Source organism: Micromonospora sp. NPDC005171, from assembly GCF_040608575.1.
Classification (GTDB): Bacteria; Actinomycetota; Actinomycetes; order Mycobacteriales; family Micromonosporaceae; genus Micromonospora.
In genome coordinates this window covers 146,202-259,206 of the sequence record NZ_JBEXIM010000004.1, presented here as the reverse complement: position 1 = coordinate 259,206, position 113,005 = coordinate 146,202, and the positions used below count along the sequence as shown (strand labels likewise).

At 71.8% G+C, this 113,005-nt stretch carries 109 protein-coding genes (1 of these 109 running past the window's edge); 57 read left to right on the top strand and 52 right to left on the bottom strand.

Features of this window, described 5'->3' with window-relative positions:
• The 3 genes in view from ABZU74_RS09510 to ABZU74_RS09500 are tightly spaced (at most 56 nt apart) and all read right to left on the bottom strand, a layout consistent with a single transcriptional unit that may run on beyond the window.
• Positions 1–480 carry the 5' portion of an amino acid ABC transporter permease gene (locus tag ABZU74_RS09510; RefSeq protein WP_355420338.1) on the bottom strand. The gene continues 228 nt to the left of window position 1, outside the view, so only the first 480 of its 708 coding nucleotides appear in the window; it begins with the start codon at positions 478–480; the stop codon falls past the left edge of the window.
• Between the two features lie 41 nt (positions 481–521).
• Positions 522–1,400: a glutamate ABC transporter substrate-binding protein gene (locus ABZU74_RS09505; RefSeq protein ID WP_355420335.1), complete on the bottom strand. Its 879-nt coding sequence runs from the start codon at positions 1,398–1,400 to the stop codon at positions 522–524.
• Positions 1,401–1,456: 56 nt separating this feature from the next.
• Positions 1,457–2,212, bottom strand: a complete 756-nt coding sequence (locus ABZU74_RS09500; RefSeq protein ID WP_238660654.1) for an amino acid ABC transporter ATP-binding protein — start codon at positions 2,210–2,212, stop codon at positions 1,457–1,459.
• Between the two features lie 195 nt (positions 2,213–2,407).
• Between ABZU74_RS09500 and selD the strand changes: the two genes are divergently transcribed.
• Both selD and ABZU74_RS09490 read left to right on the top strand, forming a co-directional pair.
• Positions 2,408–3,397 (top strand): selenide, water dikinase SelD, encoded by a 990-nt coding sequence (gene selD, locus ABZU74_RS09495; RefSeq protein ID WP_355420332.1) that lies wholly within the window; start codon positions 2,408–2,410, stop codon positions 3,395–3,397.
• 228 nt (positions 3,398–3,625) lie between these two features.
• Positions 3,626–4,105, top strand: a complete 480-nt coding sequence (locus tag ABZU74_RS09490; RefSeq protein ID WP_355420329.1) for a hypothetical protein — start codon at positions 3,626–3,628, stop codon at positions 4,103–4,105.
• Positions 4,106–4,153: 48 nt separating this feature from the next.
• On the opposite strand, the gene ABZU74_RS09485 is transcribed toward ABZU74_RS09490, so the two are convergent.
• Positions 4,154–4,402 carry a DUF2277 family protein gene (locus ABZU74_RS09485; RefSeq protein WP_355420326.1) on the bottom strand — a complete coding sequence of 83 codons (249 nt, stop codon included), beginning with the start codon at positions 4,400–4,402 and terminating at the stop codon, positions 4,154–4,156.
• Positions 4,403–4,564: 162 nt separating this feature from the next.
• Here ABZU74_RS09485 and ABZU74_RS09480 point away from each other — a divergent pair, with 162 nt between their 5' ends.
• The 6 genes from ABZU74_RS09480 to fxsT all read left to right on the top strand — a co-directional run bounded on the left by ABZU74_RS09480 (position 4,565) and on the right by fxsT (position 13,765).
• Positions 4,565–4,753, top strand: a complete 189-nt coding sequence (locus ABZU74_RS09480; protein WP_355420324.1) for a hypothetical protein — start codon at positions 4,565–4,567, stop codon at positions 4,751–4,753.
• Positions 4,754–4,816: 63 nt separating this feature from the next.
• The gene (locus ABZU74_RS09475) at positions 4,817–7,117 is read left to right on the top strand and encodes an FxsB family cyclophane-forming radical SAM/SPASM peptide maturase (RefSeq protein ID WP_355420322.1); all 2,301 of its coding nucleotides are present in this window, start codon (positions 4,817–4,819) and stop codon (positions 7,115–7,117) included.
• Positions 7,101–7,925, top strand: a complete 825-nt coding sequence (locus tag ABZU74_RS09470; protein WP_355420319.1) for an AAC(3) family N-acetyltransferase — start codon at positions 7,101–7,103, stop codon at positions 7,923–7,925. The genes ABZU74_RS09475 and ABZU74_RS09470 overlap by 17 nt, the downstream gene beginning before the upstream one ends.
• Positions 7,926–7,977: 52 nt before the next feature.
• On the top strand, positions 7,978–8,637 hold the full coding sequence (locus ABZU74_RS09465) for a TIR-like protein FxsC (RefSeq protein ID WP_355420316.1): 660 nt from the start codon (positions 7,978–7,980) through the stop codon (positions 8,635–8,637).
• Positions 8,634–9,899, top strand: coding sequence for a TIR-like protein FxsC (locus tag ABZU74_RS09460; protein ID WP_355420313.1), 1,266 nt, complete (start codon positions 8,634–8,636; stop codon positions 9,897–9,899). The genes ABZU74_RS09465 and ABZU74_RS09460 overlap by 4 nt, the downstream gene beginning before the upstream one ends.
• Positions 9,896–13,765 (top strand): FxSxx-COOH system tetratricopeptide repeat protein, encoded by a 3,870-nt coding sequence (fxsT, locus tag ABZU74_RS09455; RefSeq protein ID WP_355420310.1) that lies wholly within the window; start codon positions 9,896–9,898, stop codon positions 13,763–13,765. Before ABZU74_RS09460 ends, fxsT begins: the two co-directional genes overlap by 4 nt.
• 59 nt (positions 13,766–13,824) lie before the next feature.
• Here the strand turns inward: fxsT and ABZU74_RS09450 are convergent, their stop codons facing one another.
• Positions 13,825–14,733, bottom strand: coding sequence for an alpha/beta hydrolase (locus ABZU74_RS09450; protein WP_355420307.1), 909 nt, complete (start codon positions 14,731–14,733; stop codon positions 13,825–13,827).
• A gap of 220 nt (positions 14,734–14,953) precedes the next feature.
• Here ABZU74_RS09450 and miaB point away from each other — a divergent pair, with 220 nt between their 5' ends.
• Positions 14,954–16,447 (top strand): tRNA (N6-isopentenyl adenosine(37)-C2)-methylthiotransferase MiaB, encoded by a 1,494-nt coding sequence (gene miaB, locus ABZU74_RS09445; protein WP_355420305.1) that lies wholly within the window; start codon positions 14,954–14,956, stop codon positions 16,445–16,447.
• A gap of 48 nt (positions 16,448–16,495) precedes the next feature.
• Here the strand turns inward: miaB and ABZU74_RS09440 are convergent, their stop codons facing one another.
• The 3 genes from ABZU74_RS09440 to ABZU74_RS09430 form a co-directional block, all read right to left on the bottom strand.
• On the bottom strand, positions 16,496–17,845 hold the full coding sequence (locus ABZU74_RS09440; RefSeq protein ID WP_355420302.1) for a cellulose binding domain-containing protein: 1,350 nt from the start codon (positions 17,843–17,845) through the stop codon (positions 16,496–16,498).
• A gap of 259 nt (positions 17,846–18,104) precedes the next feature.
• Entirely contained in the window at positions 18,105–19,694 is a 1,590-nt protein-coding gene (locus tag ABZU74_RS09435) for a cellulase family glycosylhydrolase (protein WP_355420299.1), read from the bottom strand.
• A 546-nt stretch (positions 19,695–20,240) separates the two neighbouring features.
• Positions 20,241–21,449 (bottom strand): DUF349 domain-containing protein, encoded by a 1,209-nt coding sequence (locus ABZU74_RS09430; RefSeq protein ID WP_355420295.1) that lies wholly within the window; start codon positions 21,447–21,449, stop codon positions 20,241–20,243.
• Between the two features lie 150 nt (positions 21,450–21,599).
• Here ABZU74_RS09430 and ABZU74_RS09425 point away from each other — a divergent pair, with 150 nt between their 5' ends.
• Genes ABZU74_RS09425 through dapF form a run of 3 tightly spaced genes read left to right on the top strand, consistent with a single transcriptional unit; the run spans position 21,600 to position 24,131 of the window.
• The gene (locus ABZU74_RS09425) at positions 21,600–22,367 is read left to right on the top strand and encodes a hypothetical protein (protein WP_355420292.1); all 768 of its coding nucleotides are present in this window, start codon (positions 21,600–21,602) and stop codon (positions 22,365–22,367) included.
• Positions 22,364–23,287 carry a tRNA (adenosine(37)-N6)-dimethylallyltransferase MiaA gene (gene miaA, locus ABZU74_RS09420; RefSeq protein ID WP_355420289.1) on the top strand — a complete coding sequence of 308 codons (924 nt, stop codon included), beginning with the start codon at positions 22,364–22,366 and terminating at the stop codon, positions 23,285–23,287. The genes ABZU74_RS09425 and miaA overlap by 4 nt, the downstream gene beginning before the upstream one ends.
• 7 nt (positions 23,288–23,294) lie before the next feature.
• Positions 23,295–24,131, top strand: a complete 837-nt coding sequence (gene dapF, locus ABZU74_RS09415) for a diaminopimelate epimerase (protein WP_355420286.1) — start codon at positions 23,295–23,297, stop codon at positions 24,129–24,131.
• A 121-nt stretch (positions 24,132–24,252) separates the two neighbouring features.
• Here dapF and ABZU74_RS09410 read toward each other — a convergent pair whose 3' ends face one another.
• Positions 24,253–25,719, bottom strand: a complete 1,467-nt coding sequence (locus ABZU74_RS09410) for an NAD-dependent malic enzyme (protein WP_355420283.1) — start codon at positions 25,717–25,719, stop codon at positions 24,253–24,255.
• A 183-nt stretch (positions 25,720–25,902) separates the two neighbouring features.
• On the opposite strand from ABZU74_RS09410, the gene hflX reads away from it, so the two are divergent.
• Positions 25,903–27,357 carry a GTPase HflX gene (gene hflX, locus ABZU74_RS09405; protein WP_355420280.1) on the top strand — a complete coding sequence of 485 codons (1,455 nt, stop codon included), beginning with the start codon at positions 25,903–25,905 and terminating at the stop codon, positions 27,355–27,357.
• A 50-nt stretch (positions 27,358–27,407) separates the two neighbouring features.
• A complete protein-coding gene (locus ABZU74_RS09400; protein WP_355420277.1) occupies positions 27,408–29,138 on the top strand; it encodes a hypothetical protein in 1,731 nt (576 codons plus the stop codon).
• 69 nt (positions 29,139–29,207) lie between these two features.
• Here the strand turns inward: ABZU74_RS09400 and lexA are convergent, their stop codons facing one another.
• Positions 29,208–29,993, bottom strand: a complete 786-nt coding sequence (gene lexA, locus ABZU74_RS09395; RefSeq protein ID WP_355420274.1) for a transcriptional repressor LexA — start codon at positions 29,991–29,993, stop codon at positions 29,208–29,210.
• A gap of 539 nt (positions 29,994–30,532) precedes the next feature.
• Here lexA and nrdR point away from each other — a divergent pair.
• From nrdR to ABZU74_RS09380, 3 genes are all read left to right on the top strand, one after another.
• Positions 30,533–31,033 carry a transcriptional regulator NrdR gene (gene nrdR / locus ABZU74_RS09390; RefSeq protein ID WP_091400542.1) on the top strand — a complete coding sequence of 167 codons (501 nt, stop codon included), beginning with the start codon at positions 30,533–30,535 and terminating at the stop codon, positions 31,031–31,033.
• A 34-nt stretch (positions 31,034–31,067) separates the two neighbouring features.
• Positions 31,068–33,974: a vitamin B12-dependent ribonucleotide reductase gene (locus ABZU74_RS09385; RefSeq protein WP_355420270.1), complete on the top strand. Its 2,907-nt coding sequence runs from the start codon at positions 31,068–31,070 to the stop codon at positions 33,972–33,974.
• 238 nt (positions 33,975–34,212) lie between these two features.
• Positions 34,213–35,241 (top strand): hypothetical protein, encoded by a 1,029-nt coding sequence (locus ABZU74_RS09380; RefSeq protein ID WP_355420267.1) that lies wholly within the window; start codon positions 34,213–34,215, stop codon positions 35,239–35,241.
• Positions 35,242–35,517: 276 nt separating this feature from the next.
• Here ABZU74_RS09380 and ABZU74_RS09375 read toward each other — a convergent pair whose 3' ends face one another.
• Both ABZU74_RS09375 and ABZU74_RS09370 read right to left on the bottom strand, forming a co-directional pair.
• Positions 35,518–36,417 (bottom strand): bifunctional 5,10-methylenetetrahydrofolate dehydrogenase/5,10-methenyltetrahydrofolate cyclohydrolase, encoded by a 900-nt coding sequence (locus ABZU74_RS09375; RefSeq protein ID WP_355420264.1) that lies wholly within the window; start codon positions 36,415–36,417, stop codon positions 35,518–35,520.
• Positions 36,418–36,579: 162 nt separating this feature from the next.
• Entirely contained in the window at positions 36,580–36,891 is a 312-nt protein-coding gene (locus ABZU74_RS09370; protein WP_355420261.1) for an NIPSNAP family protein, read from the bottom strand.
• Positions 36,892–36,977: 86 nt separating this feature from the next.
• On the opposite strand from ABZU74_RS09370, the gene ABZU74_RS09365 reads away from it, so the two are divergent.
• Positions 36,978–37,547, top strand: coding sequence for a sigma-70 family RNA polymerase sigma factor (locus ABZU74_RS09365; RefSeq protein ID WP_355420258.1), 570 nt, complete (start codon positions 36,978–36,980; stop codon positions 37,545–37,547).
• Positions 37,548–37,563: 16 nt separating this feature from the next.
• Positions 37,564–38,529: a CU044_5270 family protein gene (locus ABZU74_RS09360; RefSeq protein WP_355420255.1), complete on the top strand. Its 966-nt coding sequence runs from the start codon at positions 37,564–37,566 to the stop codon at positions 38,527–38,529.
• Positions 38,530–38,564: 35 nt separating this feature from the next.
• Here ABZU74_RS09360 and ABZU74_RS09355 read toward each other — a convergent pair whose 3' ends face one another.
• On the bottom strand, positions 38,565–39,677 hold the full coding sequence (locus ABZU74_RS09355) for an FAD-dependent monooxygenase (RefSeq protein ID WP_355420253.1): 1,113 nt from the start codon (positions 39,675–39,677) through the stop codon (positions 38,565–38,567).
• A 146-nt stretch (positions 39,678–39,823) separates the two neighbouring features.
• On the opposite strand from ABZU74_RS09355, the gene ABZU74_RS09350 reads away from it, so the two are divergent.
• Positions 39,824–40,759 (top strand): DUF2332 domain-containing protein, encoded by a 936-nt coding sequence (locus ABZU74_RS09350; protein WP_355420250.1) that lies wholly within the window; start codon positions 39,824–39,826, stop codon positions 40,757–40,759.
• 48 nt (positions 40,760–40,807) lie between these two features.
• Here the strand turns inward: ABZU74_RS09350 and ABZU74_RS09345 are convergent, their stop codons facing one another.
• Genes ABZU74_RS09345 through ABZU74_RS09330 form a run of 4 tightly spaced genes read right to left on the bottom strand, consistent with a single transcriptional unit; the run spans position 40,808 to position 43,208 of the window.
• Positions 40,808–41,602: a MerR family transcriptional regulator gene (locus ABZU74_RS09345; protein WP_355420247.1), complete on the bottom strand. Its 795-nt coding sequence runs from the start codon at positions 41,600–41,602 to the stop codon at positions 40,808–40,810.
• Positions 41,568–41,750: a MerR family DNA-binding transcriptional regulator gene (locus ABZU74_RS09340; protein WP_355420244.1), complete on the bottom strand. Its 183-nt coding sequence runs from the start codon at positions 41,748–41,750 to the stop codon at positions 41,568–41,570. Before ABZU74_RS09340 ends, ABZU74_RS09345 begins: the two co-directional genes overlap by 35 nt.
• Before the next feature lie 33 nt (positions 41,751–41,783).
• Positions 41,784–42,641, bottom strand: a complete 858-nt coding sequence (locus ABZU74_RS09335; protein ID WP_355420242.1) for an alpha/beta hydrolase — start codon at positions 42,639–42,641, stop codon at positions 41,784–41,786.
• A 3-nt stretch (positions 42,642–42,644) separates the two neighbouring features.
• Positions 42,645–43,208: a dihydrofolate reductase family protein gene (locus ABZU74_RS09330; RefSeq protein ID WP_355420239.1), complete on the bottom strand. Its 564-nt coding sequence runs from the start codon at positions 43,206–43,208 to the stop codon at positions 42,645–42,647.
• Positions 43,209–43,233: 25 nt separating this feature from the next.
• Between ABZU74_RS09330 and ABZU74_RS09325 the strand changes: the two genes are divergently transcribed.
• From ABZU74_RS09325 to ABZU74_RS09315, 3 genes are all read left to right on the top strand, one after another.
• Positions 43,234–43,536: a hypothetical protein gene (locus tag ABZU74_RS09325; protein ID WP_355420237.1), complete on the top strand. Its 303-nt coding sequence runs from the start codon at positions 43,234–43,236 to the stop codon at positions 43,534–43,536.
• A 30-nt stretch (positions 43,537–43,566) separates the two neighbouring features.
• A complete protein-coding gene (locus ABZU74_RS09320) occupies positions 43,567–43,821 on the top strand; it encodes a DUF5522 domain-containing protein (RefSeq protein WP_355420234.1) in 255 nt (84 codons plus the stop codon).
• 98 nt (positions 43,822–43,919) lie between these two features.
• On the top strand, positions 43,920–44,468 hold the full coding sequence (locus ABZU74_RS09315; protein ID WP_355420231.1) for a hypothetical protein: 549 nt from the start codon (positions 43,920–43,922) through the stop codon (positions 44,466–44,468).
• Between the two features lie 19 nt (positions 44,469–44,487).
• On the opposite strand, the gene ABZU74_RS09310 is transcribed toward ABZU74_RS09315, so the two are convergent.
• Positions 44,488–45,177: a metal-dependent transcriptional regulator gene (locus tag ABZU74_RS09310; protein ID WP_355420229.1), complete on the bottom strand. Its 690-nt coding sequence runs from the start codon at positions 45,175–45,177 to the stop codon at positions 44,488–44,490.
• A gap of 100 nt (positions 45,178–45,277) precedes the next feature.
• On the opposite strand from ABZU74_RS09310, the gene ABZU74_RS09305 reads away from it, so the two are divergent.
• From ABZU74_RS09305 to ABZU74_RS09295, 3 genes are read left to right on the top strand one after another with little or no spacing between them, the layout of a single operon-like run.
• On the top strand, positions 45,278–46,126 hold the full coding sequence (locus tag ABZU74_RS09305; RefSeq protein ID WP_355420226.1) for a sulfurtransferase: 849 nt from the start codon (positions 45,278–45,280) through the stop codon (positions 46,124–46,126).
• Positions 46,127–46,174: 48 nt separating this feature from the next.
• On the top strand, positions 46,175–47,356 hold the full coding sequence (locus tag ABZU74_RS09300; protein WP_355420223.1) for an acetoin utilization protein AcuC: 1,182 nt from the start codon (positions 46,175–46,177) through the stop codon (positions 47,354–47,356).
• A 24-nt stretch (positions 47,357–47,380) separates the two neighbouring features.
• Positions 47,381–49,936 (top strand): GNAT family N-acetyltransferase, encoded by a 2,556-nt coding sequence (locus tag ABZU74_RS09295; protein ID WP_355420220.1) that lies wholly within the window; start codon positions 47,381–47,383, stop codon positions 49,934–49,936.
• A 10-nt stretch (positions 49,937–49,946) separates the two neighbouring features.
• Here ABZU74_RS09295 and ABZU74_RS09290 read toward each other — a convergent pair whose 3' ends face one another.
• From ABZU74_RS09290 to sigB, 4 genes are all read right to left on the bottom strand, one after another.
• Positions 49,947–50,354, bottom strand: a complete 408-nt coding sequence (locus tag ABZU74_RS09290; RefSeq protein WP_355420217.1) for a VOC family protein — start codon at positions 50,352–50,354, stop codon at positions 49,947–49,949.
• Positions 50,351–50,848 carry an SRPBCC domain-containing protein gene (locus ABZU74_RS09285; RefSeq protein WP_355420542.1) on the bottom strand — a complete coding sequence of 166 codons (498 nt, stop codon included), beginning with the start codon at positions 50,846–50,848 and terminating at the stop codon, positions 50,351–50,353. The genes ABZU74_RS09290 and ABZU74_RS09285 overlap by 4 nt, the downstream gene beginning before the upstream one ends.
• A 5-nt stretch (positions 50,849–50,853) precedes the next feature.
• The gene (locus ABZU74_RS09280) at positions 50,854–51,231 is read right to left on the bottom strand and encodes a metalloregulator ArsR/SmtB family transcription factor (RefSeq protein WP_355420215.1); all 378 of its coding nucleotides are present in this window, start codon (positions 51,229–51,231) and stop codon (positions 50,854–50,856) included.
• 123 nt (positions 51,232–51,354) lie between these two features.
• The gene (gene sigB, locus ABZU74_RS09275) at positions 51,355–52,359 is read right to left on the bottom strand and encodes an RNA polymerase sigma factor SigB (protein WP_355420212.1); all 1,005 of its coding nucleotides are present in this window, start codon (positions 52,357–52,359) and stop codon (positions 51,355–51,357) included.
• A 243-nt stretch (positions 52,360–52,602) separates the two neighbouring features.
• Here sigB and ABZU74_RS09270 point away from each other — a divergent pair, with 243 nt between their 5' ends.
• Positions 52,603–53,391 carry a sporulation protein gene (locus ABZU74_RS09270; RefSeq protein ID WP_355420540.1) on the top strand — a complete coding sequence of 263 codons (789 nt, stop codon included), beginning with the start codon at positions 52,603–52,605 and terminating at the stop codon, positions 53,389–53,391.
• A 98-nt stretch (positions 53,392–53,489) separates the two neighbouring features.
• On the opposite strand, the gene dtd is transcribed toward ABZU74_RS09270, so the two are convergent.
• Entirely contained in the window at positions 53,490–53,912 is a 423-nt protein-coding gene (dtd, locus tag ABZU74_RS09265) for a D-aminoacyl-tRNA deacylase (RefSeq protein ID WP_355420209.1), read from the bottom strand.
• Entirely contained in the window at positions 53,912–55,396 is a 1,485-nt protein-coding gene (locus ABZU74_RS09260) for a methyltransferase (protein ID WP_355420207.1), read from the bottom strand. The genes dtd and ABZU74_RS09260 overlap by 1 nt, the downstream gene beginning before the upstream one ends.
• Before the next feature lie 95 nt (positions 55,397–55,491).
• Between ABZU74_RS09260 and ABZU74_RS09255 the strand changes: the two genes are divergently transcribed.
• Entirely contained in the window at positions 55,492–56,082 is a 591-nt protein-coding gene (locus ABZU74_RS09255) for an HhH-GPD-type base excision DNA repair protein (protein ID WP_355420205.1), read from the top strand.
• 28 nt (positions 56,083–56,110) lie between these two features.
• On the opposite strand, the gene ABZU74_RS09250 is transcribed toward ABZU74_RS09255, so the two are convergent.
• Both ABZU74_RS09250 and ABZU74_RS09245 read right to left on the bottom strand, forming a co-directional pair.
• Positions 56,111–56,422, bottom strand: a complete 312-nt coding sequence (locus ABZU74_RS09250; RefSeq protein WP_355420538.1) for a hypothetical protein — start codon at positions 56,420–56,422, stop codon at positions 56,111–56,113.
• 17 nt (positions 56,423–56,439) lie between these two features.
• On the bottom strand, positions 56,440–56,724 hold the full coding sequence (locus ABZU74_RS09245) for a hypothetical protein (RefSeq protein ID WP_355420203.1): 285 nt from the start codon (positions 56,722–56,724) through the stop codon (positions 56,440–56,442).
• Between the two features lie 104 nt (positions 56,725–56,828).
• On the opposite strand from ABZU74_RS09245, the gene ABZU74_RS09240 reads away from it, so the two are divergent.
• The gene (locus ABZU74_RS09240; RefSeq protein ID WP_355420200.1) at positions 56,829–57,188 is read left to right on the top strand and encodes a DUF3099 domain-containing protein; all 360 of its coding nucleotides are present in this window, start codon (positions 56,829–56,831) and stop codon (positions 57,186–57,188) included.
• Positions 57,189–57,253: 65 nt separating this feature from the next.
• Here the strand turns inward: ABZU74_RS09240 and ABZU74_RS09235 are convergent, their stop codons facing one another.
• Complete coding sequence (locus ABZU74_RS09235) at positions 57,254–58,153, bottom strand: PfkB family carbohydrate kinase (protein WP_355420197.1); 900 nt, start codon at positions 58,151–58,153, stop codon at positions 57,254–57,256.
• Positions 58,150–59,085 (bottom strand): pseudouridine-5'-phosphate glycosidase, encoded by a 936-nt coding sequence (locus tag ABZU74_RS09230; RefSeq protein ID WP_355420195.1) that lies wholly within the window; start codon positions 59,083–59,085, stop codon positions 58,150–58,152. The genes ABZU74_RS09235 and ABZU74_RS09230 overlap by 4 nt, the downstream gene beginning before the upstream one ends.
• A gap of 88 nt (positions 59,086–59,173) precedes the next feature.
• Between ABZU74_RS09230 and ABZU74_RS09225 the strand changes: the two genes are divergently transcribed.
• The 3 genes from ABZU74_RS09225 to ABZU74_RS09215 all read left to right on the top strand — a co-directional run bounded on the left by ABZU74_RS09225 (position 59,174) and on the right by ABZU74_RS09215 (position 62,019).
• Positions 59,174–59,392, top strand: a complete 219-nt coding sequence (locus tag ABZU74_RS09225; protein ID WP_007456912.1) for a DUF3039 domain-containing protein — start codon at positions 59,174–59,176, stop codon at positions 59,390–59,392.
• 40 nt (positions 59,393–59,432) lie between these two features.
• Positions 59,433–60,095: a trimeric intracellular cation channel family protein gene (locus ABZU74_RS09220; RefSeq protein WP_355420192.1), complete on the top strand. Its 663-nt coding sequence runs from the start codon at positions 59,433–59,435 to the stop codon at positions 60,093–60,095.
• 190 nt (positions 60,096–60,285) lie between these two features.
• The gene (locus ABZU74_RS09215; protein WP_355420189.1) at positions 60,286–62,019 is read left to right on the top strand and encodes a DEAD/DEAH box helicase; all 1,734 of its coding nucleotides are present in this window, start codon (positions 60,286–60,288) and stop codon (positions 62,017–62,019) included.
• Between the two features lie 901 nt (positions 62,020–62,920).
• On the opposite strand, the gene ABZU74_RS09210 is transcribed toward ABZU74_RS09215, so the two are convergent.
• A complete protein-coding gene (locus tag ABZU74_RS09210; RefSeq protein ID WP_030337431.1) occupies positions 62,921–63,154 on the bottom strand; it encodes a hypothetical protein in 234 nt (77 codons plus the stop codon).
• A gap of 245 nt (positions 63,155–63,399) precedes the next feature.
• The gene (locus tag ABZU74_RS09205; protein ID WP_355420186.1) at positions 63,400–65,010 is read right to left on the bottom strand and encodes an RNA polymerase sigma factor; all 1,611 of its coding nucleotides are present in this window, start codon (positions 65,008–65,010) and stop codon (positions 63,400–63,402) included.
• A gap of 665 nt (positions 65,011–65,675) precedes the next feature.
• Here ABZU74_RS09205 and ABZU74_RS09200 point away from each other — a divergent pair.
• A complete protein-coding gene (locus tag ABZU74_RS09200) occupies positions 65,676–66,494 on the top strand; it encodes an inositol monophosphatase family protein (protein ID WP_355420183.1) in 819 nt (272 codons plus the stop codon).
• Positions 66,495–66,636: 142 nt separating this feature from the next.
• On the opposite strand, the gene ABZU74_RS09195 is transcribed toward ABZU74_RS09200, so the two are convergent.
• Entirely contained in the window at positions 66,637–67,149 is a 513-nt protein-coding gene (locus ABZU74_RS09195; RefSeq protein ID WP_355420535.1) for a LytR C-terminal domain-containing protein, read from the bottom strand.
• A gap of 433 nt (positions 67,150–67,582) precedes the next feature.
• On the opposite strand from ABZU74_RS09195, the gene ABZU74_RS09190 reads away from it, so the two are divergent.
• Together ABZU74_RS09190 and ABZU74_RS09185 are read left to right on the top strand one after the other, a co-directional pair.
• Complete coding sequence (locus ABZU74_RS09190; protein WP_007075406.1) at positions 67,583–67,879, top strand: DUF4193 domain-containing protein; 297 nt, start codon at positions 67,583–67,585, stop codon at positions 67,877–67,879.
• Between the two features lie 116 nt (positions 67,880–67,995).
• Positions 67,996–68,820 carry a hypothetical protein gene (locus ABZU74_RS09185; RefSeq protein ID WP_355420180.1) on the top strand — a complete coding sequence of 275 codons (825 nt, stop codon included), beginning with the start codon at positions 67,996–67,998 and terminating at the stop codon, positions 68,818–68,820.
• Between the two features lie 92 nt (positions 68,821–68,912).
• Here the strand turns inward: ABZU74_RS09185 and ABZU74_RS09180 are convergent, their stop codons facing one another.
• The gene (locus ABZU74_RS09180) at positions 68,913–69,440 is read right to left on the bottom strand and encodes a DUF3093 domain-containing protein (protein WP_355420533.1); all 528 of its coding nucleotides are present in this window, start codon (positions 69,438–69,440) and stop codon (positions 68,913–68,915) included.
• A 90-nt stretch (positions 69,441–69,530) separates the two neighbouring features.
• Between ABZU74_RS09180 and dut the strand changes: the two genes are divergently transcribed.
• The 4 genes from dut (at position 69,531) to ABZU74_RS09160 (ending at position 71,959) form a co-directional block, all read left to right on the top strand.
• Positions 69,531–70,067, top strand: a complete 537-nt coding sequence (gene dut, locus ABZU74_RS09175; RefSeq protein WP_355420178.1) for a dUTP diphosphatase — start codon at positions 69,531–69,533, stop codon at positions 70,065–70,067.
• A gap of 25 nt (positions 70,068–70,092) precedes the next feature.
• Positions 70,093–70,755, top strand: a complete 663-nt coding sequence (locus ABZU74_RS09170) for a DUF3710 domain-containing protein (RefSeq protein WP_355420175.1) — start codon at positions 70,093–70,095, stop codon at positions 70,753–70,755.
• 114 nt (positions 70,756–70,869) lie between these two features.
• Positions 70,870–71,250, top strand: coding sequence for an OB-fold nucleic acid binding domain-containing protein (locus ABZU74_RS09165; protein WP_238659245.1), 381 nt, complete (start codon positions 70,870–70,872; stop codon positions 71,248–71,250).
• A 25-nt stretch (positions 71,251–71,275) separates the two neighbouring features.
• Positions 71,276–71,959, top strand: coding sequence for a DUF3159 domain-containing protein (locus ABZU74_RS09160; RefSeq protein ID WP_355420171.1), 684 nt, complete (start codon positions 71,276–71,278; stop codon positions 71,957–71,959).
• Positions 71,960–72,002: 43 nt separating this feature from the next.
• Here ABZU74_RS09160 and ABZU74_RS09155 read toward each other — a convergent pair whose 3' ends face one another.
• Together ABZU74_RS09155 and ABZU74_RS09150 are read right to left on the bottom strand one after the other, a co-directional pair.
• Positions 72,003–72,692 (bottom strand): TrkA family potassium uptake protein, encoded by a 690-nt coding sequence (locus tag ABZU74_RS09155; protein ID WP_355420168.1) that lies wholly within the window; start codon positions 72,690–72,692, stop codon positions 72,003–72,005.
• 3 nt (positions 72,693–72,695) lie between these two features.
• Positions 72,696–73,361 (bottom strand): TrkA family potassium uptake protein, encoded by a 666-nt coding sequence (locus ABZU74_RS09150; RefSeq protein ID WP_355420165.1) that lies wholly within the window; start codon positions 73,359–73,361, stop codon positions 72,696–72,698.
• Between the two features lie 163 nt (positions 73,362–73,524).
• Between ABZU74_RS09150 and ABZU74_RS09145 the strand changes: the two genes are divergently transcribed.
• Together ABZU74_RS09145 and ABZU74_RS09140 are read left to right on the top strand one after the other, a co-directional pair.
• Entirely contained in the window at positions 73,525–75,606 is a 2,082-nt protein-coding gene (locus ABZU74_RS09145; protein WP_355420162.1) for an APC family permease, read from the top strand.
• Between the two features lie 94 nt (positions 75,607–75,700).
• Positions 75,701–76,903: a TRAM domain-containing protein gene (locus ABZU74_RS09140; RefSeq protein WP_355420530.1), complete on the top strand. Its 1,203-nt coding sequence runs from the start codon at positions 75,701–75,703 to the stop codon at positions 76,901–76,903.
• On the opposite strand, the gene ABZU74_RS09135 is transcribed toward ABZU74_RS09140, so the two are convergent.
• The 4 genes from ABZU74_RS09135 to ABZU74_RS09120 all read right to left on the bottom strand — a co-directional run bounded on the left by ABZU74_RS09135 (position 76,896) and on the right by ABZU74_RS09120 (position 78,843).
• On the bottom strand, positions 76,896–77,024 hold the full coding sequence (locus tag ABZU74_RS09135; RefSeq protein ID WP_355420160.1) for a hypothetical protein: 129 nt from the start codon (positions 77,022–77,024) through the stop codon (positions 76,896–76,898). The two genes, ABZU74_RS09140 and ABZU74_RS09135, sit on opposite strands and share 8 nt — an antisense overlap.
• A gap of 33 nt (positions 77,025–77,057) precedes the next feature.
• A complete protein-coding gene (locus ABZU74_RS09130) occupies positions 77,058–77,807 on the bottom strand; it encodes a glucose 1-dehydrogenase (RefSeq protein WP_355420157.1) in 750 nt (249 codons plus the stop codon).
• A 41-nt stretch (positions 77,808–77,848) separates the two neighbouring features.
• The gene (locus ABZU74_RS09125) at positions 77,849–78,121 is read right to left on the bottom strand and encodes a hypothetical protein (RefSeq protein ID WP_355420154.1); all 273 of its coding nucleotides are present in this window, start codon (positions 78,119–78,121) and stop codon (positions 77,849–77,851) included.
• Positions 78,122–78,372: 251 nt separating this feature from the next.
• The gene (locus ABZU74_RS09120) at positions 78,373–78,843 is read right to left on the bottom strand and encodes a MarR family transcriptional regulator (RefSeq protein WP_355420151.1); all 471 of its coding nucleotides are present in this window, start codon (positions 78,841–78,843) and stop codon (positions 78,373–78,375) included.
• 203 nt (positions 78,844–79,046) lie between these two features.
• Between ABZU74_RS09120 and dxs the strand changes: the two genes are divergently transcribed.
• The gene (gene dxs / locus ABZU74_RS09115; RefSeq protein ID WP_355420148.1) at positions 79,047–80,993 is read left to right on the top strand and encodes a 1-deoxy-D-xylulose-5-phosphate synthase; all 1,947 of its coding nucleotides are present in this window, start codon (positions 79,047–79,049) and stop codon (positions 80,991–80,993) included.
• An 82-nt stretch (positions 80,994–81,075) separates the two neighbouring features.
• Here dxs and ABZU74_RS09110 read toward each other — a convergent pair whose 3' ends face one another.
• Positions 81,076–82,242, bottom strand: a complete 1,167-nt coding sequence (locus ABZU74_RS09110) for a hypothetical protein (RefSeq protein WP_355420527.1) — start codon at positions 82,240–82,242, stop codon at positions 81,076–81,078.
• 296 nt (positions 82,243–82,538) lie between these two features.
• Between ABZU74_RS09110 and ABZU74_RS09105 the strand changes: the two genes are divergently transcribed.
• Positions 82,539–84,422: a hypothetical protein gene (locus ABZU74_RS09105; protein WP_355420524.1), complete on the top strand. Its 1,884-nt coding sequence runs from the start codon at positions 82,539–82,541 to the stop codon at positions 84,420–84,422.
• Entirely contained in the window at positions 84,422–86,218 is a 1,797-nt protein-coding gene (locus tag ABZU74_RS09100) for a hypothetical protein (RefSeq protein ID WP_355420145.1), read from the top strand. The genes ABZU74_RS09105 and ABZU74_RS09100 overlap by 1 nt, the downstream gene beginning before the upstream one ends.
• Here ABZU74_RS09100 and ABZU74_RS09095 read toward each other — a convergent pair.
• Positions 86,215–88,104: a hypothetical protein gene (locus ABZU74_RS09095; protein WP_355420521.1), complete on the bottom strand. Its 1,890-nt coding sequence runs from the start codon at positions 88,102–88,104 to the stop codon at positions 86,215–86,217. The genes ABZU74_RS09100 and ABZU74_RS09095 overlap by 4 nt on opposite strands.
• Before the next feature lie 109 nt (positions 88,105–88,213).
• Between ABZU74_RS09095 and ABZU74_RS09090 the strand changes: the two genes are divergently transcribed.
• Positions 88,214–89,512, top strand: a complete 1,299-nt coding sequence (locus tag ABZU74_RS09090; protein WP_355420142.1) for a PQQ-binding-like beta-propeller repeat protein — start codon at positions 88,214–88,216, stop codon at positions 89,510–89,512.
• The gene (locus ABZU74_RS09085) at positions 89,509–90,792 is read left to right on the top strand and encodes a PQQ-binding-like beta-propeller repeat protein (RefSeq protein WP_355420139.1); all 1,284 of its coding nucleotides are present in this window, start codon (positions 89,509–89,511) and stop codon (positions 90,790–90,792) included. The genes ABZU74_RS09090 and ABZU74_RS09085 overlap by 4 nt, the downstream gene beginning before the upstream one ends.
• Here ABZU74_RS09085 and ABZU74_RS09080 read toward each other — a convergent pair whose 3' ends face one another.
• On the bottom strand, positions 90,793–91,941 hold the full coding sequence (locus ABZU74_RS09080; protein ID WP_355420136.1) for a peptidase C39 family protein: 1,149 nt from the start codon (positions 91,939–91,941) through the stop codon (positions 90,793–90,795). It lies immediately after the preceding gene.
• Between the two features lie 142 nt (positions 91,942–92,083).
• Here ABZU74_RS09080 and ABZU74_RS09075 point away from each other — a divergent pair, with 142 nt between their 5' ends.
• From ABZU74_RS09075 to ABZU74_RS09060, 4 genes are all read left to right on the top strand, one after another.
• A complete protein-coding gene (locus tag ABZU74_RS09075; protein WP_355420133.1) occupies positions 92,084–92,752 on the top strand; it encodes a response regulator transcription factor in 669 nt (222 codons plus the stop codon).
• Positions 92,753–92,807: 55 nt separating this feature from the next.
• On the top strand, positions 92,808–93,983 hold the full coding sequence (locus tag ABZU74_RS09070; protein ID WP_355420130.1) for a HAMP domain-containing sensor histidine kinase: 1,176 nt from the start codon (positions 92,808–92,810) through the stop codon (positions 93,981–93,983).
• 160 nt (positions 93,984–94,143) lie between these two features.
• Positions 94,144–94,554, top strand: a complete 411-nt coding sequence (locus ABZU74_RS09065; RefSeq protein WP_355420127.1) for a VOC family protein — start codon at positions 94,144–94,146, stop codon at positions 94,552–94,554.
• A complete protein-coding gene (locus ABZU74_RS09060; protein ID WP_355420124.1) occupies positions 94,551–94,970 on the top strand; it encodes a VOC family protein in 420 nt (139 codons plus the stop codon). Before ABZU74_RS09065 ends, ABZU74_RS09060 begins: the two co-directional genes overlap by 4 nt.
• A 64-nt stretch (positions 94,971–95,034) precedes the next feature.
• Here the strand turns inward: ABZU74_RS09060 and ABZU74_RS09055 are convergent, their stop codons facing one another.
• The 5 genes from ABZU74_RS09055 to ABZU74_RS09035 all read right to left on the bottom strand — a co-directional run bounded on the left by ABZU74_RS09055 (position 95,035) and on the right by ABZU74_RS09035 (position 101,630).
• Positions 95,035–95,958 (bottom strand): hypothetical protein, encoded by a 924-nt coding sequence (locus tag ABZU74_RS09055; RefSeq protein WP_355420121.1) that lies wholly within the window; start codon positions 95,956–95,958, stop codon positions 95,035–95,037.
• Positions 95,959–96,126: 168 nt separating this feature from the next.
• Complete coding sequence (locus ABZU74_RS09050) at positions 96,127–98,187, bottom strand: 3-hydroxyacyl-CoA dehydrogenase NAD-binding domain-containing protein (RefSeq protein ID WP_355420118.1); 2,061 nt, start codon at positions 98,185–98,187, stop codon at positions 96,127–96,129.
• Complete coding sequence (locus tag ABZU74_RS09045; RefSeq protein WP_355420115.1) at positions 98,184–99,377, bottom strand: thiolase family protein; 1,194 nt, start codon at positions 99,375–99,377, stop codon at positions 98,184–98,186. The genes ABZU74_RS09050 and ABZU74_RS09045 overlap by 4 nt, the downstream gene beginning before the upstream one ends.
• Before the next feature lie 256 nt (positions 99,378–99,633).
• Positions 99,634–100,911: a ribonuclease D gene (locus ABZU74_RS09040; protein ID WP_355420518.1), complete on the bottom strand. Its 1,278-nt coding sequence runs from the start codon at positions 100,909–100,911 to the stop codon at positions 99,634–99,636.
• Positions 100,912–101,057: 146 nt separating this feature from the next.
• Complete coding sequence (locus tag ABZU74_RS09035; protein ID WP_355420112.1) at positions 101,058–101,630, bottom strand: DUF3000 domain-containing protein; 573 nt, start codon at positions 101,628–101,630, stop codon at positions 101,058–101,060.
• A gap of 149 nt (positions 101,631–101,779) precedes the next feature.
• On the opposite strand from ABZU74_RS09035, the gene hemE reads away from it, so the two are divergent.
• From hemE to hemQ, 3 genes are read left to right on the top strand one after another with little or no spacing between them, the layout of a single operon-like run.
• Positions 101,780–102,931 (top strand): uroporphyrinogen decarboxylase, encoded by a 1,152-nt coding sequence (hemE, locus tag ABZU74_RS09030; RefSeq protein WP_355420109.1) that lies wholly within the window; start codon positions 101,780–101,782, stop codon positions 102,929–102,931.
• Between the two features lie 4 nt (positions 102,932–102,935).
• Positions 102,936–104,384: a protoporphyrinogen oxidase gene (gene hemG, locus ABZU74_RS09025; RefSeq protein ID WP_355420106.1), complete on the top strand. Its 1,449-nt coding sequence runs from the start codon at positions 102,936–102,938 to the stop codon at positions 104,382–104,384.
• Entirely contained in the window at positions 104,381–105,082 is a 702-nt protein-coding gene (gene hemQ / locus ABZU74_RS09020) for a hydrogen peroxide-dependent heme synthase (protein ID WP_355420103.1), read from the top strand. The genes hemG and hemQ overlap by 4 nt, the downstream gene beginning before the upstream one ends.
• 51 nt (positions 105,083–105,133) lie before the next feature.
• Here hemQ and ABZU74_RS09015 read toward each other — a convergent pair whose 3' ends face one another.
• From ABZU74_RS09015 to ABZU74_RS09000, 4 genes are all read right to left on the bottom strand, one after another.
• Positions 105,134–106,129 carry a lytic polysaccharide monooxygenase gene (locus ABZU74_RS09015; RefSeq protein ID WP_355420516.1) on the bottom strand — a complete coding sequence of 332 codons (996 nt, stop codon included), beginning with the start codon at positions 106,127–106,129 and terminating at the stop codon, positions 105,134–105,136.
• Between the two features lie 208 nt (positions 106,130–106,337).
• A complete protein-coding gene (locus ABZU74_RS09010; protein WP_355420100.1) occupies positions 106,338–106,793 on the bottom strand; it encodes a GNAT family N-acetyltransferase in 456 nt (151 codons plus the stop codon).
• Between the two features lie 24 nt (positions 106,794–106,817).
• Positions 106,818–107,759, bottom strand: a complete 942-nt coding sequence (locus ABZU74_RS09005) for a DMT family transporter (RefSeq protein ID WP_355420096.1) — start codon at positions 107,757–107,759, stop codon at positions 106,818–106,820.
• A 211-nt stretch (positions 107,760–107,970) separates the two neighbouring features.
• Entirely contained in the window at positions 107,971–108,231 is a 261-nt protein-coding gene (locus ABZU74_RS09000; protein ID WP_091400670.1) for a Prokaryotic metallothionein, read from the bottom strand.
• Between the two features lie 154 nt (positions 108,232–108,385).
• Here ABZU74_RS09000 and ABZU74_RS08995 point away from each other — a divergent pair, with 154 nt between their 5' ends.
• The 3 genes from ABZU74_RS08995 (at position 108,386) to ABZU74_RS08985 (ending at position 110,184) form a co-directional block, all read left to right on the top strand.
• Positions 108,386–108,661: an isoamylase early set domain-containing protein gene (locus tag ABZU74_RS08995; RefSeq protein ID WP_112737007.1), complete on the top strand. Its 276-nt coding sequence runs from the start codon at positions 108,386–108,388 to the stop codon at positions 108,659–108,661.
• Positions 108,662–108,771: 110 nt separating this feature from the next.
• Complete coding sequence (locus ABZU74_RS08990; RefSeq protein WP_355420093.1) at positions 108,772–109,512, top strand: lytic polysaccharide monooxygenase; 741 nt, start codon at positions 108,772–108,774, stop codon at positions 109,510–109,512.
• 63 nt (positions 109,513–109,575) lie between these two features.
• Positions 109,576–110,184 carry a DUF305 domain-containing protein gene (locus tag ABZU74_RS08985; protein WP_355420090.1) on the top strand — a complete coding sequence of 203 codons (609 nt, stop codon included), beginning with the start codon at positions 109,576–109,578 and terminating at the stop codon, positions 110,182–110,184.
• Positions 110,185–110,227: 43 nt separating this feature from the next.
• Here the strand turns inward: ABZU74_RS08985 and msrB are convergent, their stop codons facing one another.
• On the bottom strand, positions 110,228–110,632 hold the full coding sequence (msrB, locus tag ABZU74_RS08980) for a peptide-methionine (R)-S-oxide reductase MsrB (RefSeq protein ID WP_355420087.1): 405 nt from the start codon (positions 110,630–110,632) through the stop codon (positions 110,228–110,230).
• Positions 110,633–110,679: 47 nt separating this feature from the next.
• Between msrB and ligD the strand changes: the two genes are divergently transcribed.
• Entirely contained in the window at positions 110,680–111,717 is a 1,038-nt protein-coding gene (gene ligD, locus ABZU74_RS08975) for a non-homologous end-joining DNA ligase (protein ID WP_355420084.1), read from the top strand.
• Between the two features lie 123 nt (positions 111,718–111,840).
• On the opposite strand, the gene ABZU74_RS08970 is transcribed toward ligD, so the two are convergent.
• Complete coding sequence (locus ABZU74_RS08970; RefSeq protein ID WP_355420081.1) at positions 111,841–113,001, bottom strand: PQQ-binding-like beta-propeller repeat protein; 1,161 nt, start codon at positions 112,999–113,001, stop codon at positions 111,841–111,843.
• Positions 113,002–113,005 lie beyond the last annotated feature (4 nt).

Genomic DNA, 113,005 nt, shown 5'->3' with positions numbered 1-113,005 from the left:
CGAGGCCTGCCAGGACTGCGGCAGCACCACGTGGCGCAGGTTCTGCCCGAAGGTCAGGCCCAGCGACCGGGCCGCCTCCGCCTGGCCGGCGGGCACCGCGTTCACCCCGGACCGCAGCGCCTCACAGACGAACGCCGCGGTGTAGAGCACCAGGGCGATCAGTGCGAACCGGAAGTACGGCAGATCGGTGCCGAGCCGGGTGAACAGCGAGTCGAGCACCGGGACGCGGAGGAAGTCCGCGTTGGAACCGAGCGCCGGCAGGCCGAACGCGGCGAAGAACATCACCACGGTCAGCGGCATGTTGCGGAAGACGTTCACGTAACTGGTGCCGACTGCGCGCAGCGGCGGCACCGGTGAGATGCGCAGCACCGCCACGATGGCGCCCAGGATGAGGGCGCCGATCGCGGCGAGGATGCAGATCTGGAGGGTGAGCCAGAAACCACCCGCAAAGACGTCGAACTTGTCGATGAGCACGTTCACGGGTTGGTGTTCCTCCCCACCCTCCAGATCGAAGGATCAGATCAGTAGCGGTTGATGGTGGGCGCCGAGCCCAGTTCCGCGCCGAACTTGCCGGCGGTGCTGTCCCAGGCCTTCTTCCAGCTGCCGTCGGCGACCGCCTTGTCCAGCGTGTCGTTGATGAAGCTGCGGAAGTCCGCGTCCTCCTTCTTCACCCCGATGCCGTACGGCTCCTTGGTGAAGTTGCTGCCGGCCAGCTTGAAGGAGGCCTCGTCCTTGGCGATGTAGCCGAGCAGGATCACGTTGTCAGTGGTCACAGCGTTGACCTGGCCGCCCTTGAGGGCGTCCCGGCACTTGTCGTAGGTGTCGAAGAGCACCAGCTGGGTGCCGACGTCCTTGACGTACTGCTTGATCGTCTCGGCCGGGGTGGAGCCCGTGACGGAGCAGACCTTCTTGGTGCCGTCCTTGAACGAGTCCGGACCGGTGATGGTCGTGTCGTCCTTCTTGACCAGGATGTTCTGGCCGGCCTCGTAGTACGGGCCTGCGAAGGCGATCCGCTCCTTGCGCTTGTCGTTGATCGTGTAGGTCGCGGCGACCAGGTCGACAGTGCCGTTGACGATCACGTCCTCGCGGACCTTCGACGGGGCCTCGACCCACTCGATCTTGTCCTCGGGGATGCCGAGCTCCTTGACGATGATCTTTGCGATCTCGACGTCGAAGCCCTCCGGCTTGCCGGAGAGGCCCTTCAGGCCGAAGCCCGGCTGGTCGAACTTGGTGCCGACCTTGATCTTCTGGGCCTTGTTCAGCTTCTCCATGGTGGTGCCGGCGGTGAAGGACTTGCTGCCAGCGCCGGTGCCCTCCCCGCCGTCGTCGCCACCACAGGCGGTGAGGCCGAGCGCCAGAGCGGCGACCGCGGCGACTGCCGCAACGCGCTTGATACGCATACTCTTCTCCTTCTTCAACGGAGCCCACCGAGTACGGCGCGCTCCACTACGGACGCCTAGTGCGTGAGGATCTTGGAGAGGAAGTCTCGGGCCCGCTCGCTGCGCGGGTTCGCGAAGAACTCCGCCGGTGGGGCGTCCTCGACCAGTTGCCCGTCGGCCATGAAGATGACCCGGTTCGCCGCGTGCCGGGCGAAGCCCATCTCGTGGGTCACCACGACCATCGTCATGCCGTCGCTGGCCAATGAGGTCATCACGTCGAGCACCTCGCCGACCATCTCCGGGTCCAGGGCGCTGGTCGGCTCGTCGAAGAGCATCGCCTTGGGCTGCATGGCCAGCGCCCGGGCGATGGCCGCCCGCTGCTGCTGACCACCGGAGAGTTGGGCCGGGAACTTGTCCGCCTGGTTGGCGATGCCGACCCGGTCCAGCAGGGCCAGGCCGCGCTCGCGGGCGGCGGCCGGCTTCTCCTTGCGGACCTTGATCGGGCCGAGGGTGACGTTCTCCAGGATGGTCTTGTGCGCGAAGAGGTTGAACGACTGGAAGACCATGCCCACCTCGCTGCGCAGCTTCGCGAGGGGCTTGCCCTCGGCCGGCAGCGGCTGACCGTCGAAGGTGATGGTGCCGGAGTTGATCGGTTCCAGTCGGTTGATCGTGCGGCACAGCGTCGACTTGCCGGAGCCGGACGGGCCGATCACCACGACCACCTCGCCGCGACCCACCGACAGTGAGACGTCGTCCAGCACGTGCAGCGGCCCGAACCACTTGTTGACCGCGTCCAGCACGATGAGCGGTTCGCCCGTCGTCACGTCGTCCACCGTCCCCTGTCGTCTCCCGGATCGGGGTCGGTTGACCCCCGGTGCGGCCACTGTAGGCGGCTTGATGTGGCAGAACGCAACCCAGCGGGTCACGGAGCGGTAACACCGGTCACGATCGTTCTCGGGCGTCCGATTTTGGTCACCGGGTGGGTGGTCATGGTGGCGATCGTGGCGCGTTGCCGAGATCATGGGGGGATGACCGAACCCGTACGGTTGACCACGTACGCCCGCGGCGGTGGCTGCGCCTGCAAGATCCCGCCGGGCGAGCTGGAGATCATGGTGGCTGGTCTCGGCCCGGCGACCGGCACGGCGGAGCTGCTGGTCGGGTTGGATCACGGCGACGACGCGGCGGTGGTGCGTCTGGACGAGCGGACCGGCCTGGTCAGCACCGCCGATTTCTTCACGCCTGTGGTCGACGACGCGTACGACTGGGGTCGGATCGCCGCGGCCAACGCGCTCTCCGACGTGTACGCGATGGGCGGCACCCCGCTGGTGGCGCTCAACCTGCTCTGCTGGCCGCGCGACGTGCTCCCGCTGGAGTTGGCCCGTGAGGTGCTGCGCGGCGGTCAGGACGTGGCGCGGGAGGCCGGCTGTCACCTGGCCGGCGGTCACAGCGTGGACGACGACGGCCCGAAGTACGGTCTCGCGGTCACCGGCACGGTCCGACCCGAGGAGCTGATCACCCTCGACGCCGGGCAGGCCGGGGTGCCGTTGTCGCTGACCAAGCCGATCGGTGTGGGCGTGCTGAACACCCGACACAAGGCGACCGGTGAGAGTTTCCCGGAGGCGGTGGCCACGATGAGCGCGCTCAATCGGGAGGCCGCCCGCGCGGCGGTCGCCGCCGGCATCCGGTGCGGCACCGACGTGACCGGGTTCGGGCTGCTCGGGCACGCCTCGAAGCTGGCCCGGGCCAGCCAGGTCACGGTGGCCATCGACACCGCCCGGGTGCCCTGTCTGGCCGGCGCGCGCGAGGCGCTGCGCGACGGGTTCGTCAGCGGCGGCAGCCGGCGCAACCTGGACTGGGTGACCCCGTGGACGGACTTCGGCGGGGCGGACGAGGCGGAGCGGCTGCTGCTGGCCGACGCGCAGACCTCCGGTGGCCTGCTGGTCGCCGGCGAGGTGCCCGGCGCTCCGGTGGTGGGTGAGCTGCTGCCCCGGGGGGAGCACCTGGTCGTCCTGCGCTGATCGGGGCTGTCGACCTGCGGGAGGACACGCGGTGGCGGTGGTGCGGATGGCGCACCATAGCCGATAAACTGTCACCTTCCCGCTACTCCGAGCAATGCTGCTCAGGGAAATTTTGCCCGGAATGGTCACAGACCGGTAACTTGCCCCCGGCTGGGGTCAAATGCCCCCCACCATCGTGTGTAAGGCCCGATCCGGAGGCCGGTGGGACGAACGCAGCGAGGAGGCGGAATGACCGAGCTGTGGAACTGGAGAATCGACGGGGCTCAACCCGTGGAGGTCTACCCGGCGCTGGCCGAGGCGCTTGGTCGGGTGGTGATGCCGTTGGCGGCGGCCGACCCGGCGCGGCTGCCGGCGTACGCGGTGGTGTGTGACGTCTGGGAGGCGCCGGGCGAGTTCGCGACGGTGGTGGACTGCTACGGGGTGCCCGAGCAGCTCTCCGAGCACGCGAGCATCGCCGCACTGGCCCGATTGCTGGGCCGCAACTGCCTGTTGCGCGACGACACGCTCGACGCGGGGCGGCACCTGCTCGTCGCGCCGGACGGCACGGTCCGTCCGGTGCACTTCGACGTGCGGGACACCGACGACGGTGAGGTGCTCAGCAGGCTGCGGCTCTGCTCGCTGGGTGACCCGGGTTGTCGGGGCTGGTCGCAGTGTCACCGCTCACGCTGGGCGCCGGACACGGTCGCCCCGGCGCTCGCTGCGGCCTGACCCTCTCCAGGGTCAGGCCCGGCCGGGTGCCGTGCCGGTAAGCGGCGGTCAGTTGGCGGCGGTGGCCGACTGGGCCGGGGTGCCCGATCCGGCACCCCGCACCACCAGTTGGTCGAGCAGGGTGCGCGTCGCCTCGGCCACGGCGGTCACCGCGGCGTCGAACGCGGCGGCGTTGTGCGCGGCGGGCGCCCGGAAGCCAGAGATCTTCCGGACGTACTGCAACGCCGCCGCCTCGACGTCCGCGTCGGTCACCTGCGGGGTGAACGGTTCACGCAACGTCTTGATGCTCCGGCACATGTCAGCTCCTTCTTTGCCACAACGGTCTACCACTCGTCGTGCCGGCAATGGTACCGACGGTGACACTGGGTCGATATTTGTCTATCCTGGGCACGGACCAGAGCCGTTCGAGCCACAGCCGCCGCTCGCGCTCCCAGCGCCCCGGGCCCCCGGAGACTCATTGTGGACCATGCCCCCGCCCGCACATCCCGTCCCGACCTGGACAATCTCACCCGTAGCCTGCGCACCCCGCTGGACCGGATCCCCGTCGAGCACGCCGATCTGATCGAGGCGGTGCGCCGGCGCGTCGTCACGAACGACTCCGTGCCGTCCGGCACCGTGGCCGTCGCCGCCTTCAACTCGTCCATCTGAGCGATGGTCTGCCGGTGCGGTCCACCCGGAGTGGGCGGATCCTGCCGGCCGATCAGTCAGTTCGTGCTGAAGGTGCACAGCCGCTGCGACCTCAGCTGCGACCACTGCTACGTCTACCAGCACGCCGACCAGACCTGGCGTGGCCGTCCGGTGCGGATGCCGCCGGCCACGGTCCAGGCCGCCGCACGGCGCATCGCCGAGCACGCCCGCGAGCACGGGTTGCCGGTCGTGCACGTGGTGCTGCACGGGGGTGAGCCGCTGCTGCTGGGCGCCGCCGGGTTGCGGGAGGTGCTGGCCGAGCTGCGCACGGCGATCACCCCGTGGACGCGGCTCGACCTGCGCATGCAGACCAACGGCGTGCTGCTCGACGAGGAGCTGTGCCGGCTCTTCGTCGAGTACGACGTGCGGGTCGGGGTGTCCTTCGACGGGGACCGCGCCGCCAACGACCGCCACCGGGTCTTCGCCCACGGCGGCAGCAGCCACGACCACGTCCGGCGGGCGCTGGCCCTGCTGCGGAGGCCGGAACACCGCGCCAGCTACGCCGGCATCCTCTGCACCATCGACGTCCGCAACGACCCCGACCGGGTGTACGAGGCGCTGCTGGCCGAGCGCCCGCCCCGGGTCGACCTGCTGCTGCCCCACGCCACCTGGGACCAGCCCCCCGAGCGCACCGGCCCCACCCCGTACGCGGACTGGCTGGGGCGGATTCACCGGCGGTGGGTGGACGACGGGCGGCCGGTGTCGATCCGGATGTTCGAGGCCCTGCGCCCGGGTGGCGGCGGCACCGAGGCGTTCGGTCTCGCGCCGGCCGACGTGCTGGTCATCGAGGCGGACGGGAGCTGGGAGCAGGTCGACTCGCTGAAGACCGCGTACCACGGCGCGGCCGGCACCGGGTTCGACGTGTTCGACCACTCGGTGGACGAGGTCGCGCGGCACCCCGGGGTCGCCGTCCGGCAGGACGGCGTGGACGGGCTCTGCGCGACCTGCCGGTCCTGCCCGGTGGTCGACCGGTGCGGCGGCGGCCTGTACGCCCACCGCTGGCGCACCGGCTCCGGCTTCGACAACCCCTCGGTGTACTGCGCCGACCTGCTCCGCCTGATCGACACAGTGGACGGGTACCCGCCGCCCGCCCCACCCGCGCCGCGCCAGACGACCGTCACCCCGTCCGCGTCCGGCGACTGGTCCGGCACCTCGCCCTTCGACGAGTTGCTGGACGACCTGGCGACCGGGTACGGGTCGGCGTCGACGCTCGCGTTGCTCGCCGCCACCCAGCTCTCCATCACCCGGGCGCTGCTGGCGGCCTGTCGGGAGCGGTTCGGCAGCACCGCCGCCTGGGACCTGCTCGTCCACCTCGACGAGGCGGCACCGGAGGCGGTCCGGGCGGTCCTGGTGTACCCCTTCGTCCGGCCCGGGCTGGTGCATCGCCTCGACCCGTCGCCGCCGCCCGGCCTCGGCGCGACGGTCGACCCACTGCCGGCCCTCGCCATCGCGGCGGCCCTGCGGGCCGGCGTCCCGGCCGCGTTGCGCGTCCCGGTGCGGGCCGACACGATCACGTTGCCCACGCTCGGCAGCCTGACGCTGCCCGGCGTGGGGGAGAGCGCGGAGGTGACAGTCCGGCCCGGCGAGGTCCAGCTCCGGGGTGGGTCGGTGGCGCAGACGGTGCTCATCGATCCGCTGGCGTCGCCGTCGACCGGCTGGCTTCCGACCCGTGACGTGCCGGTGCCCGGCGGCCGGTTGCTCCTGGAGGACTGCGACCCGTACCGCGACTGCTACGGCCAGCCGGTGGAACCCCGCCTGGAGGTTCCGGCGGCGCGGGCGTTGGGCCGTACCCTGGCGGAGGCCTGGCGGGTCGTGCACCGGGACGTGCCGGCGCACGCGGCGGCGCTCGACGGTGGTCTGCGTGCCGTCGTTCCGTTGGCGCCCGACCCGGCGCGACCCCTGCGGAGCGCGACCGCCCGGCACGCGTTCGGCGCGGTCGCCGTCACCCCGCATCCCGACCCGGAGACGATGGCGGTGCTGCTCGTGCACGAGTGGCAGCACGCGAAGCTGGGTGCGGTGCTCGACCTGTACGACCTGGTCGAACCCGGGCAGGAAGGCCGGATCCGGGTGCCCTGGCGCCCCGACCCACGGCCGCCGGAGGGCGTCCTCCAGGGGGTGTACGCCCACCTCGCCGTCACCCAGGTCTGGCAGTCCCGGGCGGCCACCGACCATCCGGACGCGTCGGCGCACGCGGCCCACTTCCTGGCGTGGACCCGGGACGGCGTCGACGCGCTGCTGGCCAGCCGGTCGCTCACCGCCGCGGGTGAGCGGTTCGTCGGCCAGCTGCGCCACGCCCTGGAGGAGACCCGTGTCGGGTCCAGATGAGCACCCACTGCCCAGACTGGGCCGCCCCCGCCTCGCCGACGACCTGCGGGCGCTGGGCGTACGCCCGGGGGTGTGCCTGCTGGTGCACTGCGGCCTGCGTCGGGTCGGCCCGCTGGAGCACGGCCCGGCGACCCTCGCCGGCGCGCTGCGCGACGTCCTCGGCCCGGCCGGCACGCTGCTGGTGCCCACCCAGACCGACGGCAACTCGACCACCTCCCGGGCCCACCTGGCCGCCACCGCCGGGATGGACCGGGCGCAGCGCGAACGGTACGAAGCCGCGCTGCCGGGCTGGGACCGCCGGACCACCCCCTCCCAGCGGATGGGTGCACTCGCCGAGTTCGTCCGGTGCACCCCCGGTGCCGTGCGCAGTGACCATCCGCAGACCTCGTTCGCGGCGCTCGGCCCGCGGGCCCGGCAGCTCACCGACGGTCATGACCTCACCTGTCACCTGGGGGAACGCTCACCGGTTGGCGGCCTCTACGCGGCGGACGGGCAGATCCTGCTGCTCGGTCTCGGCTACGAGGCGTGCAGCGCACTGCACCTGGCCGAGTACCGCCTCCCGGTGCCGCCGCCCGAGCGCCACTACCACTGCTTCCGGCTCGTCGACGGGCGGCGGGTCCGCCTCGACTTCCAGGCCCTCGACCTGGACGACCGGGACTTCCCGAAGGTGGGCGCCGCGCTCGACGAGACGCCGTTGGTGCGACACGGTCTGGTGGGGCGGGCCAGCGCCCGCCTGTTGCCGGCGCGGGCCGCTGTCGACTTCGCGACTGGTTGGTTCGCCACGAACCGGTTGGCGGCGCGACGTTGACGCGGGGACTACGCTGATGTTCCGGCCGCGTGGGGAGGGCGGAGGGGCAGCGGTGAGCACAGTGGACGCACCCTCCAGAGCACGCGCCCCGCTCTTCTTCATCAGCTATTCGCGGGCGCCGGTCGGCCGGGCCACCGGCAAACCGGCCGAATACGTCTCCCGATTCTTCGAGGACCTCTCCGTCCACGTCAGTGAGCTGGTCGGCCCGGTGACCGGAGTGGACGCCGGCTTCCTGGACACCTCCATCGCCGGCGGCGAACGCTGGAGCCCGGAGCTTCTCCAGGCCGCCGGCACCTGCCAGGTCTTCGTTCCGCTGGTGTCCAGCGCGCTGCTCGGCAGCGACTGGTGTGGCCGGGAGTGGGACGCGTTCTCCCGCCGACAGATCACCCCGCGACACAGCTCCGCCTCGGTGCACGAGACGGCCATCGTGCCGGTCACCTGGTCGCCGACGAACGGCACCGCACTGCCCCGGGTGCTCCGCGACATCCAGCGCTTCACCCCGACCGCGATGCCGGATCCCGACATCGCGGTGCACTACCAGCGGGACGGGGTCTACGGCTTGCTGACCATGCAGTGGGAGAACGCGTACCGGGCGGTGGTCTGGCGGCTCGCGCAGCGGATCGTGGCCATCCACCGGTCGTACCTGGTCGAACCCTGGGTGCCGGCGAGCGTGGACGAGCTGTGCAACCGGTTCGCCGAGGAGTCGAAGTGAGCCCCCCGACGGCTCGGCGCCGGCCGGGGGCGCGTGGGACGTACTTCTTCCTGAGCTACGCCCACTCGGCGCCGCCGCCGGGTGCCCGGGCCGACGCCGACGTCTGGGTCGGTCAGTTCTTCGCCGACCTGACCGACGAGGTGCGGCGGCAGGCGCGCCCGGTCGCCGGCATGCGGATCGGCTTCTTCGACCAGCACATTCCGTTGGGCGCCGACTGGAAGGCCGCCCTCGCCGAGGCGCTCGGCGACGCCGAGGTCTTCGTCCCGCTCTACTCGCCCGGCTACTTCAGCCGCCCCTGGGCGCTGGGGGAGCAGGAGTCCTTCCGGGCCCGGCTGGCCGCCGCCGGGCCGGCCCGGGTCACCGCCGGCCATCTCACCCCCGTGCTGTGGATCCCGTTCCCACCGTGGGAGGCCCACCCGGAGCTGGACGGCGCCCTGGACCTGGGCCGGGACGTCCCGCAGTACGCCGCCGACGGCCTGCGCGCCTTCTGCATGCTGGCCTCCTACCGGGCCCAGTACGAGCTGCTGCTGAGCCGCCTGGCGAGCCGGATCGTGCACACCGCCGAGCGGCGACCGATGGGCCCGTCCCGGGCGCCCAGCCTGGATGAGGTGGTCCGTCCGGCGCCGACCGACCCGGACTTCGTCGTCGCCGTCCTGGCCCCGACCCGGGACCGCCTGCCGACCGATCGCGACCCCGCCGGCTACGCCGCCAGCGGCCGGCTCTGGCGGCCGTACGGGCGCAGCCAGCAGCTGCCCGCCGCCGAGTACGCGGTGAGCACCGCCGAGCGGCTCGGGCTGTCGGCCCGTACCGAGGACTTCGCGCAGGCCTCCGCGCTGCTCGATCGGCGGCCGGCCGTGCTGCTTGTCGACCCGTGGATCGCGGCGGCGCCGGACGCGGCCGGGGTCGTCGCCCGCCTCCTGCACGGCCTGCGGGAGTGGGTCGTTCCGCTGGTCGTCACCGACGACGACGACAGCCAGGACGCCACCCGCTGGGCCACCGAGGTGACCCGGCTGCTGCACGACGCCGGTCTGCCCCAGGTGAAGCGCGCGTGCAGCATGCCGGAGTTCGTCGACCTGATGCCGGCGCTGGTCACCGAGGCGCGCCGGCAGTTCCTCAAGTACGGCCCGGTCGTCCCCTTCGAACCACCGCCGGAGCCGGTGCCGAGCCTGCGTGACGGGCTGCCGGCCGCCGGCTCGACCACCGACCCCGCGTCCCCGCCTGATGATCCGGCCCCACCGCGTCCCCACGGAGAAAACCGATGAACAACGATCGCGAAGGCCAGGTCGTCACCTTCTACTCGTTCAAGGGTGGAACGGGCCGGACGATGGCGCTGGCCAACGTGGCCTGGATCCTGGCGGCCAGCGGCCGGCGGGTGCTCGTCGCCGACTGGGACCTCGAGTCACCCGGTCTGCACCGCTTCTTCCACCCGTTCCTCGACGCCGAGGCGATCCAGGGCACCAGCGGCGTGATCGACATGATCCGCGACTACGAGTGGGAGACCACCCGGGTCGACGACCGACCGGACCGCTGGATGGAGCAGTACGCCCGGGTCGGGCGGCACGCCTTCTCGCTGCGCTGGAACTTCCCCGACGGCGGCGGGCTCGACTTCCTCTCCGCCGGCCGGCAGAACAGCGACTACGCCGTCTCGGTGAGCGGCCTGGACTGGGACAACTTCTACAACCGGCTGGGTGGGGCGCAGTTCTTCGAGGCGCTGCGGGCGGACATGAAGCGCCAGTACGACTTCACCCTGATCGACAGCCGGACGGGGTTGAGCGACGTCGCCGACATCTGCACCCTGCACCTGCCGGACACCCTTGTCGACTGTTTCACACTGAGCGACCAGGGCATCGACGGAGCGGCCCGGGTGGCGCACTCGGTCCGGGACCGCTACCGGCGGCGTGACATCCGGGTCCTGCCGGTGCCGATGCGGGTCGACCAGGCCGAGAAGGAGCGGGCCGAGGCGGGTCGCCTGCTGGCCATGCGCCGGTTCGCCGGGTTGCCGGCCGGCATGACCGAGGCGGAACGGCGGCGGTACTGGGCCGCGGTGGAGGTCCCGTACCGGCCGTTCTACGCGTACGAGGAGACCCTCGCGACGTTCGGCGATCCGCCCGGCTCACCGACGTCGCTGCTGTCCGCGTTCGAGACGTTGACCGGGATCCTCACCGACGGCGCGGTGACCGCCCTGCCGGTGATGGACGAGTCGGTGCGGGAGCGGGGCAAGGCCCGGTTCCGCCGACGCACCGAGGCGGTCGACGACCAGATCGTGCTCCGGTACGCGCCGGAGGACGCCATCTGGGCCGAGTGGCTGGAGCGGGTGCTCAGCTCGGCCGGGCTGCGGGTGGTGGAGCCCACGGCCGCCGTGGGTTCCGCCGGCACTCCGGCCCCGCGCACGCTGACAGTGGTCTCGCCGGCCTACGTGGCGACGCCGTCCGGTGGTCTGCCCGACCGGGACACCAGCACCGGCTCCACTGCCCTGGCCGTGTACGTCGCCGACCTGCGTCCGCTGGCCGAGTTCCCGTCCCAGAGCTCCACCAACCTGGTCAACGTGAGCGCCACGACCGCTGTGGAGCGGGTGTTGCGGCTGGTCGGCCGGCCGGTGCCGTCGTCGGCGGACGGGCCGGCGGGCGGGGCCACCCGTTACCCCGGCACCGAGCCATTGATCTTCAACGCCCCCAACCGGAACGCCCGGTTCACCGGCCGGGAGGACGACCTGGCCCGGCTGCGCTCGCAGTTGCAGAGTGGGGGCAGCGCTGTGGTGCTGCCGGTCGCCCTGCAGGGCATGGGCGGCGTCGGTAAGACGCAGGTGGCCCTGGAGTACGTGCACCGGTTCAAGGCCGCGTACGACGTGGTCTGGTGGATCGTGGCGGACCCACCGCAGTTCGTCGACACCGCCCTCGCCGACCTCGCCGGTCGCCTTGGCATCCTCGTCGGGCCGACCCTGCCCGACACGGTCCGGTCGGTGCTCCAGGTGCTCGGCCGTGGTGAGCCGTACGAGCGGTGGTTGGTCGTGCTCGACAACGCCGAGGAGCTCGACCAGATCGAGCCGTTCCTGCCGCAGGGCCCCGGGCACGTCCTGCTGACCTCCCGCAACCGCGCCTGGGGGGACCGGGCGAACCCGATCCAGGTGGACGTCTTCGACCGCACCGAGAGCGTGGCGCACCTCGCCCAGCGGGTGCCCACGATCAGCGCCGAGGAGGCCGACCGGGTGGCCGAGGCGCTCGGCGACCTGCCGATCGCGGTGGCCGCGGCGGGCGCCTGGCTCGCCGACACCGGCACGTCGGTCGCCGACTACCTGCGGCAGATCGAGCGGCACGGCCCGAGCGCCCTCTCCGTGGAGGCGACCTGGGACCTGTCGCTGAACCGGCTGCTCGAGCAGGCGCCCGCCGCGTACCGGCTGTTGCAGCTCTGCTCGGTGCTGGCCCCGGAGATCGCCCTCGAACTCATCTACAGCGACGAGATGGCGGCGGCCCTCGTGCCGTTCGACCCCTCGGTGTCGGAGCGGCTCGTGCGCGGCGCCCTGGTCCAGCAGATCAACCGCCTGGCACTGCTCAAACTCGACGTCCAGGGCGGTCGGGTCCAGGTGCACCGACTGTTGCAGGCGGTGGTCCGGGACCGGATGACCGACGACGAGATCACCGCCGCCCGACACCAGGTGCACCTGGTGCTGGCGGCCTCCCGGCCCCGTGGCGACGTGGACGACCCGACCACCTGGCCCCGGCTGCGCATGCTCTGGCCGCACCTGGAGGTCTCCGAGGCGTTGACCTGCCCGGACGAGTCGGTGTGTCAGCTACTGATCGACCGGGTCCGTTATCTGTGGCAGCGCGGCGGTCTGGACCAGGCCGACGTGTTCAGCCAGGAGGTGGACGACACCTGGAGCGCTCGGCTCGGCGACACGCGTGACGAGGTCGAGGCTTCGGCGCTGGGCCGGCAGTTGTTGCACCTGCGGTTCAACCGGGCGAACATCCTGCGCAGCCTGGGCCGGTTCGACGAGGCCCGGGACCTGGACGAGGCGGTGCTGGCCGAGCAACGCCGGCTGCTGGGCCCGCTGCACCCGCACAGTCTGATGACCGCCGGCAGCCTCGGCGGTGACCTGCGGGCGCTCGGCCGCTACGCCGAGGCCCTGGAACGGGACCGGTCCACCTACGCCTCCTGGCTTCAGGTGTTCGGCGAGGACCACCCCCGGACGTTGAGCGCGGCCAACAACCTTGCCGTGTCGTACCGGCTGGTCGGTGACTACCGGTCGGCCCGTCGCTGGGACGACGAGGTGCACCAGCGGCGGCGGCTGGTGCTCGGCCCCACCCATCCGTACACTCTCGTCTCCGCCGTGCGGCTCGGCAGCGACCTGCGGGAAGCTGGCGAGTACGAGAGGTCGGCCACCCTGCTGCGCACTGTGTACGAGACGTACCGCGAGGTGCTCGGGCCGGATGACGGCCAGAGCCTCGCCGCTCAGGTCAACCTGGCGGTGTCGCTGCGCAGCTCCGGTCGGGGCAGCGAGGCCGCGCCGTTGTTCGAGACGGCCTACCGCGAACTCGACGAACGCTTCGGCCCGGACAACCCGGACACGGTGGCGTGCCGGTCGAGTCGCGCGGCGAACCTGTTGGCTGTCGGCGACGCGGCTCGGGCGCTGACCGAGATGACGGCGGTGCGCCTGGCGTTCGAGGAGCAGCTCCGGCTCGGCCCGGAGCACCCGCACACCCTGGCGACGGTGAGCAACATCTCGGCGGCGGAGCGGGCGCTCGGCCGCCGGTCGGACGCGCTCGCGTCGGCGGCCCGGGCGGTCGGCGAGTTGCGCAAGGTGCTCGGCCCGGACCACCCGCACACCCTCGCGGCGGAGGTCAACCAGGCGGTGTGTCTCGCCGAGGAGGGCGACTGGGAGTCGGCGCGGGACCGGCTGCGGGAGACCGCCGGCCGGTTGGCCGCGGTGATCGGCGCGGACCACCCCGACACGCTGCGCTGCCTCGGCGATCTCGCCCTGGTGGCGAGGCGGGCCGGCGACGGCCCGGCCACCGAGGACGTCGGCGTCGTGGCGGACCGGTTGGCCGAGGTGATCGGTCTGGAGCATCCCACAGTGCAGACCCTGCGCGAGCGGCGGTTCGTGGTCCGGGTGATCGACCCACACACGATCTGACCGGGGTCGTTCGGCGGGCGGGTCGGTTGTCCGGGCCGGCCCGCGGTCCGGTCGGGCGCTCAGAGCTGCGGGCTGGTCGCGAGGTCCGGCGTGGCCAGCCAGGCCAGGGTCTGCGGCAGGATCTCCACCGCCCCGAAGTGCGCGGCGCCGGGCTGCACCTGCACCTCGGCGCGCGGGATCCGCGAGGCGAGCCAGTGCGAGTGCTCCACCGGGGAGAAGCGGTCCTGCTCGCCGTGCCAGAGCCGGACCTCCGCGCGGATGGCGCCCAGGTCGAACCCCCAGCCGCGCCGGATCGCCAGCACGTCGTCGATCCAACCTTCGGGGCCGTGTCGCAGCGCCTCGGAGTACATGTCGGTCAGCAGTCTGCGGATCGCGACGTCGTCGACGACCCGGATGTCCTCGTCGGGCAGTTGGGGGCGGAGGAAGTCCAGCAGCGTCATCGGGTCCCGGCGGGCCTCCTCGGCGCGAACCTTCAGGTTGAGCGTGAGCTCGGCCAGGTCCTCGTCGGCCTGCCCGTAGTCCTCCACGTTCGATTCCGCCATGCCCGCGTACCAGTCCAGGTCGGGCGCGCCGGCCGGGGCGAGCCCCACCAGCACGGCGGCCCGGGTGACCCGGTCCGGCAGCAGCGCGGCGCAGGCCAGGGCGTGTGGGCCGCCACCGGATCGGCCCACCACGGAGAACTGGTCGATGCCGAGGTCGTCGGCGATCGCCGCCACGTCCACCGCGGCGTCGGCCACCCGTCGACCCTCGTGCCGGTCGGAGTCGCCGTACCCGGGCCGGTCGTAGCAGACGAGGTGCACGCCGAGGCGGTAGACGACGATGCCCCGGGGCCGGGGGCCGCTGCGGCTGCCCGGGGTGCCGTGCAGCAGGAAGACCGCCGGCCCGTCCGGTGCTCCCGAGGTCTCCACCGCGAGGTGCCGGCCGTCCGGGGTCGTGACGGTGCGCTGTGTCGCCTCTTGTCGCGTCACGGTTGGCCTCCCGCGGGTCGTCATGTGCTCCCCCGTGAACGGAGCCGCGCATCGTCGGCGCCGAGTGCAAAGCCCCCGAAATCGCCCAGAACACATTCTTGTTGTGCAGCGTACTGCCCGTCGTGGATGCCCGCCATGGGCCAGCGGGTCAATGCCGGTGGGTTGGGCCCCTCGAACGGGCCGCTACCCTGGTAGCCCGAGGGGAAGGGGCACCAAGAGGGTGGCTAGGACCTACAACGTCGTGACGTACGGCTGCCAGATGAACGTGCACGATTCTGAGCGGATCTCCGGCCTGCTCGAACAGGCCGGCTACGTGCGCGCGGTGCCGACCGACGACACCCCGGACATCGTCGTCTTCAACACCTGCGCGGTGCGGGAAAACGCGGACAACCGGCTCTACGGCAACCTCGGTCGGCTGCGCCCGGTGAAGGACAAGCACCCCGGGATGCAGATCGCTGTCGGTGGTTGCCTGGCCCAGAAGGACCGGGGCGACATCGTCCGCAAGGCGCCCTGGGTGGACGTGGTCTTCGGCACCCACAACATCGGCGCGCTGCCGGTGCTGCTGGAGCGGGCCCGGCACAACGCCGCCGCCGAGGTGGAGATCCTGGAGTCCCTCGACGTCTTCCCGTCCACGCTGCCCACCCGCCGCGAGTCCACCTACGCCGGCTGGGTTTCGATCTCGGTGGGGTGCAACAACACCTGCACGTTCTGCATCGTGCCGGCGCTGCGCGGCAAGGAGAAGGACCGGCGCCCCGGCGACATCCTCTCCGAGGTGCGCGCCCTGGTCGACGAGGGCGTGCTGGAGGTGACACTGCTCGGGCAGAACGTCAACTCGTACGGCGTGGAGTTCGGCGACCGGTACGCGTTCGGCAAGCTGCTGCGGGCCTGCGGCGACATCGACGGGCTGGAGCGGGTCCGGTTCACCAGCCCGCACCCGAAGGACTTCACCGACGACGTGATCGCCGCGATGGCCGAGACGCCGAACGTCTGCCACTCGCTGCACATGCCGTTGCAGTCCGGTTCCGACGACGTGCTCCGGGCGATGCGCCGGTCCTACCGTTCCGAGCGCTACCTGGGGATCATCGAGAAGGTCCGGGCGGCGATGCCGGACGCGGCGATCACCACCGACATCATCGTCGGCTTTCCCGGTGAGACCGAGGCCGACTTCCAGCGCACCCTGGACGTGGTTCGGGAGGCCCGGTTCTCCTCGGCCTTCACCTTCCAGTACTCGAAGCGGCCCGGCACCCCGGCCGCGACCATGGACGGCCAACTGCCCAAGCAGGTCGTGCAGGAGCGCTACGAGCGGCTGGTCGCGACCGTCGAGGAAATCACCTGGGCGGAGAACAAGCGCCTCGTCGGGGAGACCGTCGAGGTGCTGGTCGCGGTCGGCGAGGGCCGCAAGGACGAGCGGACCGGCCGGATGTCCGGTCGGGCCCGCGACGGTCGACTGGTGCACTTCGCCACCGAGACGGCCGACGGGGAGTCCCTCGCTGGGCAGATCCGGCCGGGCGACATCGTGCACACCGCGATCACGTACGCCGCGCCGCACCACCTGAACGCCGACGGAGCACCGGTGGCGCACCGGCGCACCCGGGCCGGCGACGCGGCCGAGGCGGGACGTTCCCCGCGTACCCCCGGGGTGTTGCTCGGTCTGCCGACGATCGGCGCACCGCCGGTCGCGCCTGCCCCCGCCGCTGGCTGCGCCACCCATTGACCGCGCGGAAGGGCCCCTGGACGAGGGGCCCTTCTGCGAAGGACTGAGTCAGACGGTGATCCGGCCGGCGCCGGCACCCGCCGTCACGATGGACTTGACGTTGCTCGCGGTGTCCAGCTGGTACGAGTACGGGATGCTGGCCACGCTGCCGCCGGCCTGGCCGGTGGGCGAGTTGACGAAGTGGTTGTTGCGGGCGACCAGGCTGCCCGGCCCCGAGTCCCCCTCACCGAGGTGGTACGGGTCGTCGACGTCTTCGAAGTAGTTGCCCTCGACGAGCACCCCGGCGTTCTCGGTGGACGCGACGCCGTAGCCGCCGTTGGCCCGGTAGTAGTTGTTGTACACGTGCACCGGGTTGCCGAAGCGCACCCGGGGGTTGCGCTGGTTGCTGCCGTCGAACCAGTTGTGGTGGTAGCTCACCCGCAGGTGACCGACGTCCTGGCTGGCGTTGTCGTCGCTGTGGCCGAGCAGCATCGTCTTGTCGTGGCTGAAGACCCGGTTCCAGGAGACGGTGACGAAGTCCGAGCCGCGCTTGATGTCGACGGCGCCGTCGTACCCGTTGCTGAAGCTGTTGTGGTCGATCCAGATGTTCGTGGCCGACTCCTGCACGTTTATCGCGTCGTCGTTCCAGTTGCGGAAGGTCAGGTTGCGGATGATCACGTTGCGGTCACCGCTGATGTTGAACCCGCAGCCGACGATTGTCGCCCCGTAGTTGCCGATGATGGTCTTGTTGGAGCGGACCCGCAGCATGCCCGAGCAGGTGATGGTCCCGGTCACCCGGATCACCGCGGCGCCGGTGGCGTTCAGTGCGCTGGTCAGGCCCGAAGCATTGCTAACGGTGGTCGTGCCGGCGTTGCCGCCGCCGGTGGTGCCGCCGTTCTGGGTGGCCCACCCGACCAGTGTCGACGGCGGTTGGGTGCTGGGCGGGGGAGTGCTCGACGGCGGCGGGGTGGTCGGCGGCGGGGTGGTGGGTGCGGTACTGCCGGTGCAGGCGACGTTGTTCAGGCTGAAGCTGCTCGGAGCCGGGTTGCTGGAGTTGTTCCAGCTCGCGTTGAAGCCGAAGGTGGCGCTGCCGTTGGTCGACAGGTTGCCGTTGTAGTCGACGTTCGTCGCGGAGACCTGGCCGCCGCTCTGCGAGGCGGTGGCACCCCACGCCTGGCTGACCTGCTGACCGGCCCCGTACGACCAACGCAGCGTCCATCCGGAGACCGGGTCGCCGAGGTTGGTGACGGTGACGTTGCCGGTGAATCCGCCCGGCCACTGGCTGGCGACCGAGTAGGCCACCTGGCATCCGGCGGCCGCCTGGGCGGACACGGAGGTCAGCAGCCCGGCGGTGACCAGTGTGGCGGTGGCTGCGGCGGTGGTGGCGATCAGCGTCATTCGACGCCGTCCTGTGCGCATGCTGCTTCCTTTCGATGAGGCGGACGGAGGTGTCGCGACGCCCATGCCCGTGGGCGGCGAGTCTCGGCCGGGACCAGTGGTCCTCGGGCCCGCCAGTGCAGGTTCGTGAAGGAAAGCGGCTCCCGCGCTCGCGCCCACCGAGGAAGAGGCAAGCGCTTTCCCGATGAAAGCATAGAAGAGCATTGATGTAAATGGCCGGGACGGCCGATGCGGTGCGCACCGGCCGTCCCGGCAGCGGCGCACCGGCCGTCCCGACAGCTCAGCAGCTGGTGCCGCTGAGTTTCACAGTGCCCGGCGCGCTGGCCGTGCCGTTGGCGGTGAAGCCCACGGTGACCGAGCCGCCCGCCGGCAGGGACGGCGCGTGGCTCGGAGCGGCCGCGGTGACCGTCGTGCCGGACTGCGTGACCGTGGCGTTCCAGCCACTGCCCAACGTCACCCCGGACGGCCAACTCCAGGTGACCGACCACGGGTTCACCGCGCCCGAGCCGGTGTTCTTCACTGTCAACTCACCCTGGAAGCCGCCCTGCCAGGCGTTGACCTGCCGGTAGGTGGCCGTGCAGGCGCCGGTCGGGGGATCCGTCGGCCCGCCCGTCGGGCCACCGGTCGGCCCGCCCGTGCCGCCCGACGGCGCGATCAGGTACGGCTGCAGGATCGCCTGCTTGGCGGTGTTGATGTTGGTCCAGTCGTCCAACGCGATACCACCGGTGTCACCCGAGTTCGGGTTCCACGACCAGTAGGTGAAGGACATCCCGGTCACCCCGGTCCCGGTGTACGCCATCAGCTTCTCCAGCCACACCTTGTCCTTCGGGTCGACCAGCGTGCTGCCGAACTCGCCCATCATGATCGGTGCGATGTTCTGCTTGTAGAGGTAACCGAAGTACTTGTCCCAGATGGCCGGCATGTTCGCCGGGTAGTCCGGGGCGTCGAACCAGGTCTGCCGGTACACCGAGGTGGCGTACTCGTGCGGCGAGTAGACCAGCCGGTTCGCCACGTTCAGCCGGACCGGGAACTGGCCCGCCTTCGACAGATTGCCACCCCACCAACCGCAGTCCTCGTCGTTGCTCGGGTCGTTGTCCCAGACGTTGGAGAGGCCACCGCTCGGGCAGCTCACCCCCTCCACGAAGATCAACCAGTTGGGCTGGACACCGAGGATGGCATTCCCGGCCCGCTCGGCGGCGAGCCGCCAGTCCCGGGTGGTGTCGCCACAGCCCCAGCACGCCCCGGTGGCCGCCGGGTTGGTGCCCTCCGCGTGCGGCTCGTTGTGCAGGTCGGCGCCGATCACCGTGGGGTTGCCCGCGTACCGCTGGGCGAGCATCTTCCAGTCGTTGATCCAGGTCGCCTCGGAGACTGTCGACGTGTACCAGAGCGGGGACTGCCCAGCCGCCGTCGGCCGGTGCCGGTCCAGGATGATCCGCATGCCCTTGCTGCCGGCGTAGTCGATCACCTTGTCCAGGATCTGCAACGGCGACAACCCGATCAGGTCCGGGTTGACGAAGTCGTTGATCCCACTGGCTGTCGCGCCCGGCTTCAGCGCGTCGTTCGAGTACGGCACCCGCAACGTGTTGTAACCCAGCCGTGCCATCGTGTCGAGCTGTCCCCGCCACGGGTTGCTCGACCACAGCCCGTGGAAGGTCTTGTTGTCGGTCTCCATGCCGAACCAGTTGATCCCGGTCAGCCGGACCGTGGCACCGGTGCTGTCCACTATCTGGTTGCCGCTGGTATGCAGATAACCGGTACCGGTGCCAGCGGCAACGGCCGGGCTGGTGCTGACGGCGGCGGCGAGGAACACGCCGGCCGCGACGGTGACGAGCGCGGTGAGCGCGCCGCCGAGAGCTTTGGGACGGAACATTCGAGCTCCACTTCGGAGGCCCGGCGTCATCGGTTGACGACGCCGGCAGGCGGCCGTCCGCACGTCACGGCCCCTCAGGGGTATGCGGACAGTGCGCGACGGCCCATGTCACGCGGACGTGGTCACTCGCGGAAGCTCACCGGCGACCCTCGACGGCGGATGTTTCCGCCCTCGTCGCCCTCGTGCCGGTGGCCCTACCTGGCTCCGTCGCTCATTCTGATCAGCTCGCGTCGATGCGTCAACCTGCTCCGCCGTCCCAGCCCACGCCGCCCGCGCCCGCGCCGCTCGCGCCCGCGCCCGCCGTCCGCCCGCCGTTCGCCCGCCGTCCGCGCCCGCCGCCCTTTGCGCCGCGCGCCCCTCTGCATGATCGCGCTGGAACATGGATGTAGTGGCATCCCGGCGCTTCGTGGCCACTACATCCAGGATCCAGCGTGACCTTGACGGCCGCAGGCGCCAAACACCCGTCCCGGTCATTCGAGGACATGAGGGTGGACACGCGGAAGCCCTCGGTCCCGTGAGGGACCGGGGGCTCCGGGCGTTGTCAGCTCAGCCGGCCTGCTCGGCGAGCTGGAGGAACTGCCGCTTGGAGGCGAGGGCCTGCTCGGCCTCCTTGATCCGGCGTGCGTCCCCGGCGCTCTGCGCCCGGGCCAGCCGGTCCTCGGCTTCCGCGACCTGCGCCCGCATCTGGGCGAGCAGCGGGTTGTCCTCCTTGGTGGTGCGGCGCCACGCCGAGTCCATCACGTCACGGACCTTGTCGTCGATGACGCGCAGTCGGCGCTCCAGCCCGGCGGCTGCCTCGCGGGGCACCCGGCCGGCCTCGTGCCACTGGGCCTGGATCTCCCGCAGTTTGGCCTGGGCGCCCTTCGGGTCGGCGTCGATGTCCAACGCCTCGGCCTCGGCGAGCAGGGCCTGCTTGCGCTCCAGGTTGCCGCGCTGCTCGTTGTCCCGTGCGGAGAAAACCTCGCTACGCCGGCTGAAGAAGGCGTCCTGCGCACCCCGGAACCGTTCCCAGAGCTTCTGCTCGGCCTCCTTGGAGGCGCGCGGCGCGGCCTTCCACTGGGTCATCAGGTCCTTGAGCTGGTTGGCGGTCGCGGCCCAGTCGGTGGAGTCCTGGAGCTTCTCCGCCTCGGCGACCAGCTCCTCCTTGACGGTCTGCGCCTGCTTGCGCTGCGAGTCAAGGGAGGCGAAGTGGGCGCCACGGCGGCGGGTGAAGCCGTCCCGGGCGGCGGCGAACCGCTTCCACAGCTCGCCGTCGGCCTTCTTGTCGACCCCGCGGATGGTCTTCCACTCGTCGAGGATCTCCTTGAGCCGGTCCCCGGCGGTCTTCCACCCGGTGGATTCGGCGGCCAGCTTCTCGGCCTCCTCGACCAGGGCGGTCTTGCGGGCCAGGGCCTCACCGCGTGCGGCGTCCCGGGCGGCGCGTGCCTCGCCGGCCTTCTCCTCGGCGAGGGTCGCCAGCTTGTCCAGGCGTGCGGCCAGCGCGTCGATGTCGCCGACCACGTTGGCCTCGGGCAGCGTGGTGCGGATCCGCCGGATCGTGCTCAACGAGTGGCCGGCGTCCGCCGCACCCGACTTGAGTCGTGCCTCGGTCAGGTCCACCTCGGTCACCAGGTCGGCGAAGCGACGTGCGAAGTGTGCAAGGCCCTCCTCCGGTGCTCCCGCCTGCCAGGATCCGACCACCCGCTCCCCCTCGGTGGTCTTGACGTACACGGTGCCGTCCGCGTCCACCCGTCCGAAGGCAGTCCAGTCGCTCATGTGCCCATCCTCGTTCTCCCGGCGTCGAGGGATCGATCCCCCGTCGCCGCCACGGCGCAGCCAAGTTGCTTCCGGCATTGTCACAGGTCCGACCCGGTCCGCGTCGAGCGCCTATCGCCGACCGTGACCATACGGTGTCCTAGAGGCCGAATGACCGGATCGGCTCGGAGACGCACCGGGGATTCCCGCTACGGTGAACGGGTGCCACTGGTCGCCGCCGCCGTCTGCCCGCATCCGCCCCTGCTCGTGCCCGAGGTGGCCGGCTCCGCGGCCCCGGAGTTGGACGATCTGCGGGCGGCCTGTGACACCGCCGTACGCCGGCTGTTGGCCGCCGACCCGGACGTCCTGCTGCTGCTGGGCACCGGGCCGGTGACCGGCCCGATCCGTCCCCCGGCGACTGGTTCCCTCCAGCCCTGGGGTGTCGACCTGGACGTGCCGCTGGTGCCCGGCCAGCCGGACCGGGGCGCGGTGCTGCCGTTGAGCCTGACCATCGGCGCGTGGCTGCTGACCCGCCACGACACCCGACCGCCGGTGACCGCCGTGCAGGTGGCCGCCGACGCCGGCCCGGCCGAGCTGGCCGCACTCGCCGGCGAGGTCGACGCCGCCGGTGACCGGGTGGCGGCGTTGGTGCTCGGCGACGGGTCGGCCTGCCGGGGAGAGAAGGCACCCGGGTACGACGACGCGCGCGCCCTCCCGTACGACCAGGGGGTTGCCGCGGCGCTGGCCGACGCGGACCTGGACGCCCTGCTCGACCTCGACCCGATGGTGTCGACGGAGCTGAAGGCGGCCGGTCGCGCCCCCTGGCAGGTGCTCGCCGGCGCGGCCCGCGCGGCCGGTGGTGGGTGGCGCGGCGAGTTGCTGCACGACTCCGCCCCCTACGGGGTGGCCTATTTCGTGGCGTCCTGGGAGCGGATGTGACAAGCGACGGGGTCGGCACTGTCGTCGCGGTGGTCGGCCCGACCGCGGCCGGCAAGTCGGCGCTGAGCATCGCGTTGGCGCACGCCCTCGACGGGGAGGTGGTCAACGCCGACTCGATGCAGCTCTACCGGGGCATGGACATCGGCACCGCCAAGCTGACCGCCGCCGAGCGGGACGGGGTGCCGCATCACCTGTTGGACATCTGGGAGGTCACCGAGCCGGCGAGCGTCGCGGAGTACCAGCGGCTGGCCCGCGCGGCGGTGGACGACATCCTGTCCCGGGGGCGGGTGCCGCTGCTGGTCGGTGGTTCCGGGTTGTACGTGCGTGCGGTGCTGGAGCGCTTCGAGTTTCCCGGCACCGACGCGGCGCTGCGGGAGCGGCTGGAACGGGAGTTGGCCGAGGTTGGTCCGGCCCCGCTGTACGCGCGGCTGCGCGCCGCCGACCCGGTCGCTGCCGAGGGCATCCTGCCCGGCAACGGTCGGCGGATCGTGCGGGCGCTGGAGGTGATCGAGCTCACCGGCGCGCCGTTCGCGGCCTCGTTGCCGCAGCCCACGCCGTACTACCCGTCGGTGCAGCTCGGCGTCGACCTGGACACCGGCGTGCTGGACGAGCGGATCGCGTTGCGGGTCGACCGGATGTGGGCTGACGGTCTGGTGCGGGAGACCCGTGAGCTGGTCGGGCGCGGCCTGCCCGAGGGGCGGACGGCGAGCCGGGCGCTGGGCTACCAGCAGGTGCTGCGCCTGCTCGCCGGTGAGCTGACCGAGGCGCAGGCGCACGACGAGACGGTCCGGGCCACCCGGCGCTTCGTCCGCCGGCAGCGGTCCTGGTTCCGGCGCGACCCGCGGATCCACTGGCTGGACTCGACCACCCCGGACCTGATCGGGGCCGCCCTGCGCCTGGTGCCGGCCGCTGCGCGATGATGGGGGAGTGGAGTTCACCAAGGGCCACGGCACCGGCAACGACTTCGTCCTCCTTCCCGACCCGGACGGTCAGCTCGAGCTGACCCCGGAGCTGGTCGCGGCGCTCTGCGACAGGCGTCGGGGCATCGGCGCGGACGGCGTACTGCGGGTGGTCCGCGCGGCCAAGCATCCGGAGGGTGCCGGGCTGGCCGGCGAGGCCGAGTGGTTCATGGACTACTGGAACGCCGACGGTTCGTTCGCCGAGATGTGCGGCAACGGCGCCCGGGTCTTCGTGCGCTACCTGCTCGACACCGGGTTGGCCACGCCCGCCGGCGCGGCGCTGCCGGTGGCCACCCGGGCCGGCGTCGTGCGCGCGCTGGTCGAGGGCGACGCCGTCTCCGTCGAGATGCGCCGACCCCAGGTGTACGACAGCTCCGCCGCCACCCTGGGTGGGCTGACCCTGACCGGCGCGGTGGTGGACGTCGGCAACCCGCACCTGGTCTGCGTCCTGCCGGCCGGCGTGGAGCTGAACGCGCTGGACCTGACCGTCGCGCCCGGGTTCGACCCGACGGTCTTCCCGAGCGGGGTGAACGTGGAGTTCATCGTGGCGGGCGACCCGGTCGACGGCACCGACGAGCACACCCTGATGCGGGTGTACGAGCGTGGCAGCGCCGAGACCCTGTCCTGCGGCACGGGCGCCTGCGCGGTGGGTGCGGTGGCGCTGCGCGATGCTGGCCGGGACACCGGCGTGGTAGCCGTGGACGTCCCCGGCGGCCGCCTCACGGTCACGGTCACCGAGAACTCCTGCTGGCTGTCCGGCCCAGCCGTCCTGGTCGCCACCGGCGAGGTAAACCTCCCCACCTGACCCTCCCACCCCGTGGGTGCACCGCGTCGATCATGAAGTTATTGCCGGCCAGCTCGGCGTGTCGTGGCAGTAACTTCATGATCGACGGAGGGGGAGGGGGCGCGGGCCCGGCGGTTGGCCGTTACGGGGTTGCGCTGGCGTTGGCCGCGATCTCGGGGAGATCGGTGGGGCCGGGGTCGGCGGCCGGGAGCGGGCTCGGGTTGTTCGCGGCGGCGCGGACGGCGGCGGCGACCGCCGGGGCGACCCGGGAGTCGAAGACGCTCGGCACGATCACCGTCGGGTTGATCTTGTCTTCGCCGACCACGTCGGCGATGGCCCGGGCGGCCGCGATGGCCATCTCCTCGGTGAACTCCTCGGCGTGCGCGTCCAGCATGCCGCGGAACACCCCGGGAAAGGCGAGCACGTTGTTGATCTGGTTCGGCTGGTCGGAGCGGCCGGTGGCGACCACTGCGGCGTGCTTGCGCGCCTCCCGCGGGTCGACCTCCGGGTCCGGGTTGGCCAGCGCGAAGACGATCGAGTCCTTGGCCATCTGGGCGATGTCGTCGCCGGTGAGCAGGTTCGGCGCGCTCACCCCGATGAACACGTCGGCACCCCGGATCGCACCGGGCAGGTCGCCCGAGTAGTTCTCCTTGTTGGTGTTGTCCGCCAGCCACTGCCACGCCGAGTTGAGCCCGGTCAGCCCACGGTGCAGGGCACCCTCCCGGTCGTACGCGATGATGTCGCCGACGCCCTGGCGCAGCAGCAGCTTCATGATCGCGGTGCCGGCGGCGCCGGCACCGGAGACGACCACCCGGACGTCCTCGAGCCGCTTGCCCACCACCCGCAGCGCGTTTGTCAGCGCGGCCAGCACGCAGATCGCGGTGCCGTGCTGGTCGTCGTGGAAGACCGGGATGTCCAGCGCCTCGCGCAGCCGGGCCTCGATCTCGAAGCAGCGCGGCGCGGCGATGTCCTCCAGGTTGATGCCGCCGTAGGCCGGCGCGATCGCCTTGACGATCTGCACGATCTCGTCGGTGTCCTGGGTGTCCAGCACCACCGGCCAGGCGTCCACCCCGCCGAAGCGCTTGAACAGGGCGGCCTTGCCCTCCATCACCGGCAGCGACGCGGCGGGGCCGAGGTTGCCCAGGCCGAGCACCGCCGAGCCGTCACTGACCACCGCGACGGTGTTGCGCTTGATGGTCAGTCGCCGGGCGTCGGCCGGGTTCTCGGCGATCGCCATGCAGACCCGGGCCACCCCCGGGGTGTACGCGCGCGACAGCTCGTCGCGGTTGCGCAGCGCGACCTTCGAGGTCACCTCGATCTTGCCGCCCAGGTGCAGCAGGAACGTCCGGTCCGACACCTTGCGCACGTCCACGCCGTCCAGCGCGGTCAGCGCGTCGACGACCTGGTCGGCGTGACCGGCGTCGGCGGTGTCGCAGGTGAGGTCGACGATCACGTGGGTCGGGTCCGAGTCCACCACGTCCAGCGCCGTGACGATCGCCCCGGCCTCGCCGACGGACGTGGTGAGCCGGCCGATCGAGGATGCGTCCGCGGTCACGGCGATCCGGATGGTGATCGAAAATCCGGCGCTGGGCAGTCGGGTGATGGCCACGGGATCCCTCCGTAACGGCTGTGCGGCCGTTCGGCCGCCGTCCGCATTTCTACCGGGTTGTCGCGGCCGACCAGCATTCGCCCCCACTTTTGGCGACCTTCACCATGGGCATATAGCAGGTGCGTTCGGCGTTGTGTCATGTCAGGATTACGTTCTACTTATCAAAACGGACAGGAGAACCGCTTGCGAGACCAGGAGAGCTTTGTCCCCGTCGAGGACGAGCTCGACGACGTCACCACCGGCGAGATGGAGCTGTCGGAGCGGCAGTCCCTCCGACGCGTCCCGGGCCTGTCAACCGAGCTCACCGACGTCACCGAGGTGGAATACCGCCAGCTGCGGCTGGAGCGGGTCGTCCTGGTGGGCGTCTGGACCGACGGCACGGTCACCGACGCGGAAAACTCGCTGACCGAGCTCGCCGCGCTGGCCGAGACCGCCGGTTCGCAGGTGCTCGAAGGGCTCATCCAGCGTCGTACCCGACCCGACCCGGCCACGTACATCGGCCGCGGCAAGGTCGACGACCTCGGCGCGGTGGTGCTGTCCACCGGCGCCGACACGGTCATCTGTGACGGTGAGCTGTCCCCGTCGCAGCTGCGCAACCTGGAGCAGCGCACCAAGGTCAAGGTCGTCGACCGCACGGCGCTGATCCTCGACATCTTCGCCCAGCACGCCAAGAGCAAGGAAGGTAAGGCTCAGGTCGAGCTGGCCCAGCTCGAATACCTGCTGCCTCGCCTTCGCGGTTGGGGTGAGACGCTCTCCCGGCAGACCGGTGGTTCCGGCCGGGGCGGTGGCGCCGGCGGCGGTGTGGGTGTTCGTGGTCCCGGTGAGACCAAGCTGGAGACCGACCGGCGGCGCATCCGGCACCGCATCTCCCGGCTGCGTCGCGAGATCAAGAGCATGCGCACGGTACGCGTGACCAAGCGTGCCCGACGCACCCGCAACTCCGTGCCTGCCGTGGCGATCGCCGGCTACACCAACGCCGGCAAGTCCAGCCTGCTCAACCGCCTGACCGGCGCGGGCGTGCTGGTGGAGAACGCGCTGTTCGCCACGCTGGACCCGACGACCCGCAAGGCCACCGCCTCGGACGGGCGGCTCTACACCCTCTCCGACACGGTCGGCTTCGTCCGGCACCTGCCGCACCAGATCGTCGAGGCGTTCCGCTCGACGCTGGAGGAGGTCGCGGAGGCGGATCTGGTGGTGCACGTCGTCGACGGCACCCACCCGGATCCGGAGGAGCAGGTCCGGGCGGTGCACGAGGTGCTCGCCGAGGTGGGCGCGGACCGGCTGCCCGAGCTGTTGGTGGTCAACAAGACCGACGCGGCCGACGAGGACACTCTGCTGCGGCTCAAGCGGCTCTGGCCCGACGCGATCTTCGTGTCCGCGTACTCCGGGCGGGGCATGGACGAGCTGCGTGCGGCGATCGAGGAGCGGCTGCCGAGCCCGGCCGTTGAGGTCCGGGCCGTGCTGCCGTACGACCGGGGCGACCTGGTCGCTCGGGCGCACCGCACGGGTGAGGTGCTCAGCACGTCGCACCTGCCGGAGGGCACCCTCCTGCACGTCCGGGTCGGCGCGGAACTCGCGGCGGAGCTGGCGGCGTTCGACGTGCAGCGGCAGGGGCAGGCGGCCGGCAGCCGGTCCTGAGCGGACCCGGCGTCATCCACCGGAAACGCGCGGCATGCGACACTGGCCGAATGCGCCGCGTTGTTTCCTCGGTCACGGTTGCCCTCGGCCTGTTCGGGGCAACCGTGGCGCTTGCCGGAGTCGCCGCAGCGGCTCCCGCCCCCGGGTCGTCGGGGCCGCCCGCCGCCAACCCCGGCCAGAAGCGATGCACGATCACCGACGAACGCCTACGGGAGCTGTCCGGGCTGGTCGCCACCAAGAGTGGCTTCATCGTCATCAACGACGGCACCGAGATCCCGGCGCGCAAGCGGGTCTTCTTCCTCGACAGCAAGTGCAAGATCTCGAAGGAGCCGGTCCGCTACTCGGGGCAGGGCCCGTTCGACACCGAGGATCTCGCCCTGTCCAAGGACGGCAGCACCCTCTGGATCGCCGACACCGGTGACAACCCCGACTCGAAGGAGCGCCGCAGTCGCGTCGCGCTCTGGTCGATGCCGGTCACCGGCGCCAAGCAGCCGACGCTGCATCGGCTCTCCTACCCCGAGGCCAAACCGCACGACGCCGAGGCGCTACTCATCGGCGACGACGGAAAACCGCTGATCATCACCAAGGTGACCAGCGGCAAGGCCGAGATCTACACGCCGTCGGCGGCCCTGAAGAGCGGCGACACCGACCCGGTGCCGATGCGTAAGGCCGGCGAGTTCACGCTGCCGAAGACGCAGACGGAGAACACTCTCAACACGTTCGGCCGGATCGCCATCACCGGCGCGTCCCGGGCACCGGACGGCTCCCGGGTGGTCCTGCGCACCTACGCGGACGCCTTCGAGTTCAACGTGACCGGTGGCGACATCGTGGGTGCGCTCTCCACCGGCAAGCCGCGGGTGACGCCGTTGGCCGATCCATTCGGCGAGGCCATCAGCTACACCGCGGATGGGAAGTCGTTCCTCACCGTCTCCGACGCGGGCCGTTTCACCGAAGATGAGCCGCTCGACATCCTCAGCTACACCCCGTCCAGTTCGACAGCCGCGCCATTGGGTCCGGAGGAGGGCGGCAAACCGGCTGCGTCGAAATCCTGGACCGACGGGCTGAGCCTCGACGACATCACGTACCTGGTGGGGGCGGTCGGGCTGATCGGTCTGCTGTTGGTCGCCGCTGGCATCTTCGGCATCGTCCGCGCCCGCCGTCGGCCGCCGACCGCTGACCCGTCCGACACGTCGGACCCGGATGACGAGCCGTTCGGCCCGCGCGCGGGCCGTGCCGTCGACGGGTTCCCGGCCGACGACGACCGCAGGGGTGGTGTGTACGGGGGCGGCGCGCCGGCCGGCGGTGCGGTCTACGGCGGTGGTGCGGGTCGCGGCGGCCCGGCCCCGGCGGGTGGTGCCGTGTACGGCGGTGGCGGCCGGCCGGCCTCAGCTGACGGTGGCTACGGCGCGCCACGACCGGACGCAGGCGGTGCTGGTGTATACGGCGGCGGTGGACGTCCCCCGGCAGGTGGCGGTGGTCGTCCCCCGGCCAGTGGCGGCGGTCGTCCCCCGGCAGGTGGTGGTCGTCCGCCGGCTGGTGGCGGTGGCCGTCCGCAGGGTGGTAGCGGTGGTCGTCCCCCGGCTGGTGGCCGTCCTGGCGGTGGCGTCTACGGCGCCGACGGCGGCGGTCAGTCCGGTCGTGCGGAGCCGCCCCGGCGCGGTGGGCAGGAGCCCGACTACCGGGGTCAGCGGCCCGGCAGACGACGTGACGACGACGCGCCTGTCGACCCGTACGGGCAGTATCCCGGGGGCGGTCGCGGTCACCGCGGCGACCGTTACTGATCGGCGCTGAAGGCGTTCGATCGTGACGAGCGGTGCGGGTGAGCGCTGTCGCACTCACCCGCCGATCGGTCAGATCCGGCGTAGCACCGCCACGACCCGGCCCATGATGGTGGCGTCATCACCGGGGATCGGGTCGAAGGCCGGGTTCTGGGGCATCAGCCAGACGTGCCCGTCGCGCCGCCGGTAGGTCTTCACTGTCGCCTCGCCGTCGAGCATGGCGGCCACGATCTCGCCGGAGTCGGCGGTCGGCTGCTGCCGGACGACCACCCAGTCGCCGTCGCAGATCGCCGCGTCGAGCATCGAGTCGCCCTTGACCTGGAGCATGAAGACCTCGCCCTCACCCACCAGCTCGCGGGGGAGCGGAAAAATGTCCTCCACGGCCTGCTCGGCGAGGATCGGCCCACCGGCGGCGATCCGACCGAGCATCGGCACGTACGCCGGGGTGGGTCGCTGTGCCCTCGACAGCTCGTCGTCGATCGCCTCGCTGGGGGCGCGGACGTCCACCGCGCGCGGCCGGTTCGGGTCGCGGCGCAGGAAGCCCTTCTTCTCCAACTCCTTGAGCTGGTAGGCGACGCTGGACGGCGACACCAGGCCGACCGCCTCGCCGATCTCCCGAACGCTCGGCGGGTAGCCGTGCCGTTCCACCCAGTTGCGGATGAACTCCAGGATGCGGCGCTGGCGGGCGGTCAGGTCGACAGTCGCCGGGTCGGGGAAGGCGCTGACCACCGGGGTGACCTGGCGCACGGCGGGCTGGCCCGTCCGGCTGCGCGCGGCGCTGCGGCGTCGGGTGGCCGGGAGGCCCGCCTCGGTGATCTGCTGCGGGCTCTTCGGCCGGCTGGCCCGGTCCTCGGTCACGTCCGTCCTCCCTGGTCGGCGCTGGGTGCCTCGTCGGCTCGTGGTGCGTGCGGTGGTGCCACGTTGTTCATGACCGTATAGGTGAGATCAGTCATTTTCAAACATCTGTACGACCTCTCACCGGCGTGTCGGGGTGAAAAAGCGCTCCTGTCGTACGGATGTTCTGATAAATGGTACGTCAGGTAGCACTGGTGTTCGATCCTCGCCCGTTTTCCGGTCGGGTCCGGCTGGCTGACCGGTAACCGGGGCGGGGTCGTGACGTTGGGTCTTCGGGCGTTGTGCCGGGGCGTGGATGACCGGATGGTGCGTGACGCGCCGGACACGCCGGCCAACTTGACCCGGCTTCCCCGGCGACATACGGTCGACCCCTAGATGTAGTAGTGACACGGGCGTAAGTTGCCTACAGGTTGGGTCTGACTACCGACCGCACTCCCGTAACGTCGATCACGGCGGGCGTCATCCGAGGATGGCACCGGCGCGGTGGAGCGTGCGCGGGGGTGTTCCGGTGCTCGCAATTGATCATTTTTAGGAGGTGGGCGATGCGGTGTCCGTACTGCCGGCACGCTGACTCCCGGGTGGTCGACTCGCGGGAGGCCGACGACGGTCAGCTCATCCGACGGCGGCGGTCCTGCCCGGAGTGCGGTAAGCGGTTCACCACCGTCGAGGAGGCGGTGCTCGCGGTCGTCAAGCGCAGCGGGGTGACCGAGCCGTTCAGTCGCACGAAGATCATCGGCGGGGTGCGTAAGGCGTGCCAGGGCCGGCCGGTGGACGACGACTCACTCGCGCTGCTCGCGCAGCGGGTGGAGGAGACGGTCCGGGCCAAGGGGGCCGCCGAGATTCCCAGCCACGACGTGGGCCTGGCGATCCTGGGTCCGCTACGCGACCTGGACGAGATCGCCTACCTGCGGTTCGCCAGCGTCTACCGCTCTTTCGACTCGCTCGCCGACTTCGAGCGCGAGATCGAGACGTTGCGGGCCGCGGCGCGAGCCCGGGAGCAGGGCCGGGCCGATGCGGTTGAGGCCGCCGGCCGTACCAGCTGAGTCTTCACAGTTTTTCGAGAGATTGGGACGCGCGGTGGGTGACCGCGCAGACGAGGGGGGCGACGGCGTGACAACTAGCCGTTCACGAAACAAGGCAGGCGCGGGGCTGAAGATCGAGCGGGTGTGGACGACCGAGGGGGTCCACCCGTACGACGAGGTCTCCTGGGAGCGCCGGGACGTCGTCATGACGAACTGGCGGGACGGCTCGATCAACTTCGAGCAGCGTGGGGTGGAGTTCCCGGAGTCGTGGAGCGTCAACGCGGCCAACATCGTCACCACCAAGTACTTCCGGGGAGCGGTGGGGACCCCGGAGCGGGAGTGGTCGCTCAAGCAGCTGATCGACCGGGTGGTCACCACCTACCGCACCGCGGGTGAGGAGTACGGCTACTTCGCCAGCCCGGCCGACGCCGAGGTGTTCGCGCACGAGCTGACCTGGATGCTGCTGCACCAGGTGTTCAGCTTCAACTCGCCGGTCTGGTTCAACGTCGGCACGCCGTCGCCGCAGCAGGTCAGCGCCTGCTTCATCCTGGCCGTCGACGACTCGATGGACTCGATCCTCGACTGGTACAAGGAGGAGGGGCTGATCTTCAAGGGCGGCTCCGGCTCCGGGGTCAACCTGTCACGCATCCGCTCGTCCCGTGAGCTGCTCTCCTCCGGTGGCACCGCCTCCGGCCCGGTCAGCTTCATGCGCGGCGCGGACGCCTCGGCCGGCACCATCAAGTCCGGTGGCGCGACCCGCCGGGCGGCCAAGATGGTCATCCTCGACGTGGACCACCCGGACATCGAGGAGTTCGTGGTCACGAAGGCGCGCGAGGAGGACAAGATCCGCGCGCTGCGTGACGCCGGGTTCGACATGGACCTCGGTGGCTCCGACATCGTCAGCGTGCAGTACCAGAACGCCAACAACTCGGTCCGCGTCTCCGACGAGTTCATGTCGGCGGTGGAGAACGGTAAGGGCTTCGACCTGCGCGGTCGGCTGGACGGCTCGGTGATCGACACCGTCGACGCCAAGAAGCTGTTCCGCACCATCTCCCAGGCCGCCTGGGAGTGCGCCGACCCGGGCCTGCAGTACGACGACACGATCAACGACTGGCACACCTGCCCGGAGACCGGGCGGATCACCGCGTCGAACCCGTGCTCGGAGTACCTGCACCTGGACAACTCCTCGTGCAACCTGGCCTCGCTCAACCTGATGAAGTTCCTCCGCGCCGACGGTGGCTTCGAGGTGGAGAAGTTCGTCAAGTCCGTCGAGTTCGTCATCACCGCGATGGACATCTCCATCTGCTTCGCGGACTTCCCGACCGAGAAGATCGGTGAGACCTCCCGCGCCTACCGGCAGCTCGGCATCGGCTACGCCAACCTGGGCGCCCTGCTGATGGCCACCGGCCTGCCGTACGACTCGGACCAGGGCCGCTCGGTCGCCGCGTCGATCACGTCGCTGATGACCGGCACCGCCTACCGCCGCTCGGCCGAGCTGGCCGGCGTCGTCGGCCCGTACGACGGCTACGCCCGCAACGCGGAGCCGCACAAGCGGGTCATGCGCAAGCACGCCGCGGCCAACGACGAGATCAAGCCGACCAGCCCGGTGGCCACCGCGATCGTCCGCGAGGCGACCAAGCAGTGGACCCAGGGCAACAAGATCGGCGACAAGTTCGGTTGGCGCAACGCACAGGCGAGCGTCCTCGCCCCGACCGGCACGATCGGCTTCATGATGGACTGCGACACGACCGGCGTCGAGCCGGACCTGGCGCTTGTCAAGTTCAAGAAGCTGGTCGGCGGCGGCTCGATGCAGATCGTCAACCAGACGGTTCCGCGTGCCCTGCGTAGTCTCGGCTACCCCGAGGAGCAGGTCGAGGCGATCGTCGAGCACATCGCCGACCACGGCCACGTGGTGGACGCCCCCGGCCTCAAGCCGGAGCACTACCCGGTCTTCGACTGCGCCATGGGGGAGCGGACGATCGCCCCGATGGGTCACGTGCGGATGATGGCGGCCATCCAGCCGTTCGTCTCCGGCGCCATCTCCAAGACGGTCAACATGCCGGAGGCGGCCACCGTCGAGGATGTCGAGAAGATCTACTTCGAGGGCTGGAAGCTCGGCCTCAAGGCGCTGGCGATCTACCGGGACAACTGCAAGGTCGGCCAGCCGCTCTCGGTGGCCAAGTCGAACAAGGCCACCGAGCCGGCCGCCGTCGAGACCGCACCGGCCGCGCCGGCCGCGGTCGAGAAGGTCATCGAGTACCGGCCGGTGCGCAAGCGCCTGCCGAAGAAGCGCCCGTCCGAGACGGTCAGCTTCTCCGTCGGTGGCGCCGAGGGTTACCTGACCGCATCGTCCTACCCGGACGACGGCCTCGGTGAGGTCTTCCTGAAGATGTCCAAGCAGGGCTCGACCCTGGCCGGCGTGATGGACGCCTTCTCGGTGGCCATCAGCATCGGCCTGCAGTACGGCGTGCCGCTGGAGACGTTCGTCAGCAAGTTCACCAACATGCGCTTCGAGCCGGCCGGCATGACCGACGACCCGGACGTGCGGATGGCGGCCTCGGTGATGGACTACATCTTCCGTCGCCTGGCGCTGGACTTCCTGCCCTACGAGCGCCGCGCCGAGTTGGGCATCTTCACCGCCTCGGAGCGGGCCGCGCAGCTGCGGGCCGAAGCCGACGCGGAGGCCGCCGGCGTCACCGGCGCCGAGCTCACCGCGATGGCGTCGTCCGCGCCGGTGGAGACCCCAGCCAAGCCGGAGGCTGTGGCCCAGCCGGCACAGGAGATGGCCGACGTGGCCGCCGCCAAGCCGGCTCCGAGCGTGGGTTCCAGCACCGAACTGCTGGAGGCCGTGATCGGCAAGGCCGCCGACGCGCCGCTCTGCTTCACCTGCGGTACGAAGATGCGCCCGGCCGGTAGCTGCTACGTCTGCGAGGGCTGCGGCTCCACCAGCGGCTGCAGCTGACGTACGCGAAACGCGGCGCTGCCCCGGCTTCCCTCGTGGGAGTCGGGGCAGCGCCGTTTCCAGATGCTCGCGGACTCGCGAGGAAATATGTGCCTGTTGGCGATATGCCCCAGAGGTATATATATGACTTCGAGGCATGCGGCCTTCGATTGTTGGCCCCGGCCGTTCCGCACAGTCTGTCTTCTAGCCGACATAGATCAGGGATGATGCCGTGGGGACAGTCTGAGATCATGCCGGGATGACGGAGCCGCCGACGCCCCGCAGGAAGATCCACCCAGCCGTCGTGGTGGCGTGCATAGCGCTCACGACCTGGATCTTGCTGGCGGTTTGCATGGGCGAGAATTCTCTCGACCGGGCCGACAAGGCCGCGAGCGTCATCGGCATGTTGCTTGCACTCGGGACGTTCACCGGGGCGTTGGTTGAGCAGCAGCGCAGGTCGTCCGCCCAAGGTGACGAAGGCTCCCAGCTCCACGTCTCGTTCTTCAAGCGGCCAAGCGTATTGGCTGGCCTCGCCGTGATGGCCGTGGGCCTACTGATCGTTGTCGCGGCGGGACTCTTTGCGAACGGGGGGCCGACGTCGACGGGGCCGAAGGCTCAAGATGAGCGCACTTTGCCAGATCAGTCCCCTTCTGCGAGCGAGTCTCCGTCGGCGAGCGTGTCTCCATCAGCGAGTTCTTCGGCGGGGAGCGCGGAACCGTGTGCCTCCCCGGCCGGGATCGCACCCACGCCCAGCGGCACTGGTGCCGTCGATGTCGTACGTCACGACGGCGTCCTGGTCATCTCGGAGGGCTACTACGCGGATCTAGATTCTCTGTGCCCTGATTGGAACGTGACAGACGTGCTCAGCACGAAGCAGGACCTCGGCAACAATGGCGAAGCTGTCGTCCGGAGTCTGAACGCTGGCACCCAGATCGCGGTGGTCGAGAGTTCCGCAGCAGCGACCTTTGGTATGTGTTCCGCCAATACCGATTATGTCCCAGATGGCGCCGTACCGTTCAAAGAATTGAAGGTGGGCGCGCGTTACTGTGTGCTCACTGACGCCGGCAGAAGAAGCCTTTTGACAGTCAAGCGGCTGCGTCGTGACGGTGGTCGCACCACGGTCCACCTGGACGTTCGCACCTGGGCCGAGAAGCGTCCCAGCGAGGAGACCAATTATTGGCCCTGGGTGATCGGCGGCGCCATCATCTTGATGCTGATTTCTGGGGGAGCTAAGAGTGCCGCAGGCAAGAATGATGACGAGGAAGTCGCCGGGAGTGGAAGAGCCTGAGGTGCCGACTACCGGATACTACGAACCGTACCCAGGCGCCTCTCGTGAAGTGACGGGCCGACCTGCTGGGATTCTTGCTATCGGGCACCGCAGCGACAACTCGCACCAGTGGATCGTCTGGGCGAGATGGTGCGCCACCGCCACCGCCAGCGCCAGCAGCTGGAGGAGATCTCAAAGCGCAGGAAGCCGGCTCGATCACTTGATGCTGAGTAGGTGTGAACGACCCGTTCTGACTACTCAGCATCAAGTGATCTCGGCGGTGGCAGCGGAACTGGGCTACTGGTTCGCGCGTTCGGCGGCGCGCACGGCGTTGCGGAACAGCATCGCGACGGTGGTCGGACCGACGCCCCCGACCCGGGGCGTGATCGCGCCGGCGACCGCGGCGCACGCTTCGTCCACATCCGGCAGGAGGCGTCGGCCCTCGTAGCGGACGCCAGCGCCGATGACGACGGCGCCCGGTTTGACGTGCTCGGGCTGAACGATCCCGGGTACGCCGGCGGCGGCGACGAGGATGTCGGCGCGGCGGGTGTAGCGGTCCCAGTCCGGCACCCCGGTGTGGACGACGGTGACGGCGGCGTTGGCGGTCGGGCGCTTCTGGGCGAGCAGCATCGCCAGGGGCCGGCCGAGGGTGGCACCCCGGCCGAGGATGACGACCTCACGACCGGCGACGGGGATCTCGTAGTACGCCAGGAGGGCTTCGATGCCGGCGGGGGTGCACGGCAGCGGACCGGGCAGGCCGACGGCGAGACGCCCCATGTTCAGCGGATGCATCCCGTCGACGTCCTTGTCCGGGTCGATGGTCTGCAGCGCCGCGTCGTAGTCCAGATGTCCCGGCACGGGGTACTGCACGAGCAGCCCGTGCACGGCCGGGTCGGTGTTGAACCGGGCAATGGCCTGGTGCAGTTCGGCCTGGGTGGCGGTGGCAGGCAGATGGACGTGCGGGGAGGCGAACCCGAGCGCGGCGGCCTGACGCTGCTTGATGGCGATGTAGCCGGCGCTGGCGTCGTCGTCGCCGACGAGGATGGTGGCGAGGCTCGGTGTGATCCCGCGGCTGCCCAGGCGGGCGGCCGCGTCGGCGGTCTCGGCCAGGACGGCTTCGGCGACGGGTGCACCCGGCAGGAGCCGGGCCAGGCCCGACGGGGTGTGCTGTCCTGCGGATTGGCTGGTCGTGGTCATGATGGTTCCTCGACGCAGGCGCCCAGGCGGTCGACGCCCGCGAGAGGCTCCCCGATGGTTTCACCATCCCCGTGCCGCCAGTCGCCGGTGCTTTGATGATGCCGCATCACCAGGGCGGTTGCCCAACTGGACCAGCAGTGCCGCCTTCAGCGCCGGGCGGGCTCAGTCGGTTGGCAGGAGCGGACGCATGAACGTTCGTTCGTACCGCACGACACAACCCGAGTTGTCGCGGATGCTGTCCGCCGCGAGGAACTCCGGGTCGTTGCCGAACCGTGCGCGGTAACGCTCGTACGCCGCCAGGCTCTCGAAGCTGAACAGCGCCTCGGCCTTGTCGCTGGCGCCCTCGGCGGGCAGGAAGTAGCCGTGGTGCACGCCACCGTGCTTGGCCACCAGCCGCATCCATGCCCGGGCGAAGTCCTCGAACGCTTCGATCTGCGAGGGATCGATGGTGTAGTGCACGACGCAGGTGATCACGCCGTCACCCTACGGCCGGGTGTTCGGTAACACCCGTGCTCCGTCTGACGAAGAAGGGGTGTGACGGCTACGAGGGAGGACGGCCTGTGAATGAGCCGAGCCACGCCGATGACGACATCTCCGGCATCGGAGCCGACCCGGTGGCCTTCGAGGTCTTCTACCGGCGGCACCTGGAGGCGGTGGGCCGGTTCGTGGCGCGGCGGGTCGACGACCCGCACCTCGCCGCCGACCTCACCGCAGATGTCTTCCTGGCGGTGATCGAGTCGGCGGCCGGCTACCGGCCGGACCGGGGTAGCCAGATCGGCTGGCTGTACGGGGTGGCCCGCAACGTCATCGGCGACGAGCGGCGTCGGGCGGCCCAGCGGCTGCGGGTGACCGGCCGCCTGGCCGGACGGCGGGACCTGGGCTCCGATGACATCGCCCGCATCGAGGAGCGGATCGACGCCGAGTCGGCGGCCCGCCGCACCCACCGGGCGTTGAGCGAGCTGCCCGAAGGCACCCGGATCCTTGTCGAACTCGTCGCCGTGGACGGCCTCACCGTCGCGGAGGCCGCGACCGTGCTGGGGGTGTCGCCGGTCGCCGCTCGGGTCCGCCTGCATCGCGCCCGCCGCGTCGTCCGCGCCGTGCTCGCCCGCCCGGTCACCACCCTCGCCTGATGAGACGGAGATGACGATGAACGAGACCGAACGGTCGCCGCAGGGCTTCGAGGAGCAGCTCCTCCGGGATCTGACCGCACACGTCGCCCACCGGGCCGAGATGGCGTCGGCGGCCCGTCCCACCGGACGTCGTAGCCGGTTCTTCAGCGGTTGGCGCCTCGCCGGAGCGTTCGGGCTGGCGGTCGCGCTGACCGCCGGTGCGCTGGTGGTCCAGACCATGAGGTTGGGCGATCAGCCGCCCCCCACGGCCAGCGCGGCGGAGATCTTCCACCTGGCGGCCGACGCCGCCCGACAACAGCCGGAGCTCACCGCCCGACCCGACCAGTACGTCTTCACGGAATCCCTGGCGACGATTCGTGAGCTGCCAGCCAGTGGCCCGTACCAGACCATCCGGAACCAACTGTGGCAGTCGGCCGGCGGAGTCGCGTACACGCAAGCACGGTACCGACCGGAGGCCGATCCGAACGGGTGGGGTGAGCTGAGGGTGCTCCGCATGGGCGATGCCGCCGATCCCGAGAAGGAGCTCGACGCGTTCCAGCCGCCCGCGTACCACGGCGACCTGCCCACCGACCCGGACGAGCTGCTTCCATACCTTCGGGAACACCCGGTCGACCTGCACCTTCCCGAAGGCGCCGACGAGGAGGCCGTCTACGGGGGCGAGAGCATGGCCTACACCACCGCGCGGTCGATGCTGGACGGCTACGTGCCGCCCCGAGCGCTCGCGGCGCTGTTCGAAGTGCTGGCGCGGGAGCCCGGAGCGGTCGTCATCTCGGGCGACGTGGTGGACGCGGCTGGCCGGCACGGGGTGGCGATCCGGATGCCCGGGGTGATCGGCGGTAATTCGGATCTCATCTTCGATCGGGTCACCCACGTCTACCTTGGCACCCGCGGATCGGTGATACGCAACGGCAAGGAGTCCCTGTACAACGCTGTCGCGCTACTCCGCATCGCCATCGTCGACCGGCCGGGCCAGCTGCCGTGAGCGGCGATGCGCTCGTCCCGGCCGGATCCGGCCGGTCAGGGCTGGGCGAACAGGGGGCCGTAGTTCGAGCGGAACATCTGCTCGCCGAGACGGCGCATCACCAGGTCGCGCAGCGCGGGCGGGAGCCCGGTGGCCCTGTCCCGGCGGTGGGTCTGACTGAGCACCCAGTTCGTACGTGGGCGCCGCCGCGCTTGGAAACCACGCAGCGCGTCGGCGACGGAATCGGAGTTGGCCAACGACGAGGCGAGCACGACGGCGTCCTCCAGGGCCATCGCCGCGCCCTGGGCCATGTTCGGTGAGGTGGCGTGGGCGGCGTCGCCGATCAGCAGCACCGGCCCCCGGGACCAAGAGTCGAGCACGACCTCCTGGTTCGGCCCGGCGTACAGGGTGCTGTCGTCGTAGTCGAGGGCCTTGAGCATGGTGGCCGCCGGCTCGGTGAACGTCTCGGCCAGCTCGTCGCGCCAGCCGGGCCGGTCGGCCACCGGGCCGTCGTTGTAGTAGCAGTACGTCTGCTCGGCGCTGATCGGGATCGTCAGGAACTGCCTGCCGCGCCCCAACTGCACCAACCAGACCGGCTCGTCGTCGATGCGGGGAGCGACCCACCGGTACGCGTACTGGCCGAGGTCGCGGGCGGCCTGGCCGTCGAAGGCGAGCCGGCGGACCGTCGAGTTCACCCCGTCCGCGCCGAGTACCAGGTCGTACCGGCTGGTGCTGTCGTCGTCGAACTCGACGGCGACCTGGTCGCCCTCCGGCAGGAGCGCGACCGGCTGGCGGCCCCAGCGGATCGGGGCGTCGCCGACGCCGTCGAGCAGCGCCCGGTGCAGCTGCGCCCGGGGCAGCGACACGCACGGCCCCACGCCCTGCCACAGTGCGGCCACGTCGATGTCGAAGAGCCGCCGCCCGCGCTGGTTGGCGCTGCGCTGCCGGCTGATCTCCACGGCGACGTCGGCGACCGACTCCCGCAGACCGAGTACGTCGAGCATCCGGGTCGCGTTGCCGGTGAGGTACATCCCGGTGCCGGAGTCGGTCGGCCCGGGCGCCCGCTCGACGACGTCGATCGTCGCGCCCCACTCGCGCAGCGCGGCCACCGCCGCCAGGCCGGCGACACCTCCGCCGACGATCAGTACCCGAACACCGTCACCCCGCACGACACGTTCCTCCCCGTTGCCCTGGCCCGAACCCTCACTGAGCTGCTGCTCAACGGTCCGACCGCCGCAGCACTCTACGAGGCGGGTGAGTCAGCGCACGGGAATGGGGGCTGAATTTCCGAGGAATGGGCTGCGACGATGAGGGCATGACGACCGCTGAGGCGTACGCCGAGTTCGGCAGCCGCGAGGCGCGCGGGGTGTCGCCCACGTACGAGCGACTGTCGCAGGCCGTCGCCCGCGACGACGACCTGCTCACGCTGCTCGACGGGCTTCCCCCGGCCAACCGGCAGCCGAATCTGCTGTTCGGCGTCGTCCGCTGGCTCGGTGGTCCGGTCGACGACCCGGCCGCGTTCCGCGACTACGTGGTGACGCACTGGCCGGCCATCGAGACGCAGATGCGCACCCGGGCGACCCAGACGAACGAGGCGGGCCGGTGCGCGGTCCTGCTGCCGGTGCTCGCCGGGCTGCCGCAGCCCCTGGCCCTGCTGGAGGTCGGCGCGTCGGCCGGGCTCTGCCTCTACCCCGACCGGTACGCGTACCGGTACGGCGACCATGAGGTCGGCTCCGGTGAGCCGGTCCTCGACTGCGCGGCCAACGGGTTGGTGCCGCCGGCAGGCGTACCTCAGGTGGTGTGGCGGGCCGGCCTGGACCTCAACCCGCTCGACGTGACCGACCCCGACGACGTGTCCTGGTTGGACGCGCTGATCTGGCCGGAGCACGGCCACCGGCGGGCCCGGCTGCGGGCCGCGGCGGCGGTCGCCGCTGCCGACCCGCCGCTGCTGGTCCGCGGTGACCTGGTGGACGACCTGCCGGCGTTGGCCGCGCGGGCGCCGACCGATGCGACGCTTGTGGTTTTCCACACGTCCGTGCTCTACCAGGTGCCGCCGTCGCGCCGGGACGCATTCGTCCGGTTGGTCCGCGAGCTGCGCGGGCACTGGGTCGCGAACGAGGGGCCGGAGGTGCTCCGGTACGACGGGCTGCCCGCCCCGCCGAGCGATGCGCTGCACAACGTCCTCGCGCTCGACGGGAAGCCGCTGGCCTGGGCCAGAGGCCACGGCCAGGCGATGACCTGGTTCGGCTGACGCCGCCAAGCGGCCCCGGCCGCCAAGCGGCCCGGGGGCCGGGTCAGCTCAACGAGCCGGCTCGGGCATCCGGGCGCGCAGGGCCCGGATGAACCAGTCCACCGCCGGCGCGGTCGCATCGCCGGTGGACCAGCCGTTGAGCACCGCCAACAGGTCGAGGTAGCGGTCTCGCCGGGGGTCGTTGGCCAGCACCAGCCGGCCGAGCAACCGCCGACGCAGGTCGGCGTCGTCCCGGTGACCGTGCAGGCTCGCGTACCGGCCGGTGACGGCCCCGACCACCGGATCGGCGTCCGGGCTGGTCGGGTCGAGACCGACAGCGAGGGCGGGGGCCACCGCGTCCCGGACCACCGCGACGGCGTCCGGGCGGGGCACCCCCGGGACGTCGTGGTCGGCGGCGTGCTGCCGGGCCAGCCGCCGCATCCGGGCCCGGAACTCCGGCTCCCGGCACAGCTCGGCCAACTCCAGCCACGCCTCGACCTGCTCGATGCTGGGGTCTTCGGGAAGCTCCGGTGTCATCGAGACGATCACACCCGGGTATGCCGGCTGGTCGCCGAGGCCGGCGAAGACGCTGTCCAGGAAGTCGGCCACCAACTGCCCCCGTTCCCGGGTGGTGAGCTGGGCCAGGCGGTGCAGCTCGTCCACCTCGGCCGGGCCCGAACCGCGCCTCGCCGCGACGGTGAGCACCGCCTGGCGCAGCCGCAGCACCCGGATCTGCACGGCCAACGCCTCGGCGTGTGCGGCGGCCACCTCGGGCAATGTCACCTCCTGGTTCACCACCCGCCGGATGGTGGCCAGGTCCAGGCCCAGGTCACGCAGCGTCCGGACCAGCTCCAACCGGGCCACGGCCTCCGGGCCGTACCGCCGGTAGCCGGCCGGGGCTCCGGTCCGTCGGTGGCACGATCCCGCTGTCGGCGTAGTACCGGATGGTCTTCACGCTCAGGCCGGTCCGTCGGGCCAGCTCGCCGATGGTGTGCCGCGTCTCCCCGCTCATGCCCCCACCCTCGTGTCTCCCCCCGGTGGAGACTCAAGCACCACCCGAGCCGGCGAGGAACGCCGCGACCGTCGCGGTGAACGCCTCGGCGTCGTCCAGCCACGGGTAGTGCCCCGCGCCCGGCTGGACGACCAGCTCGGCGCGCGGAGTCAGCTCGGCGAACTGGGCCACCAGGCCCGGCGGCGCGGCCAGGTCGACAGCACCGGCGAGCAGCAGCACCGGGCCTCGATGTGCGGCGAGCGCCGCACGGGTGGCCGGCGGATCGAAGGCGCCCTCGGAGCTGAAGACCCGCGCCAGTTCCTCGTTGCGCTGGCCGGACTCGGCGGCCTGGTGGACCTGAGCGGCCGTGTCCCACCGGCCGTACAGGAACGGCGCGATCTCCTGCGCGGCGGCTGGCCCGGCTCGACCCGCGAGGATGGACTCCACCGCCGCTGCTGCCACCGGAAACCATGGCTCGCCGGCCCGGGCCTGGGTGACCTCCTGACGCTGCGCTGCGGTCACCTCCAGCCCGACCGCTCGGATGCTCGGGTTGACCAGCGCGAGTCGGCCCACCCGATCGGGATGCCCGGTCAGGTACCGCAGAGCCAGGTTGGCGCCGGCGGAGTGCCCGAGCAGATCCAGCCGGCCGAGGCCCAGGTGCCCGCGCAGAGCCTCCACATCGTCGACCATGCGGTCGCAGCGGCACGTCGAGACGTCCACCGGGGCCGCCGACCGGCCGGTGCCCCGCGGATCGAGGATGACCAGCGTCCGGTGCGCGCCCAGACCGCCGAGGTCACCGAGGTACGCGGAGTCGCGCATCGGCCCGCCCGGCAGACAGACCAGTGGGTCTCCGGTTCCGACGGTCCGGTACGCGAGCGTGGTCCCGTCGATCGCGTCGAAGGTGGTGATCATCGGTCAGCGGACCCGCTCATGATGGAGCAGGACCACGCCGTTGCCGAAGACGCGGCTCTCCACGAGTCGCAGACCGGTCGGGGCGTCCGCCTCGGGGAAGAGTCGGCGGCCCCGACCGACCAGCACCGGGTGGACGTAGATCCGGTACTCGTCGATCAGGTCGTGCCGGGCGAACGTCGCGGCCAGGTCGGCCCCGCCGAGCGCCAGGTCGCCGCCCGGCTCGGCGGTGAGCCTGCGGACCTGATCGACGTCGACCTCGCGCACCACTGTGGCGTTCCAGTCGGCGTGGTCGAGCGTGCGCGAGTAGACGACCTTCGGCATGTCCCGCCAGATGCGGGCGAACTCGCGCTCCGGGCCGCTGGCGGTCGGGTCCTGGTCGGCGGTCGGCCAGTAGGCGGCCATCAGCTCGTGGGTGACCCGGCCGGTGAGGAACCCGCCCATCGGCGCGATCGCGTCGTTGAAATGCTGGTGCAACTCGTCGTCGACCTGGTGCCAGCCGATGTCGCCGCCCGGGCCCTCGAAGAACCCGTCCAGCGACACACTCATCTGCACAACGATCTTCCGCATCGTTTCCCCTCCGTAGCGTCGACGGGTGTCGAACCGATCGTCGTCGGACCGTACGACGAAACGACCGCCCGCCGCGACGACGCCGGGGGCACGTCGTCGCATCCCGGGCGCCGAGCGGATGCCGGTCGTGCGCACGTCCCGCTCCGGGGCCGGGTCGGTGCTGCGGCACACGTACCGGGCGGTCGGTTCGGAGACCGACCTGCAACGACGCGGCCTGCTCAACCGGGGAGCTGCTCGACCCGTAAAGGCCCGGGTGCTGCTGCGCCTCCTTCTCGCCGCGGGCGCCGGCCGCGACGAGGTGGCCGCCGCGCTGGCCCGCCACGGTTGAGCCTGACCACGCCGTCCCTAGACTGCTGCGGTGACCGGAGAGCGACGACCCCTGGCCGATCGGCCGCTCACCGAGCCGCACCCGTCCCGGCTGCCGTCCGACCATCCCGACCGGGCCCGGATCCTCGCCGCGCACACCGCCGCGCTGGCTGCCGGTGAGGCCGGTTACCTCGACCCGGCGACCGGGCTGTTCGTGCTCAGCGCCGAGTTCCTGGCCCGCCGTGGCACGTGCTGCGGGCGCGGCTGCCGGCACTGCCCGTACGTGGATGACGCACCGTCGGAATAGCCGTCAGCGGGGGCTTTCGCACGACACCGACACCCCGTACGGTGTCCGACGGACAGCAGGCGGGCACCTTCCGCCGTCGGTCGGCGAGAGGGTGGAATGTGCGCGGTCGGATCGTGGTCGTCGGGCTGGCCGGGCTGCTGGTGAGTGGCTGCGCCGACGAGGCGGAACCGGTGGCGGTGCCGCCGCCGGTGCCGATCGCGGTGGACGCGGCGGCGGCCTCCGCGGGCGGCGCGTGCCGTCTGCTGGACTTCGCGGTGATCGAGCAGGTGGTGAAGGTCCGCTTCGACGTGGCGGCGGCCAGCGAACAGGGCGACACCCACACCTGCGTGGCCCGGGCTGAGGGTGCGACCCTGCCGGAGTTGACGCTCAGCGTGACCGAAACCACGATCGACAAGGCCAGCTTCGGCGCGGACGTGGTGCCGGACAAGGCGGCGAAGGTCACCGGGCTGGGTCAGCAGGCGTACAAGCGGACCACCGCCGCGGCGAGCGGGCGCGGGCCGGTCGCCGAGGTGGGCTGGTTGGCCGCCGACGGACGGCTGGCCACGGTGAGCTGGACCGCGGCCCGTGGCAGTGAGCGCTCGGCGGTGGAGAAGCTGACCGGCGACCTGGCGACGCTGGCGAAAAAGGTGGACACCCGGGCGTTGTGACGCCCGGGCACCCGGTTGGTCAGTTGGCGGCGACGAAGACCCGGGAGGCGACCTCGCGGGGCAGCCGCACCCGGTCACCGGAGCGGTCGATCGACACTCCGTCGCGCTCCTGAGCCACTGTCACCGTGGCGCCCGGGTCGACACCGGCGGCGTGCAGTTGCCGCAGCACGTCGGCGTCCTTCTGCACGCTCTCGCAGATCCGGCGCACCACGACCGGCCCGGACAGGCCCGGGAAGGCCAGGTTGCGCTCGCCCTCGGCGGCCTCGGTGGTCTCCACCGCCGGCGAACCCAGCTCCTGTAGCCCCGGGATCGGGTTGCCGTACGGGGAGCGGGTCGGCCGGTTGAGCAGGTCGTAGACCCGCTTCTCCACCGCGTCGCTCATCACGTGCTCCCAGCGGCAGGCCTCCTCGTGGGCCTCCTCGTAGGGCATCCCGATGACGTTGACCAGCAGCAGCTCGGCGAGGCGGTGCTTGCGCATCACCGACACGGCGCTGCCGCGCCCCTGGGCGGTGAGCGCCAGGTGCCGGTCTCCCTCGACGGTGAGCAGGCCGTCGCGCTCCATCCGGGCGACGGTCTGGCTCACTGTGGGGCCACTCTGCTGCAGCCTCTCGGCGATGCGGGCACGCAGCGGCGGCACCCCTTCCTCTTCCAGCTCAAGGATGGTGCGCAGGTACATTTCGGTCGTATCGACCAGGTCGTGAGACTTCATAAGGTCAGCGGCCCTCCGGTGCACGATGTTACCCCGGTGAACGAGTGGCGACCGCCGCCGAACCGCGTGCCGTCTACGCGAATGGTGTTGGATGGTCGCCATGTCCGGTACCCAGGGGCCGTTGGTCGAGGTCGATCAGCTCGTCGCCGAGCTCGGCCAGGCCGATCCGCCCACCCTGCTCGATGTCCGCTGGCGGCTCATCGGCCCGCCCGGCCGCGACGACTACCTCGCCGGCCACCTGCCCGGGGCGGTCTTCGTCGACCTGGACACCGCGCTCTGTGGGGCGCCGGGCGCGGGCGGTCGGCACCCCCTGCCCGACCCGGCCGCGTTGCAGGCCGCGCTCCGGGCCGCCGGCGTCCGCGCCGGTCACCCGGTGGTGGTGTACGACGGCGGCGACGGCATGGCCGCCGCGCGGGCCTGGTGGACGCTGCGCTGGGCGGGGCACCGCCCGGTGCGCCTGCTGCACGGCGGCTTCCCGGCCTGGGTCGGCGCCGGCCGGCCCGTCTCCACCGACCCGCCCGCCCCACCCCCCGGTGACGTCGTGGTGCGCCCCGGTGATCTCCCGGTGCTCGATGCGGGGCAGGCCGCCGCGGACGACGCCGTGCTGCTCGACGTCCGGGCGGCGCCGCGCTACCGGGGTGAGGTCGAGCCGATCGACCCGGTCGCCGGGCACGTGCCGGGAGCGGCGAACCTGCCCGCCGGGGAATACGTCGGACCGGACGGCCGATTCCTGGCCGCCGACCTGTTGAGCGAGCGGTTCGCCGCCGCCGGGGTGACCGAGGGGCGAGCCGTCGGGGCGTACTGCGGCTCGGGGGTGACCGCCGCACAGGCGGTGCTCGCGCTGCACCTGGCCGGCCGTACGGACGCCGCGCTCTACGTTGGATCGTGGAGCAACTGGGTCGCCGACCCGGCCCGGCCGGTCGCCTCCGGGTCGACACCCGGCCGCTGACCAGCGCGTGCGGTGGGCCGGCGTCGGTCCTCGTGCGACGATGGGCTCATGTCCGACGACACGGTGGTGGTGTGGGACGAGTCGCTGCTCGCCTACGACATGGGTGACCATCCGCTCGACCCGGTCCGGGTGGAGCTGACCATTGCGCTCGCCCGCGAGCTGGGCATCCTGCACCGTCCAGGGGTGCGGCTGGTCAAGCCGGAGCCCGCCGACGACGCCCTGCTCACCCGGGTGCACGATCCGGCCTACCTCGCCGCGGTGCGCAACGCGCCGCGCGACCCGCTCTTCGCCGGGTACGGTCTGGGCACCTCCGACAACCCGGTCTTCGAGGGGATGCACGAGTCCAGCGCGCTCATCGCCGGCGCGACGGTGGCCGCCGCCGAGGCGGTCTGGCGTGGCGACGCCCGACGGGCGGTGAACGTGGCCGGTGGGCTGCACCACGCGATGGCCGCCCGAGCGTCCGGCTTCTGTGTCTACAACGACCCCGCGGTGGCCATCGCCCGCCTGCTCGACCTGGGCGCCGAGCGGGTCGCGTACGTGGACGTCGACGTGCACCACGGCGACGGGGTGCAGGACATCTTCTGGGACGACCCGCGGGTGCTCACGGTCAGCCTGCACGAGACCCCGCTGGCGCTCTTCCCGGGCACCGGTTTCCCGGACGAGACGGGTGGGCCGGGCGCGCAGGGCAGCGCTGTCAACATGCCGTTGCCGCCGGGTGTGGACGACAGCGGCTGGCAGCGGGCCTTCCACGCGATCGTGCCGTCGGTGCTGCGCGCGTTCCGGCCGCAGGTGCTGTTCAGCCAGTGCGGCGCCGACGGGCACCGGCTTGACCCGCTCGCCGATCTGAACCTCACTGTGGACGGGCAGCGGGCCACCTACCTGGCGATGCGGGCGCTCGCCGACGAGTTGTGCGACGGCCGTTGGGTGGCCACCGGCGGCGGCGGTTACGCGCTCGTCGAGGTGGTGCCCCGGGCCTGGAGTCACCTGCTGGCCGTCGCCACCGGTGACCCCATCGACCCGGCCACGCTCACCCCGCCGGCCTGGCGGGATCTGGTCGCCTCCCGTCGTCTGGGCCGGGAGGTGCCACTGCGGATGACCGACGACGCCGACCCGTCGTACGAGCCGTGGCAGCCGACCGGGGAGCCGAACGCGGTGGACCGGGCGATCACGGCCACCCGCAAGACGGTCTTCCCGCTGCTCGGGCTCGACCCGCACGATCCGCGGGACTGAGCCGGGCCGGGGAGGGGCCGTCCGGTGACGACCGTGGGCCAGCCGGTCGACGTGCTGCTGAGCGACGGCAGCACGGTCCAGTTGCGACCGATCGACCCGGCAGACGCGCCGGGCATCGTGGCGATGCACAGCCGGTTCTCCGAGCGCACCCGCTATCTGCGGTACTTCTCGCCGTACCCGCGCATCCCGGAACGGGATCTGGTCCGTTTCGTCACAGTGGACCACCACGACCGGGAGGCGTTCGTGGTGCTGGCCGCCGACCAGATCGTCGCTGTCGGCCGGTACGAGCGGCTCGGCCCGCAGGCTCCCGAGGCGGAGGTGGCCTTCGTGGTGGAGGACGCCTACCAGGGTCGGGGAATCGGCTCGGTGCTGATGGAACACCTGGCCGACGCGGCCCGCCGCAACGACATCATGAGCTTCGTCGCGGAGGTGCTGCCGGCAAACGGGACGATGCTGCGGGTCTTCGCGGATTTCGGCTACCAGGTCCAGCGCGAGTACGCCGACGGCGTGGTGCACCTGAGTTTCCCCATCGCGCCCACCGAGGCCAGCCTGGAGGTGCAGCGCGGCCGGGAGCACCGCACCGAGGCCCGTTCGATCGCCCGGCTGCTCGCCCCGCGCGGCATCGTCGTCTACGGGGCCAGCGCCACCGGCCAGGGCGTCGGCGCGGCGGTGCTCGGGCACCTGCGGGACGGCGGGTTCACCGGTGCGGTGGTGCCGGTGCATCCGAGCGCGTCGACGGTGGCGGGCCTGCCCGCGTACCCATCGGCGGTGGACGCCGGAGCGCCGGTGGACCTGGCCGTGGTGGCGGTCCCACCGGAGGCGGCGACAGCGGTGGTCGCCGACGCCGCCGCCGCGGGGGTGCACGGCCTGGTGGTCATCTCGGCTGGCTTCGCCGAGGCCGGCCCGGAGGGCGCGGCCACCCAGCGGGCGCTGGTCCGCGCGGCGCACGCGGCCGGAATGCGGGTCGTCGGCCCGAACTGTCTGGGCGTGGCCAACACCGACCCGACGGTACGCCTCAACGCCACGCTCGCCCCGGCGCTGCCGCCGGCCGGTCGGGTCGGCATCTTCAGTCAGTCCGGCGCGTTCGGGGTGGCGCTGCTCGCCGAGGCGGACCGGCGGGGCCTCGGGCTGTCCAGCTTCGTCTCGGCCGGCAACCGGGCCGACGTCTCCGGCAACGACCTGCTGCAGTACTGGCAGGACGACATCGGCACCGACGTGATCATGCTCTACCTGGAGACCTTCGGGAACCCGCGCAAGTTCGCCCGACTGGCCCGGCGGATCGGCCGGGCCAAACCGGTCGTGGCGCTCGCCTCGCCGGCCCGCCCGCCCGGGGTCGGTGACGCCGCAGGGCCGGACGAGGTGGCGGTGGCCGCGCTCTTCGCCCAGTCCGGGGTGATCCGGGTGGACACCGTGCCGGAGTTGCTCGACGTGGGGGTGCTGCTGGCCAATCAGCCGTTGCCGGCCGGCGGCCGGGTCGGTGTGGTCGGTAACTCCTCAGCCCTCACCGGCCTCGCCGCGACCGCCTGCGTCGGGCACGGCCTCAGCGTGGCTGACGGTTATCCGCGTGACGTCGGGCCGAGCGCCGGTGCCGCCGAGTTCGCCGCCGCGCTCGCCGAGACGGCCGCCGACGAACGGGTGGACGCGCTGGTGGCGGTCTTCGCCCCGCCGCTACCCGGCCAGCTGACCGATGTGGACGCGGACGTGACCGCCGCGCTGCCGGCCGCCCTGGCGCTGGGCAAGCCGACAGTGGCGACGTTCCTGGTCGGGCGGCTGCCGCCGGGGGTCCCGGCGTACGGCGGCGTGGAGGAGGCGGTCCGCGCGCTCGCCCATGCACACCGGTACGCCGAGTGGCTACGCCGTCCGCCCGGGGTGGCACCGGAGCTGCCCGGCCTCGATCGGGCCGCCGCGCAGGCCGCGCTTCGGGCCGACACCACCGACCCGGGCGCGCTGCTGGCCTCGTACGGCATCGACGTGGTGGCCTCGGTGCCCGTCGACTCGGCCGACGCGGCGGTCGAGGCGGCGGCGCGGCTGGGTTTCCCGGTGGCGCTCAAGGCGGCCGCCCCCGGGCTGCGGCACCGGCTCGACCTCGGCGCGGTCCGGCTCGACCTGCCCGACGAGCCGACCCTCCGTCGCGCGTACGTCGACCTGGCGGCGACCTTCGGCGCGGACGCGCTGGTCCAGCCGATGGTCCCGCCCGGGGTGGCCTGCGTGGTGGAGGTGGTGGAAGACCCCGCGTTCGGGCCGGTGGTCGGCTTCGGCCTCGGTGGGGTCGCCACCGAGCTGCTCGGCGATCGGGCCTGGCGGTCGGTGCCGCTGACCGGCCGGGACGCGGCCGAGCTGGTCGACGAGCCCCGGGCGGCGCCGCTGCTGCGCGGGCACCGGGGGGCCGCGCCGGTCGATCGGGCGGCCCTGGCCGACCTGCTGCTGCGGGTGGGTCAGCTCGCCGACGAACAACCCCGGGTGCGGTCGCTGACCCTCAACCCGGTGCTCGCCCGCCCGGACGGCATCTCCGTCCTGCACGCCCAGGTGGGTGTGGGTGGCGTCGTCGCCCGCCCGGACACCGGCCCCCGTCGCCTGTGAGCGGGCCCGGTCAGGCGCGGCTGGAGATCTGCTGGACACCCCAGGTGTTGCCGTCCGGGTCGGCGAAGAAGACGAAGCCGACGTTGTCCAGCGGATCCGGCACCGGCCGGGGGTTCTGACCCACCACCTGGATCTCGCTGACCTCCACACCCCGCCCGACCAGTTCCTCGTGGGCCCGCTTCAGGTCGGGCACCACCAGTTGCAGGCCCTTGAGCGAGCCCGGCGACATGTCGGGGATGACGCCCTTGCCGATCACGATCGAGCAGCCGGAGCCCGGCGGGGTCAGCTGGACGATGCGCGCCTCGTCGTTGATCACGGTGTCGTGGTCAACAGTGAACCCGAGCTGGTCGGCGTAGAACTTCTTGGCCCGGTCCACATCGCAGACCGGCACGATCACCACTTCCAACGTCCAGTTCATGGTTGTTCTCCTTCTGTCGTCGCTGTCGAAACCAGCAGCTCGGCGAGCCGCGTGAAGCTCTGCCCGACGCCCCGGGCCATCGGGTAGCGCAGCACCGTGTCCCGCCCTGCCGCGGTGGCGTAGAGCAGGGTGGTGGTGACTGTCGTTAGCCCGGCCACCTCGGAGAACTCGTGGCTGACCACCGTCTCGCCCGGATAGGACTGGTCGTCGAAGAGTTCGGTGTAGACCAGCCGGTGCGGTGGCTCGACGTGCCGGTAGACCCCGGCCTGGACCATCCGGGCGCCCTCCGGACCCAGTGACACGAACCGCCACCGTCCATCGACCCGCAGGTCGACGTCGCACTCGGTCAGCCTCCAGCCGCGTGCGCCGTACCACCGGACCAGCAGTTCGGGTTGGGTGAAGGCGGCGAACACCAACCGCGCCGGTGCCTCGAACAGTCGACTCAGCACGATCTCCCGGTCGCCCGGGGCGTGTACGACGAGCGCGTCCTCGATGCCGGTCACCGAACCATTCCGTCCGGTCGGGTGGGCCGACCCTCGCCGTCGGTGCGGTCGACGGCTTGGAGTTCGTCGAGCAGGGCGTCGAGGCGCTGGTAGCTCTCCGCCCAGTAGTCGCGGTAGTCGGCGAGCCAGGCCACCGCGTCCCATAGCGGTTGGGCCTCCAACCGGCACGGTCGGCGCTGGGCGTCCCGCCCCCGGCTGACGAGACCGGCGCGTTCCAGCACCCTGAGGTGCTTGGAGATGGCCGGTTGGCTCATCTCGAAGGGCTCCGCCAACTCCGTCACGGTGGCCTCGCTCAGCGCGAGCCGGGCGAGGATGGCCCGCCGGGTCGGGTGGGCCAGCGCCGCGAAGGTCGCGTCCAACAGCTCCGCATCCATCGCCCATAACCTCCTGGTTAAATAACCACTTGGTTTTATCGCAGCTCGCGGCCGCCGTCAAGCACCCCGACAGCACGGAAGGCCCCGGCGAACCGCCGGGGCCTTCCGTGGGAACCAGGTGCGTCAGCAGGCGTACGCCTCCAGGCGCTGCGCCCGCTCCGGGGCGCGCAGCTTCAGCAGCGTCACCTTCTCGATCTGCCGGATCCGCTCCCGGGACAGGCCGAACTCCCGGCCGACCTCGTCCAGGGTGCGCTGCCGGCCGTCGTCCAGGCCGAACCGGAGCCGGATGACCGCCTGCTCCCGCTGGGACAGGGTCGAGAGCACGATGCTGACCTCGTTGCGCAGCTCGCCCTGGACGGCGGTGTCGCCCGGCTCGGTGCGCGGGTCCACCGAGGCCACGAAGTCGCCGAGCGCGCTCTCACCGTCGTCTCCGACGGCCTGGTCCAGACTCACCGGCTCCCGGTCGTAGGAGATCAGCTCGATGACCTGGATCTCGGGGATCTCCAGCGCGCGGGCCACCTCGGCCACCGTTGGTTCGCGGCCCAGCGTCACCGCCAGCTCGCGGCGGGCCCGGACCATCCGGTTGACCTGCTCGACCATGTGCACCGGGATGCGGATGGTGCGGGCCTGGTCGGCCATGGCGCGGGTGATGGCCTGGCGGATCCACCAGGTGGCGTACGTGGAGAACTTGTAGCCCTTGGCGTAGTCGAACTTCTCCACGGCCCGGATCAGACCGAGGTTGCCCTCCTGGATCAGGTCGAGGAAGGCCATGCCGCGGCCGGTGTAGCGCTTGGCGATGCTGACCACCAGCCGCAGGTTCGCCTCCAACAGGTGGTCCTTGGCCGCCCGACCCTCCGCGACGATCAGCTCCAGGTCGGCCCGCAGCTCCGCGGAGACCGGGGTGCAGGTGGCCAACTTCTCGTCGGCGAACAGGCCGGCCTCGATGCGCCGGGCCAGGTCGACCTCCTGCGCGGCGGTCAGCAGCTTCGTCCGGCCGATTCCGTTGAGGTAGGCCCGGACCAGGTCGGTGGAGATGCCGCGCTCGTCGGTGGCGTCCAGGTCGACGAGGGCCTCGGAGGCCCCGTCGGTGTCGGTCGTGGTGGCCGGGCGCGTCCGGTGTTCCGTCATCTGCAGGACCATCTCTGTCTCTCCCCGTTCCACGTCGGTGCCGTGTTCCCGGCCCAGTGGTGCCGGTGTGACAACAGCTTGGCGGGCGGGGCGTAAAACGGGAGTGAGGCGATCGGGCACCCGACAGGAATTGCGTCGGATCGCTGGTGCGGTGTGTCGTCCCGGTGTGTGGTTGCCCGCCCCGGCTACGTTGCGGACGGCCGGCCACCTCTGGTCGGTCGAGGACGACAGATGGAGGACGGTGTGGTCTTCAAGCGGCTTATGAAGGCGATGGGCGTCGGCGGCCCGTCGGTGGAGACGGTGCTGGCCAACCCGAACTGCCGACCGGGCGGCCAGTTGGAGGGCCGCATCCAGGTGCTGGGCGGCGACCACCAGGTCGACATCGACCACGTCACCCTCGGCCTGGTCACCCGGGTCGAGGTCGAGAGCGGCGACAACGACTACGACACCACTCAGGAGTTCCACCGCCAGCAGGTCACCGGGGCGTTCCGGCTGGAGCCGGGGCAGCGCTACGACCTCCCGTTCCGCTTCGCGGTCCCGTGGGAGACACCGGTCACCGAGCTGTACGGGCAGCACCTGCACGGCATGACGATGGGGCTGCGTACCGAGCTGGAAGTCGCCCGCGCTGTCGACAAGGGTGACCTTGACGCCGTGTCGGTGCACCCGTTGCCGGCGCAGGAGCGACTGCTGGACGCGCTGCTGCGGCTGGGCTTCCGGTTCGCCCGCGCCGATGTGGAGCGCGGTCACATCTACGGCGTACGCCAGACGTTGCCGTTCTACCAGGAAATCGAGTTCAGCCCGGCGCCGCAGTACGCCCGCTCGATCAACCAGTTGGAGGTCACCTTCATCGCCGACGCGCAGCAGATGCAGGTGGTGCTGGAGGTCGACAAGCGCGGCGGTGTCTTCACGGAGGGCCGGGACGCCTTCGGCCGGTTCACTGTCGACCACGCCACCGCCGACCGCACCGACTGGACCGCCGAACTCGACAACTGGCTCCGCCAGTCCCTGTCCCGCCGAGGCCTCTTCTCCTAACCCCACCCCACTCCCGCCCCGCCCCCCGGCCCCGTCCCGTTGATCATGAAGTTATTGCCACGACATGGCGGGGGCGGAGGCGGGGACAGGGGCCGGGGTTAGAGGTCTAGGAGGAGGGTTTGGGGGCCTATGTTGATGCTCTCGACCAGCATGTGGGCGCGGAAGCGGCCGGTCTCGACCTTGGCACCCCGTTGGCGCAGCGCGTCGACGACCGCTGTCACCAGTGGTTCGGCGACCTCGGCGGGGGCGGCAGCGGTCCAGCTCGGTCGGCGGCCCTTGCGGACGTCGCCGTAGAGGGTGAACTGGCTGACCACCAGGATCGGCGCGCCGGTGTCGGCGGCGGACCGTTCACCGTCCAGGATGCGCACCTCGTGCACCTTGCGGGCCATCGTCTGAGCGGTCTGAGCGGTGTCGGTGTGGGTCACCCCGAGCAACACCAGCAGACCGTTCTCGATGGCACCGACCACCTCGCCGTCGACCGTCACGCTGGCCCGGCCGACGGTCTGCACCACCGCCCGCATCAGGCGCTCACCGGCTCGATGAAGCCGCGCTCCACCAGGTGCGCCACGATCGGGCCGGCGGCCTCGGCCATCTCGTCGGGCTCGACGTCGTGCGCGGCGGCGAGCAGGGCGAGCTGGTCACGCAGCGGCAGCCGGCCGTCGGCGCCACCGACCAGCGCCAGCACCAGCGGGTCGATCTCCTCGGTCCAGCGCAGGCCGTGCGGCATCACCAGTACCTGCCGATCCACCCCCCAGCCCTCGTCGCCCATGGTGGCCTCCTGCCGCAGCTGGAGGCCCTCGGCGGCCCGGTAGCGCTCGGCGAGCAACGCCTCGGTGTCGCGTACCCGGAGAAAGTCCCCGCGGTCGAACCAGGCGGCGACCTGGTCGCCCAGCGGTGGCTGCACCCGCTGGCGCAGGTCCTCCACCCGGACCACCGGGTCGGCGTGCCCGCCCCGGCGCAGTGACACGATGCCGAAGCCGATGCCCTCCACCTTGTGCGCGTCGAACCAGTCCAGCCAGGCGGCCATCCGTTGCGGGTCGGCGGTCTCGCCGACGTCGGTGAGCCACAGGTCGACGTACGCCATCGGGTCGGCCACCTCACGCTGGATCACCCAGGCGTCCAGGCCGGTCCCGGCGAACCAGCCGGCCACCCGCTCGTCCCATTCCTCGCCGGCGACGTGCACCCAGTTCGCCAGGTACTGCATGGTGCCGCCCTCGGTGAGCAGGCCCGGGGCGGCGGCGGCCAGTTCGGCGCCGATCGCGTCACCGACCCGGCCGGAGTCGCGGTACACGTGCGTGGTGGTGCCCGGGCCGACCACGAACGGCGGGTTGCTCACCACCAGGTCGAACCGCCGACCGGCCACCGGGGCGACCAGATCGCCGCGGAGCAGCTCCCAGTCCTGACCGTTGAGGGCGGCGGTGGTCGCGGCGAAGCGCAGCGCCCGCTCGGAGAGGTCGGTGGCGGTCACCGACCGGGCGTGGGTGGCCAGGTGCAGGGCCTGGACGCCGGAGCCGGTGCCCAGGTCCAGTGCGGTGTCGACGGGCCGGCGCATGGTCGCGCCGATCAGGGTGTGGGTCGCCCCACCGATGCCGAGGACGTGCTCGGCGTGCAACGGGCGACCCGGGCGGGCGCTGGCCGGCACGTCGGCGAGCACCCACCAGTCCTCGCCGTACGGCTCCAGGTCGACACCGGCGCGCAGGCCGTCGCAGTACCGCTCGACCAGCCCGCCGGCCAGCGCCTCCCGCAGGCTCAGTGGCGCAAGCGCGGCGGCCACCGCGGCCTCCGGCTCGGTCTGGTCGCAGATGAACACCCGGATCAGGGTGCCCAGCGGGTCGCCGTCCTCGGTGGCGCGCAGCGCGGCCCGGTAGTCGTTACGGGCGACCGCGGCGGTCGCCTGGGCGCCCAGCCGCTCGGCGATGCCGTGGCTGGTGAATCCGGTCCGGGTCAGCGCGGTCCGCAGCGCGTCGACGCCGGCGGGGGAGAGCAGCATGTCGTGTTCGTCCACCCCGACATCCTGCCTCCCGTTGCGTCCCGGGTCAGCGTCACCCGCCGCTTGGTGTCGGAGCGTCGGTGTCGGTCCGGGTCGGTGGGCCAGGCAGGATGGTCCGCATGACGCTCGTTCTGCCCATCGACCCGGAGGCCAACCGGTTGCTGGAGCGCAGCCCGCTGGCCCTGCTCCTCGGCATGGTTCTTGATCAACAAGTGGCGATGGAGAAGGCGTTCTCCTCGCCGTACGTGCTCCAGCAGCGGCTCGGCCACCAGTTGGACGCGGCGGAGCTGGCCGGGTACGACCCGGAGGCCCTGGTCGCGCTCTTCGCCCAGCCGCCCGCGCTGCACCGGTTTCCGAAGGCGATGGCGGCCCGGGTGCAGGAGGTCTGCCAGGTGCTGGTGGAGCGCTACGACGGTGACGCGGCGCTGCTCTGGGCCGAGGTCGCCGACGGGCCGGAGCTGCTGCGCCGGGTCTCCGCGCTGCCCGGCTTCGGCAAGCAGAAGGCGCAGATCTTCGTGGCCCTGCTCGGCAAGCGGTTCGGGGTGACCCCGCAGGACTGGCGGAAGGCGGCCGGGGACTACGGCGACCCGGGCGCGTACCGGTCGGTGGCCGACGTCACCGACGCCGATTCGCTGCGTCGGGTGCGGGAGTTCAAGCAGCAGATGAAGGCGGCCGCCAAGGCGAAGACCGCCGGCGGCTGACGCGACCGGCCTGGTGAGGGGTGGTTGCTCAGGCGGCGGTGGGGTGCGCCAGCGAGGCCAGCGCGCGCCGGACGTCAGCCAGGGAGACAGTCGCCGAGTCGTCCAGGTCGGCCAGGCCGGCCTCGATCCACTGGCGCATCAGGGTGGTGACCCCGATGCCCCGGGCGTCGGCGGCGGCGCGAACCCGCTCGTAGGTGTCCAGCGGGAGCCGCACCGAGCGGCTCACCATCGGCACGTCGGTGTCGGGAGTGGGCAGCTCCGCCGCCGGGCTCTCGTCGATCAGATCGGCGATCCGGTCGCCGCCGCCGTGGAACTGCTTGGTCGCGTCGTTACGGTGCATCGTCACGGCCTCCTCATCTAGCGAGATCTCCGTACGGCCTCGTCGTAGCGCTTGGACTCGACGTCGCTCAGCTCGCGGGCGGAGAGGATGTCCCAGTCGTTGTCGGCGCCATCGGCCTCGGCGAGCAGCACCGCCAACCGGCGGCCCCGACGGGCGGCGGCGTAGACCACCATCACGTCGTCACCCAGATGCCGGATGACCCGTCGGGCGCTGTGCAGCGCCTCCCAGACTTCCCCGGGTGTGACGTCGTAGACCCTCAGGTTGGCCAACGCCTCGTCGGTGAAGCTGAACCTGCTGCCCACGTCGCGGAGCGTACCACGCACGTAACACGCGGCGGGATGGGTCGAAGTTCGCTGATCACGGGCCTGCGGTGACAGGATGAGGCGTAACCCCCTCGAGGAGGTCCATGGTGAAGCGTCAGGCGTACCAGCCGATTCTGATCACCGACGCCTCGCGCAGCCAGGACGATCAGCTCAACAGTCGCCAGCGCCGCTATGTCCTGATGATGGGCATCCGGGTGCTGTGCATCATCGTCGGCGCGATCCTGGTCGGTGCGAACGCCCCACTGCTCTGGCTCTGGCTGCCGCTGTGCGGCCTCGGCATGGTGCTCATCCCCTGGCTGGCCGTGCTGCTGGCCAACGACCGGCCGCCGAAGGAAGAGCACCGGCTGGCCAACCGGTTCCACCCCCGCCACCAGGACGACACCCCACCGATGAGCCTCACCGCCGAGGAGCGCCCGCACAAGGTCATCGACGTCGAACCCTGACCCGCGAGCGGGCCAGGGTTCGATCCGTCACGGCCGCGCCAGGCCCGGTGGCCGTGCGCCGGCCGTCACGCCTGAGGCCGTGCGCCAGCCGTCGAGACGGCAAGCGCGCCCAGGTCGGTGGCCCGGCTCAACGCCGCGGTCGGGGTGGCGCCGGCGAGCCACGCGGTGAGCAGACCGGCCGCGAAGGCGTCGCCCGCGCCCGTGACGTCCACCACCGCCACCCGCCGGGCCGGAGCCACGCAGACCGGCGTGGTCCGGTCGACCCAGACCGCGCCGGCCGCGCCACGCTTCACCACCACCCGCCGAGCCGTCGCCGACAGTGCCCGTCCCTGCGCCGCCGGGTCCAGCCCGCCGGCCAGCACCGTGGCCTCGTCCGCGTTGACCAGAAGCAGGTCGATGTCGCGTACCCAACTCAAGAACGCCGCCGCGCCGACTCGCCGCAGCGGCGCCGCGGACGCCGCGTCGACGCTGATGGTGAGCCCGCGCTCGCGGGCGGCGGCCAGCGCCCGCATCCCCGCGCCGCGCGACTCGGCGTCCAGCAGGGTGTACGCGGACAGGTGCAGATGCCCAGCGTCGGGTGCCGTCGCGAGGGCCCGCTCGACGTGCGCGGCGCTCAGCCGCAGGTTCGCGCCCCGCTGGCTGACCATGGTGCGCTCGTCGTCGGCGGCCAGCACGATGACCGTGCCGGTCGGTGCGCCCTCGACCCGCTCGATCGCGCAGTCGACGCCCGCCCGTTCGAGCTCGGCCACCCGGTCCCGGCCGGCGTCGTCGTCGCCGACGGCGCCGACCAGCGTGACGTCCACCCGCTGCGCGGCGATCCAGGCGGCGGTGTTGGCCGCCTGACCGCCGCCACCGAGACTGATCTCGGCCCCGGTGTCCGAGCCGGCCGCGAGCGGCCCGGACAGCACGGCGACCACATCGGTGATCACGTCCCCGACGACTACCATCCGGGCCGGTCGGGTCATGCTGGAACGGCGGTGCCGCGTGCCGCCGAGGCGACGGCGATCCGCGCGGCCAGGTCGGCGTTGCGCAAAATGATCCGCACGTTCACCGCCAGACTCGCGCCCTCGGTGGCCGAGTGGAAGTGCGCGAGCAGGTACGGGGTGACGGCCTTTCCGGTGATCCCGTCCCGCTCCAGCAGGGCCAGGCCCTCGGTGAGCGTCCGGTCGTGCAGCTCCGGGTCGAGCTGCTCGTCGACCGGCAGCGGGTTGGCAATGAGCAGCCCGCCGGTGTGCACGGCGTGCTCGTCCCGGGCGGCGAGCACGGCGGCAACCTGCTCCGGCGAGTCCACCGACCAGTCCAGGTCGAAGCCGGCGTCGGTCAGGTAGAAGCCGGGGAACCGGCGGGTGCGGTAACCGACCACCGCGACCCCGAGGGTCTCCAGGCGCTCCAGCGTCGCGCCCACGTCGAGGATCGACTTGACCCCGGCGCAGACCACAGCGATCGGGGTCTGCGCCAGGGTGACCAGGTCCGCCGACTCGTCGAAGGTGTGCGCGGCCTCCCGGTGCACCCCACCCAGCCCGCCGGTGGCGAACACGCCGATACCGACGGCGGCGGCCACCGCGCTGGTCGCGGCCACCGTGGTCGCGCCGTCCGCGCCGGTCGCGGCCGCCACCGCGAGGTCGCGGACGGAGAGCTTTGTCACTCCGTCGACGGTGGCCAGCCGGGTCAGCTGCGCGTCGTCCAGGCCGACGACCAGCGTGCCGGCGATCATGCCGATCGTCGCCGGAACGGCCCCGGCGTCCCGAACTGCCCGCTCGATCTCCCTGGCCACCCGCAGGTTCTCCGGGCGGGGCAGACCGTGCGAGACGATTGTGCTCTCCAGCGCGACGACGGGTCGGCCGTCGCGCAGGGCTTCGGCGACCTCGGTGCCGTAGCTGATGCGAAAGTCAGTCACACGGGCACCGTACGGGGTGGGGCCACGGCCGGCCTCAAGTGGACCCGGCCGTGATGACCTGCCAAACTTGTCGGTTGGAGGTGCAGACGTGAGCACAGAGGTTCTCGAGCGTCCGGAGCTGAAGGACGCCGATACCGGTCCCGAGATGTTCCACTACGTCCGCAAGGAGAAGATCGCCGAAAGCGCCGTCATGGGCACTTTCGTCGTCGCTCTCTGCGGCGAGACCTTCCCGGTCACCAAGGCGGCCAAGCCGGGTTCGCCGGTCTGCCCCAAGTGCAAGGAGATCTACGACTCGTACCGTGAGTGAACCTCGGCCGGTGCTCCGGCCGGCGACGTAGCCTGCGGCGGTGACCACCTCCACCGCCCTGCTCCTCGCCGACCTGACCGGGGTGGCGGTGTTCGCCGCGTCCGGGGCATCGGCGGCGGTGGCCAAGCGACTGGACCTGTTCGGCGTCGCGTTCGTCGGCTTCGTCGCCGCCCTCGGCGGCGGGATCTTCCGGGACCTGGTCATCGACGAGGTGCCGCCCCTGGCCTTCGCCGACTGGCGGTATGCGGCCACCGCCGCGATCACCGCGCTCGCCGTCTTCTGGCTGCACCCACAACTGGCCCGACTGCGCACCACCGTGCTGGTGCTGGACGCGGCCGGCCTGGCGCTGTTCACCGTCACCGGCACACTCAAGGCGCTCGACGCCCGGGTGCCGGCGGTCGGCGCCTGCCTGATCGGCATGCTCACCGCGATCGGCGGCGGGCTCGGCCGGGACCTGCTCACCGCCGAGATCCCGGTCGTGCTGCGCCGGGAGATCTACGCGCTGGCCGCACTGGCCGGTTCGGTCCTGGTGGTGCTGCTGTACGTCACCGGCCAGACCGGGCCCGCACCGCTCACCGCCGCCGCCGGCCTGGTCTTCGGGCTGCGCCTGATCGCGCTGCGTCGACGCTGGTCCGCGCCGGTGGCCACGCTGCGCCCACCGCGTGCCGACGGGGCGGATCCACGCACCGACCGGGAGTGGTGAGACGGTCGGGCCGCTGTTCGATCGGGTGCGGGATTGTGACCAGCGTGGCGTCGCCTGGGCCCGACGGCCCGTGCTGGTTATGCTGAGTCGGCCTTCGCGGCAGCTTCTGCGCGGAGGCGTTTTCATGGGCGGCGGAACCTCGTGGCCCTCGCCCGGGGTCCGCCATCGTGCGGTCGGAGAGGAGCTTCGCGTGGCAGCCCGGACGCCGGTGCTCGAAACGTTCCCAGCGTTGCGCGCCTGGCAGCGCAAGGCCCTGGTGGAGTACCTGCGTCGCCGTACCGAGGACTTCACCGCGGTCGCCACGCCCGGCGCCGGCAAGACCACCTTCGCCCTGCGGATCGCGGCCGAACTGCTCGGCGACGGCACCGTGGAGGCGGTCACCGTTGTCGCGCCGACCGAGCACCTGAAGAACCAGTGGGCTGACGCGGCGGCCCGGGTGGGCATCCAACTCGACGCCGCGTTCCGCAACGCCGACCTACACTCCGCAGCCGACTTCCACGGCGCGGTGGTCACCTACGCGCAGGTGGGGATGGCCCCGCAGGTACACCGGCGGCGCACCATGACCCGACGCACCCTGGTCATCCTCGACGAGATCCACCACGCCGGCGACTCCCGGTCCTGGGGCGACGGGGTGAAGAACGCCTTCGAACCCGCCGTACGCCGGCTGATGCTCACCGGGACGCCGTTCCGCTCCGACGACAACCCCATCCCGTTCGTCAGCTACGAGCGGGGCGGAGACGGGCTGCTGCGCTCCCGCGCCGACTCGGTGTACGGCTACTCCGACGCGCTGCGCGACGGCGTGGTCCGGCCGGTGCTCTTCCTGGCGTACTCCGGGGAGACCCGCTGGCGTACCAACGCGGGGGAGGAGCTGGCGGCCCGACTGGGCGAGCCGATGACCCAGGACCTGGTGGCGCAGGCGTGGCGTACCGCACTGGACCCGGCCGGCGACTGGATGCCACAGGTGCTGCGGGCCGCCGACGCCCGACTCACAGTGCTGCGCAACGCGGGCATGGCCGACGCCGGCGGTCTGATCATCGCCACCGACCAGCAGACCGCACGCTCGTACGCCAAGCTGATCGAGCAGGTGACCGGCGAGAAGGCCGCCGTGGTGCTCTCCGACGACCAGGGCGCGTCCGCCCGGATCGCGACGTTCGCGGCGTCCGACCAGCGGTGGCTGGTCGCGGTGCGGATGGTGTCCGAGGGGGTCGACATCCCGCGACTGGCGGTCGGGGTCTACGCCACCAGCGCCAGCACGCCGCTCTACTTCGCCCAGGCGATCGGCCGGTTCGTGCGGGCCCGCCGACCCGGGGAGACCGCGTCGGTCTTCCTGCCCAGCGTGCCGCACCTGCTCGGGCTGGCCAGCGAGATGGAGACCGAGCGCGACCACGTCCTCGGCAAACCCAAGGAAGCCGACGGCTTCGACGACGACCTGCTGGAACGCGCGCAGCGCGACGACCAGGCCAGCGGGGAGTTGGAGAAGCGGTTCGCGGCACTCTCGGCCACCGCCGAGCTGGACCAGGTGATCTTCGACGGTGCGTCGTTCGGTACCGCCGCCCAGGCCGGCACCCCCGAGGAAGAGGAATACCTCGGCCTGCCCGGCCTGCTCACCGCCGACCAGGTCTCGCTGCTGCTGACCAAACGGCAGGCCGCACAACTCGCCGCCCAACGCCGCCGTACGGCCGACGGGGCCGCTCAGCCGGCCGCTGCGGCCACCGCAGCGCCACCCGCACCCATGAGCGCCGCCCAGCGTCGCGTGGCGCTCCGGCGCCAACTGAACGCTCTGGTGGCCGCCCGACACCACCGCACCGGCCAGCCACACGGCAAGATCCATGCCGAACTGCGCCGACTCTGCGGCGGCCCGCCGAGCGCCCAGGCCACCATCGAGCAGCTTGAGGAACGCATCGCCACCGTGCAAACCCTCTAGACGTCCCCTATCGCCGGCCTGCCGACTGTCGGCCTGCCGGCCTGCCGGCCTGCCGGGCTGTCGGGCTGTCGGCTGGCTGGGGAGGGCGTCGCCACCGGTAGCCCTTCCGGCCCGTCCACCCCACTGCCACCATCCGACACAGGCGCTCGGATTGCGGCGCTGAGTGGGCTGCCTCTTGGGCGCAGTGTGCGCCCGTGATTGCCGGGTGGGGTGTCCGTGCCGGGCGCGGTGTGCGCCAGCGCGTGTGGGGTTCTCTTCGTCCTTGCTTGAGCTTGGGCGTGGTCTTGGCGCCCGTGCTTGGCCGCGGTGTGTGCGCGCCGGTGCTTGGGGCCTGGTGTGTGCGCCCGTGCTTGGGGCGTGTGTGCTCCCGCGCTCGCGGCGTGGCCTGTGGCCAGGCTCGCGGGCGTGGTCGGTGGCCGTGCTGACGGTGTGGTCGGTGGCCGGGTTCGCGGCGTGGTGTGTGGGCGGGCTCGGGGCGCTGCGCATCGCTAGGCACCCACCTTCGGATCCCGCGTGGTCGATGGTCGCGCTCGCGGCATGATCGACTCGGGTTCTTTGAAAACGCGGTGTCCGAGCGAGGTGGAAAGCGCGACTTCCGTGAAACCGAGTTGATCACGGCTTGGCCCCCGTCGAGCCGAAGAGTGCCTGCCCGGAACGCCCGCGCGGGTGCCCTCTGTGGGGGCGGCCCTGCCTTCAAGATCGCGCAATATCCAGGATGTAGTGGCATCGGCGCGTCGATGAGGCCACTCATCCTGGTTCGAGCACGATCTTGGCGCGGGGCGCGGGGCGCGGGGCGCGGGGCGCGGGGCGCGGGGCGCGGGGCGCGGGGCGGTTCGGACAGATAAAAGTCGGCCGGAGACACCCTCGGGGTGCCTCCGGCCGGCTATGTCGGTTTGCGGATTTAGTTCGCCATCAGATCGGCGCCACGCCAGCTGAAATCGGGCTCCGTTGCGAACCGCTCGGTGATCTTCACGAGATCCTCCGCGTACTTGTTCGCGTGGTGCCCGCAGAACACCAGCTCGCTCCCACCCGCCAGAGTGATCCGGAGCTTCCCGGCAGCATTGCAGCGGTCGCACCGTTCATCGGCGGCTGGGGGCGCCACCGTCTCGGGCGGCGGCGTGAGGGTCGGGGTCATCGCCTTCCTCCTCTGGTCGTCACCGATGAACAATCTCTTCGGTCGTTGCTCACCTATCGTGCAACACCCTTACTAGGCACTGCCTTCCCTGTGTGCCCGCGGGGGACCGAGGTCACACCTGGAAGGGACAGTGTGCCGTGCACCCAGGGTGCCACGTCAACGATCACATTCGTGCATCCGGACGATCACCATCTGGTGTTGCACGCCAGGTGGTCAAAAAGACACGTTCGGTTGACGAAACCCGCTCAGTCCAGGTAATCCCGGAGAACCTGCGACCGGGACGGGTGACGCAGCTTGGACATCGTCTTGGACTCGATCTGCCGGATCCGCTCCCGGGTCACCCCGTAGACCTGGCCGATCTCGTCGAGCGTCCGAGGTTGGCCGTCGGTCAGGCCGAAGCGCAGACGTACCACACCCGCCTCACGCTCGGAGAGCGTCTGCAGCACCTGCTGGAGCTGGTCCTGCAGGAGCGAGAACGAGACCGCGTCGACCGCGACCACGGCTTCGGAATCCTCGATGAAGTCGCCGAGCTGGCTGTCGCCCTCGTCGCCGATGGTCTGGTCCAGTGAGATGGGCTCCCGAGCGTACTGCTGGATCTCCAGTACCTTCTCGGGTGTGATGTCCATCTCCTTGGCCAGCTCCTCCGGAGTGGGCTCGCGGCCCAGATCCTGGAGCAGCTCACGCTGTATGCGGCCGAGCTTGTTGATGACCTCGACCATGTGCACCGGGATGCGGATGGTGCGGGCCTGGTCCGCCATGGCGCGGGTGATGGCCTGGCGGATCCACCAGGTGGCGTACGTGGAGAACTTGTAGCCCTTGGTGTAGTCGAACTTCTCCACGGCCCGGATCAGACCGAGGTTGCCCTCCTGGATCAGGTCGAGGAAGGCCATGCCACGGCCGGTGTAGCGCTTGGCCAGCGACACCACCAGTCGGAGGTTCGCCTCTAGGAGGTGGTTCTTGGCCCGCTCGCCGTCGCGGGAGATCCAGCCCAGGTCACGGACCATCTCCCGGACGAGCTTCTCCTCGCCCTCGTCGGCAGCCCGCAGGCGCTCGGCGGCGTAGAGCCCGGCCTCGATCCGCTTGGCCAGCTCCACCTCCTGCTCGGCGTTGAGCAGCGGAACCTTGCCGATCTGCTTCAGGTACGCGCGGACGGAGTCGGCGGAGGCGGTCAGCTCGGCGTCGCGTCGCGCCTGCTTGAGGGCCTCGGACTCCTCGTCGTCCCACTCGAAGTCGTTGTCGGTCGCCGAGGCGGCGGCGTCGGTCTCGGCGGCCTGGGCCAGCTCGGCCGGCTCCTCGACCACCACGTCCTCGATCGCGGCGGCCAGCTCCTCCGGGTCGATCTCACCCTCGGCGCCTTCACCCTTGGCCTTGCCGCCAGCCTTGGTCGGCTTGACTCCGGCGGCCGCGGCCACCGTCGCCTTGGTGGCTCGGGTCGACTTGGTCGCCTTCGCCGGCGTCGCCGCGGCGGCCTCGGCGGCGGTGCCGGTCGCCTTGCGGGCGGCCACCTTGCGCGGGGCCGGCGTCGCCGGGGCGTCGTCGGCGGCGGGCGCCTGCTTCGGGGCCGGCGCGGCGGCCTTCTTGGTGGTCTTGGCGGTGGTGGCGCGGGACGCTGGCGTGGTCGAGCGGGCCGCGGCGACGCGGCGACGGGTGCTCGCCGAGCCGTCCACCACGACGGTCACTCCCGCCTCGGAGAGCGCCCGCAGGATCTTCTTGGCCTGGGCCGGAGTCACCTCGGCGGACTCGACGGTGCGCGCGAGCTGAGCCGACGTGAGCTGGCCACCGGCGCTCTGCGCGTGGGCGATCAGGGTGTCGGTGAGCGAGCGAACGTCGGCGCCGGGCTGGCGGGGTTCTGTCACGAATGACCTTCCGGAGGCGAAGAGCGGGCACGGCGGGTTCGTCCAGCGCAGCGAGGGTTACCGTGCCGGGCGATGTGGTTGAGGGACCCTCGTGTCACGGTCCGGCCGGTGGTCGGCGGTCCGTGCCGCGTGGGCAGGGGTGAATTGTAACGCCGTCTGCGGCGATCATCCTGCTCCGCACCGCGTACCGCCGGTGGGGACCGTCGGTGCGGCGGAGATATGGGCTTCGCGGTAATGATAGCCGCGCGGCCGGCGAAGGACTTCCGTCATTGAGCCCGGGGGCGCGCAGATCGTGCCCAAACTGCCGTCTGAGCAGCCAGTACCGGGTCGGTGAGGCGGTTGCGAGGGCACGCGTGTGGATCACCGAGGTCGCCGGTGGTCCGGCCGGTGACGTGCCCACCAGGTCGCGGTTGGGCAACGGTTGCGGGCCGAGCATGGACGGGGCGGTAAGCACTTAAGCCACATTACCGGACCTAAAGGGGCATATTGCCGGAGGCTGGCCGCTCGAGCCGCGCGGGCGGTGCGGATGCACCCCTGGCAGCGACACCGAGCACCAAAGATCCTGGTCTGGCGCCGTCGCGCGGCGTCCGGAACGATGATCTTCGGAAGCCGGGTCGGTAGTCCCACGTATCCACATGCACCCGGAGTGCGGAAAGAGGCGAATCATGACCAACTCGGCGACGACATCATCGGAGCTGCTGAGCGTCGCGGTGCAGGTGGCCCGGGACGCGGCGGACACCGCGTACCGGATGCGCGTCGAGGGGGTTGTCGTCGCCGCCACCAAGAGCACCGTCACCGACGTGGTCACTGCCGCCGACCGGGCGGTCGAGCGGCAGATCCTCGACGCGTTGGCCGCGCTGCGCCCGGATGACTCGGTGCTCGGTGAGGAGTACGGCGAGGGGGCCTCCGGTGCGGGGCGCAGCGGGGTGCGCTGGATCGTCGACCCGATCGACGGCACGGTGAACTACCTGTACGGGCTGCCGCACTCCGCGGTCTCGCTGGCCGCCGAGGTGGACGGGGTGGTGGTTGCCGGCGTCGTGCGCAACGTGAGCACCGGGGAGGAGTGGACCGCCACGGCCGGCGGCGGGGCCTGGCGCGACGGTAAACGGCTGCGCTGCTCCGGCGAGGTCGACCTGGGGCAGGCGCTGGTCGGCACCGGCTTCGGCTACGACGCCGCCCGCCGGTCACACCAGGCGCAGGTCGTGGCCGGGCTGATCGCACACGTCCGGGACATCCGCCGGCTCGGCGCCGCCGCGCTGGACCTCTGCCTGGTCGCCGAGGGGCGGCTCGACGCGTACTTCGAGAAGGGTCTTGCGGCCTGGGACCTGGCCGCGGGCGGGCTGGTGGCCGCCGAGGCGGGGGTTCGGGTCGCCGGACTGGCCGGTCGGCCGCCGGGGCCGGACCTCGTGGTAGCGGCCCCGCCCGCGCTCTTCGCGCCGCTGCACGATCGGCTGGCCGCGCTGGACGCCGCCGGCGGACCCTGATCGCGCGGTCCCTGGCCGGCCGGCCCTGACCGTGCCGGTCACCGGTGATTGGACCGTGACGAGTTCGACAGTGCTGACCGGCCCGGTCGACCAGGTCCGCGCCGGGTCGCCGACCCGGCGCCGCGGTGGGCCGGTTACGCCGTCACTTGGCGGGTGGGGACGGGCAGGAGCCCTTGGGCGCCTCGGGCGGACCCGAGTCGCCGAGCGACTGGTTCACCTCGGTCGTGGTGGCGAGCTGCTGGAAGCGGTTGCCCAGCACGACGTCCACGGTGTCGTCGGTGCGCTTCGGGTCGTAGCCCGGGGTGGCGTTGTTGAGGAAGTACGCCTGGAGCAGGTGCGCGGAACCGACGCCCTTCGGGCCGTACCGCAGCACCGCGACGCTGTCGACCTTCTTCTCGTTCCCGGTCTTCTTGACCTGGAACTGTCGATTGCTGAACTCGTCGGCGACGGTGTGGGCGAGACCGGGCTGGTCCGTGGCATTGAACACGTTGATCTTGACGTCCTTGCGCTCACGCAGGGTCAGATCCGCCAGCGGCCAGCCGTCGGGGCAACCCGCCGCGGTGCCCGCGTTGCCCTGGCTGTCGCGGACCACGGCCACGACGACGAAGACCAGGGCGATGATCGCCAGCAGGCCGACGACGACGAGTGCTCGCACGCGCGCAAAACTCATCAGGGCACTCCCCGGACCTCAGGTGGGTGGTGACGGCCAGAAACGATCGCTCAGGCCGCCGGCCGTCGAATACGCCGCTGAGGTTAACGGTTGTCCGGCCGTCGCGTGGAAACAGCCCGACATGCCGGCGCGGCGACCGCGAACCGGGTACTACTACCCCTATCTTCGTGTCGCCTGAATCACATTGGGAACAACTTCGCGTGCGGGGGCGTACATCTCAGCCGCAAGGGCGGTATACATGCCTCGCCCAAGGGGGGGTAAGGTTCCGCGCTCGCAGGGGAGTCGCCCCAGCGAGCTCGACCCGTTCGGTCCTCGGGTCGGGTGCCCGACACAAGTGGTGGCCGGCCAGCGGAACCGAAACAGCGTCGTCCGGCGTTACAACCGGAAGCGACAACATCGATATGGGAGAGTGAAACCGATGGCCACCGACTACGACGCCCCGCGTCGCGACGAGGTCGACCTCGGCGAGGACAGCCTGGAAGAGCTCAAGGCACGGCGCGTCGACTCACAGTCGGGCGCGGTGGACGTCGACGAGGCCGAGGTGGCCGAGAGCTTTGAGCTGCCCGGTGCCGATCTGGCCGACGAGGAGCTCACGGTCAAGGTGCTTCCGATGCAGCAGGACGAGTTCCGGTGCGCCCGCTGCTTCCTGGTCCACCACCGTAGCCAGCTGGCGGTCGAGCGTAATGGTGAGCTGATCTGCCGCGAGTGCGTCTGACAGCCACGACACCAGCGGCGGCCTCCTGAACGGGGCCGCCGCTGCCGGTGTAGGCAAGCGGCAGCGGTGGGTACCTGTTTGACTCGTAGCGGGTAGCCACAGCACCGGGAGGTCCGATGAGCGATCGAGGCGGCACCACCGATGGCGGCACGGACGGCCCCGGTGCCACCCGTGGCACGGATGACCTCGGTGCCACCGTTGCCGCGTTGACCGCGGACGACATCGCGCCGGCCCGACGCCGCCAACTGCTGACCCGGATGGTCGGGCAGGCCCGCGCGCGTGGCATCTCCGACCTGTTCAAGCCCCGCGCCGCCGTGCGGTGGATGGTCGACACCGTCGCCGAGATCGCCCCGCACGTGCCGGTGCGGGACCTGGCCACGCTGCGCCGGCACTTCCCCGGTCTGGACGACGCCGCCCTGACCGACAGGCTCATCCGCAACGCTTCGAGGACCACCGCCGCGATCGGCGCGGCCGGTGGGGGCGTCGCCGCCGTCGAGTGGGCGGTGGCGCCGACCCTGCTCTCCGCGCCGGTGCTGCTCGCCGCCGAGACGGTGGCCGTGGTGGCGGTGGAGCTGAAACTGGTCGGCGAGCTGCACGAGATCCACGGTGTGTCGCTACCGCCTGGCGGTAGCCAACGGGCGGTCGCACTTGTGCACTCCTGGGCCACTCAGCGCGGCGTCAACCCGATGGTGCCCGGCGTGGGAGTGGGAGCGGTGCTCGGCACCGCCGCTCGCAAGGAACTGCGGGAAATGCTGCTGCGGCGTTTCGGCCGCAATCTCACCACGCTCGGGCCGTTCCTGACCGGCGCGGCGGTGGCCAGCTTCCTCAACCGCCGGGCCACCCAGCAGATGGCCGACCAACTCCAGGCCGACCTGCGTCGGCGGGGCATCGCCCGGCCCGCGCCACCGACGGCCCTCCCGGGGCCGCCGACCGGCACCTGAGCGGGTCGGCGGCAACGGATCAGCCCGGCCCGCGCCACCGACGGCCCTTCCGGGCCCGCCGACCGGCACCTGAGCGGGTCGCAGGCGTCGGATCAGCCCGGCTCGCCCGCCGTCGGGTGGGAGGCCGCCAGGGCGTCCCGCGCGGCCAGCACCGCCTCGGCCAACTCGACCGGATGCCGGGTGCTCACCACCCAGAACGGGGTCGGATCCGCGGGGTCGTCGAGGATCACCTGCACGGCGCCGCCGATCCACGGTCGCTGCACCACGAAGGCGAGCGGGTCCGCGCCGACGCCGAGCACCTCCCGTCGGCCGGCCACGTCCAGCGGCACCACGTCGGCCACGAACCGGACCGGCAGGCGGGCGTCGTCCACCCGCAGCTCGGCGTCGACCACCCCGACCCGGATTCGGCCCAACCACCACAGCCCGGCCGCGGCGAGCGGCACCAGCACGGCGAACGGCAGCCAGGCGCGGACGCCGGAGGCGCCCATCCAGATCTCGACGGCCAGCAACGCTGCGGCCACCAGCCCGGCCAGCCACAGCCACCAGGGCAGATCCAGCCGCTCGGTGTACGCCGAGCGGGCGGCGACCGGCGGCTGATCGGCGGACGGGGAGGGCGACATGCTCACTCCTGCGAGGGTACGGCGCACGACGGGGCGACGAACCGGCAGGATGGCAGGGTCACCCCGCGAACCGGACGGAAGAGGGGACCTGTGACCGACGTCGTACCCGTGCCTGTGCAGCTGCTCGACCCGGAGCTGCCGCTGCCCACGTACGCCCATCCTGGCGACGCCGGGGCCGACCTGGTGGCGGCCACGGACGTGGAGCTGCCGCCCGGCGGTCGTGCCCTGGTGCCCACCGGAGTGGCCATCGCGCTGCCGGAGGGGTACGTGGGCCTGGTCCATCCCCGCTCCGGTCTGGCGGCCAGGCTCGGCGTGACGGTGCTCAACGCGCCCGGTACGGTCGACGCCGGCTACCGGGGTGAGATCCTGGTCAACCTGATCAATCATGATCGGGATGTGCCGGCGAAGATCTCCCGCGGCGACCGGATCGCGCAGCTCGTGGTCCAGCAGGTCGCACGGGCGCGGTTCGAGCCGGTGGTCGAGCTGCCCGCGTCCCGGCGCGGGACCGGTGGGCACGGGTCCACCGGTGGGCACGCCGGGCTGGTGCCGTCGCCGACGGGCCAGAACCGGGTCGAGCGGCGGCCGAGCGAGCCGGGCCGCGGGCAGGCGGAAGAGGTGGCAGGGTGAGTGTGAACAGCGGAGGGCAGGCGCAGTGATCTTCTCCCGAAAGCGGGCCGATGCCGAGCGGCAGACCCGTGACGAGCGGGCCACCCAGGCCCCGGACCAGGGCGATGCGGCGCCGATGCTGGAGCGCGGCCCGTACGACATCTCCGAGAGCTACGACGACGTGCAGCGACTCGACCTGGGCAGCCTGCACATCCCGGCGATCGCCGACGTCGAGGTGCGGGTGCAGGCCGACCCGCAGGGTGTGGTCCAGCAGGTGGTGCTTGTGCATGGCGACAACGCGCTCCAGTTGGGCGTCTTCGCCGCCCCCCGGTCCGAGGGGATCTGGGACGAGGTGCGCGAGGAGATCCGGCAGTCGCTGCTCCGCGATGGCGCGAGCGCGCAGGAGGTGGCCGGCGAGTACGGCCCGGAGCTGCACGCCCAGGTGCGTACCCCGGATGGAGCGACGAACCTGCGGTTCGTCGGCATCGACGGGCCGCGCTGGATGGTCCGTGGCGTGTTCCAGGGCCCGGTGGCGACCGACCCGGCCATGGCCGGGCCGCTCGTCGAGTGCCTGGACGGCCTGGTGGTCGACCGTGGGCAGGAGGCGAAGCCGGTCCGCGAGCCGCTGCCGCTGCGGCTGCCTCGGGAGATCGCCGACCAGGCCGAGGCCGAGGCGGGCGACGCCGCCGCCGCACCGCGTCAGGTCTGACCCGCGCGCACCCGCCCGCCGGAACCAGCCCCGTCGGCGTACGCTGGCGGCACGGTTCCGGCGCCGCCGGGGCCGGCCGGGGACGGCGAGCGTGGAGAGGGTGACGCGGAGGTCATGACGACCGACGAGAGCCGGGTGTCGCTACGGCGCATCCTGCAGAAGTTCACCGCCAGCGAGGCCGAGATCGACGCGCAGGAGCTGCGTCGGGAGAGCGCCGAGTGCGGCGGGATCCCCGCCCAGCAGTGCTCCCGGGGTCAGCTGGTGTCGGTCGCCGGGCGGCTGCGCACGGTGGTCTACACACCGCGCACCAATCTGCCCACCCTCGAGGCCGACCTGTACGACGGCAGTGACGTGGTCACCCTCGTCTGGCTGGGTCGGCGGCACATCGCCGGGATCGAGCCGGGCCGGCATCTGACCGCCCGTGGCCGGGTGGCCGTGCGGGACGACCGCAAGGTCATCTACAACCCCTACTACGAGCTGGACTCGCCCAAGTGACAGCACTGCGGACGGAAGGCCGGCGATGACGACGGGACAGGACCGGGCGGCACAGCCGGAGACCGACCCCCAGGGCGACGAGCCGCTGCCGACGATCGCCGAGCAGATGGCCGACCAGCTTGGCGGCTGGCGTGGGTTGGTCGAGTCCAGCATCCCGGTCGTGGTGTTCGTCTTCGCCAACATCATCGGCGAGCTGCGGCCGGCGGTGATCGCGTCGATCACGGTCGCCGTGCTGATCGCCGGGCTGCGGCTGGTCCAGCGTCGGCCGATCCGGCACGCCGTCAACGGGCTGTTCGGCGTCGGCGTCGGCGCGGCCATCGCGTGGCGTACCGGCGACGAGCGCGACTTCTACCTCCCCGGCATCCTCTACGGCATCGGCTACGGCGTCGCCCTGCTGATCTCGGCCGCGATCCGGCAGCCGCTGGTGGGCTGGATCTGGTCGGTGTTGGTGGCGAAGGGCCGTTCGGAGTGGCGGGCCGACCCGAAGCTGGTGCGCACGTTCACCCAGCTGACCGTGCTCTGGGGCGTGGTCTGGCTGGCCAAGGTGGGCGTGCAGGCCGGGCTCTACCTGGCCCACCAGGACACCGCGCTGGGCGTGGCCCGGCTGGCGCTGGGTTACCCGCCGTACGCGCTGCTTTTGCTGATCACGGTCTGGACGGTGCGCCGGGTCACCCGGGAGTCGCCGCCGGCCCCGCTGCCCAGCGCCTGAGCGAGGCCGGGTCACCCGGCCCGCTCAGCGCGCCCGCCGGGGGTCAGCGTGAGCCGCGGGTCCGTTCGACGCTGTCCGGCCCGAGGATCACCGCGCGGACATCGTCCTCCACCTCGGCGGTGCAGACGAAGATCAGCTCGTCGCCGGCCTCGATCGGGTCGTCCGGGCTGGGCACCAGGACCCGCTTGCCGCGCAGGATCGCCACCAGGGCGGAGTCGCGGGGCAGCGGCACGGCGTGGATCGGCTGACCCACGTAGGGGGCGGTCGGCGGCAGGGTGATCTCGACGAGGTTCGCCTCCCCCTGTCGGAAGGTCATCAGCCGGACCAGGTCGCCGACGGTGACCGCCTCCTCGACGAGCGCGGCCATCACCCGTGGCTTGCTCACCGCGACGTCCACGCCCCACTGCTCGGTGAACAACCACTCGTTCTCGGCCCGGTTGACCCGGGCGACCACCCGGGGCACCGCGAACTCGGTCTTGGCCAACAGCGACAGCACCAGGTTGGTCTTGTCGTCGCCGGTCGCTGCGACCACCACGTCGCATCCGGCGACATCGGCCTCCTCCAGGCTGGTCAGCTCGCACGCGTCGGCCAGCACCCAGTCGGCGGCCGGCACCCGGTCCGGGCGCAGCATCTTGGGTTGGCGCTCGATCAGCATCACCTGGTGGCCGTTGTCGATCAGCTCCTGGGCGATCGAGCGGCCCACGTTGCCCGCGCCCGCGATGGCGACCCGCATGGCTCAGTGCCCTCCTTCCGGCGGCGTCGCCGCCACCGACGTGACCGTCGCCACGATGTCATCGCTGACCAGCATGAACACCTGGTCGCCCTCCTGCAGGACTGTGGAGCCGGTGGGCAGCGTGCCGATGCCGAAGCGGATCAGGTAGGCCACCCGCGCCCCGGTCGCGTCCTCCAGCGCCCGCACCGGTCGGCCGATCCAGTCCTTGTGTACGGGCACCTCGACGATCGACACCGTGCTCGTGGGGTCGCGGAAGATCTCCACGTTGCCCTCCGGCACCAGGTGTCGCAGCATCCGGTCCGCCGTCCACCGCACGGTCGCCACTGTGGGGATGCCCAGCCGCTCGTAGACCTGCGCCCGGCGCTGGTCGTAGATGCGCGCGGCGACCCGGGACACGCCGAACGTCTCGCGGGCCAGCCGGGCCGAGATGATGTTGGAGTTGTCGCCGCTCGACACGGCCGCGAAAGCGTCAGCGCGCTCGATGCCGGCCTGCCGGAGCACTTCGCCGTCGAAACCGGCCCCGGTCACCGTGATCCCGGCGAAGTCGGGGCCGAGCCGGCGGAAGGCGTCGGCGTCCTGGTCGATCACCGCCACCGAGTGCCCTCGGGACTCCAGGCTGTGGGCGAGGGTCGAGCCGACCCGACCACATCCCATGATCACGACGTGCACGCTGTCCCTCCCAAGGTGCGTACCACTCCCACTGCCGGTGGCCTTCGAGTGCGAGCCTGCCACGTCCCGGTCGCGAGCGGGGACCGACCGTACCCCGCCGTCGCGAGCAGCGGTGATCGCCCACCCCCGCGCTCCCGCAGAGGTGGTCGTACTCTTGGCGTTCGTGGCCAGTCCCACCTCGCTGCTGAAGCGGCTTCTGCTCGGTCGACCGTTCCGGTCCGACCGGCTCCAGCACACCCTCCTGCCGAAGCGCATCGCGCTGCCCGTGTTCGCCTCCGACGCCCTGTCCAGCGTCGCGTACGCGCCTGACGAGATCCTGCTGACCCTCTCCATCGCCGGTGCCTCCGCGTACGTCTTCTCGCCGTGGATCGCGCTGGCCGTGGTCGTGGTCATGCTCACCGTGGTGGCGAGCTACCGGCAGAACGTGCACGCCTACCCGTCCGGTGGCGGCGACTACGAGGTGGCCACTGTCAACCTGGGGCCGAAGTTCGGCGTCGGGGTGGCCAGCGCGTTGCTGGTCGACTACGTGCTCACTGTGGCGGTGTCGGTCTCCTCCGGGGTGGCCAACCTGGGGTCCGTGGTGCCGTTCGTGGCCACCCACAAGGTCCTGATCGCGGTGAGCGCGGTGGTCCTGCTGAGCGCTGTCAACCTGCGTGGGCTGCGCGAGTCGGGCACGGCGTTCGCCATCCCCACCTACGGGTTCGTGATCGTGATGGGCGGGATGCTGCTCACCGGGCTGTTCCGGGTCTTCGTCATGGGTGACCAGCTCCGCGCGCCGAGCGCCGACCTGGTGATCCAGGCCGAGCACAGCGTGACCGGTTTCGCGCTCATCTTCCTGCTGCTGCGCACGTTCAGCTCGGGCGCCGCCGCGCTCACCGGCGTCGAGGCGATCTCCAACGGCGTGCCGGCGTTCAAGGCGCCGAAGAGCCGCAACGCGGCCACCACCCTGCTGCTGCTCGGCAGCATCTCGGTGAGCATGCTGGTCGGGATCATTTGGCTGTCCCGACTGACCCACCTGCAGTTCGTCGAGGATCCGAGCCTGCAGATCGTCTCCGGCCCCGAGGGGTACGTGCAGAAGACGGTCACCACCCAGCTCGGGGAGACGGTCTTCGGTTCCGGGTCGATCCTGCTCTACGTGGTGGCCGGGATGACCGCCCTGATCCTCTTCCTGGCCGCGAACACCGCGTTCAACGGCTTCCCGGTGCTCGGCTCGATCCTCGCCCAGGACCGCTACCTGCCCCGCCAGTTCCACACCCGGGGTGACCGGCTGGCGTTCTCCAACGGCATCGTCTTCCTCGCCCTCTTCGCGATCGTGCTGATCGTCGGCTTCCAGGCCGAGGTGACCCGACTCATCCAGCTCTACATCGTCGGGGTCTTCGTCTCGTTCACCGTCTCCCAGGCCGGCATGATCCGGCACTGGAACCGGCACCTGCGCACCGAGCGGGACCCGGAAGCGCGCCGCCGGATGTACCGGTCACGGGCCATCAACACGTTCGGCGCGGGCCTGACCGGCGCGGTGCTGGTGATCGTCCTGATCACCAAGTTCCTGCTCGGCGCCTGGATCGCGATCGCCGCGATGGCGGTGATCTACGTGCTGATGCTGGCGATCCGCCGGCACTACGACCGGATCGCCGTCGAGCTGACCCCGCCGGACGAGGGCCGGGCCGTGCTGCCCGCCCGCAACCACGCGATCGTGCTGGTCAGCAAACTGCACCAGCCGACGCTGCGGGCCATCGCCTACGCCCGCGCCACCCGGCCGGACACGCTCACCGCGGTGACCGTCAACGTGGACGAGAAGGACACCCGGGACCTGCAGGCCGACTGGGAGCGCCGGGAGATGGCCATCCCCCTCACCGTGATCGACTCGCCGTACCGGGAGATCACCCGGCCGATCCTGGACTTCGTCGCCTCCACCCGCCGCAAGTCGCCCCGGGACGTGGTCACCGTGTTCATCCCGGAGTACGTGGTCGGCCGTTGGTGGGAGAACCTGCTGCACAACCAGAGCGCGCTGCGCCTCAAGGGCCGGCTGCTCTTCGAACCGGGGGTGATGGTGGTCAGCGTGCCGTGGCAGCTCGCGTCGACAGCGAGCAAGAACCTGGACCGGCTGGACGCCACACTGTCCCGGACCCCGGCGCGGGGGCCACGGAGCACCGTGCCGCCGCTGGTCGCCGCCCCGCCGGCGGCCCCAGCGCCCGGCGAGGGTGGGCCCGAGAGCAGCGGAACGACGGGGAACAGCCGTGACTGAGTCGGGCGGTCAGCGGACCGCTTCACCCCGGACGCCGTCGGCGTCGGCCTCGTCGGCGTTCGAGCGGGGCCCGGCCGAGGCGGACCGGGTCGAGCTGACCGTCGACGCCGTCGCCCCCGGGGGGCACTGTGTGGCGCGGGTGGACGGGCAGGTGGTCTTCGTCCGGCACGCGCTGCCCGGTGAACGGGTCATCGCCGAGGTCACCGAGGTGCACCGGGGGTTCGTCCGGGCCGACGCGGTGACCGTGCTGGAGCCCTCACCGGACCGGGTCGAGCCGCCCTGCCCGTACGCGAAGCCGGGTGCCTGCGGTGGCTGCGACCTTCAGCACGTCGCCCCGGCCGCGCAGCTGGCCTGGAAGACCGCCGTGGTCCGCGAGCAGTTGGTCCGCCTCGGGGGGCTGACCGACGTCGAGCTGGACCGGCTCGGCGTCGCCGTCGAGGCGCTGCCCGGTGGGCTGCTCGGCTGGCGCTCCCGGGTCCGCTACGCGGTCGACGCCGCGGACCGGGCCGGCCTGCTCAAGCACCGCTCGCACGAGGTGGTGCCGATCGACCGCTGCCGGATCGCCCACCCGGCCATCCAGCAGCTGCCGGTGCTGACCCCCAGCGGTGCGCGCTGGCCGGCCGCCGAGGCGGTGGAGACCGTCGCCAGCACCGGCGGGGACGTGACCGTCACGGAGATCCGTGACGGGGTGCCCACCCCGGTCAGTGGCCCGACCGAGGTCCGCGAGGTCGCCGCCGGACGGGACTGGGCACTGCCGGCGTCCGCGTTCTGGCAGGTGCACCCGGCCGCTGCGGACGCCCTCTCCGCGGCGGTGCTGGAGTTGCTGGACCCGCAGCCGGGTGAGGTCGCCTGGGACCTCTACGGCGGCGCTGGGCTGTTCGCCGCCGGGCTGGCCGCACGGGTCGGCGCGACCGGGCGGGTGACCCTTGTCGAAGCGGCGGCGCAAGGTGTCGCCGCCGCCCGGGAGAACCTCGCCGACCTACCCAAGGTGGAGGTGGTGTCGGCCCGGGTGGAGACCGCGCTGGCCCGCCGACGGATCACCGGCCCGGTCGACGTGGTGGTGCTCGACCCGCCGCGCTCCGGGGCGGGCGCCCCGGTGGTGCGCGCGCTGGTCGCCGCCGGCCCGCGGGCGGTCGCGTACGTGGCCTGTGACCCGGCCGCCTTCGCCCGGGACGTGCGGACCTTCGCCGACCTCGGTTGGCGGCTGGCGTCGCTGCGCGGGTTCGACCTGTTCCCGATGACGCAGCACGTCGAGCAGGTCGGGCTGCTGGTCCCCGAGTCGCAGACCATCAGCTGACAGCGCTCCGCGAGCGTCGACGACTCGGGATCGGGTCGTCGACGATCGCTGTGGGCGTGCGCCGGCCGGCCCGGCGGGACGGCGGCGGCACCATGGCGTCGGCGGTGTGTTCAGCGCTCACCCCCCGACGCTCGGGGGTGGCCGACTCCGCCGCCTACTGGGGTAGGCCCTGGTAGTCGGCCTGGCCGGCGGCCTGCCCGCCGTCGGCGGCCACTTCGCTGCCGGTGACGAACTGCGCGTCGTCGCTGGCGAAAAAGAGCACCGCACGGGCGATGTCGTCGGGTTCCCCGACACGCCCCAGCGCGACATTTCGGGTGTCGAAGGTGACTCCCTTCGTCATCGGGGTGTTGGTCTGACCGGGGTGAACCGCGTTCACCCGGATCCCGTACGCGCCCAACTCCAGGGCGGTGGTCTTCGTGAGACCGCGCACGGCCCACTTGGACACGACGTACCCGGACATCTGGGGGACTCCCATAAGGGCGCCCACGGAGCCGATGTTGACGATCGAGCCGCCACCGGCCCGCTTCATCGCCGGGGTCACGGCCTGGATGCCGTTGAAGACGCCGATGAGGTTCACGTCCAGCGTGCGCTGCAGCCGCGCCACGTCCCACTGCTCCAACGGAGCGGGATCGGCGATGCCTGCGTTGTTGACGAGGATGTCGACGCTGCCGAACCGCTGCTCCGTCCTGTGAACGAGGTCGGTCCACTGCTGCGGGAAGCGGACGTCGAGCTTCTCGACGACTGCCGTCGGCCCGAGTTCGGCGGCGAGGGCCTCGGCCTCGGCGACGTTCACGTCGGCGATGACCACGTTGGCGCCCTCGGCGACGAGCCGGCGTACGGTGGCGGCACCCATTCCCATCGCGCCGCCGGTGACCACTGCCGTCTTTCCTGCTACTCGCCCCATGGCGAGTCCTCCTGTCTCTCGCACCCGAGATGCGGGTGGTCTCATTCGGTGAAGTCGGTGCCCCGGCTGACGGACTCCCAGGCGGCCCGCTCGTCCTGCGTCTGCTGCGCGGCGGCGTTGAGACGGTCCAGGGTCTCGTTGCCCAGCGGCAGCCGCAGAGGCGTGTTCCTTGCCTGCCTGAGGGCAGCGGCGACCTTGCGCACCCGCACCTCGGCCCCTGTGGCCTCGGCTGCGGTGGCCGTCGTCCGGGGGATCTGCGTGCCGGTGCTGGTCGAGGAGTGGTGGACCGGTGCGAGCTTGGCGGCGTTGGACATGTGACCGCTCTTCTTCCCGTTGGGTGGTTTGCGGCTCCGGCCGTGGGGCCGTGATCGAACGGTAGCCAGCAAAGGGTGACGCGTCACCTATTAATGTCAGGTGACACATCACCGAATCAGGTGGTTGCTCAAACCCCGGTTCCCGACGGTCGCGCCAGGTTGTCTCCTCGGGTGAGCGCGGGAGTGGGGCAATGCGTCAACAATCAGGACGACGGCACGGGTGATGGGTCACCGAAGTGAGGGGCAGGCCCTCATTCCTCGAAGGGGTCGTCCTTGAGGTTGTCCAGCACCGACTCGGACACCACGGCCAGGGTGTCGAGCTGCCGAGGGCTCAGCACGTCGAGGAAAACCTCCCGTACGTACCGCAGGTGCAGGGGAGTCGCCCGGTCGATCACCGTGCGCCCTTCCCCGGTGAGCGTGATGTAGGTCCCCCGAGCATCATCGTCGGAGCTGCGGCGCTCCAGCAGGCCCCGGCGGATCATGCGGGATATCTGGTGGGTGAGGCGCGTCTTCTCCCACCGTAGGACCTCCCGCAGCTCGAATACCCGCATCGATCCCTCCCGATGGAGCCGCAGACTGCTCAGAACGGCGAAATCCGCGAGAGAGATCCCCGCGTCGCGGAGCAACTGGCGGTTCATGTGCCGCCGGACGTCCTCCTGCATGGTCAGGAAGCCGAACCAGGCGCGCCGCTCGCGATCGTTCAGCCGTTCAGGCTCAGTCACCCTTCAACGCTACGGCAGGACGGTGGGCCGTCCTCGCTCCGGCGCGGCGAGGGGGCGCGGGCGCCCGAGGTGCTCGGCTCGTGGACCCCGCTCGGGCGCCGGGTGTCTGACCAGCTGCTCAGTCCTCACCCGGTGACCGCAGCGGGGTGCGGGTGGCTCGGGCCGGGCTGCGGAGTGCCGGGCGGCCGATAGACTCTCCGGTCATGAGCGTTGAAGAGGACACGGCCAACCACGGCCGGCTGCTGGGGACGGTTCGCGGTCCGCAGGACGTCAAGCGGATGTCGAGCGAGGAACTGGACGTCCTCGCCGCCGAGATCCGGGACTTCCTGATCGCCAAGGTCTCCCGCACCGGCGGGCACGTCGGACCCAACCTCGGTGTGGTCGAGCTGACGCTCGCCATGCATCGCGTCTTCGATTCCCCCCGGGACCGGCTCCTGTTCGACACCGGCCACCAGGCGTACGTACACAAGATCATTACCGGGCGTCAGGCCGGCTTCGACAAGCTCCGCCAGCGCGGTGGCCTCTCCGGCTACCCCAGCCAGGCGGAGAGCGAGCACGACCTCATCGAGAACTCGCACGCTTCCACCGCGCTGTCCTACGCCGACGGCCTCGCCAAGGCGTACGCCCTCCGGGGCGAGGCGCGCAGCGTCGTGGCAGTGGTCGGCGACGGCGCGCTCACCGGCGGCATGTGCTGGGAGGCGCTGAACAACATCGCCACCGCCGGCAACTCGCTGGTCATCGTGGTCAACGACAACGGCCGGTCGTACTCGCCCACCATCGGCGGCCTGGCCGACCACCTCTCCTCGCTGCGCCTCAACCCGGGCTACGAGAAGGTCCTCGACACCGTCAAGGACGCCCTCGGCTCCACCCCGCTGGTTGGCAAGCCCATGTACGAGGTGCTGCACGCCGTCAAGAAGGGCATCAAGGACGCGGTCGCCCCGCAGGCCATGTTCGAGGACCTCGGCATCAAGTACGTGGGCCCGGTGGACGGGCACGACGTGGCGGCGGTCGAGGCGGCGCTGCGCGCGGCGAAGAACTTCGGCGGCCCGGTCATCGTGCACGCGGTCACCCGCAAGGGCTACGGCTACCGTCCCGCCGAGGAGGACGAGGCGGACTGCCTGCACGGTCCCGGCGGCGCCTTCGACGTGGAGACCGGCGCCCTGCTGGCCGCCCCGGCGGTGAAGTGGACGCACGTCTTCGCCGACGAGCTGCTCGCCGTCGCCGACGAGCGCCCGGACGTGGTGGGCATCACCGCCGCGATGGCCGAGCCGACAGGCATCGCCAAGCTGGCCCGCAAGTACCCCGAGCGGGTGTACGACGTGGGCATCGCCGAGCAGCACGCGGCCACCTCGGCGGCCGGTCTGGCGCTCGGCGGCCTGCACCCGGTGGTCGCGGTCTACGCCACCTTCCTCAACCGCGCCTTCGACCAGGTCCTGCTGGACGTGGCGATGCACAAGCTGCCGGTGACCTTCGTGCTGGACCGGGCGGGCATCACCGGCCCGGACGGGCCGAGCCACTACGGCATCTGGGACATGTCGGTCTTCGGGGTGGTACCGGGGCTGCGGATCGCCGCTCCCCGGGACGCCGCCACCCTGCGGGAGGAGCTGCGCGAGGCAGTGGCCGTCGACGACGGACCGACAGTGGTGCGGTTCCCGACCGGTGCGGTCGCCGCGGACCTGCCGGCGCTGCGCCGGGTCGGCCCGGTCGACGTGCTGGCCGAGTCCGCCCGTACCGACGTGCTGCTCGTCGCGGTCGGCTCCTTCGGCCAGATGGGCATGGAGGTGGCCGCCCGGGTCGCCGAGCAGGGCTACGGGGTCACCGTCGTCGACCCCCGCTGGGTGCGCCCGGTCCCGGCGGAGCTGGTCGACCTGGCCGCCCGCCACCGGCTCGTGGTCAGCGTCGAGGACGGCGTCCGGGTCGGCGGGGTGGGCGACGCGCTCGCCCAGGCGATGCGCGACGCCGACGTCCGGGTGCCGCTCAAGGACCTGGGCGTGCCGGCCGACTGGCACCCGCACGGCACCCGCGCGCAGATCCTCGCCGACCTGGGCCTGACCGCCCAGGACGTGGCGCGCAACGTCACCGGCTGGATCTCCGGCCTGGACGCCACCCCGGACCGCCTCACCCCCAGCGACGCGGCCGCACAGAACTGACGAGAACGAACGACGGCGGGCGTCCCTCGGGACGCCCGCCGTCGTGTATCCATCCCAACGCTGTCGCCCCGCTGCCCGGGGGCTAGCGGGGGGAGATTGAGCGGTAGTGGGTCTTGTCGGTGTTGGCGAGGCTGTAGGTCTGGGAGCGGGACGGGTTGGGGACGACCACCAGGCCGGGGCGCTCCACCAGCAGGGGAGTGCCCGGTGGGACGGACAGGGAGCTGTCCCGGGTGGCCCGCCAGCTCAGCACCACCAGCGGCTGACCGGGCACCGGCAGTTGGTACGCCTGCAACGGGGTGGCCCGGTCGGCGGGTGAGACCACCGGCGCGCTCCCGTCGGCCGGTCGATAGATGACCGCGGTCATCGCGCCGGCATCGGTGTCCCAGCTGAGCTGCTGCAACTCGGCCGGCTCCCCGCCGCCGAGAGCGACTGCGCCGAGCGAACGCACGGTGAGCTTCGCCATCGGCCAGGAGGTCGGCACCGAGCGTGGGGCGTCCCGGTCCCCGATCCGGCGCGGGATGCTGCCGAACGGGCCCCGATCGCCGGCCAGCACGCAGGTGTCCAGGCCGGTGAGCGCCCGCCGGCCCGTGCCGGACTCGTCGCGGACCAGCGGATAGCGCGGATCGGTGGTGCCGGTACCCAGGTCGAGTAGCCGGTCGGCGGCCCGCCCACGGGGCAGCGACTCCGTGGTTCGCAGGGTGGCGGTCACCCCGACGGCCGTGCAGGACGGCACGTCGACAGGTGCGCTGAGGCCGTCCGCGACGGCCAACGTCCGGTCCTGTGGCCCGAGGAGGGTCTGCACCCGGGCCGAGACCAGGTAGCGCCGGCCGCGGGCCGTCTGCACCGGCAGCACGTCGGAGTAGACGAGGTAACCCGGGTCGGTGTATTCGGTGGCGCGGGTCACCGCGTACCGGTCGCCCTCGCGCGTCAGTTGCAGCAGCCAGGACGCGCTCTCGCCGGGCACGTCGGCGGCCACCAGCGCCATCGGGGTGCCGTCGACCCGACCGGAGAAGAGGATGCCGGACGAGGGCAGGTGCGCGCGGTCGTCGGCCGGCGACCGCCAGCCGCGGACCGCCGCGGTGACCGCCGCCGTCGCCCTGGCGTCCCCGGAGAGGTCGCCGCGGGGCGGCCACACGGCGAGGGTGCCGTCCAGGCTGTCGTACCCGACCCGCAGGTCCTGCGGCTTCCGCTCAGCTACCGGACCGCACGCTGTGCTGGCCAGCAGCGCGCTCAGCAGGACGGGAAGCACCCTGCCGTACCGACGGCCTGGAGTCACCTGGCCCGCCCCCGATCGCCTCGCCGTCGCTGTCGGAAAGCGCCATAGTACGAGATGTCCGGTGCGCCGCCTCAGTTGGCCGGCGCCCGACGTACCACAATGGACGCCACCGGGGGTTTAGGGCGTTTTGGTTGCTCCGGTAGACTCCGCCGACTGTGACGCCTGCCGAGTCCCGCGCCCTGCCCGCGCCGCACACGGAGGCGGCAGTCGATTCCGCCGAGCTGGTGAGCTACCGCACACCGGCCGGCCTCTTCGCCGGCCCGCCCGCGCTGACCGCCCCCACCACGAAACCAGCCGAGCCCGAGGTGCCGGCCGAGAGCGTGGCGCCGGCCGAGCCCGCAGCGCCGGTCGAGCCCGCAGCGCCGGCCGAGCCCGTGGCGTCGACGGAGAGCGCGGTGCCGGCGCGGTGGCGTCGGTGGACCCGGCGTCGGCAGCACCTGGCGGTGGGCGGGCTGTTCCTGCTCGCCGCGCTCTGGGTGACCAGCCGGATCTGGTTGGACCCGTCCGGCCGGGTGGCCTCGCTCTACACCGGCGACCCGGCCCAGGTGCAGTTCTTCCTCGCTCACTCGGTACGCGTGGTGCTGCACGGCGAATACCCGTTCTACACCGAGCAGTTCAACTACCCGGACGGCGTCAACCTGATGGCCAACACGGCCGTGCTGGCGCTGGGCATCCCGATGGTTCCGGTGACGTTGCTCTTCGGGCCGGCGGTCTCCTTCGTGGTGCTGGTCACGCTGGGTCTCGCCGGCACCGCCATGGCCTGGTACCTCATGCTCTCCCGCCACCTGGTGCGTACCCCGCTCGCGGCGGCGGTCGGCGGCTGGTTCTGCGGGTTCTCGCCCGCGATGCTCTCGCACGCCAGTTGGCATCCGAACATCATCAGCCAGTTCCTGCTGCCGTTCATCGTGTGGCGGGTGCTGGTGCTCACCCGGTCCGGAAAACCGGTTCGGGACGGGGCTCTGCTCGCCCTGCTGGTCACCGCGCAGGCGTTCATCAACGAGGAGATCCTGCTCTTCACGGCGCTGGCCTGCGGTGTCTTCCTGCTGGCGGTGCTCGCTCAGGAGCCGGCCCGGTGGCGGGCGGCGTGGCGGCCCCTGGGCGTCGGCGTGTTGACCTGCGCGCTGCTGGCCGGGGCGTTGCTGGCGTACCCGCTCTACGTGCAGTTCGCCGGGCCGATGGCCTACCACGGGCTCAGCGACGCGGTGCGGGACTACGGCAACGACATCGCCGCCTTCTTCGCGCCCGGCTCGCCCACCCTCGGCGGCAACCAGCGCGCCAACATCAATCTGGCGCCGAACTACTCCGAGGAGAACGCCTTCTTCGGTTGGAGCCTGTCGATGCTGGCCATCGGCATCGTGGTCTGGCTGCGCCGGGAGTTGATCGTTCGGGCGCTCGCGGTGACCGGCGTGTTCTTCGCGGTGCTCTCCCTTGGCGAGCGGGTCTCCTGGTGGGACCGCGAGCTGGTCACCGGGCCGTGGCAGTGGTTGGTCCACCTGCCGCTGCTGGACGCGGTGGTGCCGACCCGGTTCGGGCTGATCACGAGCGTGGTGATCGGTCTGCTGCTGGCGCTCGCCGTCGAGCGGGCCTGGGCGCTATGCCCGGCCGACCGCCGTACCGTCCGCGTGCTCACCGCCGCGGGCCTGGCCTTCGCGCTGCTGCCGATCGCACCGATGCCGCTGCGGATGGTCTCCCGGCCGCCGGTGCCGGACTTCATCACGGCGGACCGCTGGCGGGCGTACGTCGGGCCGGACCAGACGTTGGTGCCGATTCCGGTGCCCAGCATGGGCAACACGCACGGCATGCGCTGGGCGGCGGCCACCAACCTCGACTTCAAGATCCCCGGCGGTTACTTCCTCGCGCCCCGTAACGGCAACACCGGTGACGCGGGCCGGTTCGGCGGCCGTCCCAGCGGGGTGGGTCAGATGCTGGAGGAGGTGGCGACCACCGGCCGTACGCCCAAGTTGGACGACCGGCAGCGTCGGCGTTTCACCGACGAGCTGCGGCACTGGCGGGCGGCGATCCTGGTGTTGCCGGTGCGGCAGCAGAACGCCGAGCCGCTGCGACGTACGGTCGAGGAACTGGTCGGCCCGGGCCGCCAGGAGTTGGATGTCTGGGTCTGGGACGTCCGAGCGCTCAGCGACCGCTCGGTCTGATGACCACCGGGACGACGTCCCCGAACACCTCGTCCCCGGCGACGGTCGGCGCCTCCCGTCCGGCCTGGCTGCGGGACGCGCTGGTGGTGGCCGGCTATCTGGGCCTCGCCGTCATGGTGACCAGCGGCCAGTGGGGCCGCCCGTGGCGGCTGTTCCACCAGGCGGGTGACCAGATCCTCTTCGAGTGGATGTTGGCCCATGCGGCCCATGCCGTGGTCGAGGGGGAGAACCCGCTCTTCAGCACCGGGTTGAACGCGCCCGACGGGGTCAACCTGATGGCGAACACCTCGGTGCTCGGCCTGGGTGTCCCGCTGACCCCGGTCACAGTGCTCTTCGGCTCACAGGTGGCGTTCTGTGTGGCGGTCGTCTGCTGCCTCGCCGGGACCGCCGTCGCCTGGTACGTGCTGCTGCGCCGCCGGCTGGTCGGCACCCGGGCCGCGGCCGCGGTGGGTGGGCTGATCTGTGGTTTCGCCCCGGGCATGATCGCTCAGGCGGGCGCCCATCTGCACATCGCCGCCCAGTTCCTGGTACCCGCGATCCTCGGCCTGGTGTTTCGGCCCGCCTCGGACGCGACGCGGCACGACGTGTGGCGGCCCGGCGTCGGCCTGGGACTGCTGCTCGTCTGGCAGGTCTTCATCGGCGAGGAGGTGCTGGTCTTCCTGGTGCTCGCGGCCGGGGTCTTCGCGCTGGGTTACGGGCTCGCCGACCGGGTGGCCGCGCGGCGGCTCGCGCCGGCCCTGTTCGGCCGGCTCGCGGTGGCTGCCGGCGTGGCGGCGGTGCCGCTGGCGTACCCGCTGTGGTTCCAGTTCCACGGCCCGCAGCACTACTCCGGGATGGCGTTCGCCACCCAGGGTTTCCAACTGGACGTCGCCTCGTTCACCGCGTCGGCCCGGCAGACCGTGCTGGGCGACGACTGGCTGCCGGGGCTGCTCTCGCCGAACCCGACCGAGGAGAACTCGTTCTTCGGCCCGGGTCTGCTGGTGCTCGCCGTGGTGATCGTGATCTGGCAGTGGCGACGACCGTTGGTCCGGGCACTGGCCGCGTGTGGCGTGGTCTTCGCCCTGCTCTCGCTCGGCGCCGAGCTGCGGGTGGACGGCGAAGTTACCGGGATCCCGGGACCGTACCGGCTGGTCGGCGGGGTGCCGCTGCTCGATCTCGCGGTGCCGGCGCGGTTCGCGCTGATCTGCGTACCGGTGCTGGGTGTGCTGGTGGCGCTGTCGGTGGACCGGGTCCGGGCCGTGCGCGGGCCGAACGTGGCGGCTGGTCCACCGGTGCGGTTGCTGTGGGCCGGCGCGGTCGCCGCCGCGTTGCTGCCCCTGATTCCCACGCCGATCCGCGTGGTGCCGGTCGCACCGGTGCCGGCGTTCATCGCTGCCGGCGGCTGGCGTCCGCTGGTGCCGCCCGGTCGGACGGTGGTCGCGGTGCCGCCGGTCACCGGTGCCGCGCGTAGCCCGGTGATGCTCTGGTCGGCCCGCACCGGTCGGGGGTTCGCGGCGCCGGGCGGGTACTTCATCGGCCCCAGCGGCCCGGTCGATCCGGCGGCCCGCTGGGGCGCGCCGGACCGTCCCACGTCGGTGCTGCTCCGGCAGGTGGCCGAGACCGGCGCGGTGCCGGTGCTCACCGACGCCGACCGCAGCCGGGCCGTCGAGGACCTGCGGCACTGGCGGGCCGCGGTGGTCGTACTCGGTCAGCTGGAGCACGGTGACCCGGTCCGCCGTACCGTCGACGACCTGCTCGGCCCGGGCCGACCGGTCGACGGCGGATGGTTGTGGGACGTTCGGGACCGGGTCGACTAACCCACCAGGGCGCGGACGTCCCAGACCCAGACGTCGTCGACCCGCTGCGGCGGCCCGAGCAGGGCGGTGACCAGTTCGCGGAGCACCGCCTCGCGCGGGTGCGCCCCGAGCACCACCACCGACGCCCGCCAGAACCGCAGGTCCTCGACGGCCTGGCGGCGGTTCTCGTCGGTCAGCGCCGGGACCGCGCCTTTGTCCATGGTGGAGTAGATGAGGGAGCTGGTCGGTCGGTTCGGCGCGCCGAAGACCCCCTCACCCAGCTCGTTCGGCCCGATGAAGTAGCCGCCCGGCACTGGGAACTCCTGCCCGGTCAGCGCATTCCAGCGCAGCGTCGGCAGGCCGTGCACGTTGCTCGGGATCGGCACCGGCACCAGGGTTCGACCCGCCGGCACGTACGGCCGCCAGCCGCCAGCGGTGATGAAGTGCGGCGGCGGGTCGATCTGCTGGGCGGGCAGCGGCCGGGGGAAGAGCGGCAGCACGGCGAGGGCCACCGCCGCGTACCCCACCGGGCGCAGCCACCGACGGCGCGCCGCGACCGGCGCGGCCGGGGTCCGCTCGTCGGACGTCGCCGGGGTCGCTTCGCCCACGCGCTGGGCCGGCACCCGCGGCCGGTCGGCCACCGGGCGCCCCTGGCGGTACGCGGCGTCCCAGGTCAACGCGAGCAGGACGCCCACCGCGGCGGCGACCACAAGCGTCAACCGGGTCGGCATCATCATCTCGACCAACGGCAGGTCGTCCGACACGTACGACCACGGGCCGCGAATACCGGTCTCCTCGCCGTTGAAGCGCACCCACGGCCCGATCGCGGCCACGCTGAACACCACGATGAGCACCGCGACGATCCGGGTGGCCAGCGAGCGGCGTACGAGCAGCACCAGAGCCACCACCGAGAGCAGCACCAGCGGCCAACCGAACCAGGTGTTCTGCTCGGTCAGGCCGATCGTCTTCTCCACGGCCGGGTCACCGGCCCAGGTGTCCCGGGCGAAGGTCACGAAGGCGACCAGGTCCTCGCCCCAGTTGTGGAACACGCCGCCCTGCAGACCCCGGTAGGACTGCGGCCCGTTGAACTGGAACCAGATCGGGTACGCGGTCAGCACCAGGGCCAGCCCGCCGGCGACGCCGAGCCCGGCCAGGAAGGTGCCGGCGGCGGCCCGGGTGGCCCGTGGCCGCTGCACGGCGTACGCCAGCACGATGACCAGGCAGGCCAGCGCGGTGAGCAGCAACATCTCCTCGTTGATGAAGATCTGGTACGCCACCAGCGCACCCAGCACCAGCCCGTTGCGTCGCCACCGCCCCGGCTCACCCAGGCTCAGCACCCGCACCACGATCAGCGGGAGCAGGAAGTTGGACACGAAGTTCGGCTGGCCGTTGGCGTGGTGGATGATTCCCGGCGCGAAGCCGAGGAACGCGCCGCCGACGAACGCCGCCGCCCGGGAGCGCACCAGGTGGCGGGAGAGCATCCAGTACCCGGTGCCGGCGGTGGCCGCCAGCGCCGCGCCCAGGTAGAGCGCGTACATCACCTGGGGGCCGAGCAGCATGGTCAGCGGGGCCAGCGGCAGGGTCACCCCGAGCAGCGAGGTGTTGGCCATCATGTTCACCCCGTCCGGGGCGTTCTGACGGGCCGTGAACAGCGGGTTCTCCAGGTGCCGCACCGAGTACTCGCCGTGCGCGAACAGCCACTCGAACCAGCTGTGGTCGGTGGGCAGGTGCGAGGAGACCCGGCCGTTGACGTCACCCCAGTAGTTGAGGCAGACGAAGACGCCCAGCAGCACATAGGCTCCGAGGGCCAACAAATCGGCTCGGGCCGGGCGGCGTCGAGGCCGCCGTGTCGACTCGGCCTCGGCCGGGTCGGCGTCGGTAACGGAATTCAGCGAAGGGTCTACCACCGGCACAGCCACGACGCGCCATCGTACAGGCGAGGTTCCGTCGCTTTTGCCGGCCCGGTGCGCTGACGGTCGGTTTGCCGGACGGTGACCTGTCGGCCAGCCTTACCTGGTGACGGAAGGACGGTCGTTGTCGATCATCGAGCTGGGTGAGATCCGGGACGAGCCCGCGTCGGCGCCTCCGGCTCGCCGCCCGCGCGCCGCCGGTCGCCCGTTGCGCAGCGCGGCGGTGCTGGTGCTCAGCCTGGTGGTGCTGGCCGGCGCCACGCCGCCACCGCAGCGAACGGTGAGCGTGGTGCCGGCGTCGCGGATGGCCACGGCATACCTGGCCGGGGACGGCGTCTTCGTGGTCGATCCGCCGACACCCGACGGGGCCCGGTACCTCACCGCGTACGCCCAGCCCTCATCGACCGGCGACGGTGTGCGGCGACGGTGGCAGGCGTCACTGGCCCGCACCGGTGACTACCTCGACGTCCGGGTCGAACGGCGGTTGGTGTTGGCGATGGCGGTCAACGCACCGAACCGGGTGTTCCAGACCACCGCCTTCGACGGCGCGACGGGCCGGCAACGCTGGCAGCATCCGGGGGCCCTGCAATCGACCGCCGGCGGCGGCCTGCTGTTGACCGACGTCCGCGAGGACGGGGCGGGCGCGATGAGCGGGGTCGAGCCCGACACCGGCCGGCTGCTGTGGTCGGTGCCGCTCCCGAGGCCCGCCAACCCCGCCTACCATTTCAATTCCGAGGGCACGGTCGACCGGTTCGTGCTCCTGCAACCGACCGGCGAGGTGCAGGTGCACGACGCCGGCACCGGCCACCTGCTGCGCAGCGTCGACACGCTGCCCGGTGACCGGTCGGCGTACCAGCGGGTGCACATCGTCGACGACCTGCTGCTGCTCGTCCCGCCCGGCAGCACCCGGCTGGTGAGCTTCGGGCTGGCCGAGTTGGAGCCACTGTGGACGGCCGAGGTGACGCTGGTGTCGCATGTGCTCGGCTGCGGTGGTCTGCTCTGCGCGGTGCCGCAGACCGGGGGCCTCCAGGTGCTCGACCCGGCCACCGGCGCGGTGCGCTGGTCGGAACCGGGCCAGGACAGCCTGGCCGACGTCCGGTACAGCCGGTTGCTGATGGCCAGGCCCGGCCGGGGATACACGGTGCGGGACGCGGCGACCGGACAGGTACGCATCGAGCTGGGTGCGTGGAGCCTGCTGCCGGTGCTCCGACCGGACGATCCGCTGGTCGGTGTGCGGCGGAGCGACGGCGGTCGGACGGTAGTCGCCGAGCTCGATCTGGTGGCCGGCCGATCGCGGATCGTCGACGTGCTGCCGGGCATCGCCGGCAGCTGTCAGGCGTCCCTGCCGGTGCTGCTCTGCCAGCGCCTCGACGGCACGACAGCGCTGTGGCGGTTGACGCGGTGAGCGGCTCGGTGATCGACCTCGGCGAGCTGCGGTACGACCCGGATCCGGAGCCGATGCCCCGCCCACCCCGCGCCCACGGTCGCCCCCTGCGCTGCGCGCTGGTCCTGCTGCTCGCGCTGGTCACGCTCGCCGCCGCCGCCGTGTCGCCACCCCGGCGGGCCCCGGTGATGCTTCCCGCCCGGCTCGGGTCTGACGTCATGGTCGACGGTGACCTCCTTCTGCTGATGGAGCCGAGCGACACCTCGACGCGGCAGGCGCGGCTGTCCGCGTACCGGCTGCCCGGTGGCGAGCCGGTCTGGCAGGCGCCGCTGCCGGCAGAGGCACGGTACTGGGGGATGACTTCGCTGGCCGGGGTGCTGCTGGCCACCGGCTACGAGATCGGCCCGGAGGGTCGGGACACACTCACCGTCGCACTGGACCGGGCGACCGGGGCGTACCGGTGGCAGCAGCCGGGCACCGTCTCCAAGCTGACCGACGGCAACCTGCTGCTGCGCAGTGGCGGCGAGGCCCTACCGTCCAGTCTGCGCGCGGTCGATCCGTGCTGCGGCACGGTGCGCTGGCAGCTCTCCGGCATCAGCGCCGACGTCACTGTGCGGGGCACCGAGCTCGGGGTGGACCGGGTGGTGCTCAACCAGTTGGACGGGCCGGTCGAGGTACGCGATGCGATCACCGGCGCGGTGCTGGCCCGCGCCGACCTGCGCCCGCCCGACGGTGGACCGATCGGACTGGACCTGACGAAGGACCTGCTGCTGGCCATCGACAGGGGCTCGGGCACGGTCACCGCGTACGGGCTGGACCAGCTTGCCCCCCGCTGGACCCGCGCCAGGCTCCACGTCGACTTCACGCTGGACTGTGGTCCGGTCCTGTGTGTGCGCACCGGCAACAACGAACTGCAGGCGCTCGACCCGGCAACCGGCGAGGTGCGCTGGCGCAGCACCCAGTGGGGGTGGGCCTGGCCGACCGGCGGCCGGCTGATGGCCAACCTCAGCGGTGTCGGTCCGTTGGAGCAGTACATCGTGCTCGATGCGCTGACCGGCCGGCAGCTGGCCGACCTGGGCCGGTGGGAGCTTTTCCAACTCGGTGTCGGCGGCCGGCTGGTCGGCATCCGCCGGCACCCCGACGGAGGGGTGCTCGTCGGCGAGTTGGACATCGCCGCCGCGAAGGTGCGCATCGTGGACGTGCTGCCCGATGCCACCGGGGACTGTCAGGCGATCACCGGTTACCTGATGTGCAGTGCGACCACGGCCGGCTCGTACCAGCTCTGGAAACTGGCCGACTGATCACCAGTTGGCCTGGGCGGGTGGCGGGGGCAGCGGCACCGACGCGGGCCGCAGCACGTACGCCACGCCGCCGCTGCCGCGCTGCCAGACCGCCTCGAAACCCCGCCGGGGCACGGTACGACGGACCGTGCCGTCGTCCGGGGCGTACGGGTCGTTGAGCACCGGGTCGCCGTCGGCGGTGAAGCCGACAAGCACCATCAGGTGCCCTCCGGTGTCGTACCCGAGCCCTGGCACCTCGTCGGCCCGGAACGCGGCGGAGACGATCAGAGGGATGCCGGCGGCGACGAACGCCTCCGCCTCCACCAGCGACCGCAGTCGGGTGACGAACGCGTCCACCCCGTGCAGACCGGCGTACGCGGTGTTGAACGACCAGTTGCCGGCCCCGGCGTACGCGTGGTCGTAGCAGTGCCGGGCGGCGTGCACCACCACCGGACGCGGGCCGGACGGCTCCACCCAGGCGTAGCGGTCCGGCGTCGGCTCGGCGTCCCAGTAGGCGAGCACCATCGAGGTGCAGGTGGGGCTGCACCAGGAGTCGCCACCACCACCCCACTGCGGGTACTGGCCGGCGTGCAGCCGCTGCGAGTAGCGGGGCACGTCCAGCACCCGGCCCCAGGCGGCGGACGAGGCAGGCTGGTCGTACCCGTGGTCGGCGGTCGCGGGCCCGGTGGCGACCGCGCCGATGCTGCGCAGCACCGGGCCGGTGGGGTCGTCGGCGGGCCGGCACAAGGTCACCCGCGCCTGCCAACCGGTGACGGTAGCTCCGGTCACGATCAGGGTGTCGGTGTCGACCCGGGCGGCACTGTCGCGCTGCCCGGGCAGCGAGGTGCGTCGTACCGTGCGGTCGTCGGCGGCCCAGCGGGCCAGCCGGTACCAGTCGGTGCTGGGCGCGTCGTCGTGCCAGCCGCGCAGGTCGACCTCGACCCAGCAGCCGTCCGGGGTGTCCGCCGTCCAGGACGGCACCACCTCGGCGACCGCGAAGCCGACCGGTACCGGCGGCGACGTCCAGGTGCCCCGCGAGACGCCCCCGTCGAGGGCGAGCCCTCCGCCGCTGGCGCGCAGGCCGTCGCCGCTGCCGCTGGTCGTGTCGGCCGGCAGGTGGAAACCCCGGTAGGCGATGTCCCGCCGGGTGGTTGGTGCCGTAGTGGTCATTCCAGGTCCGTCCGTCGTTCGGTGCCGCCGGCCAGCATCGCGTACGCCGCGGTGGCCCGCAACGCCGGCCGGCGCGGACGGCGAGGGACGATGGTTGCCGGCCGGCACTAGGTTGTCGGTGGTCAGCAGCGAGGAGGCCGGGATGCGGGTACTGGTGGTCGAGGACGAGCGCAACCTCGCCGACGCGATCGCGCGCGGGTTGCGCAAGCGGGGGATGGCCGTCGACGTGGCGTACGACGGCGACGCCGGCCACGAGGCGGCCTTCATCACCCGGTACGACGTGGTGGTGCTCGACCGCGACCTGCCCGGCGTGCACGGCGACCAGATCTGCGCCGACCTGGCGGCCTCGGGCGCGTTGACCCGGGTGCTGATGCTGACCGCCAGCGGCACCGTGGCCGACCGGGTGGAGGGGTTGCAGCTCGGCGCGGACGACTACCTGCCCAAACCGTTCGCCTTCGACGAGTTGGTCGCCCGGGTGCAGGCGCTGGGCCGGCGGGCCACCCCGGCCGCGCCGCCGGTGCTCGAACTGGCCGACCTGGTGCTCGACCCGGCCCGCCGGGTGGCCACCCGCGCCGGTGTGCCGGTGGACCTCACCAACAAGGAGTTCGGGGTGCTCTGCGAACTGCTCAAGGCGCGGGGAGCGGTGGTCTCCAGTGAGGAACTGCTGGAACGGGTCTGGGACGCGAACACCGACCCGTTCACCACAATCGTCCGGGTCACCGTGATGACGCTGCGCAAGAAGCTCGGCGACCCGCCGCTGATCGAGACGGTGGTCGGCGCGGGCTACCGCACCGCCGAGGTTGTGCTGTGAGCGCGAGGAGTGAGCCGGGTTCGCGAGGCCCGCAGGCGCGAACCGAGGTCGCACGGTGAGCCGCCGGTTGCGGCCCACCCTGCGGTTGCGGCTGACACTGCTCAACGGCGTGCTGCTGATCGGCGCGGGGGCGATCCTGGTGGTGCTGGCCTGGCTGCTGGTCCGCGACGCGTTGCGACCCACCGACGAGTTGGTGCCCGGCACGATCGTGTTGCTCTCCGACGGCCGGGAGATGGACGCCGCCGAGTGGCAGCGGCAGCTGGTCGATGCCGCCTCCGGGGAGCTGCTGGCCAAGGGCCTGGTCGCGCTGTTGGCGATCAGCGTGGTCGGGGTGGCCGGCGCGTACGCGGTGGCCGGCCGGGCGCTGCGCCCACTGCACCAGGTCACCGCGACCGCGCAGCGGCTCGGCGAGGCGACCCTGGACCAGCGGATCGGTTACTCGGGCGCCGACGACGAGGTGGCCGAGCTGGCCAAGACGTTCGACGCCATGCTGGACCGGATCGCGTCCGCGTTCGAGGCGCAGAAACGTTTCGTGGCGAACGCCTCGCACGAGCTGCGTACCCCGCTCGCCGTGATGCGCACCGAAATCGACGTGACGCTCAGCGACGACGACGCGGACGCCGCCGAGTACCGACGGATGGCGACGGTGGTCCGCGACGCCTCCGAGCGGGCCAACGGCCTGGTGGACGCGCTGCTGGTGCTGGCCCGCAGTGAGGCGCAGGCCGGGAGGCAGCTGGGCCGGCGTACCGAGTGTGATCTGGCCGCGGGCACTGCCAACGCGCTGTCGGCGATGCGCCGCGAGGTGGAACGGATCGGCCTGCGGGTGCAGACGTCGCTGGAGTCCGCGCCGGTCGTCGGCGACCCGGGGCTGCTCGACCGGCTGGCCGGTAACCTGATCGAGAACGCGGTCCGCTACAACCACCTGCACGGCCGGCTCTGGGTGCGTACCGGCACCGACGGAGACCGCTCCTGGCTGGTGGTCGGCAACACCGGGTTCGAGGTGGACCAGGCTGACGTGCCGGGGCTGTTCGAGCCGTTCCGGCGCGGCGGACGCGAACGCACCGGTGCTCGCGGCTCCGGCCTGGGGCTGTCCATCGTCCGGGCGGTCTGCACGGCGCACGGCGGCACCGTACGGGTGATCGCGCAGTCGGGTGGTGGTCTCGAGGTGACAGTCACCCTCCCGTCGGCGGACGCCCCGACGGTGAACGGTTCGGTGCCGGCGACCGGTTGAGCGGGGTTGCACGCGGTTCTCCGGAACTGGCAAGATCACTGGGTCAGCTTGCGATCGAAGGGGGGTGCGTCGATGTCCACCATTCCTGGCTCCGCGCCCCGGGTTCTCGTCGGCTGACCCCCGGAGGCGGAGCGTCCCATCCGACCCGGAGGGAACACCCGTGTATCCACGGATCCGCAACATCAGCTTCGACTGTCACGACACGTACGCCCTGGCCGGCTTCTGGGCCGCCGTCCTCGGGTACGCCCGGCACTCCGAAGACGTCCCGGGCGACCCGGAGGCGGCCCTCCTGCCGCCGGACGACGCCGCCCCGAACCTGTTCTTCCAAGAGGTGCCGGAAGACAAGGTGACCAAGAACCGACTGCACATCTGCCTGGAGCCGGCCGACCGGACCAGGGATGAGGAGGTCGAACGGGTGCTCGGTCTCGGAGCCACAATGGTCGCCGACCGACGGAACGCCGACGGCACGGGTTGGGCGGTGCTCGCCGACCCGGAGGCGAACGAGTTCTGCGTGGTACGCAGAGCCGGGGAGCGTGTCGCCACCACCACTCCCGTAAAGGACCAGCTGTGAGTTCGATCATCCATAACATCAGCATCGACTGTTCCGACACGTACGCGCTCGCCGGTTTCTGGGCGCAGGTCTTCGACTGCCCCCGGCAGCCCGACGACTTCCCCGGCGACCCGGAGGCGATGCTCCTGCCGCCGGGCGGCCCGGAGGTGTTGTTCATCGCGGTGCCCGAGGGCAAGACGGTGAAGAACCGGCTGCACCTTGACCTGCAACCCGCCGACCGGACCCGGGCCGAGGAGGTCGAGCGACTGCTCGGCATCGGCGCGACGCTCGTCGCGGACCATGTCAGCCCGACCGGCGGGGGTTGGGTGGTGCTGGCGGACCCGGAGGGCAACGAGTTCTGCGTGCTCGGCAACGCCGCCGAGCGGGCGGCCGCGGCGGCCGCGCGGGCCGCGGCAGCGGTTGCCGAGCCGGCCTGACCCCAGCCGTACGAGACGGGGCCCCGGTCACCCGAGGGTGGCCGGGGCCCCGATGTCGTGCGGGTCAGGACTGCTGCTCGACCTGGCCCCGGATCGTGGTGAACTCGGCCTTCGCCTGGTCGGCGGACTTGAAGTACATCACCACCATGCCCAGGCTGCCCCGGTCGGCCCAGACGCAGATGCCCAGCGGCACGGACTCGGCCTTGCCGTCGCCGCAGCGCGCCTCACCGCCGAGCGGGCCGGCGTCGACGGCCGTCATCTCGTCCACTGTCAGCTGCTTGGACAGCCCGTTCACGTAGGCGTCGAGCTCCTTCTTCGGGTCCGCCAGCAGACCGGACACGCCCGCGATCATGACGAGGTCCTGCTTGGTCGGGTCGCCGTAGAAGGCAGCGATCGTGCTGGTCTCGTTCGGCGCCGCCGACTTCATCCCGCTGACCGCCTGGTCGGCGGCAGCCTGGAGTTCCGGGTTGGTGAGCTTCGGCCGGCCGGCGAGGGTGGCCGGTGCGACCACCCGGGTCTTGCCGGCGTCCACCACGGCGCCCACGTCGTCCTTGACGACCAACCAGGTGATCGCTGCGCCGCCGACGCAGAGCACCAGCACCACGGCCAACACGATCAGCACGATCTTGCCGACGTTCGACTTCTTCGCCGGGGGTGGGCCGCCGGCCAGGTTCGGGTCACCGTACGGCTGGCCCGGCTGCGCCGGCGGGAAGCCCGGCTGCGCGGGTGGGAAGCCCGGCTGCGCGGGTGGGAAGCCCGGCTGCGCGGGTGGGAAGCCCGGCTGCGCGGGTGGGAAGCCCGGCTGTGCGGGTGGGAAGCCCGGCTGCGCGGGTGGGAAGCCCGGCTGTGCGGGTGGGAAGCCACCGGGCTGCTGCGGCTGCCCCTGCTGCTGTGGCGGCGGCCAACCGCCAGGCTGCTGGCCAGGCTGCTGCGACGGGTCGGGGGAATCGTGCGGCGGGCCGTAGGGATTGGCCGGCGGCTGGGACATCAGTCAGCTCCAAGATGGGGTGCAAAACGCGTGATCTTAACCCGGCGCGGAGTTCGCCGTTGCCCCTGCGGAAATCCGCGACCGGCGATCGACTGATCACAAACGGTCGCGGTGGCCGGCCCGTCCACGAGGGACGGTCCGACCACCGCGACGGTGTCTGCGAACTCCTCAGCCCGGCAGGCTCGCCGCACCACGAGGCAGGAACCGCTGCCCGGTGACCCGCTCGGACGTGCCGGTCCGGTCCAGGTACGGCGTGACGCCGCCCAGGTGGAACGGCCAACCAGCGCCCAGGATCATGCACAGGTCGATGTCCTGCGCCTCGGCGACCACGCCCTCGTCCAGCATCAGCCGGATCTCCTGCGCGAGCGCGTCGAGCGCGTTCTGGCGCACCTGCTCCTCGGTGAGCGGCTGATCGCCGACCACGAGCAGCTTGGCGACCTCTTCGTTGATCTGGTCGTCGACCACGATCGGCTGGCCCGAGTCGGCGATCCGCTTGAGGTTCTCGCTGACGCCGAACCGGTCCGGGTACGCGGCGTGCAGGGTGCCGCCCACGTGGTACGCGACGGCCGGCCCGACCAGCTGGAGCAGGGCGAGCGGGCGCATCGGCAGGCCCAGCGGGTCCAGTGCGCTGTTCGCCACGTCCAGCGGGGTGCCGGCGTCGACGGCGGCGAAGACGGTGCCCAGGAACCTGGTGAGCAGCCGGTTCACCACGAACGCCGGGGCGTCCTTGACCAGCACGCTCGACTTCTTCAGCTGCTTACCCACGGCGAACGCGGTGGCCAGCGTGACGTCGTCGGTGCGCTCGCCCCGGACGATCTCCAGCAGCGGCAGCACCGCCACCGGGTTGAAGAAGTGGAAGCCGACCACCCGCTCCGGGTGCTCCAACTCGGCAGCCATCTCGGTGATCGACAGCGAGCTGGTGTTGGTGGCGAGCACCGCCTCCGGGGAGACGATCTTCTCCAGCTCGGCCCAGACCTGCTTCTTGACGCCCAGGTCCTCGAAGACCGCCTCGATGACGAAGTCGGCGTCGGCGAAGCCGCTCTTGTCGACAGTGCCGCTGACCAGGCCGTACAGCTTGGCGGCGGTGCCCTTGTCCATCCGGCCCTTGGTGACGGCCTTCTCGATCTGGGTGTGCACGTAGCCGACGCCCTTGTCCACGCGGGACTGGTCGAGGTCGGTCATCACCACCGGCACCTGGAGGCGGCGGGCGAACAGCAGCGCCAGTTGGCTGGCCATCAGACCCGCGCCGACGATGCCGACCTTGGTGATCGTCCGGGCCAGGCCCTTGTCCGGTGCGCCAGCCGGGCGCTTGGCCCGCCGTTGCACCAGGTCGAAGGCGTACAGGCCGCTGCGCAGCTCCTCGGAGAAGACCAGATCCGCGAGGGCCTCGTCCTCGGCGGCGGTGCCGGCGGCGAAGTCGCCGTCCTTCGCCGTCTCCAGCAGGTCGAGAGCCTTGTACGCGGCCGGGACCGCGCCGTGCAGGCGCTGGTTCAGCGTTTCCCGGGCGAAGTAGAGCACGCCCGCCCACATGTCCTTGTCGACAGCGGGTCGGGTCACTGTGACCTGACCGCGCACCACATCGGCGGCCCACTCGAGGGACCGCTCCAGGAAGTCCGCCGGCTCCAACAGGACATCCGCGATGCCCAACTCGGCCGCCTGCTTCGGCTTGAGCATCTTGTTCTGCATCAGCGGGTTCTGGATGATCACCTGGGTCGCGGCGGGAATGCCGATCAGGTTCGGCAGCAGCTGCGTGCCGCCCCAGCCCGGCACCAGACCGAGGGAGACCTCGGGCAGCGCAAGGGCCGCCGCGCCACCGGAGAGCGTCCGGTAATGGCAGTGCAGCGCCAGCTCCAGGCCACCGCCCATCGCCGCGCCGTTGACGAACGCGAAGGTGGGGACGGTGCTGTCCTTGAGCCGGGCGAAGACCCGGTGACCCAGCCGGCCGATCTCCAGCGCCTGCGCGCGGTCGGCGAGCTGCGGCAGGCCGACGATGTCCGCGCCCACACAGAAGATGTACGGCTTGCCGGTGACCGCGATGAACGCCGGGTCGCCGGCGAGCGCGGCGGTGATCGCCTCGTCCAGGCTGGCCAACCCACCCGGGCCGAAGGTGTTCGGCTTGGTGTGGTCGAAGCCGTTGTCCAGCGTGATGAGGGCGGCGGGCCGGTCCAGCCCCGGCACGTTCACCGAGCGCAGCAGCGCCTTGGTGACGACCTCGTTCGGTGCCTTCACTTGTCGCCCTCCCAGTGCGGGTTCTCCCAGATGACCGTGCCGCCCATGCCGATGCCGATGCACATCGCGGTGACGCCGTAGCGGACCTCGGGGTGCTCGGCGAACTGGCGGGCCAGCTGCGTCATCAGCCGCACGCCGGACGAGGCCAGCGGGTGACCGATGGCGATCGCGCCGCCCCACGGGTTGACCCGTGCGTCGTCGTCGGCGATGCCGAAGTGGTCGAGGAAGGCGAGCACCTGCACGGCGAACGCCTCGTTCAGCTCGAACAGGCCGATGTCGTCGATGGTGAGCCCGGCGAGGCGCAGCGCCTTCTCCGTCGACGGGATCGGGCCGACGCCCATCACCTCCGGCTCGACGCCGACGAAGCCGAACGACACCAGCCGCATGGCGACCGGCAGGCCCAGCTCGCGGGCGGTGGCCTCGTCGGCCAGCAGACTCGCTGTGGCGCCGTCGTTCAGGCCGGCCGCGTTGCCCGCGGTGACCTTGCCGTGCGGGCGGAACGGGGTCTTCAGGGTGGCCAGCTTCTCCAGCGAGGTGTCCCGCGGGGCCTCGTCCACAGTGGCCAGACCCCAGCCGCCCTCCGCGTCGCGGATCGACATCGGCACCAGGTCGTCCTGGAGCTTGCCGTTGGCGTACGCCTTGGCGGTCTTCTGCTGCGACGCGAGCGCGAACGCGTCGGTGCGTGCCTTGGTGATGTGCGGGACCAGGTCGTGCAGGTTCTCCGCGGTGGAGCCCATCACCAGCGCGGACGGGTCGACCAGCTTCTCCGCGATGATGCGCGGGTTGGGGTCGACGCCCTCACCCATCGGGTGGCGGCCCATGTGCTCGACGCCACCGGCGATGGCGATGTCGTACGCGCCCATGGCGATGCCGCTGGCCACGGTGGTGACCGCGGTCATCGCTCCGGCGCACATCCGGTCGATGGCGAAACCGGGAACGGTCTTGGGCAGCCCGGCCAGCAGGGCGGCGGTGCGGCCGATGGTGAGGCCCTGGTCGCCGATCTGGGTGGTGGCCGCGATGGCGACCTCCTCGACCCGCTCCGGGGGCAGCTGCGGGTTGCGCCGCAGCAGTTCCCGGATGCAGCGGATCACCAGGTCGTCGGCGCGGGTGTTGGCGTACATGCCACCCGCCTTGCCGAACGGGGTACGGACGCCGTCGACGAAGACGACATCGCGAACTTCACGGGGCACTTGAGCCTCCTATTCGACCGTGATTCGGCCTTCGCGCCGGGCGGCACGCCGGACCGAACGAGGGTCGCGGACACGGGCACGTTTCCCTCGGATGCTACTCGCCAGTAACCAACCCCGTCCCCACCCCCGGCTGTGGCCCACCCCACACCCCCGACCCGCCACCCCGCCAGCCGCGATCGATCATGAAGTTGTTGTCGGGACACGCCGGTCCCGGTGGCAATCACTTCATGATCAACCGCGGTGGGGTGGGGGTGGGTTAGGGAGTTGGCGGTGTGGGGGAGAGGGCTTCGGTCAGGTCGGGGGTGAGGAGGCCGATCTGCCACTCGCGGGCGTTGAGGCCGCGCAGGGTCTCCGTCACCGACGCCTCGGTGATCTCCTCCGGCGGGGTCCAGGCCAGCCGGCGGATCGAATCCGGGGTGATCAGGTTTTCCGGCGGAAGGTTGTGCTCACCGGCGATCCGGATCACGACCTCCCGGCAGCGGGCCAGTCGACCGGCCGCCACCGGGTCCCGTTCGGCCCACCGGTGCGGCGGGGGCGGACCCTCCACGGCCGGCGAGACCGGCAGGGCATCCTCCGGCAGCTGCCGGGCGTCGTCGAGCGCGGCGAGCCAGGTGCGGGCCAGCCGACGGACCGACCGGCCGCCGAAACCGGGCAGGGTCAGCAGGGTCTTCTCGTCCTTCGGGTCCAGCTCGGCCGCGGCGATGATCGCCGAGTCGGGCAGCACCCGACCGGGAGCGGCGTCCCGCCGGGCCGCGATCTGGTCCCGGGCGTACCACATCGAGCGGACCCGGGCCTGGGCCCGCGCCCCCCGCAGCCGGTGGATGCCCGAGGTGCGCCGCCACGGCTCCGCGCGGACCCGGGGCGGGCGTGCCCCGGTGCGGACCAGCGCGGCGAACTCCTCAGCGGCCCAGGCCGACTTGCCCTGCCGCGTCAACTCGGCGTCCAGCGCGTCCCGCAGGTCGGTGAGCAGCTCCACGTCGAGGGCGGCGTACGTCAACCACGACTCGGGCAGCGGTCGGCTCGACCAGTCGGCCGCCGAATGGTGTTTCTCCAGGGTGAACCCGAGCAACTGCTCGGTGAGCGCGGCCAACCCGACCCGTTCGAAGCCGGCCAGCCGCGCCGCCAGCTCGGTGTCGAACAGCCGGCGCGGACGCAACCCCACCTCGGCCAGACAGGGCAGGTCCTGGCTGGCCGCGTGGAGGACCCACTCGGCCTCGCCGATCACCGCGTCCAGCGCGCTGAGGTCGGGCAGGGGCAGCGGGTCGATAAGGGCCGTGCCCGCACCGGCCCGGCGCAGTTGCACAAGGTAGGCGCGCTGGCTGTAGCGGTAGCCGGAAGCCCGCTCGGCGTCCAGGGCGACCGGGCCGGTGCCCGCCGCGAAGCGGGCCACGACCTCGGCGAGCTCGGCGGGGGCGGCCACCGGATCGGGGGTGCCGTCACGCGGGGCGATCAGCGGAACGGGCCCACCGTCGGCCGGGTCGGCCCCCTTGCCCGCCGGCTGCGGCTGGGCCGACGGCGGGTGCTGGGGTGCGATTCCCGGAAGTTCTTCGGTGGGCCGACGGCGCAGGGGTGGTTCGTCGGTCACCTGCCAACCCTAGTGCGCGCGGAGATCCGGCGGGTGCAGCCGGTCCGGCGTGTGTCGATCAGGTGTCCGCGAAGTGTCCTTCCGGGCGCCGAACGTCAGGCTGCGCCGGCGGGGCGACGGTCGGAGAGGGCGGTCACGCCGGGTGGCGGGAGGCCGGCGGTGGAGGCGAGCAGCGCGCACCAGCCGCGCAGGTGTGGGGTCAGGTCGTCGTCGATCGGCGTCCAGGACGCGCGGATTTCGATGTCACCGATTGTCGGCGGCCCGGCGAGATCGCCGAACCGGGTCGACATGGTTTGCGTCACCGTGCCGCCGATCGCCCGGTGGCCGGCGTCCTGGGCGTCCAACGCGTCGGTCAGCCACGTCCAGCCGACCCCGGGCAGCAGCGGGTCGGCGGCCAGGTCGACCTCCAACTCGGCGGTCACGTAGGTGACCAGCCGCAGGGTGCCCTGCCACGCCTCGTGCCCGACCGGGTTGTGCAGCAGGATCAGCCGGCCCGTCGCCACCTCGTCGTCGTCGCGCAACACCGTCGCGGCGAGCGCGAACGCGTACGGCGCCAACCGCTGGGGGGCGCCGACCTCCTCCAGGGTGATCTCCGGCCGGGGGGCGGCCGACCGCAGCCCGGCGACCGCGCGGGCGAACGTCTCCGGGAGCGCGATCGGGGGGGCCATGCCGGCAGCCTATGCCGACGCCCGCCCCCGGCTTCGACGGCGCGCCGACGCTCACCGAAGGGCCCCGGCTTCGGCTCCGAGGTAAGGAACGGTGCCCTTCCTCTCACCCCCACCCGGTTGGGGGTGGCGGGCGTGGCACGATTGCGGCGATGAGCACGGACACCACGGGCACTGTCGCCCGAGACGGAGAATCCCGCCCCGGCGGACCGGCCGACTCGCCCTTCATCCGGGCCTGCCGACGTCGGCCCGTCCCGCACACCCCGGTCTGGTTCATGCGCCAGGCAGGCCGCTCGCTGCCGGAGTACCGGGAGATCCGGGCGAGCGTGCCGATGCTGGAGTCCTGCCGCCGACCGGAGCTGGTCACAGAGATCACCCTCCAGCCGGTGCGCCGACACGGCGTGGACGCGGCCATCCTGTTCAGCGACATCGTGGTGCCGGTCGCCGCGGCCGGGATCGACCTGGACATCGTGCCGGGCACCGGCCCGGTGGTCGCCGAGCCGATCCGCACCGCCGCCGACGTGGAGCGGATCCGCCCGATCACCCGCGACGACGTCTCGTACGTGGACGAGGCCGTCCGGCAGTTGGTGGTCGAGCTGGGCGACACCCCGCTGATCGGCTTCGCCGGCGCGCCGTTCACGCTGGCCAGCTACCTGGTCGAGGGCGGACCGTCGCGCACCCACGCGAAGACCAAGGCCCTGATGTACGGCGACCCGGAGCTGTGGCACGCGCTCTGCGGCCGTCTGGCCGAGGTGACGTTGGCCTTCCTGCGGGTGCAGATCGAGGCCGGCGTGTCCGCCGTGCAGCTGTTCGACTCGTGGGCCGGCGCGCTCTCCGAGGCCGACTACCGCCGTTTCGTGCTGCCGCACTCGACCGCCGTGCTGAGCGGGTTGGCCGACGACTGCTCCGGGTCGGGGCGCGGCGACAGACGCGCCGAGCCGGAGCGGTCGTACGCCGGGGTGCCCAGGATCCACTTCGGGGTGGGCACCGCCGAGCTGCTCGGCGCGATGGGCGAGGCCGGCGCGGACGTGGTCGGCGTCGACTGGCGTACGCCGCTGGACGTGGCCACCGGCCGGATCGGCGCGGACAAGGCGGTGCAGGGCAACCTGGACCCGTGCGTGCTGCTGGCGCCGTGGCCGGTCGTCGAGGCCGAGGTGCGCCGCATCCTGGAGCAGGGCCGGGCGGCCCCCGGGCACGTGTTCAACCTCGGCCACGGGGTGCTGCCGGAGACCGACCCGGAGGTGCTGACCCGGGTGGTCGCGCTGGTGCACGAGCTGTCCAGCCGCCGGGCCGACCAGGGCTGAGATCGTGACGCGGCAGCCCTGGCGGGTGGCGGTGGTCGGCGGCGGGATCGCCGGGCTGGCCGCCGCGGTCCGCTTGCGCGACCGCGCGCCGGCCGGCACCGAGATCACTGTGTACGAGCAGTCCGGCGCGCTGGGCGGAAAGCTGCGCACCGGGGAGCTGGCTGGCCAGCCGGTGGAGTTCGGCGCGGAGTCGTTCCTGATGCGCGACCCTACCGGCGCCGAGAGCGCGGCGGTGGCGTTGGCCCGCCGGCTCGGGCTGGCCGAGAAGATCGTGCACCCCACGGTCGGGCAGGCCGCGCTGGTCATCGACGGGGGGCTGCGCCCCGTGCCGGGCGGCACCCTGGTGGGCGTACCCGGTGATCTGGATCGGGTGGCCGCGGTCGCCCGCCCGGACGCGGACGCCGACACCGACGGTGGTCGGCCGCTGGTCGGGCCCGACGCGGACGTCTCGGTGGGTGCGCTGGTCCGGTCCCGCTTCGGCAACGAGGTGGTCGAGCGGCTTGTCGACCCGATGCTGGGCGGCGTGTACGCGGGCCGCGCGGACGATCTTTCCCTGGTCACCACGATGCCGGCGCTGGCCCGGGCGGCCCGGGTGGAGCACACCCTGGTCGGCGCGGTCCGGGCCGCGCAGGCCGCCGCGCCGCGTGCGCCCGGCGCCCCGGTCTTCGGCACCCTGACCGGTGGGCTGAGCACCCTGGTCGAGGCGGCGGTGACGGCCAGCGGCGCGACGGTACGACGCGACGCCGCCGTGCGTGAGTTGACAGCGACCGGCGCCGGTTGGCGGCTCACCGTCGGCCCGAACCGGGACCCTGACGACGGCTCCAGGTCGCGGCGCGGCGGCAGGTCGTCGATGGTGGACGTGGACGCCGTGGTGCTGGCGGTGCCGGCACGACCGGCCGCCCGACTGCTGGCCGGCCCGGCGCCGGCGGTGGCGGCGGGTGTGGGTGCGCTCGACTACGCGAGCGTCGCGCTGGTCACCATGGCGCTGCCGCAGCCGCGACTGCCCGAGCTGTCCGGATTCCTGGTGCCGAGCACCGAGGGCCTGCTGATCAAGGCGGCGACCTTCTTCACCACCAAGTGGGGGCATCTGCGCCGGCCGGACGGGTTGGCAGTGGTGCGCGCCTCGGTGGGCCGGTACGGCGAGGAGGCGCACCTGCAGCGCCCCGACGCGGACCTGGCGGCCACCGTGCACCGCGAGCTGTCGGCGGTGCTCGGCACCCCGTTGCCCGCCCCGGTCGACGGGCACGTGCAGCGGTGGGGCGGTGCGCTGCCGCAGTACGCGCCGGGGCACGCCGACCGGCTCGCCGCCGCGCGGACGGCGTTGCGGGCAGCGCACCCCACAGTGGTCCTGGCCGGCGCCGGTTACGACGGCGTCGGCATCCCGGTCTGCGTCCGCTCCGGCGAGACGGCGGCCGAGGAGATCATCACAGCACTGGGAGGATCGGCGAGATGACCGAGCAGACCAACGCGGCAAGGTTGCGGGAGCTGAACGACAGCATCCGCTACACCATGTGGTCGGTGTTCCGGGCCAGCGCCCCGCTGCCGTCGCTGCGGGACAACGTCACCGGTGAGGTCGAGTCCCTCTTCGAGGAGCTGGCCGGCAAGGACGTGGTGGTCCGGGGCGTGTACGACGTCTCCGGGCTGCGCGCCGACGCGGACGTGATGATCTGGTGGCACTCCGCGTCCAGCGACGCGCTCCAGGACGCGTACCTGCGGTTCCGGCGCACCACGCTGGGCCGGGCGCTGACCCCGGTGTGGTCGCAGATGGCGCTGCACCGGCCGGCGGAGTTCAACAAGAGCCACATCCCGGCGTTCCTGGCCAATGAAGAGGCTCGCCCCTACATCTGTGTGTACCCGTTCATCCGTTCCTACGAGTGGTACCTGCTGCCCGACGCCGAGCGGCGGGAGATGCTGGCCGAGCACGGGAAGATGGCCCGCGGCTACCCGGACGTGCGGGCCAACACGGTCGCCTCGTTCGCGCTGGGCGACTACGAGTGGATGCTCGCCTTCGAGGCCGACGAGCTGCACCGGATCGTCGACCTGATGCGTGACCTGCGCGCCTCGGGCGCCCGCCGGCATGTCCGCGAGGAGGTTCCGTTCTACACGGGCCGCCGCCGCTCGGTAGCCGAGATCGTCAACTGCCTGGTCTGACGCCCACCGGCCGGCGCCGCGCCCCCGCCCGGGTGCGGCGCCGGCCGGGGATCAACTGGTCGTGGTGCAGGAGACCAGCGGAACCGGGTTGCTGCCGTTCCACGAGCCGAGGAAACCGAACGTGGTGCTCGCTCCGGCGGCGAGGGTGCCGTTGTGGTTGGCGTTACGTGCGGTGACCAGCGTGCCGTTGGCGCCGATCGTCGCGTTCCACGACGAGGTGACCTGCTGGCCGTTGGTGTAGTTCCAGCTCACCGACCAGCCCCGGGTGGGTGAACCGCCCGCTGTCACCTTCACGTCGGCCTGGAAGCCACCGGACCACTGACCGGTGATCTGGTACGTCGCCGTGCAGGCCCCAGCCGGCGGCGGGGTGGTCGGCGGCGGAGTGGTGGGCGGGGGTGTGGTGGTCGGCGGGGGCGTGGTGGGCGGGGTGGTCGACCCGCCGCCGAAGTCGACGTCGCTGCACAGGTAGTACGACTGGTCCAGGTGGCTGGCCTGCCAGACGGTGTAGACGATGTGCCGTCCGGTGCGTCCCGGCGCGCTGACCGGGATCTGGATCGAGACACCACCGGTGTCCGCGTCCCACTGTGAGGCCGGGGTGTTGCCGATCTGGCCCGCCAACTCCAGGTTGCCCCAGCCGAGGGGTTGGGTGGCGGAGTTGAAGCCCTGCTTGGTCACGTACACCCGGATGTAGTCGGCGCCGTGGCTGGCCTGGTCGAAGAAGCGGAGTCGGAAGTTGTTCGACACCGCTGTGGTCTTCCAGGCGCCGACGGTGTCCAGCGCGTTATAGCGAGGGCTCTGGGTGCGTCCGCCGCTGCACAGTTGGCCGTCGGGGACGGCGGCCTGGTGGTTGCCCCCCACGCCCTCGCGGAACAGGCCGTTCCAGTTCCACATCGCGGCCGGGTCGGCCTGCCAGGCCTGCCAGCACATCGGGTCCTCGGTGGCCATCCGAGGGTTCTGGAAGTCGCCGCCCCAGCGTTGCCAGCAGCTGTAGTTACGCGACGCCGGGTCGACGACCGAACCGTGCGCCGAGGCGGGCTTGCCCAGCATGGTGGTCAGTGCGGTCGTCACCAGGAGCGTGGTGGTCGCCACGATGGCGAACAGCCAGAGCACGCGTCGGGATCGGGTGAGTGTGGACATGGAGCCCCCGGGGGGATGAGGTCGGACGTCGACACCCGGATCGCCGGGAGTTGCCCACTCCCGTGCCTCATCGCTGGCTCCCGCGATGGCTCTACCCGGCACCATGCCAGCTCAATCGTCAGCCGTCAATGGCGCTGCGTCGCATCGGGGTGTGCGGGATGCCGTCCTCGACGTACTCCGGGCCGCTGACCGCGAAGCCGTGCCGGGCGTAGAACGCGACCAGGTGCGACTGGGCGTCCAGCACGCACTGCCGGTTGCCCACCACCTCCAGCGCCGCGTTCATCAGCCGGCCGGCGTGCCCACCGCCGCGCGCCGTCGGGGCGACCACCACCCGACCGATCCGGGCGTCGCCGTTCGGGTCGACCAGAATCCGCAGGTACGCCAGCGGCGCGCCGCCGTCGCTGAGCCACAGGTGCCGGGTGCCCGGCTCGACGTCGCGTCCGTCGAGCTCCGGGTACGGGCAGTTCTGCTCCACCACGAACACGTCGATGCGCAGCTTGAGCAGGTCGTGGAAGGTGCGGGCGTTCAGGTCGGCGAAGGACGCCGTTCGGAGCTCGGTGGTCTGCTGGGGCATCCACAGATGGTAGGTCGGGTGGGTTCACCGGGGTTCATCCCGGTCGGGTGCGAGGTAGGTGGCGGCCACGGCGGTGAGCAGCAGAACACCGCCGCCGATCACCGGCAGGGGGAGCGGTTCGTGCAGCAGCGCCACCGCCAGGGCCGCGGCGGTGAGCGGTTCGAGCAGGGTCAGCACGGCCGCGACGCTGCCCGGGGTGGTGCGCAGCCCGGCGTAGAACAACGCGTACGCGACAGCCGTGGTGACCACGCCGAGGTGCAGCAGCAGCGCCACTGTGTCGAGGCGGACCGGCAGGCCGACCCCGGCGACCACTGCGAACGGCGCCAGGGTCAGCGCGCCCACGACCGTGGAGATGGTGGTCAGCGTCATCGGCGCGGTGTGTTGCGACACCTGGCGGCTGATCAGGGTGGTGACCGCGTACCCGAGGCCGGAGCCGGCCGCCGCGAGCAGGCCGAGCAGCGGGGCGGGCGCCGCCCCGCCGGGGTGCTCGGTGGCGGCGGTGATCAGGACGAGGCCGGCCACCGCCGCGACCAGCGTGCCGAGTCGCAGCGGGCCGGGGAGCCGGCGGGCGTGCGCCGACTCCCAGGCCGCGGCGAGCACCGGGGCCAGGCCCAGGCTGACGATGGTGGCCACGCTGACGCCGGCCCAGGCAACGGCGGCGAAGTAGAGCGCCTGGTAGAGGCCGAGGCCGACGCCGGTGAGCAACAGCGGTACGGGTGCGGCCCGCAGGCTGAACATGATCGTGCGGAGCCGGCCGGCGGTGCATGCCAACAGCACGAGCGCGGCGATGGCGAGGCGGTGGAAGCCGATGCTCACCGGGCTGAGCCCGGTGCTCTCGCGCAGGAGTTGCACCGCCACGCCGGTGGTGCCCCACAGCACGCCGGTGACGGTGATCTGGATCAGGCCGCCGCGGGCGGCGTGGCGGGCGGCCGAGGCGGCCGGCAGCGAGGTGCGGGTGGTGGACACGGGAGCGCTCCGAAGGGTGAGCCGTTGACGGGGACGACGTCGACGGAGCGCGTACGACAAGGTGGCCGAGCGGGGTCAGGTCACCCGGTCGGCGAGAGGCACGGCGCTCCGCTCAGGAGCGCGGCGGGGGCAGGACGCCCAGGAATGGCCGCATGGCGACGACCGTACCGCAGAGTGGCGGTCCGGTTGACCCGCTGCCGGGTGGGCGCGGTCAGGCCGGGCGGGCGCCGACGGCGTCGCGGATCTCGGCGCCCACCGCCCCCTCGACGGCGCGGGCGCAGTGTGCGCAGCAGAAGAAGCGGCCGTTGACCTCGACGCCGTGCCCGACGATCTTGACCTGGCAGTGCTCACAGATCGGCGCCATCCGCTGGATCGCGCACTCGAACGAGTCGAAGGTGTGCACGTCGCCGCTGACGGTGTGCACCTCGAACGCCATCCAGTAGTCGTTGCCGCAGACCTCGCAGGTTGCCACCGAAACCTCCATTAAGTGGACAAGTGCCTACAGAATCCCCCATGGGGTCGCGACGTGGGGCGGAACGGGGATGCCTGACCCGGTCGGCGGCGTGTCGGCGTCGGCGTGTTGCCCGTTGTGCCAGGTGAACCGCCGCAACCCCCGGAGGATCACCGTGATCAAGCGCAACAAGCTCTTCGGCAACCAGACCCGGGTCACCTTTTGCCTGCCCCGTGACGTCCCACCCGGCCCGGTGAGCGTCGTCGGCTCCTTCAACGGGTGGCAGCCGGGCCGGCACGAGTTGGTGGCCCGCCGCGACGGCACCAGGACTGTGACGGTGAAGCTGCCGCCGGGGGAGTACCGGTTCCGTTACCTCGGCACCGGCGGCGTCTGGTTGGACGACGAGTCGGCCGACCAGGTCGACGACCGGGGCAGCCTGCTCCGGCTCTGAGAAGAAAACTGCCGTCATCGATGTATTTATCGATGAGAGTCTTTACTGTTAACAATGTTTAAATTACTTTGAGGGGCACCTCACCGGACCTGAAGAAGGAGCTGCCCCCCATGCGTCGAAGAATCACCGTCCCGCTGGTGGCGGCGGGCGCCGTCGCCGCCACCCTCACCGTCGCCGCCCCCGCGCAGGCGCACGGCTACGTCTCCGCCCCACCGAGCCGGCAGGCGCTCTGCGCGCAGGGCCGGGTGCCCGACTGCGGGCAGATCAAGTACGAGCCGCAGAGCGTCGAGGGCCCCAAGGGCCTCCGCAGCTGCAATGCCGGAATCGCGCAGTTCGCCGTCCTCAACGACGACAGTCGCGGCTGGCCGGCCACCTCGGTGGGCAGCTCGCTGACCTTCACCTGGGTGAACACCGCCCGGCACGCCACCAGCAACTGGGAGTACTGGATCGGCAACACCCGGGTCGGCGTGGTCAACGGCAACGGCCAGCAGCCGGGCGCCACGGTGTCGCACAACGTCAATCTCGGCGGTTTCTCCGGCCGGCAGAAGATCCTCGCGGTGTGGAACATCTCCGACACGGCGAACGCCTTCTACTCCTGCATCGACGTGCAGATCGGCGGCGGCGGGTCGACCCCGAGCCCCACCCCCACCACCTCACCCACCCCACGGCCCACCCCGACCACCACGCCCACCACTCCGCCCGCGCCGGGCGGCAGTTGGACGACGGGTCGGGCGTACCAGGTAGGCGACCAGGTCACCTACGGCGGAGCGACGTACCGCTGCCGGCAGGCGCACACCGCGATCCTGGGTTGGGAGCCGCCGAACGTACCGGCGCTCTGGCTCCAGGTCTGACCGCACGGGTGCGGCCCCTGGTCGCACCCGTGTCGCCGCCCTCGCGTGAACGGAGCAATCGGCATGCCTCGCCGTACCCCACTGGCGTCCCTCGTTGCCGCTCTGCTGCTCACCGGAGCCTGCGCCGGATCGCCCACGTCGAGCCCGCCGGCCCTGCCGCAGCCGGCCCCCGCGTCTCCGGCCGGCTCGGCGGCGGCCGGGGCCGCGGGCGCCGGGTCCCCGGTCGAGGCGGACGCGATGAGCGGGATCGACGTGGTGTTCCTGAGCACCATGATCGGGCACAGCGAACGCACCCTGCAGATCGTCGGGCTGGCCCGGGACCGGGTGCGCGACGAGACGCTGCGCACCCTGGCCGCCGCCATCGAGGCGACCGAGGCCGACGAGCTGGACGCCATGCGCGGTTGGTTGCCCACGGCCGGGCCGGGCGCCAGCGCGGCCGCACACCACCACGACGGGCACGGCGACGACGCCGCGCTCGACCGGCTGCGGACCGCGCCGGACGCGGACGTCGACCGCGTGTTGCGCGAGGTGCTCGCCGACCACCAGCGATCGGCCGCCGACCTGGCCCGAGGCCAGGTCGACGTCGGCCGCAACGAGCGGGTCCGTGACCTGGCCCGGCGGATCGAGCAGTCCCGGACCGCCGAGGTCGAGCTGCTCAGGGGCACGCCCTGAGCGTGGTCACGCCCTGAGTGCCGTTGCGCCCTGAGCGCCCGGGTCAGCGGGGTTCCAGCTTGATGGAGACCGAGTTGACGCAGTGCCGGGTGTCCTTCGGGGTGAAGCCCTCACCGTGGAAGACGTGCCCGAGGTGACTGTCGCAGCGGGCGCAGCGGATCTCCGTACGGGCCATGCCGAGGCTGCGGTCCTCGATCTCCTTGACCCGGCCCGGGATGGCGTCGTCGAAGCTCGGCCAGCCGCAGTGCGAGTCGAACTTGGTGTCGCTGGAGAACAGCTCCAGCCCGCAGGCGCGACAGTGGTAGACCCCCTGGGTCTTCGTGTCCACGTACTCGCCCGTCCAGGGGCGTTCGGTGCCGGCCTCCCGCAGGACGTGGAACTCCTCGGGGGTCAGTCGGACCCGCCACTCTTCGTCGGAACGGGGCAGCTCGTTGTCGTCAAGACTCACCCGTCAACGGTACGTCGAACGTCGGGGGCTTGGCATAAGGTCGCGGGATGGGTGGCACCAAGGCTGCGGCCGCCGAGGTCGAGGTGGCCGGGCACACCGTCCGGCTGAGCAGTCCAGATCGAGTGATCTTCCCGCAGCGGGGGTTCACCAAGGCGGACGTCTTCCACTACTACCTCGCGGTCGGCGACGGGATCATGCGCGCCCTGCGGGACCGGCCGACCACGCTGCAACGCTTCCCCGAGGGCGTCGAGGGCGAGGCGTTCTTCCAGAAGCGGGTGCCCACCCGGGGGGTGCCGCAGTGGGTGACGACCGCGCAGATCACCTTCCCGAGCGGTCGGAACGCGGCGGAGCTCTGCCCGGCCGATCTTGCGCACGTGGCCTGGGCGGCGCAGATGGGCACCATCGTGTTCCACCCCTGGCCGGTGCGGGCCGCCGACGTCGACCGCCCCGACGAGCTGCGCATCGACCTGGACCCACAGCCCGGCACCGACTTCGCCGACGCGGCGCGGGCCGCCGGCGAGGTCCGCGCGCTCCTCGACGAGCTGGGCGCGCCCGGCTGGCCGAAGACCTCCGGCGGCCGGGGCGTGCACGTCTACCTGCGCATCCAACCCCGCTGGACGTTCACCGAGGTGCGCCGGGCCACCATCGCGCTGGCCCGGGAGGTGGAGCGCCGCAACCCCGACCTGGTCACCACCGCCTGGTGGAAGGAGGAGCGCGGCACCCGGGTCTTCGTCGACTTCAACCAGATGGCGCGTGACCGGACGATTGCCTGCGCGTACTCGCTGCGGGCCAACGCCCGGGCCACCGTCTCGACCCCGGTCACCTGGGACGAGCTGCCCGACGTCGACCCGGACGACTTCGACCTGCGTACCGTCCCGGCGCGGCTCGCCGAGCGAGGTGATCCGCACGCCGGCATCGACGACGCGCCGTGGGACATCACCCCGCTGCTGGAGTGGGCCGAGCGCGACGCCGCCGCCGGCCAGGGCGACCTGCCGTACCCGCCGGACCACCCGAAGATGCCCGGAGAGCCCAAGCGCGTGCAGCCGAGCCGCGCCAAGCGACCTCCCGAGGATGAGAGCGCCTGAGCGGCTGCATGGGGACGTCCGCGGCGACGTTGGCCCCGAAGCCGGCATCGCCGCACCAGGCGCGGAAACGGCGACGGCGGTTGACCGGGACATTCGGTCAACCGCCGTGGAGACGCCGCTGGGCTAGAGGCCGTAGACGGTCAGTTTCGTGCCGTCGGTGGCGTACACCCTGCCGTAGGTGACCACGAGCTGGTCGGTGGTGCCGGTGAAGGCCGGTGCGTTCAGCGGGGCGCCGTCGACCGGGTTCATGGCGTACACCCGGTTGCCCTGGGCCGTGACGTAGAGGACGCCACCGGCGATGATCGCCCGCTGGTGCTCGCTTCCCGGAATTTTCTTGCTCCAGATGATGGCGCCGGTGCTGCGGTTCAGCGCGTAGACCGTGCCGGAGGAGGAGGTGACGTAGAGCCGGGTCGGGGTGACCACCGCGAACTGCGGGTACAGGTTCGAGGCGAGCCAGGTCAGGGCGCCGGTCGTCGGGTCGAGGACCTGCAGACTGTGCCCCCACCCGACGTAGAACTTGGACCCCGTCTCATCCGTCGCGAGCGGTCGGTAGTCGCGGCCCTCGGTGGCGTTGACGGGATCGCCGGTGGTGATGTCGACGACGGTGCTCGTCAGGGGACCGGCATTCCCTGCGTATCCGGAAAGGAGGACGCGACCGTTCGCCGAGACCGGCTGATCCAGGGTCACGTCCCGCTGCCACAGCAGTTGCCCGTCGTTGATGCGGTAGGCGCGCGCGTCGGCGGAATAGCGGCCCACGCCGGCGACCACGACGACACCCCGGTCGACGAGGATCTGCGCGACCACGCCGTCGTCCTTGACGCTGCGAACCAGCGTGCCGGTCGGGGCGTCGAGCACGAAGATCTGGGAGGAATTGCTGCCAGGAAAGCTGTCGACGTTTGCCGCGAAGATGAGTTGGCCGGCCGTGTGGACGAGCTCCGTAGGCGAACCGAACTTCTCGGGGTCCAGCTCGAAGCGCCACGTCTGTGCGCCGGTCACCTCGTCGGTGGCCGTGACACCGAGGTCATCCAGCGTGTAGACCAGCCCGTCGGCGACGACAGGTGCGCGCTGGCCGGTCCGGCCCGGGGTGCCGGTGTGCGTGAGCTTGAGGTTCGCGACGGTCGGGACCGTCACTGCCGTCTCGTTGGGATTGAACGCGCTGTTGCTGACCAGGTAGCCGGACATGGACCACCAGCCGGTGCCGGCCGCAGCGGCCGGCGTCGCCGGGACCGCCACGGTCGCCGCGAGCACCGCGGCAGCGGTCAGCACTTTCACTGAATGCCTCACTCGT

Coding starts and splice junctions, on each gene's coding strand:
- ABZU74_RS09155 (WP_355420168.1), bottom strand. CDS start 72,692: ATGCGGGTCGCCATCGCGGGCGCGGGCAACGTGGGCCGCTCGATCGCC.
- ABZU74_RS09080 (WP_355420136.1), bottom strand. CDS start 91,941: ATGACCACTACGGCACCAACCACCCGGCGGGACATCGCCTACCGGGGT.
- dtd (WP_355420209.1), bottom strand. CDS start 53,912: ATGCGGGCGGTGGTGCAGACCGTCGGCCGGGCCAGCGTGACGGTCGAC.
- selD (WP_355420332.1), top strand. CDS start 2,408: ATGACCGAACCCGTACGGTTGACCACGTACGCCCGCGGCGGTGGCTGC.
- ABZU74_RS09100 (WP_355420145.1), top strand. CDS start 84,422: ATGACCACCGGGACGACGTCCCCGAACACCTCGTCCCCGGCGACGGTC.
- ABZU74_RS09280 (WP_355420215.1), bottom strand. CDS start 51,231: ATGGATGCGGAGCTGTTGGACGCGACCTTCGCGGCGCTGGCCCACCCG.
- ABZU74_RS09190 (WP_007075406.1), top strand. CDS start 67,583: ATGGCCACCGACTACGACGCCCCGCGTCGCGACGAGGTCGACCTCGGC.
- ligD (WP_355420084.1), top strand. CDS start 110,680: ATGGGTGGCACCAAGGCTGCGGCCGCCGAGGTCGAGGTGGCCGGGCAC.
- ABZU74_RS09305 (WP_355420226.1), top strand. CDS start 45,278: ATGTCCGGTACCCAGGGGCCGTTGGTCGAGGTCGATCAGCTCGTCGCC.
- hemE (WP_355420109.1), top strand. CDS start 101,780: ATGAGCACGGACACCACGGGCACTGTCGCCCGAGACGGAGAATCCCGC.
- ABZU74_RS09250 (WP_355420538.1), bottom strand. CDS start 56,422: ATGCACCGTAACGACGCGACCAAGCAGTTCCACGGCGGCGGCGACCGG.
- ABZU74_RS09485 (WP_355420326.1), bottom strand. CDS start 4,402: ATGTGCCGGAGCATCAAGACGTTGCGTGAACCGTTCACCCCGCAGGTG.
- ABZU74_RS09200 (WP_355420183.1), top strand. CDS start 65,676: ATGACCAACTCGGCGACGACATCATCGGAGCTGCTGAGCGTCGCGGTG.
- ABZU74_RS09310 (WP_355420229.1), bottom strand. CDS start 45,177: ATGAAGTCTCACGACCTGGTCGATACGACCGAAATGTACCTGCGCACC.
- ABZU74_RS09180 (WP_355420533.1), bottom strand. CDS start 69,440: ATGTCGCCCTCCCCGTCCGCCGATCAGCCGCCGGTCGCCGCCCGCTCG.
- ABZU74_RS09015 (WP_355420516.1), bottom strand. CDS start 106,129: ATGCTGGGCAAGCCCGCCTCGGCGCACGGTTCGGTCGTCGACCCGGCG.
- ABZU74_RS09075 (WP_355420133.1), top strand. CDS start 92,084: ATGCGGGTACTGGTGGTCGAGGACGAGCGCAACCTCGCCGACGCGATC.
- ABZU74_RS09290 (WP_355420217.1), bottom strand. CDS start 50,354: ATGAACTGGACGTTGGAAGTGGTGATCGTGCCGGTCTGCGATGTGGAC.
- ABZU74_RS09435 (WP_355420299.1), bottom strand. CDS start 19,694: ATGTTCCGTCCCAAAGCTCTCGGCGGCGCGCTCACCGCGCTCGTCACC.
- ABZU74_RS09440 (WP_355420302.1), bottom strand. CDS start 17,845: ATGCGCACAGGACGGCGTCGAATGACGCTGATCGCCACCACCGCCGCA.
- ABZU74_RS09335 (WP_355420242.1), bottom strand. CDS start 42,641: ATGATCACCACCTTCGACGCGATCGACGGGACCACGCTCGCGTACCGG.
- ABZU74_RS09430 (WP_355420295.1), bottom strand. CDS start 21,449: ATGAGCGACTGGACTGCCTTCGGACGGGTGGACGCGGACGGCACCGTG.
- ABZU74_RS09350 (WP_355420250.1), top strand. CDS start 39,824: ATGACGACCGCTGAGGCGTACGCCGAGTTCGGCAGCCGCGAGGCGCGC.
- ABZU74_RS08985 (WP_355420090.1), top strand. CDS start 109,576: ATGCCTCGCCGTACCCCACTGGCGTCCCTCGTTGCCGCTCTGCTGCTC.
- ABZU74_RS08990 (WP_355420093.1), top strand. CDS start 108,772: ATGCGTCGAAGAATCACCGTCCCGCTGGTGGCGGCGGGCGCCGTCGCC.
- ABZU74_RS09035 (WP_355420112.1), bottom strand. CDS start 101,630: ATGGCCCCCCCGATCGCGCTCCCGGAGACGTTCGCCCGCGCGGTCGCC.
- sigB (WP_355420212.1), bottom strand. CDS start 52,359: ATGACGGAACACCGGACGCGCCCGGCCACCACGACCGACACCGACGGG.
- dxs (WP_355420148.1), top strand. CDS start 79,047: ATGAGCGTTGAAGAGGACACGGCCAACCACGGCCGGCTGCTGGGGACG.
- ABZU74_RS09185 (WP_355420180.1), top strand. CDS start 67,996: ATGAGCGATCGAGGCGGCACCACCGATGGCGGCACGGACGGCCCCGGT.
- ABZU74_RS09300 (WP_355420223.1), top strand. CDS start 46,175: ATGTCCGACGACACGGTGGTGGTGTGGGACGAGTCGCTGCTCGCCTAC.
- ABZU74_RS09340 (WP_355420244.1), bottom strand. CDS start 41,750: ATGAGCGGGGAGACGCGGCACACCATCGGCGAGCTGGCCCGACGGACC.
- ABZU74_RS09255 (WP_355420205.1), top strand. CDS start 55,492: ATGGTCCGCATGACGCTCGTTCTGCCCATCGACCCGGAGGCCAACCGG.
- ABZU74_RS09130 (WP_355420157.1), bottom strand. CDS start 77,807: ATGGGGCGAGTAGCAGGAAAGACGGCAGTGGTCACCGGCGGCGCGATG.
- ABZU74_RS09380 (WP_355420267.1), top strand. CDS start 34,213: ATGACGGAGCCGCCGACGCCCCGCAGGAAGATCCACCCAGCCGTCGTG.
- ABZU74_RS09235 (WP_355420197.1), bottom strand. CDS start 58,153: ATGACCCGACCGGCCCGGATGGTAGTCGTCGGGGACGTGATCACCGAT.
- hemQ (WP_355420103.1), top strand. CDS start 104,381: ATGACCGAGCAGACCAACGCGGCAAGGTTGCGGGAGCTGAACGACAGC.
- ABZU74_RS09400 (WP_355420277.1), top strand. CDS start 27,408: ATGCGCCGCGTTGTTTCCTCGGTCACGGTTGCCCTCGGCCTGTTCGGG.
- ABZU74_RS09425 (WP_355420292.1), top strand. CDS start 21,600: ATGACCGGATCGGCTCGGAGACGCACCGGGGATTCCCGCTACGGTGAA.
- ABZU74_RS09160 (WP_355420171.1), top strand. CDS start 71,276: ATGACGACGGGACAGGACCGGGCGGCACAGCCGGAGACCGACCCCCAG.
- ABZU74_RS09055 (WP_355420121.1), bottom strand. CDS start 95,958: ATGTCCCAGCCGCCGGCCAATCCCTACGGCCCGCCGCACGATTCCCCC.
- ABZU74_RS09165 (WP_238659245.1), top strand. CDS start 70,870: ATGACGACCGACGAGAGCCGGGTGTCGCTACGGCGCATCCTGCAGAAG.
- ABZU74_RS09210 (WP_030337431.1), bottom strand. CDS start 63,154: ATGACCCCGACCCTCACGCCGCCGCCCGAGACGGTGGCGCCCCCAGCC.
- nrdR (WP_091400542.1), top strand. CDS start 30,533: ATGCGGTGTCCGTACTGCCGGCACGCTGACTCCCGGGTGGTCGACTCG.
- ABZU74_RS09360 (WP_355420255.1), top strand. CDS start 37,564: ATGAACGAGACCGAACGGTCGCCGCAGGGCTTCGAGGAGCAGCTCCTC.
- ABZU74_RS09490 (WP_355420329.1), top strand. CDS start 3,626: ATGACCGAGCTGTGGAACTGGAGAATCGACGGGGCTCAACCCGTGGAG.
- ABZU74_RS09375 (WP_355420264.1), bottom strand. CDS start 36,417: ATGACCACGACCAGCCAATCCGCAGGACAGCACACCCCGTCGGGCCTG.
- ABZU74_RS09330 (WP_355420239.1), bottom strand. CDS start 43,208: ATGCGGAAGATCGTTGTGCAGATGAGTGTGTCGCTGGACGGGTTCTTC.
- ABZU74_RS09240 (WP_355420200.1), top strand. CDS start 56,829: ATGGTGAAGCGTCAGGCGTACCAGCCGATTCTGATCACCGACGCCTCG.
- ABZU74_RS09010 (WP_355420100.1), bottom strand. CDS start 106,793: ATGCCCCAGCAGACCACCGAGCTCCGAACGGCGTCCTTCGCCGACCTG.
- fxsT (WP_355420310.1), top strand. CDS start 9,896: ATGAACAACGATCGCGAAGGCCAGGTCGTCACCTTCTACTCGTTCAAG.
- ABZU74_RS09505 (WP_355420335.1), bottom strand. CDS start 1,400: ATGCGTATCAAGCGCGTTGCGGCAGTCGCCGCGGTCGCCGCTCTGGCG.
- ABZU74_RS09125 (WP_355420154.1), bottom strand. CDS start 78,121: ATGTCCAACGCCGCCAAGCTCGCACCGGTCCACCACTCCTCGACCAGC.